Annotated in this window: 111 protein-coding genes, 1 tRNA gene and 1 pseudogene (2 of these 113 only partly in view); 49 read left to right on the forward strand and 64 right to left on the reverse strand. The window is 67.5% G+C overall.

Going from position 1 to position 114,131, the window contains the following annotated elements:
* Positions 1-272, reverse strand: partial view of a helix-turn-helix transcriptional regulator gene (locus AC0B44_RS01735; protein ID WP_471901194.1) — the 5' end (the start) only. 448 nt of this gene lie to the left of the window's left edge; 272 of the gene's 720 nt are visible here — the first part of the coding sequence; it begins with the start codon at positions 270-272; its stop codon lies beyond the left edge, outside the window.
* A 100-nt stretch (positions 273-372) separates the two neighbouring features.
* Here AC0B44_RS01735 and AC0B44_RS01740 point away from each other — a divergent pair, with 100 nt between their 5' ends.
* Both AC0B44_RS01740 and AC0B44_RS01745 read left to right on the forward strand, forming a co-directional pair.
* Complete coding sequence (locus AC0B44_RS01740) at positions 373-1,269, forward strand: NAD(P)H-binding protein (RefSeq protein WP_471901195.1); 897 nt, start codon at positions 373-375, stop codon at positions 1,267-1,269.
* 28 nt (positions 1,270-1,297) lie between these two features.
* Entirely contained in the window at positions 1,298-2,833 is a 1,536-nt protein-coding gene (locus AC0B44_RS01745) for a carboxylesterase/lipase family protein (protein ID WP_471901196.1), read from the forward strand.
* Here AC0B44_RS01745 and AC0B44_RS01750 read toward each other — a convergent pair.
* Genes AC0B44_RS01750 through AC0B44_RS01760 form a run of 3 tightly spaced genes read right to left on the reverse strand, consistent with a single transcriptional unit; the run spans position 2,817 to position 4,466 of the window.
* Positions 2,817-3,143 carry a cupin domain-containing protein gene (locus tag AC0B44_RS01750; RefSeq protein ID WP_471901197.1) on the reverse strand — a complete coding sequence of 109 codons (327 nt, stop codon included), beginning with the start codon at positions 3,141-3,143 and terminating at the stop codon, positions 2,817-2,819. The two genes, AC0B44_RS01745 and AC0B44_RS01750, sit on opposite strands and share 17 nt — an antisense overlap.
* A gap of 34 nt (positions 3,144-3,177) precedes the next feature.
* A complete protein-coding gene (locus AC0B44_RS01755; RefSeq protein WP_471901198.1) occupies positions 3,178-3,666 on the reverse strand; it encodes a dihydrofolate reductase in 489 nt (162 codons plus the stop codon).
* Complete coding sequence (locus tag AC0B44_RS01760) at positions 3,666-4,466, reverse strand: thymidylate synthase (protein ID WP_471901199.1); 801 nt, start codon at positions 4,464-4,466, stop codon at positions 3,666-3,668. The genes AC0B44_RS01755 and AC0B44_RS01760 overlap by 1 nt, the downstream gene beginning before the upstream one ends.
* 82 nt (positions 4,467-4,548) lie before the next feature.
* Between AC0B44_RS01760 and AC0B44_RS01765 the strand changes: the two genes are divergently transcribed.
* The gene (locus AC0B44_RS01765) at positions 4,549-5,415 is read left to right on the forward strand and encodes an Fpg/Nei family DNA glycosylase (protein WP_471901200.1); all 867 of its coding nucleotides are present in this window, start codon (positions 4,549-4,551) and stop codon (positions 5,413-5,415) included.
* Here the strand turns inward: AC0B44_RS01765 and AC0B44_RS01770 are convergent.
* Positions 5,408-6,046, reverse strand: coding sequence for a TetR/AcrR family transcriptional regulator (locus AC0B44_RS01770; RefSeq protein WP_471901201.1), 639 nt, complete (start codon positions 6,044-6,046; stop codon positions 5,408-5,410). The genes AC0B44_RS01765 and AC0B44_RS01770 overlap by 8 nt on opposite strands.
* Before the next feature lie 83 nt (positions 6,047-6,129).
* Between AC0B44_RS01770 and AC0B44_RS01775 the strand changes: the two genes are divergently transcribed.
* Genes AC0B44_RS01775 through AC0B44_RS01785 form a run of 3 tightly spaced genes read left to right on the forward strand, consistent with a single transcriptional unit; the run spans position 6,130 to position 8,929 of the window.
* Complete coding sequence (locus tag AC0B44_RS01775) at positions 6,130-6,540, forward strand: RidA family protein (RefSeq protein ID WP_471901202.1); 411 nt, start codon at positions 6,130-6,132, stop codon at positions 6,538-6,540.
* 53 nt (positions 6,541-6,593) lie between these two features.
* Positions 6,594-7,271, forward strand: a complete 678-nt coding sequence (locus AC0B44_RS01780) for an alpha/beta hydrolase family protein (protein WP_471901203.1) — start codon at positions 6,594-6,596, stop codon at positions 7,269-7,271.
* The gene (locus AC0B44_RS01785) at positions 7,268-8,929 is read left to right on the forward strand and encodes a sensor histidine kinase (RefSeq protein WP_471901204.1); all 1,662 of its coding nucleotides are present in this window, start codon (positions 7,268-7,270) and stop codon (positions 8,927-8,929) included. The genes AC0B44_RS01780 and AC0B44_RS01785 overlap by 4 nt, the downstream gene beginning before the upstream one ends.
* Positions 8,930-8,944: 15 nt before the next feature.
* On the opposite strand, the gene AC0B44_RS01790 is transcribed toward AC0B44_RS01785, so the two are convergent.
* The gene (locus tag AC0B44_RS01790) at positions 8,945-9,592 is read right to left on the reverse strand and encodes a response regulator transcription factor (protein WP_471901205.1); all 648 of its coding nucleotides are present in this window, start codon (positions 9,590-9,592) and stop codon (positions 8,945-8,947) included.
* Positions 9,593-9,786: 194 nt separating this feature from the next.
* Here AC0B44_RS01790 and AC0B44_RS01795 point away from each other — a divergent pair, with 194 nt between their 5' ends.
* Both AC0B44_RS01795 and AC0B44_RS01800 read left to right on the forward strand, forming a co-directional pair.
* Positions 9,787-10,710 carry a nitroreductase family protein gene (locus AC0B44_RS01795; protein ID WP_471901206.1) on the forward strand — a complete coding sequence of 308 codons (924 nt, stop codon included), beginning with the start codon at positions 9,787-9,789 and terminating at the stop codon, positions 10,708-10,710.
* Positions 10,711-10,788: 78 nt separating this feature from the next.
* A complete protein-coding gene (locus AC0B44_RS01800; protein ID WP_471901207.1) occupies positions 10,789-11,052 on the forward strand; it encodes a hypothetical protein in 264 nt (87 codons plus the stop codon).
* 39 nt (positions 11,053-11,091) lie between these two features.
* On the opposite strand, the gene AC0B44_RS01805 is transcribed toward AC0B44_RS01800, so the two are convergent.
* The 3 genes from AC0B44_RS01805 to AC0B44_RS01815 all read right to left on the reverse strand — a co-directional run bounded on the left by AC0B44_RS01805 (position 11,092) and on the right by AC0B44_RS01815 (position 14,060).
* Positions 11,092-11,994 carry a universal stress protein gene (locus AC0B44_RS01805; protein WP_471901208.1) on the reverse strand — a complete coding sequence of 301 codons (903 nt, stop codon included), beginning with the start codon at positions 11,992-11,994 and terminating at the stop codon, positions 11,092-11,094.
* A gap of 28 nt (positions 11,995-12,022) precedes the next feature.
* Positions 12,023-13,063, reverse strand: coding sequence for an LLM class F420-dependent oxidoreductase (locus AC0B44_RS01810; protein WP_471901209.1), 1,041 nt, complete (start codon positions 13,061-13,063; stop codon positions 12,023-12,025).
* A 70-nt stretch (positions 13,064-13,133) separates the two neighbouring features.
* Positions 13,134-14,060: a universal stress protein gene (locus AC0B44_RS01815; protein ID WP_471901210.1), complete on the reverse strand. Its 927-nt coding sequence runs from the start codon at positions 14,058-14,060 to the stop codon at positions 13,134-13,136.
* 144 nt (positions 14,061-14,204) lie between these two features.
* Here AC0B44_RS01815 and AC0B44_RS01820 point away from each other — a divergent pair, with 144 nt between their 5' ends.
* Both AC0B44_RS01820 and AC0B44_RS01825 read left to right on the forward strand, forming a co-directional pair.
* Positions 14,205-14,702 carry an RrF2 family transcriptional regulator gene (locus tag AC0B44_RS01820; RefSeq protein ID WP_471901211.1) on the forward strand — a complete coding sequence of 166 codons (498 nt, stop codon included), beginning with the start codon at positions 14,205-14,207 and terminating at the stop codon, positions 14,700-14,702.
* On the forward strand, positions 14,672-15,895 hold the full coding sequence (locus tag AC0B44_RS01825) for a globin domain-containing protein (RefSeq protein ID WP_471901212.1): 1,224 nt from the start codon (positions 14,672-14,674) through the stop codon (positions 15,893-15,895). The genes AC0B44_RS01820 and AC0B44_RS01825 overlap by 31 nt, the downstream gene beginning before the upstream one ends.
* 19 nt (positions 15,896-15,914) lie before the next feature.
* On the opposite strand, the gene mgtA is transcribed toward AC0B44_RS01825, so the two are convergent.
* Positions 15,915-18,623: a magnesium-translocating P-type ATPase gene (gene mgtA, locus AC0B44_RS01830; RefSeq protein ID WP_471901213.1), complete on the reverse strand. Its 2,709-nt coding sequence runs from the start codon at positions 18,621-18,623 to the stop codon at positions 15,915-15,917.
* A gap of 275 nt (positions 18,624-18,898) precedes the next feature.
* Here mgtA and AC0B44_RS01835 point away from each other — a divergent pair, with 275 nt between their 5' ends.
* The 4 genes from AC0B44_RS01835 to AC0B44_RS01850 all read left to right on the forward strand — a co-directional run bounded on the left by AC0B44_RS01835 (position 18,899) and on the right by AC0B44_RS01850 (position 26,503).
* Positions 18,899-20,137 carry an SLC13 family permease gene (locus AC0B44_RS01835; RefSeq protein ID WP_471901214.1) on the forward strand — a complete coding sequence of 413 codons (1,239 nt, stop codon included), beginning with the start codon at positions 18,899-18,901 and terminating at the stop codon, positions 20,135-20,137.
* An 81-nt stretch (positions 20,138-20,218) separates the two neighbouring features.
* On the forward strand, positions 20,219-21,553 hold the full coding sequence (locus tag AC0B44_RS01840; RefSeq protein ID WP_471901215.1) for an alpha/beta hydrolase: 1,335 nt from the start codon (positions 20,219-20,221) through the stop codon (positions 21,551-21,553).
* Positions 21,550-24,060, forward strand: coding sequence for a bifunctional lysylphosphatidylglycerol flippase/synthetase MprF (locus AC0B44_RS01845; protein ID WP_471901367.1), 2,511 nt, complete (start codon positions 21,550-21,552; stop codon positions 24,058-24,060). Before AC0B44_RS01840 ends, AC0B44_RS01845 begins: the two co-directional genes overlap by 4 nt.
* A gap of 139 nt (positions 24,061-24,199) precedes the next feature.
* Positions 24,200-26,503, forward strand: a complete 2,304-nt coding sequence (locus AC0B44_RS01850; protein WP_471901216.1) for a M28 family peptidase — start codon at positions 24,200-24,202, stop codon at positions 26,501-26,503.
* 24 nt (positions 26,504-26,527) lie between these two features.
* Here the strand turns inward: AC0B44_RS01850 and AC0B44_RS01855 are convergent, their stop codons facing one another.
* A complete protein-coding gene (locus tag AC0B44_RS01855) occupies positions 26,528-28,036 on the reverse strand; it encodes a glutamate-cysteine ligase family protein (RefSeq protein ID WP_471901217.1) in 1,509 nt (502 codons plus the stop codon).
* 76 nt (positions 28,037-28,112) lie between these two features.
* The gene (locus AC0B44_RS01860; protein ID WP_471901368.1) at positions 28,113-28,946 is read right to left on the reverse strand and encodes a M23 family metallopeptidase; all 834 of its coding nucleotides are present in this window, start codon (positions 28,944-28,946) and stop codon (positions 28,113-28,115) included.
* A gap of 244 nt (positions 28,947-29,190) precedes the next feature.
* Between AC0B44_RS01860 and AC0B44_RS01865 the strand changes: the two genes are divergently transcribed.
* A tRNA-Arg gene (locus AC0B44_RS01865) sits at positions 29,191-29,263 on the forward strand.
* A gap of 72 nt (positions 29,264-29,335) precedes the next feature.
* On the forward strand, positions 29,336-29,569 hold the full coding sequence (locus AC0B44_RS01870) for a hypothetical protein (protein WP_471901218.1): 234 nt from the start codon (positions 29,336-29,338) through the stop codon (positions 29,567-29,569).
* A gap of 171 nt (positions 29,570-29,740) precedes the next feature.
* On the opposite strand, the gene AC0B44_RS01875 is transcribed toward AC0B44_RS01870, so the two are convergent.
* From AC0B44_RS01875 to AC0B44_RS01885, 3 genes are all read right to left on the reverse strand, one after another.
* Positions 29,741-30,580 carry a mycofactocin-coupled SDR family oxidoreductase gene (locus AC0B44_RS01875; RefSeq protein WP_471901219.1) on the reverse strand — a complete coding sequence of 280 codons (840 nt, stop codon included), beginning with the start codon at positions 30,578-30,580 and terminating at the stop codon, positions 29,741-29,743.
* 78 nt (positions 30,581-30,658) lie between these two features.
* Complete coding sequence (locus tag AC0B44_RS01880; protein WP_471901220.1) at positions 30,659-31,942, reverse strand: cytochrome P450; 1,284 nt, start codon at positions 31,940-31,942, stop codon at positions 30,659-30,661.
* 3 nt (positions 31,943-31,945) lie between these two features.
* The gene (locus tag AC0B44_RS01885; RefSeq protein WP_471901221.1) at positions 31,946-32,188 is read right to left on the reverse strand and encodes a ferredoxin; all 243 of its coding nucleotides are present in this window, start codon (positions 32,186-32,188) and stop codon (positions 31,946-31,948) included.
* Positions 32,189-32,327: 139 nt separating this feature from the next.
* On the opposite strand from AC0B44_RS01885, the gene AC0B44_RS01890 reads away from it, so the two are divergent.
* Positions 32,328-32,936: a TetR/AcrR family transcriptional regulator gene (locus AC0B44_RS01890; RefSeq protein ID WP_471901222.1), complete on the forward strand. Its 609-nt coding sequence runs from the start codon at positions 32,328-32,330 to the stop codon at positions 32,934-32,936.
* A 48-nt stretch (positions 32,937-32,984) separates the two neighbouring features.
* Here the strand turns inward: AC0B44_RS01890 and AC0B44_RS01895 are convergent, their stop codons facing one another.
* The 9 genes from AC0B44_RS01895 to AC0B44_RS01935 all read right to left on the reverse strand — a co-directional run bounded on the left by AC0B44_RS01895 (position 32,985) and on the right by AC0B44_RS01935 (position 43,134).
* Positions 32,985-33,728: an MBL fold metallo-hydrolase gene (locus AC0B44_RS01895; RefSeq protein ID WP_471901223.1), complete on the reverse strand. Its 744-nt coding sequence runs from the start codon at positions 33,726-33,728 to the stop codon at positions 32,985-32,987.
* Between the two features lie 41 nt (positions 33,729-33,769).
* Entirely contained in the window at positions 33,770-35,539 is a 1,770-nt protein-coding gene (locus tag AC0B44_RS01900; protein WP_471901224.1) for a thiamine pyrophosphate-requiring protein, read from the reverse strand.
* Positions 35,540-35,668: 129 nt separating this feature from the next.
* Positions 35,669-35,998 (reverse strand): YnfA family protein, encoded by a 330-nt coding sequence (locus AC0B44_RS01905; RefSeq protein ID WP_471901225.1) that lies wholly within the window; start codon positions 35,996-35,998, stop codon positions 35,669-35,671.
* A gap of 68 nt (positions 35,999-36,066) precedes the next feature.
* Positions 36,067-36,327: a LuxR C-terminal-related transcriptional regulator gene (locus AC0B44_RS01910; RefSeq protein ID WP_407442948.1), complete on the reverse strand. Its 261-nt coding sequence runs from the start codon at positions 36,325-36,327 to the stop codon at positions 36,067-36,069.
* Positions 36,328-36,470: 143 nt separating this feature from the next.
* Positions 36,471-37,526, reverse strand: coding sequence for a hypothetical protein (locus tag AC0B44_RS01915; protein WP_471901226.1), 1,056 nt, complete (start codon positions 37,524-37,526; stop codon positions 36,471-36,473).
* Positions 37,523-38,728 carry an ATP-binding protein gene (locus AC0B44_RS01920; protein WP_471901227.1) on the reverse strand — a complete coding sequence of 402 codons (1,206 nt, stop codon included), beginning with the start codon at positions 38,726-38,728 and terminating at the stop codon, positions 37,523-37,525. The genes AC0B44_RS01915 and AC0B44_RS01920 overlap by 4 nt, the downstream gene beginning before the upstream one ends.
* Positions 38,709-39,386 (reverse strand): response regulator transcription factor, encoded by a 678-nt coding sequence (locus tag AC0B44_RS01925; protein WP_471901228.1) that lies wholly within the window; start codon positions 39,384-39,386, stop codon positions 38,709-38,711. The genes AC0B44_RS01920 and AC0B44_RS01925 overlap by 20 nt, the downstream gene beginning before the upstream one ends.
* A gap of 54 nt (positions 39,387-39,440) precedes the next feature.
* Entirely contained in the window at positions 39,441-41,729 is a 2,289-nt protein-coding gene (locus AC0B44_RS01930) for an ATP-dependent DNA ligase (RefSeq protein ID WP_471901229.1), read from the reverse strand.
* A gap of 49 nt (positions 41,730-41,778) precedes the next feature.
* Positions 41,779-43,134, reverse strand: coding sequence for a cytochrome P450 (locus tag AC0B44_RS01935; RefSeq protein ID WP_471901230.1), 1,356 nt, complete (start codon positions 43,132-43,134; stop codon positions 41,779-41,781).
* A gap of 93 nt (positions 43,135-43,227) precedes the next feature.
* On the opposite strand from AC0B44_RS01935, the gene AC0B44_RS01940 reads away from it, so the two are divergent.
* Together AC0B44_RS01940 and AC0B44_RS01945 are read left to right on the forward strand one after the other, a co-directional pair.
* The gene (locus AC0B44_RS01940; protein WP_407441404.1) at positions 43,228-43,848 is read left to right on the forward strand and encodes a TetR/AcrR family transcriptional regulator; all 621 of its coding nucleotides are present in this window, start codon (positions 43,228-43,230) and stop codon (positions 43,846-43,848) included.
* Between the two features lie 120 nt (positions 43,849-43,968).
* Positions 43,969-46,155 carry a molybdopterin-dependent oxidoreductase gene (locus AC0B44_RS01945; RefSeq protein WP_471901231.1) on the forward strand — a complete coding sequence of 729 codons (2,187 nt, stop codon included), beginning with the start codon at positions 43,969-43,971 and terminating at the stop codon, positions 46,153-46,155.
* Between the two features lie 21 nt (positions 46,156-46,176).
* Here AC0B44_RS01945 and AC0B44_RS01950 read toward each other — a convergent pair whose 3' ends face one another.
* The 16 genes from AC0B44_RS01950 to AC0B44_RS02025 all read right to left on the reverse strand — a co-directional run bounded on the left by AC0B44_RS01950 (position 46,177) and on the right by AC0B44_RS02025 (position 62,098).
* Positions 46,177-47,034, reverse strand: a complete 858-nt coding sequence (locus AC0B44_RS01950) for an aldo/keto reductase (protein WP_471901232.1) — start codon at positions 47,032-47,034, stop codon at positions 46,177-46,179.
* Positions 47,035-47,200: 166 nt separating this feature from the next.
* The gene (locus AC0B44_RS01955) at positions 47,201-47,632 is read right to left on the reverse strand and encodes a type II toxin-antitoxin system Rv0910 family toxin (RefSeq protein ID WP_471901233.1); all 432 of its coding nucleotides are present in this window, start codon (positions 47,630-47,632) and stop codon (positions 47,201-47,203) included.
* A 101-nt stretch (positions 47,633-47,733) separates the two neighbouring features.
* On the reverse strand, positions 47,734-49,368 hold the full coding sequence (locus tag AC0B44_RS01960; RefSeq protein WP_471901234.1) for a solute symporter family protein: 1,635 nt from the start codon (positions 49,366-49,368) through the stop codon (positions 47,734-47,736).
* Positions 49,365-49,727, reverse strand: coding sequence for a DUF485 domain-containing protein (locus tag AC0B44_RS01965; protein WP_471901235.1), 363 nt, complete (start codon positions 49,725-49,727; stop codon positions 49,365-49,367). The genes AC0B44_RS01960 and AC0B44_RS01965 overlap by 4 nt, the downstream gene beginning before the upstream one ends.
* 126 nt (positions 49,728-49,853) lie before the next feature.
* Positions 49,854-51,626 carry a sodium/solute symporter gene (locus tag AC0B44_RS01970; RefSeq protein WP_471901236.1) on the reverse strand — a complete coding sequence of 591 codons (1,773 nt, stop codon included), beginning with the start codon at positions 51,624-51,626 and terminating at the stop codon, positions 49,854-49,856.
* Positions 51,627-51,650: 24 nt separating this feature from the next.
* Complete coding sequence (locus AC0B44_RS01975) at positions 51,651-52,040, reverse strand: hypothetical protein (protein WP_471901369.1); 390 nt, start codon at positions 52,038-52,040, stop codon at positions 51,651-51,653.
* Positions 52,025-52,807, reverse strand: coding sequence for a LytR/AlgR family response regulator transcription factor (locus AC0B44_RS01980; RefSeq protein WP_471901237.1), 783 nt, complete (start codon positions 52,805-52,807; stop codon positions 52,025-52,027). The genes AC0B44_RS01975 and AC0B44_RS01980 overlap by 16 nt, the downstream gene beginning before the upstream one ends.
* 31 nt (positions 52,808-52,838) lie before the next feature.
* A complete protein-coding gene (locus AC0B44_RS01985; protein ID WP_471901370.1) occupies positions 52,839-54,029 on the reverse strand; it encodes a sensor histidine kinase in 1,191 nt (396 codons plus the stop codon).
* 150 nt (positions 54,030-54,179) lie between these two features.
* Complete coding sequence (locus AC0B44_RS01990; RefSeq protein WP_471901238.1) at positions 54,180-55,814, reverse strand: Na+/H+ antiporter; 1,635 nt, start codon at positions 55,812-55,814, stop codon at positions 54,180-54,182.
* A 53-nt stretch (positions 55,815-55,867) separates the two neighbouring features.
* A complete protein-coding gene (locus tag AC0B44_RS01995; protein WP_471901371.1) occupies positions 55,868-56,047 on the reverse strand; it encodes an antitoxin in 180 nt (59 codons plus the stop codon).
* 99 nt (positions 56,048-56,146) lie between these two features.
* Positions 56,147-56,506 (reverse strand): antitoxin, encoded by a 360-nt coding sequence (locus tag AC0B44_RS02000; RefSeq protein ID WP_471901239.1) that lies wholly within the window; start codon positions 56,504-56,506, stop codon positions 56,147-56,149.
* A 40-nt stretch (positions 56,507-56,546) separates the two neighbouring features.
* Entirely contained in the window at positions 56,547-59,039 is a 2,493-nt protein-coding gene (locus tag AC0B44_RS02005) for an HAD-IC family P-type ATPase (protein WP_471901240.1), read from the reverse strand.
* Between the two features lie 52 nt (positions 59,040-59,091).
* Complete coding sequence (locus AC0B44_RS02010) at positions 59,092-60,210, reverse strand: MBL fold metallo-hydrolase (RefSeq protein ID WP_471901241.1); 1,119 nt, start codon at positions 60,208-60,210, stop codon at positions 59,092-59,094.
* Entirely contained in the window at positions 60,207-60,935 is a 729-nt protein-coding gene (locus tag AC0B44_RS02015; RefSeq protein ID WP_471901242.1) for an enoyl-CoA hydratase, read from the reverse strand. The genes AC0B44_RS02010 and AC0B44_RS02015 overlap by 4 nt, the downstream gene beginning before the upstream one ends.
* A gap of 31 nt (positions 60,936-60,966) precedes the next feature.
* On the reverse strand, positions 60,967-61,191 hold the full coding sequence (locus AC0B44_RS02020) for a type II toxin-antitoxin system antitoxin (protein WP_471901243.1): 225 nt from the start codon (positions 61,189-61,191) through the stop codon (positions 60,967-60,969).
* Positions 61,192-61,201: 10 nt separating this feature from the next.
* Positions 61,202-62,098: an SPFH domain-containing protein gene (locus AC0B44_RS02025; RefSeq protein WP_471901372.1), complete on the reverse strand. Its 897-nt coding sequence runs from the start codon at positions 62,096-62,098 to the stop codon at positions 61,202-61,204.
* A gap of 137 nt (positions 62,099-62,235) precedes the next feature.
* Between AC0B44_RS02025 and AC0B44_RS02030 the strand changes: the two genes are divergently transcribed.
* The 3 genes from AC0B44_RS02030 to AC0B44_RS02040 are packed head-to-tail and all read left to right on the forward strand — an operon-like array spanning position 62,236 to position 65,124.
* On the forward strand, positions 62,236-63,345 hold the full coding sequence (locus AC0B44_RS02030) for an NAD(P)-binding domain-containing protein (protein ID WP_471901244.1): 1,110 nt from the start codon (positions 62,236-62,238) through the stop codon (positions 63,343-63,345).
* Positions 63,342-64,427 carry a S1C family serine protease gene (locus tag AC0B44_RS02035; RefSeq protein ID WP_471901245.1) on the forward strand — a complete coding sequence of 362 codons (1,086 nt, stop codon included), beginning with the start codon at positions 63,342-63,344 and terminating at the stop codon, positions 64,425-64,427. Before AC0B44_RS02030 ends, AC0B44_RS02035 begins: the two co-directional genes overlap by 4 nt.
* Positions 64,428-64,479: 52 nt before the next feature.
* Positions 64,480-65,124, forward strand: coding sequence for an FMN-dependent NADH-azoreductase (locus AC0B44_RS02040; protein WP_471901246.1), 645 nt, complete (start codon positions 64,480-64,482; stop codon positions 65,122-65,124).
* 26 nt (positions 65,125-65,150) lie between these two features.
* Here the strand turns inward: AC0B44_RS02040 and AC0B44_RS02045 are convergent, their stop codons facing one another.
* Positions 65,151-65,657 carry a pyridoxamine 5'-phosphate oxidase family protein gene (locus tag AC0B44_RS02045; RefSeq protein ID WP_471901247.1) on the reverse strand — a complete coding sequence of 169 codons (507 nt, stop codon included), beginning with the start codon at positions 65,655-65,657 and terminating at the stop codon, positions 65,151-65,153.
* A gap of 66 nt (positions 65,658-65,723) precedes the next feature.
* On the opposite strand from AC0B44_RS02045, the gene AC0B44_RS02050 reads away from it, so the two are divergent.
* The 8 genes from AC0B44_RS02050 (at position 65,724) to AC0B44_RS02085 (ending at position 72,861) form a co-directional block, all read left to right on the forward strand.
* Entirely contained in the window at positions 65,724-67,361 is a 1,638-nt protein-coding gene (locus AC0B44_RS02050; RefSeq protein ID WP_471901248.1) for an ABC-F family ATP-binding cassette domain-containing protein, read from the forward strand.
* The gene (locus AC0B44_RS02055; protein WP_471901249.1) at positions 67,362-67,736 is read left to right on the forward strand and encodes an RNA-binding S4 domain-containing protein; all 375 of its coding nucleotides are present in this window, start codon (positions 67,362-67,364) and stop codon (positions 67,734-67,736) included. It begins immediately after the preceding gene.
* A gap of 182 nt (positions 67,737-67,918) precedes the next feature.
* The gene (locus tag AC0B44_RS02060; RefSeq protein WP_471901250.1) at positions 67,919-68,299 is read left to right on the forward strand and encodes a VOC family protein; all 381 of its coding nucleotides are present in this window, start codon (positions 67,919-67,921) and stop codon (positions 68,297-68,299) included.
* 80 nt (positions 68,300-68,379) lie between these two features.
* Positions 68,380-68,655: a helix-turn-helix transcriptional regulator gene (locus tag AC0B44_RS02065; protein ID WP_471901251.1), complete on the forward strand. Its 276-nt coding sequence runs from the start codon at positions 68,380-68,382 to the stop codon at positions 68,653-68,655.
* 1 nt (position 68,656) lies between these two features.
* Entirely contained in the window at positions 68,657-69,193 is a 537-nt protein-coding gene (locus tag AC0B44_RS02070) for a hypothetical protein (protein ID WP_471901252.1), read from the forward strand.
* Positions 69,190-70,080 (forward strand): ABC transporter ATP-binding protein, encoded by an 891-nt coding sequence (locus AC0B44_RS02075; RefSeq protein ID WP_471901253.1) that lies wholly within the window; start codon positions 69,190-69,192, stop codon positions 70,078-70,080. Before AC0B44_RS02070 ends, AC0B44_RS02075 begins: the two co-directional genes overlap by 4 nt.
* Positions 70,077-71,270 carry an ABC transporter permease gene (locus AC0B44_RS02080; RefSeq protein ID WP_471901254.1) on the forward strand — a complete coding sequence of 398 codons (1,194 nt, stop codon included), beginning with the start codon at positions 70,077-70,079 and terminating at the stop codon, positions 71,268-71,270. The genes AC0B44_RS02075 and AC0B44_RS02080 overlap by 4 nt, the downstream gene beginning before the upstream one ends.
* Positions 71,271-71,352: 82 nt before the next feature.
* Complete coding sequence (locus AC0B44_RS02085) at positions 71,353-72,861, forward strand: carboxyl transferase domain-containing protein (protein ID WP_471901255.1); 1,509 nt, start codon at positions 71,353-71,355, stop codon at positions 72,859-72,861.
* 409 nt (positions 72,862-73,270) lie between these two features.
* Here AC0B44_RS02085 and AC0B44_RS02090 read toward each other — a convergent pair whose 3' ends face one another.
* Positions 73,271-73,429 carry a hypothetical protein gene (locus AC0B44_RS02090; RefSeq protein WP_471901256.1) on the reverse strand — a complete coding sequence of 53 codons (159 nt, stop codon included), beginning with the start codon at positions 73,427-73,429 and terminating at the stop codon, positions 73,271-73,273.
* Between the two features lie 192 nt (positions 73,430-73,621).
* Here AC0B44_RS02090 and AC0B44_RS02095 point away from each other — a divergent pair, with 192 nt between their 5' ends.
* Positions 73,622-74,179, forward strand: a complete 558-nt coding sequence (locus AC0B44_RS02095; protein ID WP_471901257.1) for a DUF2231 domain-containing protein — start codon at positions 73,622-73,624, stop codon at positions 74,177-74,179.
* Entirely contained in the window at positions 74,176-75,336 is a 1,161-nt protein-coding gene (locus tag AC0B44_RS02100) for an AI-2E family transporter (protein ID WP_471901258.1), read from the forward strand. The genes AC0B44_RS02095 and AC0B44_RS02100 overlap by 4 nt, the downstream gene beginning before the upstream one ends.
* A gap of 28 nt (positions 75,337-75,364) precedes the next feature.
* Here AC0B44_RS02100 and AC0B44_RS02105 read toward each other — a convergent pair whose 3' ends face one another.
* The gene (locus AC0B44_RS02105) at positions 75,365-75,619 is read right to left on the reverse strand and encodes an SHOCT domain-containing protein (RefSeq protein ID WP_471901259.1); all 255 of its coding nucleotides are present in this window, start codon (positions 75,617-75,619) and stop codon (positions 75,365-75,367) included.
* A gap of 336 nt (positions 75,620-75,955) precedes the next feature.
* Here AC0B44_RS02105 and AC0B44_RS02110 point away from each other — a divergent pair, with 336 nt between their 5' ends.
* Together AC0B44_RS02110 and AC0B44_RS02115 are read left to right on the forward strand one after the other, a co-directional pair.
* Positions 75,956-78,307 carry a heavy metal translocating P-type ATPase gene (locus AC0B44_RS02110; protein ID WP_471901260.1) on the forward strand — a complete coding sequence of 784 codons (2,352 nt, stop codon included), beginning with the start codon at positions 75,956-75,958 and terminating at the stop codon, positions 78,305-78,307.
* A 247-nt stretch (positions 78,308-78,554) separates the two neighbouring features.
* The gene (locus AC0B44_RS02115; protein WP_471901261.1) at positions 78,555-80,447 is read left to right on the forward strand and encodes a propionyl-CoA synthetase; all 1,893 of its coding nucleotides are present in this window, start codon (positions 78,555-78,557) and stop codon (positions 80,445-80,447) included.
* Positions 80,448-80,459: 12 nt separating this feature from the next.
* Here AC0B44_RS02115 and AC0B44_RS02120 read toward each other — a convergent pair whose 3' ends face one another.
* Genes AC0B44_RS02120 through AC0B44_RS02130 form a run of 3 tightly spaced genes read right to left on the reverse strand, consistent with a single transcriptional unit; the run spans position 80,460 to position 82,224 of the window.
* Positions 80,460-80,729: a DUF3618 domain-containing protein gene (locus tag AC0B44_RS02120; protein WP_471901262.1), complete on the reverse strand. Its 270-nt coding sequence runs from the start codon at positions 80,727-80,729 to the stop codon at positions 80,460-80,462.
* Complete coding sequence (locus AC0B44_RS02125) at positions 80,726-81,154, reverse strand: phage holin family protein (RefSeq protein WP_471901263.1); 429 nt, start codon at positions 81,152-81,154, stop codon at positions 80,726-80,728. Before AC0B44_RS02125 ends, AC0B44_RS02120 begins: the two co-directional genes overlap by 4 nt.
* Positions 81,151-82,224 carry a YihY/virulence factor BrkB family protein gene (locus tag AC0B44_RS02130; protein WP_471901264.1) on the reverse strand — a complete coding sequence of 358 codons (1,074 nt, stop codon included), beginning with the start codon at positions 82,222-82,224 and terminating at the stop codon, positions 81,151-81,153. Before AC0B44_RS02130 ends, AC0B44_RS02125 begins: the two co-directional genes overlap by 4 nt.
* 70 nt (positions 82,225-82,294) lie before the next feature.
* On the opposite strand from AC0B44_RS02130, the gene AC0B44_RS02135 reads away from it, so the two are divergent.
* From AC0B44_RS02135 to AC0B44_RS02150, 4 genes are read left to right on the forward strand one after another with little or no spacing between them, the layout of a single operon-like run.
* Complete coding sequence (locus AC0B44_RS02135; protein ID WP_471901265.1) at positions 82,295-82,807, forward strand: flavin reductase family protein; 513 nt, start codon at positions 82,295-82,297, stop codon at positions 82,805-82,807.
* A gap of 38 nt (positions 82,808-82,845) precedes the next feature.
* Positions 82,846-83,616, forward strand: coding sequence for a pyrimidine reductase family protein (locus AC0B44_RS02140; protein ID WP_471901373.1), 771 nt, complete (start codon positions 82,846-82,848; stop codon positions 83,614-83,616).
* Positions 83,609-84,100 (forward strand): CinA family protein, encoded by a 492-nt coding sequence (locus tag AC0B44_RS02145; RefSeq protein ID WP_471901266.1) that lies wholly within the window; start codon positions 83,609-83,611, stop codon positions 84,098-84,100. The genes AC0B44_RS02140 and AC0B44_RS02145 overlap by 8 nt, the downstream gene beginning before the upstream one ends.
* A gap of 20 nt (positions 84,101-84,120) precedes the next feature.
* Positions 84,121-84,693, forward strand: coding sequence for a dihydrofolate reductase family protein (locus tag AC0B44_RS02150; RefSeq protein ID WP_378528849.1), 573 nt, complete (start codon positions 84,121-84,123; stop codon positions 84,691-84,693).
* Between the two features lie 41 nt (positions 84,694-84,734).
* Here AC0B44_RS02150 and AC0B44_RS02155 read toward each other — a convergent pair whose 3' ends face one another.
* Positions 84,735-86,534: an acyl-CoA dehydrogenase gene (locus AC0B44_RS02155; RefSeq protein WP_471901267.1), complete on the reverse strand. Its 1,800-nt coding sequence runs from the start codon at positions 86,532-86,534 to the stop codon at positions 84,735-84,737.
* Between the two features lie 149 nt (positions 86,535-86,683).
* Here AC0B44_RS02155 and AC0B44_RS02160 point away from each other — a divergent pair, with 149 nt between their 5' ends.
* Together AC0B44_RS02160 and AC0B44_RS02165 are read left to right on the forward strand one after the other, a co-directional pair.
* Positions 86,684-87,367, forward strand: a complete 684-nt coding sequence (locus AC0B44_RS02160; RefSeq protein WP_378528847.1) for a response regulator transcription factor — start codon at positions 86,684-86,686, stop codon at positions 87,365-87,367.
* A 1-nt stretch (position 87,368) separates the two neighbouring features.
* Complete coding sequence (locus AC0B44_RS02165) at positions 87,369-88,694, forward strand: sensor histidine kinase (RefSeq protein ID WP_471901268.1); 1,326 nt, start codon at positions 87,369-87,371, stop codon at positions 88,692-88,694.
* A 52-nt stretch (positions 88,695-88,746) separates the two neighbouring features.
* Here AC0B44_RS02165 and AC0B44_RS02170 read toward each other — a convergent pair whose 3' ends face one another.
* From AC0B44_RS02170 to bla, 7 genes and pseudogenes are all read right to left on the reverse strand, one after another.
* Entirely contained in the window at positions 88,747-89,178 is a 432-nt protein-coding gene (locus tag AC0B44_RS02170; protein ID WP_471901269.1) for a VOC family protein, read from the reverse strand.
* A gap of 54 nt (positions 89,179-89,232) precedes the next feature.
* Positions 89,233-89,646: a helix-turn-helix transcriptional regulator gene (locus AC0B44_RS02175; protein ID WP_471901270.1), complete on the reverse strand. Its 414-nt coding sequence runs from the start codon at positions 89,644-89,646 to the stop codon at positions 89,233-89,235.
* 133 nt (positions 89,647-89,779) lie between these two features.
* Positions 89,780-90,151 carry an FKBP-type peptidyl-prolyl cis-trans isomerase gene (locus AC0B44_RS02180; protein ID WP_471901374.1) on the reverse strand — a complete coding sequence of 124 codons (372 nt, stop codon included), beginning with the start codon at positions 90,149-90,151 and terminating at the stop codon, positions 89,780-89,782.
* 3 nt (positions 90,152-90,154) lie between these two features.
* Positions 90,155-90,502, reverse strand: a pseudogene (locus AC0B44_RS02185) (FKBP-type peptidyl-prolyl cis-trans isomerase); the annotation flags it as partial.
* A gap of 54 nt (positions 90,503-90,556) precedes the next feature.
* On the reverse strand, positions 90,557-91,855 hold the full coding sequence (locus AC0B44_RS02190; RefSeq protein ID WP_471901271.1) for a citrate synthase: 1,299 nt from the start codon (positions 91,853-91,855) through the stop codon (positions 90,557-90,559).
* A gap of 264 nt (positions 91,856-92,119) precedes the next feature.
* On the reverse strand, positions 92,120-93,106 hold the full coding sequence (locus tag AC0B44_RS02195; RefSeq protein WP_471901272.1) for an aldose epimerase family protein: 987 nt from the start codon (positions 93,104-93,106) through the stop codon (positions 92,120-92,122).
* A 79-nt stretch (positions 93,107-93,185) separates the two neighbouring features.
* Complete coding sequence (gene bla, locus AC0B44_RS02200; protein WP_471901273.1) at positions 93,186-94,163, reverse strand: class A beta-lactamase; 978 nt, start codon at positions 94,161-94,163, stop codon at positions 93,186-93,188.
* A 157-nt stretch (positions 94,164-94,320) separates the two neighbouring features.
* Here bla and AC0B44_RS02205 point away from each other — a divergent pair, with 157 nt between their 5' ends.
* On the forward strand, positions 94,321-95,196 hold the full coding sequence (locus AC0B44_RS02205; RefSeq protein WP_471901274.1) for a LysR family transcriptional regulator: 876 nt from the start codon (positions 94,321-94,323) through the stop codon (positions 95,194-95,196).
* A gap of 28 nt (positions 95,197-95,224) precedes the next feature.
* Here AC0B44_RS02205 and AC0B44_RS02210 read toward each other — a convergent pair whose 3' ends face one another.
* The 3 genes from AC0B44_RS02210 to pdxH form a co-directional block, all read right to left on the reverse strand.
* On the reverse strand, positions 95,225-96,469 hold the full coding sequence (locus AC0B44_RS02210) for an MFS transporter (protein WP_471901275.1): 1,245 nt from the start codon (positions 96,467-96,469) through the stop codon (positions 95,225-95,227).
* Positions 96,470-96,602: 133 nt separating this feature from the next.
* Positions 96,603-97,871 carry an MFS transporter gene (locus tag AC0B44_RS02215; protein WP_471901276.1) on the reverse strand — a complete coding sequence of 423 codons (1,269 nt, stop codon included), beginning with the start codon at positions 97,869-97,871 and terminating at the stop codon, positions 96,603-96,605.
* A complete protein-coding gene (pdxH, locus tag AC0B44_RS02220; protein ID WP_471901375.1) occupies positions 97,868-98,518 on the reverse strand; it encodes a pyridoxamine 5'-phosphate oxidase in 651 nt (216 codons plus the stop codon). The genes AC0B44_RS02215 and pdxH overlap by 4 nt, the downstream gene beginning before the upstream one ends.
* A gap of 218 nt (positions 98,519-98,736) precedes the next feature.
* Here pdxH and AC0B44_RS02225 point away from each other — a divergent pair, with 218 nt between their 5' ends.
* The 4 genes from AC0B44_RS02225 to AC0B44_RS02240 all read left to right on the forward strand — a co-directional run bounded on the left by AC0B44_RS02225 (position 98,737) and on the right by AC0B44_RS02240 (position 102,916).
* A complete protein-coding gene (locus tag AC0B44_RS02225) occupies positions 98,737-99,864 on the forward strand; it encodes a citrate synthase 2 (RefSeq protein ID WP_471901277.1) in 1,128 nt (375 codons plus the stop codon).
* Positions 99,865-99,943: 79 nt separating this feature from the next.
* Positions 99,944-101,065, forward strand: coding sequence for a phosphoserine transaminase (serC, locus tag AC0B44_RS02230; RefSeq protein ID WP_471901278.1), 1,122 nt, complete (start codon positions 99,944-99,946; stop codon positions 101,063-101,065).
* A 238-nt stretch (positions 101,066-101,303) separates the two neighbouring features.
* Entirely contained in the window at positions 101,304-102,203 is a 900-nt protein-coding gene (gene sepH / locus AC0B44_RS02235; protein WP_471901279.1) for a septation protein SepH, read from the forward strand.
* A gap of 11 nt (positions 102,204-102,214) precedes the next feature.
* Positions 102,215-102,916: a DUF6928 family protein gene (locus tag AC0B44_RS02240; protein WP_471901280.1), complete on the forward strand. Its 702-nt coding sequence runs from the start codon at positions 102,215-102,217 to the stop codon at positions 102,914-102,916.
* Between the two features lie 57 nt (positions 102,917-102,973).
* Here AC0B44_RS02240 and AC0B44_RS02245 read toward each other — a convergent pair whose 3' ends face one another.
* The 4 genes from AC0B44_RS02245 to AC0B44_RS02260 form a co-directional block, all read right to left on the reverse strand.
* Positions 102,974-103,780: a TrmH family RNA methyltransferase gene (locus tag AC0B44_RS02245; protein WP_471901281.1), complete on the reverse strand. Its 807-nt coding sequence runs from the start codon at positions 103,778-103,780 to the stop codon at positions 102,974-102,976.
* A gap of 330 nt (positions 103,781-104,110) precedes the next feature.
* Positions 104,111-104,578, reverse strand: coding sequence for a MarR family winged helix-turn-helix transcriptional regulator (locus AC0B44_RS02250; protein WP_471901282.1), 468 nt, complete (start codon positions 104,576-104,578; stop codon positions 104,111-104,113).
* A 22-nt stretch (positions 104,579-104,600) separates the two neighbouring features.
* On the reverse strand, positions 104,601-105,032 hold the full coding sequence (locus AC0B44_RS02255) for an Rv0880 family HTH-type transcriptional regulator (RefSeq protein ID WP_471901283.1): 432 nt from the start codon (positions 105,030-105,032) through the stop codon (positions 104,601-104,603).
* Positions 105,033-105,077: 45 nt separating this feature from the next.
* On the reverse strand, positions 105,078-106,547 hold the full coding sequence (locus AC0B44_RS02260) for an NCS2 family permease (protein ID WP_471901284.1): 1,470 nt from the start codon (positions 106,545-106,547) through the stop codon (positions 105,078-105,080).
* An 80-nt stretch (positions 106,548-106,627) separates the two neighbouring features.
* Between AC0B44_RS02260 and AC0B44_RS02265 the strand changes: the two genes are divergently transcribed.
* Positions 106,628-106,876 carry a DUF2530 domain-containing protein gene (locus tag AC0B44_RS02265; protein WP_471901285.1) on the forward strand — a complete coding sequence of 83 codons (249 nt, stop codon included), beginning with the start codon at positions 106,628-106,630 and terminating at the stop codon, positions 106,874-106,876.
* A gap of 44 nt (positions 106,877-106,920) precedes the next feature.
* Here the strand turns inward: AC0B44_RS02265 and AC0B44_RS02270 are convergent, their stop codons facing one another.
* Genes AC0B44_RS02270 through AC0B44_RS02280 form a run of 3 tightly spaced genes read right to left on the reverse strand, consistent with a single transcriptional unit; the run spans position 106,921 to position 111,321 of the window.
* Positions 106,921-107,460, reverse strand: a complete 540-nt coding sequence (locus AC0B44_RS02270) for a phosphatase PAP2 family protein (protein WP_471901286.1) — start codon at positions 107,458-107,460, stop codon at positions 106,921-106,923.
* A complete protein-coding gene (locus tag AC0B44_RS02275) occupies positions 107,457-110,342 on the reverse strand; it encodes a sacsin N-terminal ATP-binding-like domain-containing protein (RefSeq protein WP_471901287.1) in 2,886 nt (961 codons plus the stop codon). The genes AC0B44_RS02270 and AC0B44_RS02275 overlap by 4 nt, the downstream gene beginning before the upstream one ends.
* Before the next feature lies 1 nt (position 110,343).
* Entirely contained in the window at positions 110,344-111,321 is a 978-nt protein-coding gene (locus AC0B44_RS02280; RefSeq protein ID WP_471901288.1) for a DUF3027 domain-containing protein, read from the reverse strand.
* Between the two features lie 62 nt (positions 111,322-111,383).
* Here AC0B44_RS02280 and AC0B44_RS02285 point away from each other — a divergent pair, with 62 nt between their 5' ends.
* The 3 genes from AC0B44_RS02285 to AC0B44_RS02295 all read left to right on the forward strand — a co-directional run.
* Positions 111,384-112,205 (forward strand): glutaminyl-peptide cyclotransferase, encoded by an 822-nt coding sequence (locus AC0B44_RS02285; protein ID WP_471901289.1) that lies wholly within the window; start codon positions 111,384-111,386, stop codon positions 112,203-112,205.
* A 73-nt stretch (positions 112,206-112,278) separates the two neighbouring features.
* The gene (locus AC0B44_RS02290) at positions 112,279-113,961 is read left to right on the forward strand and encodes an MFS transporter (RefSeq protein WP_471901290.1); all 1,683 of its coding nucleotides are present in this window, start codon (positions 112,279-112,281) and stop codon (positions 113,959-113,961) included.
* Positions 113,958-114,131 carry the beginning of a DUF2771 domain-containing protein gene (locus tag AC0B44_RS02295; protein WP_471901291.1) on the forward strand. Its footprint extends 321 nt past the window's final position, so only the first 174 of its 495 coding nucleotides appear in the window; the start codon lies at positions 113,958-113,960; its stop codon lies beyond the right edge, outside the window. Before AC0B44_RS02290 ends, AC0B44_RS02295 begins: the two co-directional genes overlap by 4 nt.

Consider the following 114,131-nt stretch of genomic DNA (forward strand, 5'->3'; position numbering starts at 1 on the left):
GCGATCAGCCGCACCCCCGCGACCAGGAGCGCAACCTCGTCGGCTGTGAACAGCAACGGCGGGACGGACCGCCCCGGCCTCAGCCGATACGCGCTCGCGGGACCGGGCCGGCTGTCCACCCGGTATCCCAGGCGACGAAGCCGGTCGATGTCGCGGCGCACCGTGCGTGGGCTCACCCCGAGGCGGGCCGCGAGGACGGCCGCCTGCCACTCCCCTCCTCGCTGGAGCAATGCCAGCAACTCGAGGGCGCGCGTCGTCGGGTCGTCCGCCATGGATACATCGTCGCCGAAATGGCGGACAGGATCGGGCCGTATCTCTCGTTACGGTGAGTTCGGAACGCCTCGAGAGGAGACACGACGAGAGGAGAAGGACATGCGTATCGCCGTCACGACCCCCACCGGAAACGTCGGGCGCCATCTCGTTCCGATGCTCGTTCGCGCGGGTGTGCGTCCCCTGGTGACGACCCGCGATCCCGATCGGCTGCCCGCCCGGCTGCGCGCAGAAGTCGACACCGTCGTCGTCGACCAGTTCGATGCGGACGCGGTGGTCGCCGCGACCGCGGGCGTCGACGCGGTGTACTGGGTGGACCCGCCGCCCGCGGGCGCCGATCCGCTCGCCGACTACCGTCGCGCCGCCGCGAGCATCGCGCGAGCGGTCGCGGAGAACGGCATCCGGCGTGTCGTGTTCCAGAGCAGCGTGGGCGCCGAGAAGCGCCACGGTGTCGGCGAGATCGACGGACTGGCCGCAACGGAGGTCGCGCTGGACGGCACCGGCACCGATGTCACGCACCTGCGGTGCGGGTACTTCTTCAGCAATCTCGAGTACCAACTCGACATGATCCAGGCGGGCACCCTCGGGGTGATCGTGCCCGTCGACCATCCGATGCCGTGGGTCGCACCGCGCGACATCGCCGAGGTCGCGGTGACGCGACTGCTCTCGCCCGACTGGAGCGGACGTCACGTCCAGGGTGTCCACGGGCCCGCCGACCTGACGTGGACTGAGGTCGCGGAGATCGTCTCCGAAGCGACCGGGTTTCCGCTGCGGGTCGAGCAGATCCCCGACGACGAGATGCGCAGCGGACTGCGCGCAGCCGGCTTGTCCGACCTGCAGGTCGAGGCGATCACCGGCATGTCCACCGGTCTTCGCGACGGATTCGTCCCCGAGCAACCACGGACCGCGCGGACCACGACGCCGACGACGCTGGCGGCGTGGGCGTATGACGTTCTGCGACCACAACTCCGAACCCCGGTGCGAGCAGCCCAACGCTGACGACGAGTCGTCCCGTACAGTGCGAGGAATGACGTCCGAGACCCTGGTCACATACGCGGACGGCACTGTTCGCGGCATCCGAACCGGCGACCTCCTGGCGTGGCGCGGCATTCCGTATGCGGCACCGCCGGTCGGTCCCCTGCGCCTGCGCGCCCCTCAGCCCGTCGAACCGTGGACGGGCGAACGCGACGCCGGCCGATTCGGTAACGCGGCGCCCCAGAACCCGCGCGGTGTCGTCACCGGGCGTCGCGGCATCCGGGTGCGACCCGACGAGGACTGCCTCACCCTCAACGTTCTTGCGCCGGCAGGCCGGGTCCACAAGCCACGTCCGGTGATGGTGTTCATCCACGGTGGTGCCTTCACGCTCGGTACCACTGCCCTCTCGCTGTACGGCGGGGAGTCGCTCGTGCGGCGCGGCGACGTGGTCTACGTGTCGCTCAACTACCGCCTCGGCGCGCTCGGGTTCCTCGACTTCAGCGGATTCTCGGACGGCACTACGCGATTCGACTCGAACCTCGGCCTGCGCGACCAGGTCGCCGCGCTCGAATGGGTGCAGCGCAATATCGCGGCGTTCGGCGGCGACCCGGACAACGTGACGATCTTCGGCGAATCTGCCGGCGGTACCTCGGTGACGACCCTGCTCGCGACACCGGCAGCGCGCGGACTGTTCTCCGCGGCGATCGCCCAGAGTCCCGCGCCGAACCTGGTGAACACCGCGGACAACTCCGCGCAGTGGAGCCGTGTGTTCGTCGAACTGCTCGGTGCCGACGCCGATTCCGCGGTCGAGGCACTCACGGGCGGGTCTCCCGCGGACCTTGGGCGCGCGGGTGCGCGACTCGGCGCGCACACCCTGCGTGAGACTCCGGGTCTCCACCCGTTCGGTCCGGTGGTCGACGGCGATTTCGTGCCGTTGCCCCCATTGGAAGCCTTCGAGACCGGCGTGGCACATCCGGTGCCGCTCGTCATCGGCACCAACGATCGGGAAGGCGCGTTGTTCCCGAAGTTCCTCGACGGCCTGCCCACCAGTCCCGACCGCATCGATCGCCTGTTCGCCGCGACCGATCCGGACGCGAAGGACCGCGTCACCGCGGCGTACGCGGGTTATCCGGACGAGAAGGCCGCGATCGATCTCGGGGGCGACTTCACGTTCTGGTATCCGGCGATCCAGATCGTCCAGGCGCACGCCCGTTTCGCACCGACGTACATGTACCGGTTCGACTACGCGCCGCGTCTGCTGCGCTGGACGGGCTTCGACGCGACTCACGCGGTGGAACTGCTCGCGGTGTTCGATCAGGCCGACGAACCACTCGGCCGGATGCTCACCACGACCGGCGGACGGCGCGGGCTGCGCACCGTCGCAGCGTCCATGCAGCGGCAGTGGACCCACTTCGCGCGGCACGGCGAAACGCTCCCGTCATGGCCCGCCTACGACGAGAACACCCGTTCCACAATGATTTTCGACGTTCCGCAGCGAGTGGAAAACGATCCGCGACGGGACCGTCGGATCGCGTGGGAAGGCTACCGCGGGTACACGTCGGGCCCGCTCGCTACTTCACGACCGTGAGCAGGAAGGCGACATCCTCGATCGCTCGGACACTGTGCCGAGTCGGCGGAATCACGAGGAGATCACCCGCCGAGCCCTTCCAGTGGTCATCACCGGCGATCAGTTGCAGCTGACCCTGAAGGATCTGCAACGTTGCCTCGCCGGGGCTGTCGTGTTCGGCGAGTTCGTGCCCGGCGAGCAGTGCCACCATCGTCTGCCGGAGGTGCTTGGTGTGCCCGCCGAGAACCGTTTGCGAGCTACGGCCGCTGCTCGACGTCGCCGCCAGTTTCAGCTGCTGCCGGGCCAGCGCGGTCAGGGAGAGCTTGTCCATGTAGCGCAGTATGGCGTACTCACCGACGCGAGACTCAGCTTCGCGAATACCGGATCCAGCGGAACCTGATTCCCTTCGCCGACGACTGCCAGTCGCCGGTCTCGGTCGCAGTCCACTCGGGTCCGATCTCGGGTGCGACCGCGTCTCCGTCGACGTCGAGGTCCACCTCGGTGACGAGCAGCCGGGTTGCGCGGGGCAGCGCCTGCGCGTAGATCTTGCCGCCTCCGATGACCACGACGTCGTCGTCTCCCGCGAGCCGGAACGCCTCGTCGAGACCGGATGCCGCCTGGGCACCTTCGGCCGACCACTGCGGATCACGCGTGACGACGACGTTGCGCCGGCCCGGCAGCGGCCGGAACTTCTTCGGCAGCGAATCCCAGGTGAGCCGGCCCATGACCACCGGCTTGCCCATCGTCGCGTCCTTGAAGAACGTCAGGTCTTCGGGGATGTGCCAGGGGATCGTGTTGTCCCGTCCGATGACTCCGTTGCGTGCTTGTGCCCAGATCAGGCTGATCTCACCCATCAGACGGCCACGGGCGCCTTGATCGCGGGATGATGCCGGTAGCCGACGATCTTCACGTCGTCGAAGGTGTAGTCGAAGATCGAGTCCCGCTTGTTCAGTTGCAGCGTGGGGTACGGGTAGGGCTCGCGGGTGAGCTGCTCGGTGACCTGCTCGAGGTGGTTGGAGTAGATGTGGCAGTCTCCGCCGGTCCAGATGAACTCGCCGGGCTCGAGCCCGGTCTGCTGCGCCACCATGTGGGTCAAGAGGGCGTAGCTGGCGATGTTGAACGGCACTCCGAGGAACAGGTCGGCGCTGCGCTGGTAGAGCTGACAGCTGAGCTTGCCGTCGGCGACGTAGAACTGGAAGAACGCGTGGCAGGGCATCAGCGCCATCTTGTCCAGGTCGGCGACGTTCCACGCGGACACGATCATCCGGCGCGAGTCGGGGTTGCTGCGCAGCGTCTCGAGCACCTGCGAGATCTGGTCGATGTGCTGTCCGTCGGGGGTGGGCCACGAGCGCCACTGCACCCCGTAGACAGGTCCGAGATCGCCGTCCGGCTGGGCCCACTCGTCCCAGATCGTCACGCCGTGGTCGCGGAGCCACTGAACGTTGGAGTCGCCGCGCAGGAACCACAGCAACTCGTAGACGATCGACTTGAGATGCACCTTCTTGGTGGTGATCAGCGGGAAGCCTTCGGAGAGGTCGAAGCGCATCTGGTGACCGAACAGGCTCCGCGTGCCCGTCCCGGTACGGTCGTCCTTCTCGGCACCGGTCTCGAGGACGAGTCGCAAAAGATCTTCGTAGGGGGTCGGCACAGTCACGAGGGCAGTCTACGGCGTCGCCGGTCGGCAGTTTCGCTCGCCGGAGCCTCGGGGAGCCCGCTCGAGCCGTAACCTGAGAGCCATGCCGGAGCTGCCCGAAGTGGAAGCACTTGCCGTGTTCCTGCGTGAGCACGCCGTCGGATCCGTGGTGGGCAGGATCGATGTGGCCGCCCTGAGTGTGTTGCAGACGGCCGATCCGCCGATCACCTCGTTGCAGGGCCGCGATATCACCGGCGCCGCGCGGTACGGCAAGTTCCTCTCGATCGAGTGTTCGGACCTGCAGATGGTCACTCATCTCTCCCGGGCCGGATGGCTGCGGTGGCTGGACGAACCGTCGCAGTCGCCGCCGAAACTGGGAAAGGGCCCGCTGGCCCTGCGGATTCACCTGTTCGCGCCCGATGCGACCACCCCGGCCTTCGATCTCACGGAGGCCGGCACCAAGAAGAGGCTCGCCGTCTGGGTGGTCGACGACCTCCGAAGGATTCCCGGTCTCGCCCGCCTCGGCCCGGACGCGCTCGCACTCACCGCGGACGAGTTCGCCGCGCTGGTCGCCGGAAGCACGGCCCGCCTCAAGACGTTCCTCACCGACCAGTCGGTGCTCGCGGGCATCGGTAATGCGTACTCCGACGAAATCCTCCACGTCGCCAGGTTGTCACCGTTCGCGACGGCGGGCCGTCTCGACGAGACAGCGGTCGCGAGGCTGTACGACGCGATGAGGTCGGTACTCGAGGACGCCGTCGCACGCTCCGTCGGACAGGACGCGGCACGGCTCAAGAGCGAGAAGCGCTCGGGTATGCGGGTGCACGGCCGCACCGGTCAGCCGTGTCCGGTGTGCGGAGACACCGTCCGGGAGGTCTCGTACGCGGAGCGTTCGTTCCAGTACTGCCCGACCTGCCAGACCGGAGGCAAGATCCTGGCCGACCGCCGATTGTCGCGACTGCTCAAGTAATCGGGGTTGCTCGCAAAGCCACCGTGGGTCGAGTCCAGCCGCGTGCGACCGACGCGCGGCACCGGTCGGGCTCGTCACCCGCTCCGACGAACAGCGCCGTGAGCATCGGGACACAGTGTTCGAGGGTGTCCTCGGGCAACGGCCCGTTCGCGACGAGCGAGACCAGCCCGTGGGCGATCGCCCAACTCTGGATCGCAAGATCCAGCGGGACGGTGCCGGCGGTGAACCGGCCGTCGTCCTCGCCCCGGCGGACCGCCTCCACCAGGTATTCGAGCGTGGCGTCGGCAGCCGGAAGGTCCTCGAGGTCGACGCTCGCGTCGAACATCACCCGGTACAGGTCCGGTTGGTCGAGGGCGTTGCGCAGGTACGCGACCACGAGGGCGGTCAGGTCCCGCACCGGATCGTCTGTGATCTCCACGGTCGAAAAGCTGGTCTCCAGGCGGGTGAAGCCCTCCTGCCGCAGGGCCCTCCATAAACCGTCCATGCTGCCGAAATAGGTGTACACGGCCATCGTCGAGACCCCGGTACCCGCCACGAGTGCACGCAGGGTGATCGGTTGCCGAGTGCGGAGCATGTGCGCTGCCCGCTCGAGAAGCAGCGCGCGCACCGCGGGATCTCTGGGCCTGACCATGCCCGAAACGATACATAACATTGCACTGCTATATTAAGTCTCTCGGCGGCCGCAGACCCGGACGCCCCGGAGAGAGGAGCACCATGCCCGTCACCCTGCTTAACCCCCAAGGCTTGCCCGAGGTCGATCTCTACCGGCAGGTATCGGTCGCAACCGGCTCGAGACTCGTCTTCACGGCGGGCCAGGTGTCTGTGGACGCGCACGGCACTCTCGTGGGTGCCGGCGACCTCGCCGCCCAGGCCGAACAGTGCTACCTCAACGTCGCCACCGCTCTGGCCGGGGCCGGCGCTACGTTCGACGACGTCGCGAAGCTGACGGTCTACGTCGTCGATTGGGCACCCGAGAAAATGGGACCTTTCCTGGAAGGCGTGGCGCGGGCAGCCGCGCACCTCGGAATCGACACCCCGCTTCCGCCCTTCACCGGTATCGGCGTGGCCGCCCTCGCGGGCGAGGGACTGCTATTGGAAGTCGAAGCCACCGCGGTCGTCGGCTGACAGCCCTGGCCGCTCCGGGGGGCGGACTCGCAGCATGCGGTTACCGTATCCGTGTGACGCCCGCACCCGAAGACGCCGAACACGCGGAGACCGAGCACGTGGACACCGAGCACGTGTTCGGTCATCTGCACTCCCCCGCGGGGTCCCCACGCGGCCTCGTCGCCCTGACCCACGGCGCCGGAGGTAACTGCGACACCAGGATCCTCCGGCTCATGTGCAGCCGTTTCGCTGCGGCCGGTTTCCTCGCGTTGCGGTACGACCTGCCGTTCCGGCGACGTCGCCCGAAGGGCCCGCCACAGCCGTCACGCGCCGAGGAAGACCGCGCAGGCATCGCCGCCGCAGCGGCTGCGCTGCGGAAACGCGGCGACGGGCCACTCGTTCTCGGTGGGGTGTCGTACGGGGGACGCCAGGTGACGATGCTCGCGGCGGCGCAACCCGAGGTCGCGGACGGACTGCTGCTGATGTCCTATCCGCTGCACCCGCCGGGCAAGCCCGACAAGCCGCGGACCGAGCATCTCCCCTCGCTGACCGTGCCGTCGGTGTTCGTACACGGAGAGCGAGATCCGTTCGGCACGCTCGACGAACTGCGAGACGCCCTCACGCTCGTCCCGGCGCCGACACGCCTCCTTCCCGTCGAGGGTGCCGGGCACGACCTGAGCCGCGCGAAAACGGATCCGTCCGACGAGGCCGTCCGCGCGGTCGTAGCCCTTGCGGGCGGCGAAGCCCGATGAGCGAACTCACCGACGCCGACGCCGTGATCGACACCCTGCTGTCCGAGATGCGTGAGCGGCTCGATGAGACGGTCACTCCTGAGACACTGCGGGGCCTGCTCGAGGCCGTGCTCGTCGTGGGGTCCGGCCTCGAGCTGGATTCGATGCTCCAGCGAATCGTGTCGGCTGCGACCTCGTTGCTCGGTGCGCGGTACGGCGCTCTCGGTGTGCGCGCCGCGGACGGCGGACTCTCGGAATTCGTCTACGTCGGCATCGATCCCGCCCAGCGCGAGGTCATGGGCCATCTGCCCGAGGGGCGCGGCCTCCTCGGCCTGCTCATCAACGACCCCCGGCCGGTCCGCCTCGCAGACCTGTCCACGCACCCCGGGTCGATCGGCTTCCCTCCCAACCATCCCCCGATGGGGAGCTTCCTCGGAACTCCGATCATGGTGCGTGGCAAGGTGTTCGGAAGCATCTATCTCACCGAGAAGATCGGCGCACCCGAGTTCACCGAGGAGGACGAGATCCTTCTGAAAGTCCTCGCGACCTCTGCCGGCATGGCCGTCGAGAACGCGTGGCTGTTCGAGGGATCCCTCACCCGTGAGCGGTGGCTCACCGCAATGGCGTCGATCAACGCCCGGTTGCTCGTCGGCGGCTCGGTGGACGACACCCTGTCGTTGCTCGTCGGCCAGGTTCGGGAACTCGCCGTGTGTTCCGAGGTCTACGTCGTCCTGGCCGACGGAGTACAGGGTTCCGTTCGGGCGGCCACCCCGGCCGAACCCCACGTGAGGTCGATGCGCGTCGACCTCACGGGGTCACCGATCATGCGGGCCCTCAGAACCCGCAAGCCTGTGCACACGCGTACGACCTGGCTTCTCCCGTCGGCAGAGTCGAGCGGACCCGGACACGCGGTCGTGCTCCCGCTCTCCGCCACCTCCGCGATCACCGGCGCCCTCGTCGCGACGCGGGAAGCGGGGAGCGAACCGTGGGGAGACGAAGACGTCCTCCGTCTCGAATCGATGGCCAACCTCGCGGCCGTCGCCCTCGAGTTCGCGGAGCAGCAACGCAAGCAGCGACTGCTCGATGTGCTCGCCGATCGCGACCGCATCGCACAGGACTTGCACGACAACGTCATTCAGCGGTTGTTCGCCACCGGTATGAGCTTGCAGAGCACGATGGCCTCGGGTGTCGGCAACGAGCGGATGGCGGAGGTGGTGCAGCACGCGGTCGAACAACTCGACCGGACGGTCCGCGAGATCCGCACGACCATCTTCGATCTCCACACCACCGGCGCCGCAGCGTCGACGAGTCTGCGGCGGCGACTGCTCGACGTGGTCGGAGATCTGAGCGTGCACTCCCCGGTGTCGCCGAACATCCAGTTCCGCGGTCCGATCGACACGCTGGTGCCCGCACGCATCCATCCCCAGGCCGAAGCGGTGTTGCGCGAAGGGTTGAGCAATGCGCTGCGGCACTCTCAGTCCGAGAACATCTCCGTGTCGGTATCGGCACTCGAGGACTTCCGGATCGAGATCGTCGACGACGGAACCGGGCTGCCGGCGGTCGTGCGACGCAGCGGACTGACCAACCTGGAGCGCCGCGCCGAGCAGTGCGGGGGTTCGTTCAGCATCGAGTCGAACGAGAGCAGAGGCACCAGGCTCGTGTGGCGCGCCCCGCTCTGAACCCTCGCGTCGGGGTCAGGTGTTGTCGTGCCCGCGTTCCTTGCGGAGTTCGGTGGCGAGCACCGCCGCCTGCGTGCGCCGCTGCATTCCCAGCTTCGACAGCAGGCGTGAGACGTAGTTCTTGACGGTCTTCTCGGCGAGGAACAGGCGCTCGGCGATTTCGCGGTTCGTCATCCCCTCCCCGATCAGCTCGAACACCGCGCGCTCCTGCTCAGACAGTTCCGAAAGCGGGTCGGCGTTGCGCGATGCCCGGATCCGCTCCATGAGCGCTGTGGTCGCGCGACTGTCGAGCAACGAGCCGCCCTCTCCGACGGTGCGGATCGCGGAGACGAGGTCGGTGCCGAGGATCTGCTTGAGCACGAAGCCGGACGCACCCGCCATGATCGCGTCGAACAGCGCTTCGTCGTCCGCGTAGGAGGTGAGCATCAGCGCGCGAAGGCCGGGCATCCGGTTGCGCAGTTCGCGGCACAACTCCACGCCGTTGCCGTCGGGCAGTCGCACGTCGAGCACCACGACGTCGGCGCCGCTGCCGGGCACTCGGGCCAGGGCTTCTCCGACGGATGCCGCCTCGCCGACGACCGTGAAGTCGTCGACGCTGCTCAGCAGATCGACCAGACCGCGCCTGACGATCTCGTGGTCGTCGACGAGAAATACGCGGGGCATGTCACGCACCTTTCCTTGGCATTCGCCCCATTCTCCCAGGTGTGGCGTCCCCAACCGGTCTCCGGGCCGTTCGACGAGCAAGTCCGGGACCTTCGCCCCACGCGCGACAGGTGTCTCGTGAGCGACGCTACGTATGCAGACATAGGTGTCGGCACCGCGTCCGGAGCGGGTGACCGTGAAACGAGGAGGCGACGGTGTCAGTCGATTTCGAAACCTGGACCGCCGGCGGCACGGACATCATCGCACGCGCGGTCGTCGCTGCCCCCAGCGTGCACGACACGCAACCGTGGAATCTGTACCTTCCCGGGCAGTCCGCCGAACTGGAAGAACGCAGCGAGTTCGCCGAGTCCGGCGCCGATCCCCTCCGGCCCGACCGGACGATTTCGTGCGGCACCGCGGTCGCGAATCTCGAACTTGCCGTACGCGTACTCGGATACCGCACCCGCACGGTCCTGTTTCCCGATGCCGACCGCCCCTCGCTCGTCGCGAGGGTCGATGCGATCGACGCGGCCACACCGTCGAACTGGGATCTTCGGCTCTACGCCGCGATCTCGCATCGGCGCAGCCACCGCGAGTCGTTCGCCGACATCCCGGTACCGTCCGAGACCATCGCCGACGTGATCGCCGCGGCTGCCGAAGTGCCCGGAATCCACGTCCAGTTGCTCGCGTCGGACGAAGCGAGCGCCCTCGCGGACACCCTCACCTACGCGGCCGAAGCCAAGCGGCGTCATCAGCACTACCAGCGCGAAATGTTCTCGTGGACCTCACACTGGCAGCCCGACGGAAACGCCGAAGTGGTCGCGACGTGGAACAGCGGTCTCGACGAGCGAGGCGCTGCGGGTACGGCACTGATCACCTCGGGTGTACCCGATCCGTCCGCTCTCTCGGAGTGCATCGCCCGGGAGACCGTGCTGCTGTTCACGCCCGCCTCGTCCGAACCCGCCGACCTGGTGCGCGTCGGAATCGCGGCCCAGCGCGCGTGGCTCGCCGCCGTCGACGCGCGACTGTCCGCCTCGGTGTTGACGCATCCGTTGCGCATCGAGGATTCGGCGTCCCGGCTCGCCGACCTGCTCGAACTCCCCGCCCCACCCCAGCTGATCATGCGGGTCGGCTTTTGACATGCGCGCCAAGCGATTACAGTCCGATCCATCGGAAACCGATCCGGCACCACAACTCGACACAGACAGGAGGAAGCGGTGAGCGCACCCACGGGCGACGCCGTTGCGGCCCCCACAACGGAGCTTTTCCACGCGGCACTGGACATGGCGCAGGCAGCGAAGGCCGGTAACGTCTCCGGCTGGCTCGCCTCGCGCTACAGCTGCGGCAGGTTCGACGACGTCGCGTTCCTCATGTCCCAGATGCTCGGGGTCCTCATCGAGAACGGCGCCATCGCCCGCGGCGTCCATCCCGCCGATGCCTGGAACGAACTACGCGAGCAGGGTGTCGACGAATTCGGCTGACACCCTGCTCGCGTAGTCGCTGTACTACTTCCGGACCGGTCAGTCCTCCACTGCGGACCGAACGACCATGACCGGGCAGTCCGCGGTCTGGATCAGCGCGTTGCTCGTGGAACCGAGCAGCAGCCCCTTGAAGCCACCCCGGCCGCGGGTTCCGACGACGAGCAACTGGGCACGTTCGGCGTACTCGCTGAGAACCCGCACCGGCCGGTCGCGGGCGACCACCCGCTCGACCACCACGTCCGGGTAACGCTCCCGGTATCCCGCGAGTCGTTCGGCGAGGACGATTTCCTCACCGGTCTGGATTCGGCTCCAGTGCGGGTCTTCCGGAACCGCGCCGAGCGACGGCTGCACGCTCACGTCGCTCCACACGTTGACAGCCACGAGGGTCGCGCCACGGGACGACGCTTCGGCGAATGCGGCTTCCACGGCTGCCTTGCACGACTCGGAGCCGTCGATGCCGACCACCACCGGCCCCTCGGCCGGCGGCGCCCCGTCGAGGGTGCGTCCGCGCACCACGACCACCGGGGACACCGCGTGCGACGCCACGGCCGTGGACACCGACCCCGCGAGCAGGCCCTTGACCTCGCCGAGCCCGCGCGACCCGACAACGAGACGATCGGCCTTCGCCGAGACCGCGACCAGGGTCGATGCGACCTTGCCCTCGAGCTGTTCGGTGGTGACCTCGACGCGGCCCGATTCGTCGACGATCTGCCGGGCCATCATGGCGGCGCTCTCGAGCCGATCGTGTGCCGTCGCCTTCATCTCCTCGTGGAAGCTCTGCGCGAGATACGGCTCCGAGTAATAGAACGCGGGGATGTGGACGACGGTGACGATGCGCAGCGGCAGCGCACGGGCCGCTGCGGAACGTGCCGCCCAGATCACCGCGGCGGTGGACGCCTCGGATCCGTCGACGGCGACGACGATCGGGTTGGGTTCGCTCATCTGTGGCGGGGACCTTTCTCGGGTTGGTTCAGCCGCAGATCTGCCGCAGCTGTTCGATCAGTCGCACGCGCCCGGCGGTGTCGGGTGCGAGCGGGGTGACGTTGAGAGTCGTGACGCCCGATTCGGCGAATGCCGCCACCCGCTCACGCACGAAGCCCTCCGAACCGATCAGCGACACCGCGCGGATCAGTTCGACGGGCACCGCAGCCGCGGCTTCTTCCTTCTTGCCGTCCAGGTACAGATCCTGGATGAGCGCGGCTTCCTTCTCGTACCCGTAGCGGATCGCGAGGTCGTTGTAAAAGTTCTTGCCCTTGGCGCCCATGCCACCGACGTAGAGGGCGACCATCGGCCGGACCCAGTCGAGCATGTACTCCACGTCGTCACCGATGGCGAGCGGAGCCTGCGCGTAGATCTGCAGCTCTCCGAGGGCGGGATCGCGCTTGGCCTTGCCCTTGGCGATGGAGTCCCCCCATACGCCCGCGGCCTTCTCGGGGAAGTAGAAGATCGGCTGCCAGCCCTCCGCGATCTCCGCGGTCATCTCGACATTCTTCGGCCCGAGCGATGCGATGACGACCGGGATCCGTTCGCGCACAGGCTCGTTGATGAGCTTCAGCGGCTTACCGAGCCCGGTGCCCTTCTCCGCGGGGAGCGGGATCTGGTAGTACTTGCCCTGGTGTTCGACCTTCTCGCGACGCCACACCTGACGGCAGATGTCGACGATCTCACGGGTGCGGCCGAGGGGCGCGTTGTAGGGGACACCGTGGAACCCCTCCATCACCTGCGGCCCGGACGCACCGATGCCGAGGACGAACCGGCCACCGGAGACGTAGTCGAGGCCCGCCGCCGTCATCGCCGTGAGCGTAGGGGTACGGGTGAACAGCTGCAGGATGCCGGAGGCGAGTTCCACGCGGGTGGTCTTCGCGGCCAGATAACCGAGCTGGCTCACCGCGTCGAACGAATAGGCCTCGGGGACGAATACGATGTCGAGTCCGGCCCGTTCGAGGTCCGCGACCTCGGCTGCGGTCTCAGCGAATCCGCCGCTGTAGTTCAGTCCCATTCCGATGCGCATGCGCCACCCTCACTCCTGCCGCGCGGCCGCGCGGACGTGCTCGTCGATAGTGCACCGCACACTACCGCCGTCACGATGCCCCGGGTCGCACGACCATCACGGGGCAGGCCGACTCCCGCAGGAGGGTATTGCTCGTCGAACCCATGAGGAGCCCGGCGAAACCGCCGCGGCCACGGCTGCCGACGACCACGAGCTGCGCCTTCTCGCTCCATGCCGTCAGGTGGACCCGCGGACCGTCGGCGTAGATCTTGCGGTGCACCGTGACGTCCGGGAACCGGTCACCGAAGCCGGCGAGACATTCGGACACGAGGGCGTGCTCGCTCTCCTCGAACGCCACCGGATCGAAGAAGTGCGGCGATGCCGCGAGATCGCCCGGCCGCATGTCGGTCCACACGTGCACCGCGACCAGATCGACGCCGCGCCACGACGCCTCCTGAAACGCCGCTTCCACGGCCACTTCGCTCAGCGCACTGCCGTCCAGCCCCACCACGACGGGCCGGTCGTCCGGGACCGGAGGCTCCGCGCCACGCACGACGACGACGGGACATGCCGCATGGCCGACCACCGCAACGGGCGTCGATCCGAGCAGCAGTTCGCCGAGCCGGGTGCTGCCGGTCGAACCGAGCACCACCATCGCCGACCGATGCGACAGCTCTACCAGCCATTTCGCGCTCCCGGTCAGCGCCATGTCGGTGGTGACCTGCACGTGGGGAGACGTCGCATGCGCGATCTCCGTCGCGGCGGTCAGCAGCGCGGTGGCGTCGTCCTCGGCCCATTCGAATGCCTCCGAGGGCCGGAAGAAGGGCAATTCGGACGACGGCGTCGGCGTGAGCAGCGACGCAGGGGCGAAATCGACGGCGTGAACGAGGTGGAGGGTGAGGCCCCGCCCGGCAGCGGTCGCCGCTGCCCACCGCACAGCAAGTTCGGACGGCGGGGAACCGTCGACCCCCACCGTCACCTGGCGGCGATCGTGGGCTGCTGCGCTCGGAGTCGTCACAGTTCGAGCGTAGCCGCATTCCCCTGCACCCGGCGGGGACTTTGGTCCCACCGGTTCGAGAAATTGGTCAGCACAACGGATTCCACCGGTTACCCGCATCACATTTTAATTGTCATTTAGGATACCGATTTATATCGTCCGAGCATGCAACTCACCCGGTTCACCGATCTCGGACTACGAGTTGTCACCTTCCTGGCAGCGGCCCCGCCGACAGACCTCCCGAACACCGCACTCGTCGCAGAACAACTCGAGTTGTCGTACGCCCACACAACCAAGGTCGTCGCCCGACTCGGGGAACTCGGTGTCGTCAGCGCCCGGCGCGGACGTGGCGGCGGCCTCGCCATCACCGAACTCGGCCGGACGGCGACGATCGGCTGGCTCACGCGTCAACTCGAGGGTGAGGACGAGGTCGTGAACTGCGAGGGGCCCAAGCCGTGCCCGCTTCGAGGTAACTGCGCGCTCCGTGTCGCACTTCGCGCAGCGCAGGACGCGCTCTACTCTGCGCTCGACACGCTCACCGTCGCCGATCTGACGACCCGCGGAAACACCGCCGAACTGCCTTTTCCCGTGCCACCGCAAATTTCGCCGACCACCCACAATCAGGAGAATCCATGCCGCTCTCGTCCGAGTCCAAAGAAGTGATCGCCGCGACGTTGCCGGCAGTCGGTGCGGCCATCGGCGACATCACGCCGTTGTTCTACCGGAAGATGTTCGACGCTCACCCCGAACTCGAACGGGACCTGTTCAACCGCGGCAACCAGAAGCAGGGCGAGCAGCAGAAGGCGCTCGCCGGATCCATCGCCGCGTTCGCCACCCTGCAACTCGATCCGGACCCGGCGCGCGTCGAGTCGATTCTCTCGCGCGTCGCACACAAGCACGCATCGCTCGGAATCAAGCCCGACGAGTACTGGATCGTCCACAAGCACCTGTTCGAAGCCATCGTCGAAGTTCTCGGCGAGGCCGTCACACCCGAGGTCGCATCGGCGTGGGACGAGGTGTACTGGCTGATGGCGAACACCCTCATCGCTCTCGAAGCCGACCTCTATGCCGCCGCCGGCGTCGAAACAGGTGACGTGTGGCGGACCGTGCAGGTGATCGGCAGAAACCATCAGTCCGCCGACACCGTTTCCTTCACGCTCGCATCGAAGGACGACTCTCCCCTGCCGACTTTCCGCCCCGGGCAATACCTTTCGGTAGGGGTTCAGCTTCCCGACGGAGCCCGTCAGATCCGTCAGTACAGCCTGTCCAACGCGCCCTCACGAGACCACTGGCGCATCACCGTCAAGCGCGTCGTTGCGACCACGGACACCGACGGAGCAGCACTCCCAGCCGGCGAGGTCTCGAACTTCCTGTTCGACAACGTCTTCGAGGGTGATGCCCTCGACGTGACCACACCGTTCGGCGATCTGGTGCTTCCGGAGGACGACAACCCGATCTTCCTCGCGTCCGCGGGAATCGGATGCACGCCCATGATCGGAATGCTCGACCACCTCGCCGAATCGGGTGACGCACGACGGATTTCGGTGCTGCACGCGGACCGTTCTCCCGCCAGTCACGCGCACCGCCGGGAACTGGAAACGCTCGTCGAACGGATCCCGTCGGCCACGGTGTTCCGCTGGTACGAGGACCTCGGCGCGCGACAGCCGCTGGAGACGATCAGGATCGGGCGGGCCGACATCTCCGATCTCCCGCTCGATCCGACCACGCAGGCATACCTGTGCGGTCCGTTGCCGTTCATGCTCTCGCTGCGTGAGGCGCTCATCGCCCGGAACGTGCCGGCCGAGAACATCCGTTACGAGGTGTTCGGTCCGGACAGCTGGAGCCCCGCGTCCTGACGACAGGAGTCGTCGTCGCTCATCCTCCACCCTTGCTCGCCGCATGGCCCGACGCGGAATTCGCCACGCGCGCAACGACCGCCGGAAGCCTCGCGCCGGTGCCGAAGTGTGCTGCGCGCCGATGCAGTCGACGCCGTCGTCCGCGTCGCGGTGAGGGTGGAGGATGGTGCAGCGGCTCGGCGTAGAACAACCGTTTGGCGAACTCGATCAGAACCAGATAGCCGACGATCAGCACGACGAGCATGGCGAAGAACCCGAGCGGCAGGCTCGTGAACCCGAGGTCGTCGGCGAACGGGGAGTAGGTCACGCCGATACCCACGGCGAGGACCACCGCGACCGTCACGATGAGGGTGCGGCTCGGCCGGCTGCGGATGAAGGGCGTACGGCGCGTGCGGATCGCGAAGACGATCAGAATCTGGGTGGCCAGCGACTCGACGAACCATCCCGTACGGAACAGTTCCGGTCCGGCATGGAACACCCCGAGCATGAGCCCGAACGTCACGAAGTCGAACAACGAACTCAGCGGACCGAAGAACAGCATGAACCGGCGGATGAACCCGATGTCCCAATGTGACGGCGCACGCAGTTCCTCCGGGTCGACCCGGTCGCCGGGGAGCGCCAGCTGACTCGAGTCGTAGAGCAGGTTGTTGAGCAGGATCTGGCTGGGCAACATCGGCAGGAAGGTGAGCACAGCCGATGCGGCAGCGGCACTGAACATGTTGCCGAAATTGCTCGACGTGCTCATCAAGACGTATTTGATGGTGTTGGCGAAGGTCCGACGGCCCTCGGTGACGCCGTCGGCGAGCACACCGAGATCCTTTTCCAGAAGAACCACGTCCGCGGCGTCTTTCGCCACATCCGTGCCCGAATCGACGGAGATTCCGACGTCGGCGGCATGGAGCGCGAGCGCGTCGTTGACACCGTCCCCGAGAAACCCGACCGCGCGCCCGTGCCCGCGTAGCGCCCGCACCAACCGCGCCTTCTGTTCCGGGGACACCCGTGCGAACACCGTTGCACGCTGGGCGATTTCGGCGAACTGATCGTCGTCGAGACGTCCGAGTTCGGCGCCTGTCACGCTGCCACCCGAGCCGAGACCCAACTCGGCGCAGACCCGCTCCGCCACCTGGGCGTTGTCGCCGGTCGCGACCTTGACGGTGATGCCCAGTCGAGCAAGCCGCTCCAGCGAGTGTCGTGCCGACTCCTTCGGCTCGTCCGAGAACACGAGGAATCCCGTCAAGTGGAGGTCGTGCTCGTCGTCGGCTCCGACCCGGGTCCGCGACCCGTCGAGATTCTTCGTCGCCACCGCGACGACGCGGCGTCCCTCGTCGAACAGCTGTGCCAGCCGCTCGCGCGCGTCGGCACTCGCCTCCACACAACGCGCCAGCACCGATTCGGGTGCGCCCTTGACCACCAGAAATGTCGCGTCACCGTCCGGATCAGCGGTCAGCGCCGAGGCCATGCGACGACTGTGGTCGAACGGTACGCCGTCGATACGCCGGTACCGGTCGGCCTGCCCGCCGATCTCCCCCGCCGACTCCCACAGTGCCGTGTCCATCGCGTTGGCCGCGATCCGTTGCCCGGAACCGGCGGTTTCCGTCTCGGTCGCGAGCAATCCGTGCAGCACGGTGTGTTCGGCGCTGTTGCCGTCGAGAGGTACGGCTTCGACGAATGCGATCCGCCCGGTGGTGAGGGTGCCGGTCTTGTCCGTGATCAGGAAGTCCACATCGCCGAGGTCTTCGATGCACACGAGTCGCTTGACCAGCACCTTCTGCGCTGCCAAACGGCGGGATCCGGACGCCAGAGCGGTGCTGACCACTGCGGGAAGCAACTGGGGCGTGATACCCACCGCGATCGCGAGCGCGAACAGCAGCGACTCGATGAGCGGGCGGTCGAGCAGCAGATTGATCAGGACGATCAGCGATGTCAGAACCAGTGCGACCTGCAGCAGCAGCACCGAAAAGCTTCGCAGTCCGCGCTGGAAGTCCGTTTCCGGTTCCCTGTCACCGAGTCCGCGAGCGATGCGCCCGAATTCCGCGTTCACTCCTGTCGAGACCACCACGCCCGTGCCGGTCCCCCCGTGGACGATCGTGCCCATGAAAGCGCAATCCGTCAGGTCCGCCGTCGCCGCACCCTCCGGGACGGCATCGGTGGTCTTGACAGCGGGTTCGGATTCTCCGGTGAGCACGCTCTCGTCGCATTCGAGATCGACGACGTCCAGCAGTCGGATGTCGGCCGGCACGACGTCCCCGAGCACCAGGCGCACCACGTCGCCGGGTACGAGTTCGGTGACATCGACCCGCGCGGCCGCGCCGTCCCGCAGAACGACGGTCGTGTGCCGCACGTTCGAGTGCAGCGCAGCGGTCGCACGTTCGGCCCGGTACTCGTTGACGAATCCGAGGCCGACACTGGCGACGAGAATGATCCCGATGACGACGGCGTCGCTCCGATTCCCGAGAAAGAACGACGCGATTGCGGTGACGGCCAGCAGGAGCAGCAGTGCGCTCCGCAACTGTCGCGCGAGGACTGCCCACACCCGCACCCCGTAACTCCGGACGGCGTTCGGTCCGACACTCTCGAGTCGCTCCGCGGCCTCCGTGGCGCTCAGCCCGGACGACGAGGATCCGAGGCGTGACAGCACCTCGGCGACCGGGCTCGCGGCGGCGTCGCCGATCGCCAGGCCGGGAGAACCCGCCTTGTGCTGTGTCCGCTGCGCACCTCCGGCGATCATGTCGCCGGACGGATCGTCCCGGCGTCTGCCACCGTCTCGCCCTCGCAGGCGCATTCGGCCGCAATCGCTGTCGTCTTGTTCGGTGAGGTCGGCATGATCTCGCTCGTCTCGAAGCCGTGACGTCAAGCGGGGTTCTTCCGCGTCGAGCGGGGTATTTCCGCGTCAACCGTGTGGTTTCGGCGGACAGGCGCACCCGTAATCATCGCAGCGTCCGCGCGGGAATGCTGTCGAATGTTCGTTCTCCGGTCCCCGCCGTCAGGAGAGATGATGGCGCGGTGATCGTCGTCGTGGTTGCGCTGATCGTGCTGGTGCTCGTCGCCGCCGTCGTGCGACCGCACGGATTGCCCGAGGTGGCGGTGGCCGGACCCGCTGCGATTCTGTTGACCGTGATCGGGGCGTTGACGCCCGAACAGGCGCTCGATCAGGTGCGGGCACTCCTTCCGACGGTCGGTTTCCTCGCCGCGATCCTGGTTCTGGCGCACGCGACGGACGCTCACGGAGTGTTCCGGTGGATGGCCTCGATGCTGCGGCACAGCGCACGGGGAAGTCCCGTCCGGTTGCTCGTGTGGGTCTTCGCCGCATGTGCCACCACGACCGCGGTACTGAGCCTCGATGCGACGGTAGTTCTGCTCACTCCCGCTGTGCTCGCCGCTGCCTCGGCCATGGGCATTTCACGTCGTCCGGCGAGTTATGCGTCTGCGCATCTGGCCAACTCCGCCTCGACCCTCATGCCCGTCTCCAACCTCACCAACCTGCTCGTCTTCTCCGCCACCGGCCTCGGGTTCGCACACTTCACCGTCTTGATGGCGTTGCCGTGGATCGCCGCGATCGGAGTCGAATTCGCGATCGCACGGGTGTTCTTCGCCCGCGACCTCCGGCCAACCGCACCACCTGTTGCCGGTCCGGTGACGGTGCGACCGGTGCCGGTGCCCCGCGCCGCGCTGGCAGTCCTCGCCTTCACGCTGGCCGGATTCGTCCTGTCCGAGTTCGTCGGTGTCGGCCCGGTCTGGGTGGCCGTGGCCGGCGCGGTGGCACTGGCGGTGCCCGCACTCCGCGCCGGACGCACGAGCCCCCGCTCCCTGCTCGCCGCCGCGGACCCCTTCTTCCTGCTGTTCGTACTCGCCCTCGGGGTCGTCGTGGCACCGCTCGCGGGGAGCACCGTCGGCGTCCGGTTGGCCGACCTCCTGCCGACCGGCGAATCCCTGCCTGCCCTGCTGGCAATGGCCGCGATCGCGGCGGTCGCGGCGAACCTCGTGAACAATCTGCCCGCGACCCTGCTGCTGGTTGCCGCGCTCGGTCCGTCTCCCTCCACCGGGCTGCTCCTGGCGATGCTGCTCGGGGTGAATCTCGGGCCGAACCTCACCTACACCGGCTCGCTGGCGACGATGCTGTGGCGGCGGGTCGTCACCCGGGTCGGCGAGCCCCCGAACCTGGGCACCTTCACCGTGCTGGGTCTCATGACGGTGCCGACGACGCTTGCCTGCGCGGTTGTCGCCCTGTGGCTGGTGTTGTGACCGCCCTACGTGGACCTGCGCCCCACAAGAGTTGCCCGGCGATCGCCGCGCCCCCGCCCGGCGTATTCCATACTGGGCCTCATGCCGTGGAGCGGGCTCGCCGGGAGAGTGCTCGACCTGCAGATCACGACGACGGGAGCAATCGCGTTCTTCGCCGTTGCCGCGGTCGCGGGCCTGTTCGTTCTCGCCGCACGCCGCAATCGCCGTTGGCTCCTTACCGGCCCGGCTGCGGCGGCCGTGGTCACCCTCGCGGTGGTAGGACTCGCAGCGGTCGTGGTGGAACTGGTGTGGCGGCCGTTCCCGGACCCCCTGCCCAAGATCGTCTACGTCTGGTCGGGTGCGGCCGTCCTGGCACTCGCGATGCTGATCGGTCGCTACTTCGTCCGGCGCCGGGACCGGCGGCGTCCGCTGGTCGTCACCGGTCTCGTTCTGACTGCCGTCGTGGTGTGCATCTGTGCGGCGGGCGGAATCAACGCACAGTTCGATGCCTATCCGACGGTGCGCGCCGCGCTCGGTATCAGCAACTATCGAACCGTCCCGTTCGAGGCGTCGCTGGCCCCGCAACCGGAGTCCGACGGGGGTGCGCCGAACCTCGAGAACTGGACTCCGCCTCCCGATCTGCCGGCCACCGGTGCCGTCACCGCGGCGACTGTTCCCGGTGCCGTCTCCGGATTCTCCGCCCGGGAAGCGCGGATCTACCTTCCGCCCGCGTATTTCGCCACGCCGCGGCCCGACCTGCCGGTACTCGTCCTCCTCGCCGGCCAACCGGGCAGCACCGAGGACTGGCTGGTCGGCGGCAAGCTGACCCGGACAATGGACGCCTATGCAGCAGGACACCGCGGCTTGGCGCCGGTCGTCGTGCTCGCCGACGGCACCGGTGGTCAATTCGCCAACCCGCTCTGCGTCGACTCCCACCTGGGTAACGCCGCAACGTATCTCGCCGTCGACGTTCCGGCTTGGGTTCGCTCCAACCTGCAGGTGAACCAGGACCCGCGAGCATGGGCCGTGGGCGGCCTGTCCTACGGGGGCACGTGCGCACTCCAACTCGCCGTCACCCGGCCCGACGTGTACCCGACCTTCCTCGACATCTCGGGACAGGCCGAGCCGACTCTCGGCGACAGGGACACCACCATCCGCGACGTGTTCGGCGGTGACGCCGATGCGTTCGCGCGCAACAATCCCGCAGACCTGCTCGCGAAGAATCGGTATCCCGACTCAGCGGGTGCATTCGTGGTGGGTAGCTCCGACAACGACTTCCGCGGTGGTATCGAACAGTTGGCCGCGGCCGCGAAAGCAGCCGGAATGGATGTCCATCTCACCGAAGTGCCGGGTGCCCACGACTTCTCGGTGTGGTCCGCCGGACTCGAGAAGGAGGTGCCGTGGCTGTGCGAGCGACTCGGTCTCGGCCCCGCATGAAGAGCGTCGTCTCGGTTCCGAGACGGGCGCCGGTGTCCCTTGCGCTGCTGGCGGTGATCTGGTTTCTCGCGGTGGTCACCGGCTCGTTGACGAAGGGCCCCTCACCCGAACTGGCTCTCCGGATCTCCGCCGGTGTCCCGAGCCTCGACGACGGTCACGTGTGGGCACTGTGGACCTCCGGGCTGTTCGCCTCGGGGCTCAGCGAATACCTGGTGACCGGCCTCGCCGTTCTGCTGATCGCAGCCCCGGCCGAATACCGGATCGGCAGTCGACGTTTCGCGATCGCGGTGTTCGTCTCCCAGGGGGTGGGCACCGCGCTGGCCGTTGCCGTGGCGCTGCTGGTGTCGAAGGTATCCGGTGCGTGGGGTTCGGAACTGCACACCCATCTCACCCAGGATCCGCTTCCGTGGATCCTCGGCGCCCTGCTCGCCGCGACCGCAGCCATGAACACCCTGTGGCGGCGGCGGATCCGCACCCTGGTGCTGGTGATCCTGCTGACGACCGTGCTGTTCGCCGGGCATCTTCAGGACCTCACACGATTGTGCGTCGCGGTGACCGGACTGCTGGTCGGCCCGCTTCTGTTCGGGCGCGCCGCACGCAGCCCGGTACTGGGCGGCACCATCCGCGAACGCCGCACGCTCGTCGCTCTCGTCGTCGCTGCCGGAGTTCTCGGGCCGATCCTCGCCGCGTTCTCACCACATGCCATCGGTCCGCTGTCCGCACTACGGGAACTGTTCGACCAAGTCCCCTACAGCCCTCGGGAACTTCTCGACGTGTGCGGCGACCCCGCGCTGCACGACGAGTGCAGGAAGGGTCAGCAAGCTCTGCGCCTGTCCGGGATCGGCCCGGTGGTGATGAACCTGATGCCCTCTTTGCTGCTGCTCGTCGCGGCCGAGGGGCTACGACGCGGCCGACGGGCCGCGTGGCTCTTGTCGGTCTACGGACACCTCACGCTCGTGGCAGTGACGGCAGCGAGCGTGCTCGTACGGATCACCGAGCAGGACGAGGCACGATCGATCCTGTACGGCGTCCATCGACACGATTCGATCTACGGCGAGTGGATCCCGCTGCTTCCGCTGCTCGCGGTGCTCGCACTGCTCTTGGCCACCCGGCGATTGTTCGACGTGCGTGCCCGACCCGGGACGTATCGACGGGTATGGGAGGGGACGCTCGCGGCAGCGGCTGCGGCGCTGGTGATCTACCTGGTTGTGGGGACGGCACTCTCGGACGGGTTCGACCGGGACCCCGGGGTCTGGACGCTCTTGCGCGACGCTCCGAGGCGGTTGTTGCCCCCGGTTTACCTCCAGCTCTTCGAACCACCCGTGATGCCGCTGACATCCGGTGCCACACTGCTGTTCGAGTGGATCGGCGTGCTCGTCTGGGTAACGTTCTGCCTGCTCGTACTTCGCAGTTTTCTCGGGCCCTCGGCCGGGCACGACCTCGGCGGAGAGCACAGGGTCCGCGAGTTGTTGCACTTCCCCGGCGGGGACTCGATGTCGTGGATGGGCACGTGGCCGGGAAACAGCTACTGGTTCACCGGCGGCGGGCGAAACGCCGTGGCGTACCGCGTGTATTCCGGTGTCGCCCTGACGACGGGATGCCCGATCGGTGACCGCGACTCCCTCGACACGGCGGTCGACCAGTTCGCAGCCTTTTGCCTGGGAAACGGGTGGACTCCGTGTTTCTATTCGGTCGGCAAGGACATCGCTTCGATCGCGCGCGAGCACGGCTGGAGCTGTCTGCAGGTAGCGGAGGAAACCGTCGTCGACCTGCCCGACCTCGCGTTCAAGGGGAAGAAGTTCCAGGATGTGCGCACCGCGCTCAACCGTGCGCAGAAACAGGGGATCGAGGCGACCTGGACCACGTTCGCCGATGCGCCGCTATCGGTGAAAGAACAGATCGTCGACATCTCCGAGGACTGGGTTGCCGACAAGGGACTGCCCGAAATGGGTTTCACGCTGGGCGGACTCGACGAGCTTTCCGATCCGGAGGTCCGTCTGCTGCCGGCGGTGGGGCCGGACGGACACGTCCACGCGGTGACCTCCTGGATGCCGGTCTATCGCGACGGCGCACTCGTCGGCCTGACGCTGGACTTCATGCGTCGCCGCTCCGACGGGTTTCCGGTGGCGATCGAATTCCTCATCGCCTCGGCGGCGCTGCTCGCCCAGCAGGAAGGTCTCGGTTTTCTCAGCTTGTCGGGTGCGCCGCTGGCAAATGCCGACGACGGTGAATCCGACGTCGACCGAGGCGCTCTCGACCCTCTGCTCGATCTGCTGGGGCGCACACTCGAGCCCGTGTACGGCTTCCGGTCGCTGCTCGTCTTCAAGGCCAAGTTCCAGCCTCGATACCGCCCCCTGTACATGGTGTTTCCCGACGCCACCGCACTGCCGACCATCGGAATCGCCGTCGGCCATGCATATCTGCCGGATCTGTCGTTCGAGCAGAGCGGGCGTTTGCTGTCCCGGTTGCTGCGCCGCCGACGCAGCACGGCCGGTAGCCGCCCCTGAATCCTTTGCGCCACACAGCAGCAACCCTCCAGTCAGGAGACGTGAGATCGGTCGTGTGGTCGGGAGTGTCCGGCGGCCGCACGGACCAAAGACCGCTATCCGGCGCACAATGCGCCGTTTGCCCGGCTACGCTCGCGCCATGGATACGGGCGTCGACCGAGCACCGAGCCTGCCCCGAAGCAGGACTCTGCCCCGAGGCGGGAGCCTGCTCGCACTGCTGAGCATCCTGCTCATCGGCTTCGCCGTAGCAGTGTTCCCGTCTTTTCCCGAACCGCTCGATGCCGGTGCTCCGCCCGAGGTCTTCAGCGCCGGACGCGCCGCCACCCATATCGACGCGATCGCCACGACGCCCCGTGTTCCGGGCACGCCCGAGCACACCGCAGCGCGCGACTACCTCGTCGCCACCCTCCAGGAACTCGGATGGCGCACCACGGTTCAGTCCGGCGTCGGATGGACGACGAACGACGATCCACCCGAACAACGCGGCGCCCGGGTCGGGAACATCATCGCGATGGTCCCCGGTTCCGATCCCACCGGAACCGTAATGCTCGCCGCTCATTACGACACGGTGGTCGGATCACCCGGCGCGGGCGACGACGGGATCGGGGTGAGCACCGCACTGGAAACGGCACGGGCCCTCGGTGTCGGTCCCGCGCCGCGCAACGACATCATGGTGCTGCTCACCGACGGTGAGGAGAACGGACTGCTCGGCTCCCAGGTGTTCATCCGGTCGCGTTCACCCGCACTCGGCCCGATGGTCGTCCTCAACCACGAGGCCCGCGGCAATGCGGGAATCCCGATGACTTTCCGGATGACCTTCCCCAACGGCGCTCTGCTCGACGCACTCACCCGATCGCCGTGGGCGGAGGCGGACTCCCTCACCCAGTTGGCATTCGAGGCGCTCCCCAACGACACCGATTTCAGCAACTTCGCCGACACCGGTTTCTCCGGATTCGACACGGCGATCGCGTCGGGTTCCGCGTACTACCACAGCCCGCTCGACACGACGGACCGACTGAGCCAGGAGTCGCTTCAGCAGATGGGCGAGACCTCCCTGGCCACGGCCCGGGCCCTCGCGGACACGGACCTGCTGACGCTCGACGACGCGGGACAGGAAGTCGTCTCGCTCGTGCCCTGGGGGCTGATCCACTATCCCCGGTGGGTGGAAATTGCCGGCGCGGTGCTCCTCGCCGTCGGGGCCGCCGTTCTGGTGGTCGTACGGATCCGCCGCCGCGAAGCGACGATTCGTCAGATCCTCGCCACCGGCGCTGCCGCGCTCGTCGCAGGGATCGCGGCGGCGGGGATCGCCTGGCTCCCGTGGTGGCTCGCTCAGCAGGTGGCGCCCGGCATGGCATCACCGGTTACCGAGGAACCGTACCGTCCCGGACCGTTCCAGCTCGCGGCTGTCGTTGCCGCACTGTGTGTTCTCGTCCTCGTCGTTGCTGCGCTCCGGCGACGGGTGCCCGGTCCCGCCGTCACCTGCGGGATCTTCGTTGCCGTCGCTGTCCTAGCCTTGGCGGGCACGCCCTTTCCCGGGGTCGCATCGGCGCTGGTGCTGCCCGTCCTGCCCACAGTGATCGCCGTGCTCGTCACACTGGCTCTGCCCGCCGAGGCGCTCTGGTGGCGTCTTGCCGTGCTCACGGTCGGCGCGCTCCCCGGAGCGGTGCTGGGCGTCGGTGCGGTTCTCGTGTCGTTCGACGCGGGGTTGGTTGCCGGTGCCTCCGCTGCCGGCGCGTTCGTTCTCATCACGTTCGCGGCGACCGCACCGCTCTGGGAACCGGTCCTGCGGCCGACGAAGGTCTGGTTGTCCGCGGTCACCGCGGTGGTCCTCGTCCTGGTGTGCACCGCGACAGCCGGCTTCGTCAACCGGGACGGGGCGACGGATCAGCGTCAGGAATTCCTCTGGTACGCCCTCGACACCGACAACGGCACAGCGACCTGGGCATCCCCGGACGCACCTCGCTCCGAGTGGAGCGAGGGCCTGCTCTCCGCGTCCGCTTCGCCGCTCCCGGACCTGTTCCCGTGGCGTGGCGACCAATCGCTGTCGCAGGGTCCGGCGCCGGTGTCCGATCTGGCACCGCCCGACGTCGAAGTTCTCGAGGACACGAGCGCGCGTGGGGCGCGAGAACTCCGTCTGCGCCTGTCGTCGCCCAGAGGGGCTCACGCCGTGGGTCTGTGGGTCGACAGCACGACGGCAACGGTGCACGGTGCGACCGTCGACGGTCAGCGAGCCGAGCCGTCCTCCGACTTCGGATTCATGTTCTGGGCGCCTGGTCCGGAAGGCATCGAGGTCACGCTCACCCTGGGTGTCCTCACCGACCGACTCGGTCTCCGAGTCAGCGATCTCTCCGGTGACCTGTCGGTGGTCCCCGGATACGAACCGCCGACGGATCGGGTGGTGACGCAACCCGATGTCGTGGTCACCCGCACGCTCGAGATCTGAGCGCCGGACGTTCTGCGGCCCGCGTCAATCCCACTGATGAACGGGATTGCCCTGCAGCATGTTCGCTACGTAGTCGCTCATCATTCCCCGCAGTGCGGCACGACGGTCTTCTCCTGCGGCTTCGCGCCTGGCCACCTGCTCGCGCTGCCACGCTGCACCGGTACGCCGATTGCTGCAGCGCCCCTCGATGATGCCGAGGTACCGATCGCGGGCTTTCGCCGAGAGGCCGAACGCCTCGAGTCCCTTGTCGGCCAGGGGCAGCAGACACCGGAGGACGAGTTCGTCGGCACCGACCCAGCCGATCTTCGGCCAGTACAGTCTGGCGTCGAGACCGAACTTCGCGCCCAGGACCAGATTCTTCTCTGCCGCGTCGAAACTCATCTGACGCCACAGCGGTTCTTCGGCGTCGACGAGCGCACGAAGGGCGCCGTAGTAGAACGCTGCGTTCGCCATCGTGTCGAGCACCGTCGGCCCGGCGGGCAGCACACGGTTTTCGACGCGCAGGTGCGCTTGCCCGTCGCTGATGTCGTACACCGGGCGGTTCCAGCGGTAGATGGTGCCGTTGTGCATCTGCAGTTCCCGCAGTTCGGGGATCCGCCCCGCATCGAGTTCGGCCATCGGATCCGAATCGCTCACTTCGGGCAGCAGCGCCGTGAAGTAGCGGGAGTTCTCTTCGAAGAGGTCGAGAGGAGAGTCGATCCAGCGCTCACCGAACCACACCCGGGGTCGCACGCCCTGGTTCTTCAGTTCGAACGGACGGGTGTCGGTGGCCTGCGCGAACAACGGGATCCGGCTCTCGTGCCACAACGCCTTACCCGCGAAGAAGGGAGAGTTGGCTCCGAGCGCAACCTGGACGCCGGCGAGGCACTGGGCCGCATTCCAGTGCGGCGCGAAGTCCTCGGGCGCCACCCGCAGATGCAACTGCAACGACGTACACGCGGCCTCCGGGACGACCGAATTCATGTCTTCCCGAAGAGATTCCGACTCGTCCGTCCCCGGAAGCGGCACCCCGTCCAGGTCGAGTTCGAGATCTTCTCCACGGGCCGAGAAGATCTGCTCGTTGAGGGCCTCGTAGCGCGGATTGGCGGTGATGCGGTCTCGCCCGAGGTGATCGAGTTCGAGAGTGGGGAGCATCCCGATCATCACGAGTTGCGCGTTGTGCCGGTGCATCCGGTCGGCGGCGCGCTGCAGGGAAGACCGGAGGGATTCTTCGAGTTCGAGGGTGGCATCGCCGCTCAGAGGGCCGGGCTCGACGTTCATCTCGACGTTGAACTGTCCGAGTTCGGTCTGGAAGACGGCGTGATCGTCGATCGCCTGCAGCACCTCGAGATTCGACATCGCAGGAGCCATGTCGTCCTGGACGAGGTTGAACTCGATCTCCATGCCGAGCTGCGGCTCCGGCGACGAGTGCACGTCCACGAACATGTCCTCGCGCAGCATCCGCTCGAGCGCGCCGATGCTGTCGCGTACCTTGCGCCGAAACGCTCGCCGGTCTGCGCCGGTGAACGAACGTGCCGAAATCTCGGTGCCCATGGAACCCCCGGTCGCGCCGACGTTTGTCTCGGAACAAGCCTAACGCTCGGACGGCAGCCCGCCGGAAAGCGGGCGATCAGACCGCGCGGATGTTGTCCCAGTCGGCGACGACACCGCGGGTGTTGAGCCACGCGTTGGGGTCGATCTTCGTGCCGTTCTGATCCCAGACCTCGAAGTGGAGGTGCGGGCCGGTGGACCAGCCCAGGTTGCCGACGGTGGCGATCTGCTGACCTGCCGAGACCCGCTCACCGGCGGAAACCTGGTAGGTGTCGACGTGGCCGTAGACGGCGGTGGTGCCGTCGTCGTTGAGCACACGGACCCACTGTCCGTAGCCGGAGGCTGCGCCCGCGTCGAGCACGGTGCCGTCGGATGCGGAGGAGATCGGCGTGCCGATCGGGGCGGCGATGTCGATGCCGCCGTGGTGCGCGCCCCAGCGAGCACCGAAGTCGGAGGTGAGCGTGCCGGAGACGGGCTGCACCGTGCTCGGCTTGATGGGGTTCAGACTGTCCAGCCAATTGTTGCCGCCGGCGAACTGATCGACGAGCTGGGTGATCTCGGCCGGAAGCTGCGGTGCGTCCTGCGCGGCCTGCGTGGTGACACCGGGGATCGCCGGGATCTCGACACCGGCGGGCAGCAGACCTTCGGGCAGCTCGAACGGGAGGGTGCCGGTGGTCGGAGCCTCGGTGTGGGCCGGAGCCTCGTGACCGGGATGCGCGGCGGCGGTACCGGCGGTGAACTGGGCGCCGACTGCGAAGAAGGCACCGGTAGCTGCGGCCACGGTCGCGGCCTTCACCGGAGCGGACGTACCGGTGGGCTCGACGCGGTGACGGCCTTTACCGGACCCGGACGGGGTGAAGGAGAAGTCCATATCGAAAGCAGATTCTTCGCGCGCGAGCTGATGCCGTCCCACAGTCATTTTCCCGTTCGTCGTCCCGATTTCGAGCTGGACCAAAGTGGTCCGGCCGCTCTTGGCGACCTAAGGTAACAAAACGGTATAGGGATGCGCCAGCGTGACCTTCGCTTCATCTCACCGTGCGGGACAACCACTCGATTCGGCCGGGTAGACACGGCTCCGAACCCGTTCGCTTCGCCCCCGGTACCAGCAGCCCGCTACACTCACAGCGCGCGATAATTCGGTCCGCCGCATCGCGTGCGCCTTCGTAGCTCAGGGGATAGAGCAACCCTCTCCTAAAGGGTAGGTCGCAGGTTCGAATCCTGCCGAGGGCACAGATTCATTGCGCGGTCCATGGCCGCACAGGACAACTCGGCTGCAAGCACACCGAGTAGTACCGTCTGCCCATGGAGTCCCTCACGATCACATTCACGACCGAGGAGCGGGCAGTCGTCCGAGAGGTGGCTGCTCGCCGCGGCATCGGACCGGAACGGTTTGTTCACGATGCCGTCGTCGACATCGCGACACGAATCGAATCAAGCCCCGAGCGACGGCGACGCGTCAAAGAGCAGTCACTCGAGTCCCTGAACAATCCTCATGAGCAGGCCGAGGTGCGGCGCGTCTTCGATCAATTCAGCTAGCGACCCCCGGAGATTCCGGATCGAGCCGTAGCCGAGCGCCAGACCGACCGGGCAGCGAGACCGGCAGGTCCGAGGCCTGCCGGTGGCACAGACAACGATCCGTCGCGGCCCGACCCCCCTTTCGCGAGAGGGTCCGGACCGGCGACGGATCGCTTCGTACTACGGCTCCGCCTACTTGAGCGTGCTACCGGCGTCGACGGTCAACGTCAGTCCGGTGACGTACCGGGACTCGTCCGACGCGAGGAACAACACCGCATTGCTGATGTCCTCGGGCTCAACCCAGCCGATCGGCAACACGTGCATGAACTGCGCGGCCGCCTTCAGGTCGTCCGGCCCCGGATTCTCCAGATCCGGGCGGAACATCTTCATCGCCCCCTCGTTCATGAACATCGGAGTGTTCACATTCGTCGGGTGGACCGTGTTGACCCGGATGAAGTGCTCACCCAGTTCCACGGCGAACGACCGCATCAGTCCGACGACGCCGTGCTTGGCTGCGATGTACGGGCCGGTGTTCGGATAGGCCTTCAGGCCGCCCACCGAACTCGTCAGGATGATCGAACCGCCGTTCCCGCCCTCGATCAGGTGGGGCACGGCTGCCTTCACCGTCTTCCACACCCCCGAGAGGTTGATGTCCTGCATTTCCTGCCAGTCGAACTCGTCGGTCTGGTGCAGCGGGGTGCCGCCCGTTCCGATGCCGGCATTGGCGACGACTATGTCGAGCCGTCCCAATTGCGCGACGCCCTCGTCCACGGCCGATTTGACGGCGTCGAAGTCACGGACGTCGGCCTGCACCGTGACGATGCGGCGGTTCAGGCCCTTGACCGCTTCGACGGTCTCGGCCATATCTTCGGGAGTAGCTGGTTCGATCAGTGCGTTGTCCCTGATCGGGCCGCAGATGTCCAGGGCGATGATGTCCGCGCCCTCTTGCGCCAGTCGCACCGCGTGACTACGCCCCTGACCGCGCGCGGCACCGGTGACGAACGCGACCTTGCCTTCAACTCTTCCCGCCATGAACTACCTCTCTCATTGCGCCCCGGGCAGTAGCCCGGCGCGGTAACCATGGGACTGCTTATTTCGGATTGTTTTCGGCTATCGGGGATTTCTCGTGTACTCGATGTTCAGCTCGGTAAGCCCGCGAAGCAGGAAGGTAGGCTCGTAGACGAAAGTGCGGTCGTTCTCCGGACCGTGTGCGCTGTCGCTGATCCGGATGTCGCTCATTCGGTCGAGCAACTTGTTGAGCGTGACGTGACCTTCGATCCGCGCAAGTGGTGCACCCGCGCACGTGTGCAGACCCCGGCCGAACGCGATGTGATCGTGCGCGTTCTTGCGGTCGAGCCGAAATTCGTTGGGTTCTTCGAATTTCCGTGGGTCGCGGTTGGCGGCTGCAAGACTCAGCATGACGACTGTCCCTGCGGTGACCTCGACGTCACCGATGGTGGTGTTCTTCTTCACGAGCCGGAAGTCGACCTTGGTAGGACTGTCGTAGCGCAGTGACTCTTCCATGAAAGGCTTTATGAGGCTGCGATCTTCGCGCAACATCTTCTGGTACCCCGGTCGTTCACAGAGCACCCGCAGTGCCGAACTGAGAAGCTTCGTCACCGTCTCCTGACCGGCAGCGAACAGGAAGGCCGCGGGCCGAACGACTTCGAGCAGTTCCGGCGTGGTTCCGTCCGGGTACGTGGCCGCAGCGAGACCGCTGAGAATGTCGCCCCGAGGTTCACGTCGCCGCTCGGCCAGGTAATCGGCGAACCGGTCGTCCAGGTATTCGAGAGGGTTGACCGCGACCGTCCTGTGGTCGAGCGCCCCCACCGGGATGCCGGATCGTTCCGCGGCGCCCAGCGCGAACCGGAACTCGTCGCGATCCTCCTCCGGAACGCCCAGAAGGTCGGTGATCGCCAGCGTCGCAAAGGGTTTTGCGTACTGTCCGAGGAACTCGCAGTGCTCGTCGTCGAAGAATTCGTCGAGCACCTGGTCCGAGAGCGACCACAGATACTCCTCGTTCTCCTTCAGTCGCTTGGGCGTGAGGAGACGGCCGAGCAGCGAACGCGCCCGCGTGTGGTCGGGGGGATCCATCACGACCATGTGTTCGGAGATCGGGAACAGGTGCCGGTGCGCGGCGATCTGGTCCGTGATGTCGTCGCCCTCCGGCACGAACGGTAGCGGCGGGAACGGGCCTCCGATGGCGTTGACCGCCGAGAGGGCTTCCGAGTTCTTGAAAGCCTCCACGACCTCGGCGTAACCGGTGACCATCAGCACTCCGTAATTCGGTTCCCGGAAGACCGGGTTCCGACTTCGGAGATGGCCGAAATAGTCGAAGGGACTCTGCGCCAGAGCGCCGTCGGAGAAGTAGTCGGCTGAGGCGAGATCGGTCATCGGTCACGGACCTTTCGGTGATCCGGCGGGGGAAGTGGAAGAGCCGTCGTCGACGACGACGGCGGCGCGCGGGCACGCACTCGCGGCCGCTAGCGCTTTGGGCCACAACGCTTCCGGAGGGGTTTCGTCGCACGTCGCGATGTCGTCGTCGGCGAGGTCGAATATTTCGGGCGCGATCTCGATACACAATGCGTGGGCCTCGCACATGTCGCGATCGATGCGCAGGCGCTTCGATGATCCCGTCATCGGGCACTCCAAAGGGAGAAGGGGGACCCGGACGGCAAGGTCACCTGCTCGGCAGCGATGCCGTCCGCTATACGGTAGTAACGGTGTTACCGGCGTCACGGTAACCCTGTTATCCGACTACGGCAAGGGAATTCGCAAAATGGAGAACACCGTATCGGTCGCCGGGGAGGACCGGCTTCTCGACACCGTCGTGGAGTTGCTCGACGAACCCGGAATCGACGCGGTCCAACTGCGCGAGGTCGCAAGACGCGCACGCGTATCGCTGTCCACCGTCTACAAGCGCTACGCCACGCGGGACGAGCTGATCCTTGCCGCGATCGAACGCTGGATGGAGGGCAACCACTCCACACTCGTGCCGCAGCAACGGAACGCGGATGAGCCCCTGCATCCGGCGATGATGCAGGTGATGCGCGCGATCTTCGAACCGTGGGAGAAACATCCGCACATGCTGCTCGCCTACTTCCGGGTGAGGACTGCACCCGGCGGCGAGGGACTGCACAAGCGCGGCTTCGATCCTGTCGTGCCCGTCGGAATGGCCGTTCTCTCCGGCGTCGACCCCGGCTTCGTCGGAGAACTGAAATCGATCCTGTCGAGCGTGGTCTACGGCCTCGTCGGCCGGTGCCGCGACGGCGACATCGCAATCGACGAGATCATGCCCACGCTCGATCGCACGATCTACTGGCTGACCACGGGGTACGAGGCGACCCTCGAAAACCGCGACTCCGACGCTCGTCGCGGCCGGCCGTAACCGGAACGCCGGCGCGACCCGGCGGGCTCCGATGCGCCGCAGAACGACTCAGGACGGTCCGGCCTCCAGTGCCAGTTCCACCGCGGCGGCCGCGCCTTCGTACCAGGGTTCGCCGTGACCCGGCAGCACGGTGGCAGCGTCGGTGTCCGCGAGTGCGGACAGCGACGCCAACGCCTGCGCACTGTCGGTCGTCGCTGCTGCCGCCACCACGTGCGGTCCGGTCTTGCAGGTATAGGGATCGAGGGTGACAAGCGCGTCACCCGAGATCACCGCGTGGCGGTCCGGCAGATGCAGCGCGCAGTGCCCGAACGTGTGACCGGGAGTGAACACCACTCGTGGCCTCCCCGGGACCTTCAACTGGGCGCCGGTCTCGAACGGCGTCGTCTCCGCGACACCACGGACTCCCAACGCCCCCGCTGCGGTCATACGCCCGAGGATCAGAAGGGATTTCGGATATTTGAACGGATACAGCAGCCGCGCACGTTCCGGCTTGTACCGGTAGGGATGTGCCGCGAGGTACTGCTCGCGCCGATGGCTCCACACCGGGACCTGCCACGCGCGGTGGATACGACGTGCCGACCCGACGTGGTCGAAATGAGCGTGGGTGAGCACGATCGCCCGCACGTCCCCCGGGGTACGGCCGATCTCTCGCAGGCCCGATTCGATGTGCCGGAACGTCGAGGGAAAGCCGGTGTCGACCAGGGTCACTCCGTCCTCGTCCTCGACGAGATACAGATTGACGTCGGCGTGCTCGATGCGGTGCACACCTTCGGCCACATTACGTTCGAACATCGGTCCTCCTCGGTCGGACGGGAGTCGTGCGCGTGCGGACGTCAGCCCTCGGGATTCTCCTGTTCCCGCTGTCCACGCAGTTGCTGCGCGGCACGGTCGGCGCCCTCCTGGTCGAGCGCACCGAACATCTTGTCCACCTTCGACCCCGGGGCTCGCGGTGGCAGCAACGGCGTGGACGGATCGGTCACCGCCTGGATCACCACGGGACGGTCGGCGGCCAGCGCGGTACGCCAGGCGTCGTCGATATCTTCGGGCCGCTCGATGCGGATGCCTTCGAGCCCGAGCAAACGCGCGTAGTCGGCATAGGGAAAAACCGGGACGTCCTGCGAAGCCGGAATCCGGGCATCGCCTTCCATTTCCCTTTGTTCCCAGGACACTTCGGAAAGGTCGTCGTTGTCGAGTACCAGCACGACGAACCTCGGGTCGTCCCAGTTGCGCCAGTGGTGAGCTACCGTCACGAGTTCGGAGTTACCGCTCATCTGCATCGCACCGTCGCCGGCGAGCGCGATCACCGGCCGGTCCGGGTGGGCCAGTTTGGCCGCGAGCCCGTAGGGAAGTGCCGACCCCATCGACGCGAGCGTGCTGGACAGGTGTGCCGGGACACCGCGGGGCAGGCGGAGCATCCGTGCGTACCAGTACACGACCGACCCGACATCGACGGCCACCTGCGCGTCCGGGGGCAGATGCTCGGACAGCGCGGACACCACCGTCTGTGGGTTGAGCCGGTCCGACCGTTCGGCGCAGCGCTCCGCCGCGATCCGGTGCCACTCTCGCGCCATGCTCGCGACCTCGTCGCGCCACGGCCGCTCCGTCTGCTGTAGCCGCGGAAGCAACGCCCGCAACGTCTCCGACGCGTCTCCCGGAAGCGCCACCTCCACAGGGTATTTCGCGCCGAGGTTGCGGGACTCGATATCGATCTGCACGGCTCGCGCCTGGCCGGGCGCGGGGTAGAACTCGGTCCACGGGTCGTTGCTGCCGACGATGAGCAAGGTGTCGCACCCGGCCATCAGGTCGGCGGATGCGGTGGTACCGAGGTGACCCATCACCCCGCATGCCCACGGCTGCGTTTCGTCCACCACGGGCTTGCCGAGCAGCGACGTCGTGACGCCCGCACCGAGGCGCTCGGCGATCTCGGCGATTTCCGCCGCGGCACCGTAAGCCCCCTGACCGACGAGCAGGGCCACCTTCTCCCCCGCGTTGAGCACTTCCGCAGCCTTGTCGAGGTCCGTCTCGGCGGGGATCACCCGCGGCACGGCGTATGTGGCGGTGCTGGGAGCGAACCCGTGCTCGTGCTCGCGCTCGGGGGCGTCCGCCTGCTGGATGTCGTGCGGCACGATCACGCAGGTGGGGCTCGAGGTGGCTCGCGCGGTGCGGAAGGCATTGTCGAGCGCAGGGCCGAGTTGCTCGGGGCTGTCGATGCTCTGCACATACTGCGCGCAGACGTCCTTGAACAGCGTCGCGAGTTCCACTTCCTGCTGGTAGCCGCTCCCCTGCGCGGAGGTGACGACCTGGCCGACGATGGCGACCACCGGTTTGCTGTCGAGTTTCGCGTCGTAGAGGCCGGTGAGGAGGTGAATCGCCCCCGGTCCTTGCGTAGCGAGACAGACGCCCACCTCGCCGGTGTACTTGGCGTGGCCGGTGGCCATGAATGCGGCCATCTCCTCGTGGCGTGCCGTCACCAGTTCGATGTGCTCCGATGCCCGATCCAGCGCAGCTAGTACAGGGTCGATCCCGTCGCCTGCGTAGCCGAACACCCGGCGCACTCCCCAGTCCCTGAGCCGGTCCACGATTCCGTCGGCGACATTGGGCATACAAGTCTCCTGTCCTGCAGTCGAGCGAGCGGATTGCAGTCCGGGTTCCCGATGGGGCGGGACCGAAACCTCACCGTCCGGAGGAGGAGATGTGCGGGCGCGAGACGCCTCAGTCCTATCGCCACAGTCCTATCGAGGGCTGTACATGATCATCGCGACGCCGACCAGACACACGAGCGCACCGGATACGTCCCACCGGTCGGGACGGAAGCCGTCGACCGCCATGCCCCACACGAGGGACCCTGCGACGAACACACCACCGTAGGCCGCGAGGATGCGTCCGAAGTTCGCGTCCGGTTGCAGGGTTGCCACGAAACCGTATGCGCCGAGAGCGATCACACCCGCGCCGACCCAGATCCAGCCTCTGTGTTCACGCACGCCCTGCCACACGAGCCAGGCGCCACCGATTTCGAACAGCGCGGCAACGGCGAACAGCACCAGAGACTTCAGAATCGTCACGGCCGGACTCTAACGCTCGCCCCGCCCCATGGAGGGGCCAGGCGTGCCGGCTCACCCGCGGAGGTCTATCACAGTTCGTCGATGGACACCACGCCGTCCTGCAGGGCACGGGCCAGCAGGGACGTCTTCGTGGGCGCGGCGCGGCCCACGCGTGCGTACTTCTCGCGAATACGCACGATGTGAGTGCTCACGGTCGCGGCCGTGACGTACAGCCGCGCGGCCGCCTCGGACTTGGATTCACACACCAGCCATTCACGAAGAATCTCGATCTCACGGGCCGTGAGGGCAGGCTTCCGGTAGGTCGGGGTCTTGTCGAGCATGCTGGTCATGGCGAATCCCTCTGTAGGCAACGATCGCCCGAGCGTGATCCCCCGACCAACGCGTCCCGGTCGGGACGACGCTACCGCCGCGCGCCCCCTTCCCCCAGCCCCACATTCTCCTGCCCATGAAACCAGGGTCATCGTTAGCACTGCTAAGCAGATGCTGTGACGGCGGTGGGCACAGGTCTGTCGAGAACCGATCCGTCGCGGTCGAGTTCGATGCGGCGCACCTCGTCCTGGTCGTGCAACAACATGGTCACCAGCGCATGACGGCCCGGCGGGAGAACACGAACGGTCACCGAACCGCTCCACACCGCATCGAGACAGTCCACAACCGCCCGGTGGACGCGACGGCGCACGTCCGTCGACACGTCGTCCAGGCCCTTGTCGTCGAGCATGACCACTTCGACGCCTCGAAGTCGCGCCGCCTGTGCTGCTTCCACCACCGCGACATCCTGTAGTGCGGGCGCCCGCAGCATGTCGCGAAGACGTGCCTCGAGCAGCGCACACTTGGTGCGATCCTCGTCCGCCAGCGGCTTTCCCGAGGCGATGAGCGAAAGCATCGGCCGTGCCAGAGCGTCGAGCCGGGCGAGCTGGGCATCGCGTTCCTCGAGAAGGGCGGCGGTCGCGGATTCCCGGGCGATCCGCTGGGTCGTGCGCGCCCGTAACCGGTAGATGGAGCCGGCCAACGGGCGGATCGTGTACGCGAACACCGTGCCCATGAGGACCGGGCCGGCATTGACCAGCGATACGCCGAGGCCGGTCCCGACTCCGGCTCCGGTGGCCTGCGCCCACACCGCCGAAGTGCCGAACATGAGTATCAGGCCGATCCACGCCAGCAGAGTCCGGCCGCGCACGCACATGAAGACGAGGACGGTGGCGGACATCCCGAAAGTCCACAGCTGGACCGGCCGGTCGGTGGGTTCGGTCGGAACCACGGTGAACAGGGCGCCGCACGACACGGCCCCCGTGAACATCAGCGCCAGAGCCGGACCGAGCGGCAGCGGATCGCCTTCGACCGCGACGAGCACGAAGGCTGCCGCCACACAGACCACGACGGAACCGAGCATCGGCCAGACGCTTTCGGCGCGGTCGACGTTGTACGCGGCGAGCAGCACGCACGTCACCGCATACAGACCCGCCAAGGCGCGCGCGGGTTTGCTGTGCATCCGCAGCAGGTCGGAGATCGTCGCATTCGCAGAATTCACGACCGTTGCTCCTTCCACGAGAGGAACACGGCAGTTCCGGCACCGGGCACCGAGCGCACTTCCGCTGCTCCGCCCGGTAACTGGTTCATCCGCGCGCAGATACTGACGCTGACACCCAACCGGTCCTCACCCACGTCGTCCGGATCGAAGCCGCACCCGTCGTCGACGACGCGGACATCCAGCCTGCCGCGCCGCACCTCGGCCCTCACCGACCTCATCGCGTCGGGTCCGGCGTGCTTCACGCTGTTGCGGACCGCCTCCGCGAGAGCGGCAGCGACGACGCGAACAGGTTCCGCCGGAAAAGCCTCCGCCTCCGCCTCGCGCGAGATGCTCGGGCAGAAGGTGACCTCCTCGTCGGCTTCGGTGGCGGCGGAGCGCAATCGGGATACCACCGTGTCGGCGTCCATCGGACCGGCCTCGTCGTCACGCCGTCGGAGGTTGTCGAGTTCGGCCAGCGCGCGTGCCGCCTGAGGAACGACGGAGTCGTCGGGAGCACGGCGTGCGACGGCAAGAAACGTCGACATCACCCGGTCGTGCACGAGCGCATCGAAGCGTTCACGCTCGACATTGCGGGCTTCCAGAGCAGCGGACGCCGCCGCCGCCTCGTGGGTCGCGGCGACGGTCTCGTCGAGCATGCGGCCGGTGCCCATGCCCACCACGGCCGCGGCGAGGAAGAGTGTGCAGAAGACGAGCCCGAACGCGACGTCCGGAACCAGACTCTGGGTGAAGGGTGCATCCCTGACCATGTGGTCGGCGGCCTGTGCCAGCAGCACCGCGCACACCATGTGAAGGAATGCCCACGGCGGACGCCACGCCACCGCCGCGGCGAACGAGGCCACCCCGGGAAACGAACTGAACCACAGTGTCTCGTCCTGCGGCACGACCGACCCGTTCCATGCCGGAAACCACAGGGCAACGGCTGCGAGATACAGGAGCGCGTTCGCGGCAGCGATCTGTTTCATCCGCCGCTTGTCGCAGAACGAGGCCGACAGACCGAGGACCACGCACGATCCGAAAATCATGGCCGCGGCTGTCGGCGTCCACCACGAAGCGGTCAGGCCGGCCTGTCCGACAATCGCCGGAGCCACAAGCAGCAGGTAGCACACGTATCCGATTGCGATGAACCACGCGAACATTCGCAGAAGGCGGTCTGCCGCCGCGCTCGCACCGGCGCTCGCGCCCTCAGCCACGCCGACGGGCATCGTCGCGCTCCGGAATCGGCAACCACCCGTCCTCGATCGCACGTTTGTACAGGTCGGTCTTGGTGGGGGCCGGCCGGCCCGCTTCCGCGTACTTGGCCCGGATCCGCTGCAGGTAGTCGTTGACGGTCTGCGGAGCGAGTCCGGTCAATCGTGCGACGCGGTCGAGCTTCTCGCCCGAGGCATACAGTTCGAGCACCTCGAGCTGCCGCGGGCTCAGACCGACATCCCCGAGTTCGGGATCTCCGTCGATCGCCGCAGCCCACTCGGTGCTCGCGACCTGCCCGCCCGACGCGGCAATCCGGATCGCCTCGACCACCACCGCAGCGGGTTCCGACTTGCGGACCACGCCCAGGACCCCGGCGCGGGCGGCGGAGCGCACCAGAAACGCGTTCTCAGCGCCGGTGAACACGAGCGTTTCGAGTCCTGCGGCCCGCAGTTGCTCGACGTTGCTTTTCGGCGCAGACCCGTCGGAGAGTCGCAGGTCCAGCACCGCGAGGTGGAGATCGTCGTGCTGCGCGAGCAGCGCGTCCACCGTCGGAACAGCGCAGACGAGTTCGAGATCCGGTTGGTCGGCGAGCATTGCCGCCAGTCCCAGAGCCACCGATTCGTGGTCTTCGACGAGCCCGATCCGGCGGACGGGAGCAAAATTCTCGGCCATGACAGCCCTCCCGATTGCCTGATGTCGTATGCAGAACGACGGTATCAGCCCGCGTCAGTGCAAGCCTTCTCTGCGGACCGATGCCGGATCGATATCGTCGCGCAGGCCCTGCCAACTGGTATGCCTCAGCCGCCCACCGTCGGTCCACCCCCCGAACCGCACTTCGCCCACCAGGTCCGGGTCCAGCCACACCGCATCTCGTCTCTCCGTCCGGGGTACCTCGTCGGAGAACGGGATCGTCGATCGCTCGAGGCCCTCCATTGCGCGCACCAGTTCGGTGAGGGTGCGCTCGTCGAATCCCGTGCCGACCTTTCCGACGTACAGCAGACCACCCTCGTCGTCGTGCACCCCGAGCAGCAGAGACCCGAAAGTCGCGGAGCGGCTTCCCCGTCCCTTCCGGTAGCCGCCGATGAGGACCGACTGCGTGAGCCAGTTCTTCTCCTTGATCCAGGCACTCCCCCGTTTACCCGGCAGGTAGACCGAGTCGCGCCGCTTGGCGATCACGCCTTCCCAGCGCGCGTCCCTGCTGCGGCGCAGCGCTTCTGCCCCGTCGCCGTGCAGTTGCTCCGGAACGAGCAACCCTCCGGTCGCGGCAGCGAGAGCGTCGAGCACCCGGCGTCGGTCGTCATACGTCTTGCGCAGCAACGACACCCCGTCCAGATAAAGAATGTCGAATACCCGGTACTCGGCCTTCACTCCTTGCTGCAGACGCGAGAAACTGGTCACTCCTTCTGGATCGACCGCGACGATCTCTCCGTCGAGCACCACGTCGTGCCCTTCGAGGATGCCGGCGAGGTCGGCGAGCGGGGGGTATTCCCGCGTGATGTCGCGTCCCGACCTGCTGTGCAGACGCAACTCGCCCTCGCACACCTCGGCGATCGCACGATATCCGTCCCACTTCCCTTCGAAGGCCCAGTGTTCGGCGTCCAGCCCCGACACTTCTCCCGGGGTCGCGAGCATCGGTGCGATGTCGCGTGGAAAATCGGATGCGCGGGCGTTGGCGTCGACGTCGGGCGACTGTTCCTTCATCCGGTGCGCCAGCCACTGGTCCTTCTCGGTCCGAATCAGCGCGTACCGTCCGTCGATTCGCTTTCCGTGCAGGCGCACGATGACCTCGTCGTCCCGCCATTTCTCGGTCTCGTACGTGCCCGTGTCCCAGATGGTCATCGTCCCGCCGCCGTATTCACCCTTCGGGATGGTGCCGTGGAAGGTGAGGTATTCGATCGGGTGGTCCTCGGTGTGGACGGCGAGGTGGTTGCGGCCGGGACTGTCGGGCAGATTCTTCGGGACCGCCCACGACGCAAGCACTCCGTCGCGCTCGAGCCGGAGGTCGAAGTGCAGTCGGCGGGCATGGTGTTCCTGGATGACGAACCGGTCGCCGGAACCGTCGCGCGGGACACCGCGCGGCACCGGTTCCGGAGTGCGCGACGCGACGCGTTTGCTTCGATACGTCTCGAGGGCGTCGGAGGCGGGACGGATGTCGAGTGGCGGATCGAGGCCTTCGAGCAGGTCGCCGTATTCGCCGAGGCGGTCGAGGACTTCCTCGAATCGCAGGTGCCGCAGGTCCGGATCGTCCAACTCGTCCCATGCGCGGGGCGCCGCGACCCACGGCTCCTCGCGTCCGCGCAGCGAATACGGCGCGACCGTGGTCTTCGCCCCGTTGTTCTGGCTCCAGTCGACGAAAACCTTTCCGGGCCGCACCGACTTCGACATCGTCGCGGTGACGAGATCGGGGTACGCGGTTGCCAGGTTGGTCGCGACCTGCTTGGCCACCGTCGACGCCCCAGAGGTACTCAGGATCCGGTCGAGCGGCACATACAGGTGGATCCCTTTGCTCCCACTGGTGACCGGATAAGCCGTCCAGCCCAATTCGGCGACGGTGTCGCGGACGTACCGGGCCACAACCGTGCATTCGGCAAGTCCCGCACCGGGCCCCGGGTCGAGATCGAACACGATCCGGGTGGCGGGCCCGGCATGGTCGTCGTCGAAACGCCACTGCGGCACATGCAGTTCGAGAGCGGCCTGTTGCCCGAGCCAGACGAGGCTCGCAGCCGAATCGAACAGTGGATAGGTGACGCTGCGCTGCTTGTGGTGCAGCGTGCGCCGGTCCAGCCACGACGGGGCATGCTCGGCGAGGTTCTTCTCGAAGAACGCGGGTTCCTCGACGCCGTTGGGCCAGCGTTTCCGCGTACCTGCCCGGCCCGCGACATGCGGGAGCATCGCGTGGGCGACCGCCTCGTAATAGGCGATGACGTCACCCTTCGTCGTGCCGGTCTTCGGATACAGCACCTTGTCGGTATTGGTGAGGGTGATCCGATGGCCGTCGACCGTGCGTGTCGGCATACCTCATAATGCCGTGCCCGGCCGCCGAACGGCCGGATTGCGAACGAGTTCAGTCCCGCGAACGCAGATCGACGGGCTGTCCGTCGGAGGGGAACGGAAGGGACGTGAAGTTCAGCGGGGCGACGTAGCCGGGGTCGACGTGCCAGTCGAAGCGCAGCAGAAGGTGATGCATGATCGCCTTGATCTCGGCGCCGGCGAAGTGCATCCCGAGACACTTGTGCACACCGCCGCCGAACGGCTCCCACGCATAACGATGCACCTTGTCTTCCCGGCGATGTTCCGCGAAGCGCTCGGGATCGAAACGCTCGGGTTCGGGCCAGTACTGCGGCATGTGGTGGGTGAAGTGGGGTGCCACCGCAGCGTAGGTTCCTGCGGGGATGAAGTGCCCCTGTACCTCGGTGTCGCGGATGGCCCGGCGCGCCATCATCGGAACGGGCGCGACGATGCGCAGGCATTCCCTCATGACCAGATCGAGGCTCACCAACCCGTCGAGTTCGGCGTAACCGGGTGACGACGTGCCCAGCGCGAGCGACTCCGCCCGGCACCTCTCCCGCCACTCCGGGTGCTGCCCCAGGTACTGCATCATCGTGGACAGGCTGATCGTCGAGGTGTCGTGCGCGGCCATCAGCAGGAAGATCATGTGATCGACGACCTCGTCGTCACTGAAACGTTGTCCTGTGTCGGATTCGATGTGGCACAGCACGGAGAACAGGTCGTCGGTCTCGTGTGTTCGACGTGCCGGAAGATACCGGCGGAAGAACTCCTCGAGCAGGCGCCGGCCGTCGAGTCCGCGCTTCCATCGGGTTCCGGGAACCGGATACCGGATCACGGAGGTCGCCGCCTGGACGCAGTCGACGAAAGCCGTTTTCACAGCTTCGATCTCGCGGTCGGTGCTGTCTTCCGCACCGCCCATGAAGATGTCCGTGGCGAGGTCGAGGGTGAGGGTTTTCAGCTCGGTGTACGCCCGGAATCCGTCGGTGGGCGTCCACGTGTCGAGTGCAGCCTCGATGGCCGGATGGAGCGCGTCGACAGTCTTCTCCAGGCGGGAGCGGGTGAACGCCTGCTGCATGATCCGCCGATGCCGCAGGTGTTCGTCCGAGTCGAGGAGCATGAGACCACCGTGGAAGAAGGGCCCGATCAGCGCCGACCAGCCGTCGCTGTTCACGAATGCCCGGTCCTTGTTCTGCAGCACTTCCTGGCATGCATCGGGCCCGAGGACGGCAACCCAGCGCCAGCCGATCATCGTGAACCACGAGAGCTCACCGAATCGGTCCCAGCGTTTCTGCATCATCGCCAGCGGATCGCGGATGTATTCGAGGGCGCTGCCCACGAGAGGCGGCCCCGAGCGGCCCGGGATCGGGCGCAACTGCGAATCGGCAGGTGGAGCGGCCAGGATTTTCGGCACGGTGAGCCCTCATTTCCGGTTTTGATCTGACAGGACCCTCTGTCAGATGCCTGTAGTGTGAGTCACACCTTCCCCGTCTGTCAATATCGCCGTATGACTTCTCCGACGCCGCGTCGATATGCGGGCATGACCGGCGACCAGCGAGCAGCACTACGACGCGAGACCTTGCTCGAGGCGGCACTGGACGTATTCGCGGCCGAGGGCCACGGCGGCGCGACCATGACCGCCATTTGCGCGAAGGCCAAGTTGACCGAGCGATACTTCTACGAAAGCTTCACCAGCAGAGACGAATTGCTACAGCACGTGTTCGACCGCATAGCCGACGAGATCCGTGATGCCGGACTGGACGCGCTGCGGACGAGCACCGGGCCGCTGGACGAACGGGTACGCAACGCCATCACGGCATTCGTCACCATCCTCACCGACGATCCGCGCAAGGGACGGGTCGCGATGATCCAGTCGGCCGCCTTCGAGCCTCTGCGCTCGCACCGCCGCGCGGCACTGCGGGGGTTCGCCCAGATGGTCGCGAACGAAGCGACGGTCATGTACGGGGATCGCGCGTGGCCACCACATCAGGGCGAAATCAACGGATTGCTGTTCGTCGGCGGCCTCGCCGAACTGGTCACCGCGTGGCTGAACGACGAAATCGCGATCACCCCCGAGGAGATCGTCGACGCGGCGACCCACCAGTTCACTTCCACCGCACACCGCTGAGACCCCCGGTTCCGCGCCGACCCTCCGTGATGGGTGCCGGGTGATTGTGGTCGGCCGCGATCGTTCACAAGCCGGTCACGACGGTGCTACGTTGCGCACATGACCGCGGAAGGAACCGCCGTGTCCACACGTACCGTCGCTCGCCAATGCACCCTGTGTGAGGCGCACTGCGGAATCCTCGTCACCGTCGACCACGACAGGGTCACCCGCATCCAGGGGGATCCCGACGACGTGCTCTCGCACGGTTACATCTGTCCGAAAGCGACCGCGCTCGCGGATCTGCACCACGACCCGGACCGGCTACGACGCCCGATGCGGCGTGTCGGCGACAGCTTCGAGGAGATCGGCTGGGACGAAGCGTTCACCCTCGCCGGCAATCGGCTGCGTGCCGTCCAGCGGCGACACGGCCGCGACGCGATCGCGATGTACCTGGGCAACCCGGCCGCACACAGTTCGTCGGTCCTCTACGGGATCGCACTGCGTCTCGCGCTCCTCACCCGCAAGTTCTACTCGGCGTCCTCGATCGATCAGTTCCCGCAGGAGTTCGCAGCGTGGAAGATGTTCGGCTCGAACGTGCTGATGCCGATCGCCGACGTCGATCACACCGACCGCCTGCTGATTCTCGGGGCCAATCCCGCGGTGTCGAACGGCTCTGTCACCACCATGCCCGACGCCCGCGGACGCATCGCCGCGATCCGTCGCCGCGGCGGCTCGGTGGTCGTGGTCGATCCGCGGCGCACCGAGACCGCGCGATTGGCGGACGAACACGTCGCGGTCGCTCCGGGCGGCGATCCGTACCTGCTGCTCGGCATGCTGCACACGATTCTCGCCGACGGTATCCGCCAGACGCCCGGCACCGTGCCGCTGGCCGGCATGGAGGAACTTGCCGAGTTGGTGGCGGTCTGCGCACCGGAGCAGATGGCGGCGCGCGCCGGGGTGGACGCGGACACGATCCGGCGCCTGGCCCGCGACCACGCCGCGGCACGGTCCGCCGTCGCGTACGCCCGAATCGGTGTCTGCCATCAGGTCACCGGCACCCTCACGCACTGGCTGGTCAATACCCTCAACGCCGTGACCGGGAATCTCGACCGGCCCGGCGGCCAGATGTTCGCGTCACCCCCGATCGATGCGACCCGTCTGCTGCGACGACTCGGTTCCGGCTACGGCATGTGGAGCAGCCGCACCGGCGAGCACAAGTCCTTCCGCACGGAACTGCCGGTGGTGGGCATGGCAGACGAAATGCTCGGTGACGCAAACAGTTCCGCCGGACCCGTCCGTGCGCTGATCACCTACGCCGGGAACCCGGTGCTGTCCACCCCGCAGGGTGGCCGTCTCGACGAGGCCCTCGACAGCCTCGACTTCTTCGTCGCGGTCGACATGTACCTCACCGAAACGACCCGGCACGCCGACTTGATTCTTCCCCCGGTCTCCCACCTCGAACGGGAGGAGTTCGACTTCCTGTTCCCGGTCTTCTCCGTCCGGAACAACGCACGGTTCAGCGCCCGCGTATTCGAGCCTGCGGCCGACGCGCTCGAGGACTGGCAGATCATGTCGCGCCTGACCCTCGAGGTGCTTCCCCTTCCCTTCCGGAAGCACTCGGCCCGTCCGTTCCGCGCCCTGCTCGATCGGCTCAGCCCGCTACGACTGGGCGCCCTCGGTGTCCTGACCGGACCGCACGGCATCCTGCGCCGCGGACGTCGAGGATTGACACTCGGACGGATCAGGCGCACCCCCGGCGGAATCGACCTCGGGCCGCTGCAACCACGGCTCCGCTCCCTCGTGGCAACGCGGGATCGCCGCGTGCACGTGGCGCCACCGGAGTTCGTCGACGAGACACGCCGGTTGCTCTCCGAGACCGAGAACAACTCTCGGGAACAGGAATTCGATCTCCGGTTGATCGGACGCCGCCATCTGCGATCGAACAACTCGTGGCTGCACAACATCGAGACCATGGTCAAGGGCCGGGATCGGTGCACAGTCCTGATGCATCCAGACGACGCGGCGTCCCGGTCGCTCGTCCACGGTCAGCCGGTGACCGTGCGCTCCCGGATGGGGCGCATCGCGGTGCCCGTCGAGGTCAGCGACGAGATCCGGGTCGGGACCGTCGCCATCCCGCACGGCTGGGGTCACGACGAGAAAGGTGTCGGCTGGTTCACCGCAGCCGCGCATCCCGGCGCCAACGTCAACCTGTTGCACGATCCGGCGGTCACCGACACCTTCACGGGCAATGCCGCGGTCAACGCGACGATGGTGAATGTCGCCGCGACGAGTCGGCTGCCTTCGGATCAGGACACGGTCGCCCGGTAGTGCACGCTGTGACAGTGACCCCTATTTGCCGCCGTACACCGGGAAGACGCTCGAAGCGCCGTAGTCGAGTCCACGCAGTTCGCGTAGCGCAGTCATGTCCGCCTCCGCGATGACGAAGTCGACGTCGGCATTGGAGCGCATGTGAGCGGGGTTTTCGGTCTTCGGCAACGACACGGTGCCCAACTGCAGGGTGTACCGGATGCACAGCTGCGGCACGGACACGCTGTACCTGTCGGCCATCGCCTGCACCTCCGGGTTGCGCAGGATCTCGCCGTGCGCGATCGGTGAATACGCCTCGACGAGGATGTTCCTGTTCTCGCAGTAGGCGATCAGTTCGCTGGGCGTGCTGCCGGCGTGCACCAGCACCTGGTTCGCATGCGGGACGAGCGTGCTGTCCGCCAGTAGGTTTTCCAGGTCTTCCTGCAGGAAGTTGGACACCCCGATCGCCCGGAGCTTGCCTGCCCGATGAGCCTCCTCGAGCGCGCGCCAGGCCTGGCGATTGCCCTCGGTGTAGTCGCCGCCGCGGAAGTCGTTCCAAGGTTGCGGGCTGTGGATCAGCATCAGGTCGATGTATTCGAGGCCGAGCGTGTCCAGTGAGCCGTCGATGGCGGCCACCGCTGCGTCGTAATCCTTGGTCTCGGCCCGCAGTTTGGTCGACACGAACAGGTCGTCGCGGGCGATCCCCGAGGCGCGGACGCCCTCGCCTACGCCGCGTTCGTTCTCGTAGGCCTGCGCGGTGTCGATGTTGCGATAACCGATCTCGATCGCGGCTCGCACCGCGTCGGCGGCCTTGTCGTTGTCGATGAACCAGGTGCCCAGCCCCAGCTTGGGGATGGTTACGTCGTTGGACAACGTGTAGGTCTCGTTCAGGATGCTCATGTGTTCGTTCCGTTCCTCGGCAGTTCGCCGTACACCTCGTCGCTGACGGGGACGTGATGAAAAGCGATGGTTCAAGCTTCCCTGCATCGGGGCAGCGGTGTGCAGGGTTGAGGAAGAAACCGGCGGCGACACACATGCATCGCAGAAAGGAACGGGACCAGCCCGGTCAGCCGTAGAGCCGAGCGAACCTGTCGAGAGAGGTCTGCAGGTCACCCTGAAGCGCTCGTGCCACCCCGGCGCCGATCGGCCCGAACAGCGGCGCTCCCCCGAGGTCGATCTTCATCGTCAAGCGCGATCGGTCACCGGTGGCCGTGACGGCGAGACGCATCGAGAACTTCGTCCCCGCCTTCCCCGTTCCACGGAGCACCACGTGATGTGGTGCGTCGAGTTCCACGACGGTCCAGCTCACGCGATTGCGCATGCCCTTGACCGACACCACCGACTGAAGGGTCGTGCCCGCGGTGAGGGTGTCCGGCAGTTCGCTGCGCCAGCCGTCGTGGATGGTCAGCCACTCGTCGAAGGTCTGCAGCCGGGATGCCTTCTCCCACGCGCGGTGCGGATCCATGGGGAGTTCCGTCGAGACCTCGAGTTTCGCCATGAGCGGCAGCCTAGACGACAGATGTCGTCGCGCCACCCCACGGCGAAGGCCCACCCCGTTCGGGATGGGCCTTCGGTTCCGGCCGGGCGGGTAACGCAGAGTCAGTGGGAGACAACCTTCTCCACGCCGACACCGGTGAGCGAACGAACTTCCATCTCGGCCTGCTTGTACGGATCCTCCGGCTTTCCGCGGCCCACGTAGGTGCCGACGATGCCGAGCAGGAAGGCCAGCGGGATGGACACGATGCCGGGGTTCGACAGCGGGAACCAGGAGAAGTCCGCATTCGGGAACATCGCGGACGGGCTTCCCGAGACTGCCGGCGAGAAGACGATCAGCACCAAGCAGCTGATCAGGCCACCGTAGATGCTGAACAACGCGCCCGTGGTGTTGAACTTCTTCCAGAACAGCGAGTACAGCAACGTGGGAAGGTTCGCCGAGGCGGCAACCGCGAAGGCGAGGGCCACCAGGAAGGCGATGTTCTGTCCCATCGCGAGAATGCCGAGGACGATGGACACCAGGCCGATCACCACGACGGTGATCCGCGAAACGCGCACCTGCTCGTCCTCGGTGGCGTTGCCACGCTTGATGACGCTCGCATAGATGTCGTGGGCGAACGATGCCGACGCGGTGATCGCCAGTCCGGCGACCACGGCAAGAATCGTGGCGAACGCGACCGCCGAGATCACGGCCAGGAATACGGTGCCGCCGAGTTCGAACGCGAGCAGCGGCGCAGCGGCGTTCTCCTTGCCCGGAGCGGCGAGGATGACGTCGGGACCGACGAGGCTGGCGGCGCCGTAGCCGAGAACCAGCGTGAACAGGTAGAAACCGCCGATGAGCGCAATCGCCCACGTCACGGAGCGACGGGCTTCCTTCGCGGTGGGCACCGTGTAGAAGCGCATCAGCACGTGTGGCAGGCCGGCGGTGCCGAGAACCAGGGCGAGGCCGAGGGAGATGAAGTCGATTCGCGACATGTCACTGATGCCGTACTTCGCACCCGGTGCGAGCACGTCGCGCTGGGCGACCGCCTCGTTCGCCGAGCCCGACACCATTGCCTGGGCGTCGGCCAGGAGCTGAGAGAAGTTGCCGCCCACCGAGACCAGGACGAGCACGAACATCACGCCGGCACCCGCGATGAGGAGCACCGCCTTGACCATCTGCACGTAGGTCGTGCCCTTCATGCCGCCGATCAGCACGTACGTGATCATGAGAACGCCGACGACCGCGACGACGACTGCCTGACCGGTCTTGCCCTCGATGTCGAGCAGAAGTGCGACGAGACCACCGGCACCGGCCATCTGGGCGAGCAGGTAGAACAGCGAGACCGCGAGGGTGGACAGCGCGGCGGCCATGCGCACGGGCCGCTCCTTGAGCCGGAAGCTCAGCACGTCCGCCATCGTGAATCGTCCCGTGTTGCGCAGGAGTTCGGCGACGAGCAGCAGTGCGACGAGCCACGCGACCAGGAAGCCGATCGAGTAGAGGAAGCCGTCGTAGCCGTAGACCGCGATGGCGCCTGCGATACCCAGGAACGACGCCGCCGACAGGTAGTCGCCGGCGATGGCGAAACCGTTCTGCGGACCGGAGAACTGTCCGCCGCCGGTGTAGAAGTCGGATGCCTTCTTCGTGGTCCGGCTGGCGCGGATGACCAGACCCATCGTGACGACGACGAACGCGAGGAAGATCGCGATGTTGAGGAGCGGGTTACCGATGTCGGTGGTGCCCTGCGCGAGAAGGCTCACTGCTGCGGTCCTTCCAGTTCGGTGCGGATCGCGGCGGACCGGTCGTCGAGTTCACGACCGGCGAACTTCACGTACACCCCGGTGATGACGAACGTGGTCAGGAACTGCGCCAGGCCCAGCAGGAGTCCGATGTTGATGTTGCCGAAGACTTTGGTGGCCATGAAGTCCGTCGCGTAGGTGGCGAGCAGAACGTACAAGCCGTACCAGGCCAGGAAGAACGCCGTCACGGGAAACACGAACCGCCGCAACCGGCTGCGCAGTTCCTGGAACTCGGGGCTTTCCTGCATGTCGACGAACTCCTGCGGCGTCGGAACACGCCGCTGGGGTACGTCACTCTCGCTGGGAGGTGCTGAGGTCACTGCCGACTCCTTGGTCGTACGTGTGATGTGTGGTGGTTGCACACGTTAATGAGACGACGGTCACACAGAAAAGGGGCACGCGGCGACGGCACGCTCAACTGTCGTGCGATGCGCCGAACGGTCGGCTCACTGCGACGAGCGGCGGTCGCCGAATGCGCCGAGCTCGCGATCGCGGCCCATGCCCAGCCGCTCGGGGGCGTGCATCCGCGAGAACGAGCGGCCCACGTCGTCCGGGATCCGCGCTCGCGTAGCGAGACTCACGGCGATCATCGTCACGAACGCGAGCGGCACACTCGCCGCGGCCGGATATTCCGAGAGCACCGCCGGCCAGCCGTGCAAGGTCTCCGGATCGAACCGCACCAGGATGGACATCAGGGCGGCACCACCCGCGACAGCACCACCGACCACCATGCCCGCGGCGGCACCCACCGCAGTCAGTCCGCGCCACCAGATCCCGAGAACGAGCAGCGGACACAGCGTGGAGGCCGCGATCGCGAACACCTGCCCCACCGACCGCGACAGGTCCAGCGAGGTCACCGACAGCGCCAGCACCAACGGCACGACCCCCGCGAGCACCGCCGCGATCCGGAAGTCACGAACCCGTCCTCGCAGCACGTCGGTGGAGAGCACCCCCGCGACACTCACCAGCAGACCCGACGACGTCGACAGGAACGCCGCGATCGCCCCCGAGGCGACGAGCGCGGCGATCAGTTGACCTCCCCAGCCGGAGAGCACCGAACCGGGCAGCAACAGCACCGCGGCGTCGGACCTGCCCGTGATGAGCAGTTGCGGAACGTACAGCCGGGCGAAAACGCCGAGGACGGTCGGGAACAGGTAGAACACGCCGAGCAGCCCGATCACGGCAAGCGAGGTCAGGCGCGCCGCACGACCATCGGGGTTCGTGTAGAAGCGGACGAGTACGTGCGGCAAGCCCATGGTGCCCAGAAACGTCGCGAGCATCAGCGAGTACACCTGGAACAGCGGGTGTGCACCGCCCGCACCGATTCCCGCGCCGGGTGCCGCCCAGGTGTCGTTGTCCGACGGCGCGCCGGCCACCACGGGGACCGGAGACCCCGCCTCGAGCACCAGTTCGGTGTCGGCACCGAATTCGTGCTCCCCCGGCAACAACTCGACGACACCGGAGACGGGGTTGCCGTCCACCTCGCCCCGCACCGTGACGGTGAGGGGATCGGCGACCTGCACGACGACGTCGACGGTGATGTCCACTGTGGTGGTGTCGGTGACGGTCGGCGGAACCGGAGCGTCCACCGCACGGTGATTGCCGACGAAATGCAGCGTCAGCACCAGAGCGGGGAGCGCGACCGCGGTGAGTTTGAGCCAGTACTGGAATGCCTGCACGAACGTGATCGACCGCATGCCGCCACCGACCACGTTGGCGACGACGATGATGCCGACGACCGCGACCCCCACCCAGTCCGGCACCCCGAGAAGGATGTTCAGCGTCAGCCCCGCGCCCTGGAACTGCGGGACGAGGTAGAGCACGCAGATGATCGCGACCACCATCATCGACAGGGTGCGCAGCCACCGTTCACCGAGCCGGAACTCCGCGAAATCCGGCACCGTGTACGCGCCGGAGCGTCTCAGCGGGGCCGCGACGAACAGCAGCAACCCGAGATACCCGGCGGTGAATCCCACCGGGTACCAGAGCGCGTCGACGCCGAACTTGGCGACCAGTCCGGCAACACCCAGAAACGATGCCGCGGACAGGTACTCCCCCGAGATGGCGGCGGCGTTCCACCGCGGGCCCACGCTGCGGGACGCGACGAGGAAGTCGGAGGTCGTGCGCGCCATCCGGACGCCGTAGATTCCGATCGCGACAGTCGCAACGGCCGCGGCGACGAGGCCCACGAGGGTGGCCACGGGAATCGGCTCGGTCATGCGGCGCCCGTTTCCCTCACGGCGTCAGTCGTCGGTCAGGTCGGTGAAGTCCTGCTCGTTGCGTTCGGCGAGCCGTACGTAGACCCACGCGATACCGAGCAGGACGGGATAGCCGACGACGCCGAGCAGAATCCACGGCAGCCGGACCCCCAGCAACGTCACGTCCGACAGTTGCGGCAGAAGATGGAGCAGCACGGGGATCGCGCCGAGCAGGCACACGGTGGCGAGGGCGACGCGGATCGCGAGGCCGAGTTGGGCCCGGACGAGACCGCGCACCATGGCGTCGCCGACCTCGGTCTGCTGCTGTACCTCGGTGCGGGTCCGGACGATGCGCGCGCCGCGCCGTTGCGCGAGCACCACGCGCTCCCGCGGGGGCGGTGGCCCGCCCGCTGCGGTGCTCACCGCGACGTCCAGGACTGCATCGGGCCGCGGATGAGCCGATCCTTCAGTTCGCGGGTGTGACGACGGCTGACCGGCAATTCCACGGGCGGCGCATCGCCGTTGCCCTTCAGGCAGACCACCAGCCCGGAACCGACGCTGCGAATCCCGGTGACCAGCGGCAATGCGACGAGGAACGACCGGTGCACCCGCAGGAACCCGGCGTCGGCCCATCGGTTCTCGAGTGTCGAGATGGGAATGCGGACGAGATGCGAACCCGTCGCGGTGTGCAGCCGCGCGTAGTCGCCGTCGGCCTCCACCCACTGCACCGACGACCTCGGCACCAGGGTGGTGACCCCACCGAGTTCGACGGGAATCACCTCGTCCCCCGGCGACGTCTCCGGCGTGCGGGCCGCACCGGATCTGCGACGTTCGACGATGCGCTGCACAGCCTGGGCGAGTCGCTCCTCCCGCAGCGGTTTGAGCACGTAGTCCACGGCGCCGAGATCGAACGCCGACACGGCCCGGTCGTCGTGCGCGGTCACGAACACCACTGCCGGTGGGGTCGCGAAGTTGCGGAGGATGCCGGCGATCTCCAGACCGTCCAGGCCGGGCATGTTGATGTCGAGGAACACCGCGTCGACCCCGCCGTCGCGCAACAACCGCAGCGCGGTCGTCGCGTCGCTTGCAGTGTGGACGCGAGCGATGTCGTCCTGCGCACGCAGGAGGTATGCCAGCTCGTCGAGAGCGGGTGGTTCGTCGTCGACGGCCAGTACGGTGAGTGTCTCTGCATTGTCGTTCACGGCGGACCTATCGTGCCACGTCGGGAGGCCGTCACGGCCGGATACCCGCACGGAACTTCGGCACCCGCATACTCACCTTCGTGCCCGCGCCCGGCGCGGTCTCCACCACCAGACCGTAGTCGTTGCCGAACGCGGCCCGCAGCCTGTCGTCGACGTTGGCGAGCCCGACGTGCGCGGATTCCTTCACGCCGCTGCCGTGCTCGCTCTCGGCGATCGAGTCGAGGGTGCCCGAGCGCAGCAACTCCGGGTCCATGCCCACACCGTCGTCCTCGACACTGATGACACAGTCGGTGCCCTCGTCGGCTGCGGTGATGGTGATGGTGCCGGCCCGGGTGGCGGTCCCGGCGATCCCGTGCCGCACCGCGTTCTCGACGAGGGGTTGCAACGCGAGGAACGGCAGCGTCACGTTGAGCACCTCGGGCGCGACCTGAAGGCGCACCTCGAGCGCGTTGCCGAATCGCGCGAGTTCCAGCGTGAGGTAGCGGTCGATGTTCCGCAGTTCGTCGGCGAGCAGCGTGTACTCCCCGGTGGCGCGGAACGAGTACCGGGTGAAGTCGGCGAAGTCGAGCAGCAGTTCGCGCGCCCGGTCCGGATCCGTGCGCACGAACGAGGCGACCGTGTTGAGGGCGTTGTAGATGAAGTGCGGACTGATCTGCGCACGCAACGCCCGTAGTTCGGCCCGATCGAGCCGGGCCCGGGACGCGTCGAGTTCGGCCAGTTCGAGTTGGCTGCACGCGTACCGCGCCACTTCGGTGATCGCACCGAGCAACGCGGGACCGGGGGTCGTCGTCGTCACGACCCCGAGCACCCCGGCGACACCCACGTCCTCGATCACGAGGGGCTGGGCGATCAGTGCCCGCGCTGCAAGGTCCACGGAGCCGAGCGCGAGATCGCGCTGCCCGACCAGGACGCGCCGTTCCTCCGCGACGGCGCGGGCCGCGGCGTCCTGCATCCGGTCCGCGAGTGCATCGAAGGGTCCGTCCCACGCGAGGAGGGTGCCGTCCGGGTCGACGAGCGCGACGGCCTGCGCCTCGGCCAGCAACTTGCGCAGGTGCGGGGCCGCTTCCGTCGCCGACGAGGCGTCGAGGCCGCGTCGCAGCGGCCGCGCGGCGAGCGATGCCGTGTGCAAGGTGGCGTGCACCGCGCGCTCGGCAGGGGTGGTGACCACACGACGGGTACGCGCCCATACGGCAACGAGTGCGGCGGCCGCCAGCGTGGCCACGACCGCGAACGCGAGGAGGACGGCCCCGTTCACGTCTCGTCCGTGCGCTCTGCGGTCACGGAGTCCGGCGATTCGATCATGGGCCTACGCTACGGCGAGCACCGCCGGCGGGCGGGACGATCCACCGGCGCGCACGGGCGGGCGGTCCGGTCAGTCTCTGCCACGACGCTCGACGCGCTCTTCGGCGGCGGCTTCCTCGATGTCCAGGCTCTCGAGTTCGGCGCGCAGGCTCTCGTCGTCGAGTGTGCCGTCGTCGCGCGCCGCGATCAGGGCGGTGCGCTGAGCGCGCAGCACGGCGCGCCGGAACTCGTCGAACATGGCACCGGCGTCGACACTTTTGTCGGTGTCGTCCTCGGACTCGACCTGTCTTGCGTCGATGCGCGCCTGGACGGATCGCCGGACGCGTTCGAGGATGTGGCGCACGGCGTCCGGATCGAACCCGCTGGGCGGATCCTTCTCCAGACGGCCGATTTCTTCTTTCGCGGCACCGGCCGTGATGGTCCGGGCGAGTTGACGTTGTTCCTCTGCGCGGAGTCGTTCGTACGGGTCGACGACGTCGAGCCGCCGGATCAGCATCGGCATGGTGGCGCCCTGAATGAGCAGCGTGCCCACCGCCACGACCAGCGCGGCCAGGTGGATGAGCTCCCGTCCCGGGAACGGCTCCCCAGACCCGAGGACCGCCGGCACACCGCCGGCTGCGGCAAGGGTGACGACGCCGCGCATCCCCGCCCACGACACCACGATGTGCTCGCGGTACGTCAGCGGGTCGCGGCCGAGGCGGGTGAACCCGGCCGTGCGCACCGCCCGGCGGCGACCCCAGTTCAGAAAGCCCCAGATCGGGCGGACGAGTATGACCACCGCCAGCACCGCAACGGAATAGAGCAACACCGGCACCACGTCGAGGCCGGTGTCGGCCACTTCGTCCAGGACGAATTTCAGTTGCAGGCCCATGTAAGCGAAGACGAACATTTCGAGCAGGATGTCGACGCTCTCCCACACGAAGCGTTCCTGTAACCGCGTGGTGACCGCGGTGTCGGTGGCCCGGTGCCCGATGTACAGGCCCGCCGCGACCACTGCGAGTACCCCGGACGCGTGGATCTCCTCGGCGACGAGATAAGCCGCGAACGGAAGGACCAGCCCGAGAGCAGTTTCCAGCGGCGAATCGAACATGCGGCCGCGGACCCAGTGCACCACTGCCGCGAGGACCAGACCCACCGCGACGCCGCCGACGACTCCGTATGCGAAGAACAGCACCGGTGAATCGGCGAACACCGGGGTCCCCGCAACCATGGCGATCGCCACCGCGAACAGCGTCAGTGCGGTCGCATCGTTGACGAGTCCTTCACCGGTGAGGATGGAGATGACGCGTTTGGGCAGTCCGAGTTTCTGCCCCACCGCGACCGCGCTGACCGCGTCGGTGGGCGCAACCACCGCCCCCAGGACCAGCGCGGCACCGAACGTGAGGTCCGGAACCAGCCAGTTCGCGAAGAATGCCACCGCGAACGCCGTCGCCAGCACCGTGACGATCCCGAGTCTGAGGATCGGTGCGAGATAACGCCGGAACGTGGGAACGGAGAACTTCAGAGCCGCCGAATACAGCAACGGGGGCAGGACGACACCGAGAAGCACGTCCGGTGCCAGTTCGAGACGCGGCAGGCCGGGAAGGAACGACGCGATCGCACCGATGGTGACGAGAACCAGTGGGCCCTGGAGGTTTCCCCGGTTCGCCAGTCCGGTCACGGCGATGGCTGCAATGACGACGAGGAGGATCATGGTCCCGTTCACGGGACCGATTCTCCCCCTAGTTCGCCCGTGACGAGCACGCGCCGGTCACATCGTCAGTCGGTGCCGAGTGCCTTCTTCACCGCACCCTGCGCGGAATCGACCTGTCCGGCGAACTTGCCGCCGGTCTTGTTGTCGGCGACGTCACCGATCTTGTCGACGACCTGATTGACCTTGTCCCGGTTCTCGGCCGCGAACTGCCTGCCCTTGTCGACGATGCCCTTGACGTTGTCCATGAATCCCACGCGCAAACCCCTGTTGTCCGATGATCGAGTGTTCCCGATCGAGCGAACAAAAGGGTGTCACAGCGCCGCTCGGTGGAGAGCGGGCGGTCCTTATTGTGTGGGCCCCGACGGCGTGGCCGGCCCGGGACCACCCTCTGGGCGGGGACCGGGGTCGTGGCCGGGACCGGGACCGGGACCGGGACCGGGACCGGGACCGGGACCGGACTCGGGGTCGGGCCGGACGACAGGGTCGGGGTTCGGCGGAGGTGTGCCGGGCGGCGCTTCGCCGGTACCGAGACGCTTCCGTGCCGCGTCCTGCGCCTTGTCGATGTGCTGGGAGTACTTCCCGCCGGTCTTGGAGTCGGCGACATCGCCGGCTTTCCGGATGTACCCGTCGATCTTGTCGGAGTTTTCCGCGGCGTATCCCTTGCCTTTGCCGAGGAGTCCCTTCACGGTGTCCATGAATCCCATGGCCTGTCCTTCCGTTGGACTACGACCAGCGTGCCACAGGTCACGGCGCCCCGTGGAGGTCCTCTCGGGATGCGAACAGGCGCCGCCGCTCGCCGTGGATCCTGCCGGTGACCCACCAGCTGACCTCGACGAGAACCATGCCGATCAGACCGCACGTGAACGCGATGGTGGTGTCGGCGAGGTTCGACGGGTCGAGCGCGAAGAACTCGCGGAGGAACGGCACGCTGAACAGCACCACGTACCCGAGTGCCGCCGCGACGATCAGTGCGACCTTCCACCACTGGTACGGCCGCGCCACCACCGCGAGCACCCACAGCGCGATCATGATCAGCGTGATGAGCGCCGATGTTCCGCCCTGCACCTTCTGCACTTCGGTCTGGTCCGGCCCGGCATAGACGAGCAGGTAGCAGACGAAGGTCGCAACGCCGACGATCACACCCGACGGGATGGCCAGGCGCATCACGCGGGGCACGAATCCCGGGCGGGCACGCTCGTTGTTGGGGGCGAGCGAGAGCAGGAACGCCGGGATGCCGATGGTGAACCACGCGGCGATCGTGACGTGCCTGGGCAGGAACGGGTACGGGAGCGGATCGAAGTCGAACACCGTCGCCAGCACGCCCGAGATGCCGATGAAGAACGCGAGCAGCACCGAGTACACGGTTTTGGTGAGGAACAGATTCGAGACGCGCTCGATGTTGCCGATCACCCGGCGGCCTTCACCCACCACGTAGGGCAGCGTCGCGAACTTGTTGTCGAGCAACACGATCTGCGCCACCGACCGGGCCGCGGGGCTGCCCGAGCCCATCGCGACTCCGATGTCGGCATCCTTGAGCGCAAGGACGTCGTTGACGCCGTCACCGGTCATCGCGACGGTGTGGCCACGCGACTGCAGCGCACCGACCATCGCCCGTTTCTGGTCGGGCCGCACGCGCCCGAAGGTCGTCGACGCTTCGGCGATGTCGGCGAGTTGCTCGCGATCGTCGGGCAGGGTGCGGGCGTCGACCGGGCTGTCGCCGTGCGGCAGGCCGAGCGACGACGCGACCGCGCCGACGGAAACCGCGTTGTCGCCGGAGATGACCTTGACGTCGACGTGCTGGTCCGCGAAGTACTCGAGGGTGGCCTTCGCGTCGGTGCGCACCCGCTGTTCGAGGACGACGAGAGCAACCGGTTCGACGGTGCCCGGTGCGAGTGCGTCGTCCACGGGACGGTCGCTGCGGGCGAGCAGCAGCACGCGCAGGCCCTGGGCTCCGAGTTCTTCGGCGCGCCGCGCGGCCGGTGTTCCGGAGTCGAGGAGCACGTCGCTCGCGCCGAGCAGCCAGTTGCCGTGTGCGCCGTACGACTGGCCGCTCCACTTCTTCGCCGAGGAGAACGGTGCGATCGCCGTGGGCTTGCCCCAGTCCGGACCGTCGGGAAACGCCTCGGCGATCGCGAGCACGCTCGCGTTCGGGCGGGGGTCGTCACAGGCGAGGGCGGCCAACGCGGTCCGGGCGGCGTCGAGATCTGTCCCGTCGGAACCGTCGTGGCCCTCGACGAGTTCGACATCGGCGAGCCGCATCCCGTTCTCGGTGAGGGTTCCGGTCTTGTCGGCGCAGACGATGTCGACGCGCGCGAGTCCCTCGATTGCGGGGAGTTCCTGCACGAGGCACTGGCGGCGTCCCAGTCGCACCACACCCACCGCGAACGCGATGGACGTCATGAGCACCAGACCCTCGGGGACCATCGGCACCAGCGCGGCCACCATGCCGCTGAGCGACGGGCCGAGAGCCTCGCCGCTGGAGAACAACTGGTTGTAGATGATGAGCAGACCCGCCGGGATCATCAGGTAGGTGATGAGCTTGAGGATCTTGTTGATGCCGGCGTTCAGCTCGGAGTGGACGAGGGTGAACTTGCTGGCTTCCTCCGCCAGCCGCGCCGCATACGCGTCGCGCCCGACCTTCGTCGCCCGGTAGGCACCGGTCCCCGACGACACGAAGCTGCCCGACATCACCGATGTCCCCGGGTCCTTGTGCACGGCGTCGGATTCACCGGTGAGCAAGGACTCGTCGAGTTCGAGCCCGGCCGACTCCACGACGGTGCCGTCGACGACGAGCTGATCGCCGGGACCGAGTTCGATGATGTCGTCGAGCACGACCTCGCGCGGGGGCAGCTCGCCGCTGCTGCCGTTGCGGCGCACGACCGGCCTGGTCTGGCTGACGATCGCGAGTTTGTCCAGGGTCCGCTTGGCGCGGACTTCCTGGATGATGCCGATGGAACTGTTCGCCACGATGAGCAGGCCGAACATGCCGTCGACGATCGAGCCGGTCGCGAGCACGATCAGCAGCAGGACGCCCAGAATCGCGTTGATCCGGGTGAAGACGTTGGCACGGACGATGTCCTTGACCGAACGGGACGCGCGGTCGGGGACGTCATTGGTCTGCCCGCGGGCGACTCGTTCGGCGACCTGTTCGGTGGCCAGCCCGTGCTCGAGATATGCGGGGTCGTCGGTGAGCGTGTCACTCGTCTCGACTACCGCGGTGGGCTCTTCTCCTGCCATAACCAATGAGCGTATTCCACCGGGCGGCGCCCCTGTTCCCCCGGAGGCTGCGTCAGCCGAGTGGGATCCACCACGGGTCGCGCGCGACGGGGCGGAGAGCGTCGATCCGCTGGCCGGGCATCGGCACGGCAGTCGCGACGCCCACCTCCTGCGCAGCCGGGAGCAGGCGCGCGATCGGCTCGGACCACGAGTGCAGGGCGAGGTTGAACGTCCCCCAGTGCACGGGGACGAGCAGGCTGTCGCGACGCTCGGTGCCGCCGAGGTCGAGGTGCGTGCGCACGGCTTCTTCGGGGTCCATGTGGACGTCGGGCCAGCGCCGGTCGTACGCGCCGACGGGCAGCAATGTCAGGTCGAACGGCCCGTACTTGTCGCCGAGGTCCGCGAAGCGCCGCGTGTAACCGGTGTCGCCGCCGAAGAACGCGCGGCGGGTCGGACCGGCGATCACCCAGGACGACCACAGAGTGATGTCGCGCTGCAGACCGCGGCCGGAGAAGTGCCGGGCCTCGGTGCACGTGATGCGCAGACCGTCGATCTCGACGTGCTGATCCCAGTCGAGTTCGACGATCCGGTTCTCGGCGACCTTCCACCGTCGCAGGTGGGCACCGATCCCCAGGGGCACGACGAACCGGGCCTCGGGCTGCAGGGCGGCGAGGGCTTCGACCGTGACCCGATCGAGGTGGTCGTAGTGGTCGTGCGAGATGACGATCGCATCGGCGGCGGGCAGCGCCTGCAGTTCGACGGGCACGGGATGCATCCGCTTCGGGCCGACGGTCGGCGACGGGGAGACCCGGTCGCTCCACACCGGATCGCAGAGCACCCGGTAGCCGTCGATCTCGAGGAGGGCACTGGAATGCCCGAACCAGGTGACGGCGAGTTCTGCGGCGTCGACCGGCGCGAGCGACGGTGCGAGGGGCACGTCGCTGCGCGGGGTTCCACGGGAGCCACGGGTCAGCATGTCCTTCAGCAGACCGCCGCTGTCCTCGGGCCCGAGGACGGACGCGGGATCGGTGTTGTGGAACCGCCCGTCCCGATAGTGGGGCGACCCCGCGGCATAGGGACGGATATCGGCGACCGACGCACCGATGGAACTCGGCATACCCCGTGCGGCCCGTGCGAACCAGAGCACGCCCGCGCCGGCCAGCGCGGACGAGGCGGCCTGCCGGGCCCTCATCGGCCGCGGAAGATCGGATCGCGGCCGCCCGCGCGGGCAAGCCTGGCTTCCTGGGCGTCCTCGCTGAGCCACGCGGCGGCCAGGGCTGCCGTCTGCTCGGGTGTGCTGTCGTCGCGAGTGCCGTCGTCGTTGAGGAACAACTTCTGCGCCCGAAGCGACAGGGGTGCGAGTTTCGCGATCTCCTGCGCCCACTGCTGCGCCGCCGCGAGGTCGCCGATCTTGTTGGCGAGGCCCCGGGCCAGCGCTTCCTCTGCTCCGATGGGCTCGGCAGCGAGGAGCACCGTCCGGGCCGGTCCTCCGCCGACGAGCGAGGCGAGTCGTCGCACCGTCCACCGGTCCACCGAAATCCCGAGGCGTGCCGCGGGCACCGCGAACCTGGCGCCCGGGGCGACCACCCGCAGATCGGAGGCCAGCGCGAGTTGGGTGCCGGCACCGATGGCGGGCCCGTTGATCGCGGCGATCACGGGAATCGGCGCGTTCTCGATCGTCTGCAGCATCTCGCCGAGGTTGTCGAGGAATCCGGCGGCGTACACGTCGCCCGAGAGGTCGGCGCCGGCGCAGAAACTGGTTCCGCGGCCGGTGATCACGATGACACGGGCGTCGTCTACAGCCTGCTCGACCGCGTCGCGGATCTCGATGCACAGCTGCGAGTTGAGCGCGTTGCGACGCTCTTCGCGCTGCAACTCCAGGGTGACGACCTCACCGCGGCGGTTGATCCCGATCATGTATGTGGCACCTTTCGTCACTGCACAGCGATCATTCCATTGTCTCGTCCGCGCCGCGCGACTCCTGCGCGCGGGGTCGTCCCGGACCGCGGATCCGGCCGACGCCGCGCGGAGTCCGTCCGGCGTCGGCCAAGGCCCGGCGCAGGAGGAATTCGATCTGTGCGTTGGTACTGCGCAGCTCGTCGGCGGCCCAGCGCGCGAGCGCGTCGTGGACCGCCGGGTCGAGCCGCAACAAGATCTTCTTGCGTTCGGGCATGCCGAATTCCCTACTGGTACAACGATCCCGTGTTGAGGACGGGCTGGGCGCTCTGGTCGCCACAGAGGACGACGAGCAGGTTGGAGACCATCACCGCTTTGCGATCTTCGTCCAGCGTGACGGTGTGCTCCGCTTCGAGGCGCTCGAGCGCGGTGCCGACCATGGACACGGCGCCCTGCACGATCTGTTCGCGGGCGGCGATCACGGCGCCGGCCTGCTGACGGCGCAGCATCGCCTGGGCGATCTCGGGTGCGTAGGCCAGTTGGTTGATGCGGGTCTCGATCACCCGGACGCCCGCCGACTGCACGCGGGCATGCACCTCGGACGACAGCTTGGTGGTGATCTCATCGGCATTCTGTCGCAGCGACATCTCTTCGGGCGCACCGCCGTACGGGTAACTGCCCGCGATGTGGCGCACTGCCGCCTCGGTCTGGACGGCCACGAACTCCTCGAAGTCGTCCACGTCGAAGACCGCGCGTGCGGTGTCCTCGACCTGCCACACGATGACCGCAGAGATCTCGATCGGGTTGCCGTCGGCATCGTTGACCTTGGCCTTGGCCGTCTCGTGGTTGCGGATGCGTGTGGTGATCTTGCGGCGCGAGTTGAGGGGGTTCATCCAGCGCAATCCCGGCTCGCGCAGCGTGCCGGCATACGACCCGCCGAGCAACTGGAGGACGCGGGCCTCGTTGGGCTCGACGAGAACCAGACCCGCGAGAAGTGCGGCTGCGACGACTGCGACGACCGATCCCACGACGAGCAGCGGAACGTTCTCCTCGACTGCTGCCCAGATGATCAGCGCGGTGGCCGCCGCCAGGACGACGAGTCCGACACCGAGCACCGGCCAACCGTTGGCCGAACGTCCCGGGCGTTCCGACGACGTGGTGGACTCTGCTGTTTCCGTGGCTATCCCTTTCGGCACGAACGCACTCGCGAACGTGATGACAAAGTGATATCACATTTTTGATCATGGTCCACTCCTGTTCACGGCGCGCGGCCGAGCCACGCACGGCATGATGGAGGGCAGCATCTGCGGGGAGGCGAGTGATGACGTCCGACGACACGGCGGAGATTGCGACGCACGTGGACGTCGTCGTGATCGGTGCGGGGCAGGCCGGACTTTCGGCCGCGTACTACCTCCGCAGATTCGGACTCGAACCGGAAACCGGGTTCGTGGTGCTGGACCGTTCGTTCGGCCCCGGCGGCGCGTGGCAGCACCGGTGGCCTTCCCTCACGTTGAACACCGTCAACGGCCTGCACGACCTGCCCGGGTCCGCGTTCTCCGACGCGGTCGACACCGGCTCCGGTGAAGTGCCCGCGTCGTCGGCGGTGCCCGCGTACTACGGCGCCTACGAGAAGGAGTTCGACCTTCCCGTACACCGCCCCGTTCAGGTGACCGTGGTGTGCGACCGGGGCGAGCGACTGCGCGTCGAAACCGACGAGGGAATCTACTTCGCACGGGGAATCATCAACGCGACGGGAACCTGGGAACATCCGTTCGTCCCGTGGTACCCCGGTGCCGCACGCTTCCGCGGGCAGCAACTCCACACCAGGGACTACCGCGATGCCGAGCAGTTCCGCGGAAAGCACGTCCTCGTCGTCGGCGGCGGAATCTCCGCGGTCCAGTTGCTCGACGAGATCTCGCGCGTCACCACCACCACCTGGGTGACGCGGCGCGAACCTGTCTGGCGCGACGAAGAATTCACGCCCGAGTTCGGCCGCGCGGTAATTGCCGCAGTGGAAGACCGCGTGCGCCAGGGACTACCGCCGGGCTCGGTCGTCTCGGTCACGGGCATTCCCGGCACCCCGACGATCCGCGCGGCACGGGAGCGCGGTGTACTCGACCGGACGCCGATGTTCGCCGAGATCACCGAGACCGGAGTCCACTGGCAGGACGGCAGCAGCCTCGATGTCGATGTGATCCTGTGGTGCACGGGTTTTCGGAGCTCGCTCGATCACCTTGCCCCACTGGGGCTCCGCAACCCCGGTGGAGGAATCACCATGACGGGCCGCCTCGCGACGCAGGTCGCGGCCGACCCGCGGATCCATTTCGTCGGTTACGGCCCTTCCGCATCCACGATCGGCGCCAATCGGGCGGGACGAGCTGCGGCACGTGAACTCGTCGACCATCTGACCACCGGAGCTGCGGCGCCGTGACGCGGCGCGGGGGGTCTGTTCTGCTGGTCGCCGTCGCCGCGGCCACCAGCCTCCTCGCCTCCGCACCGGAAGTCACCGACATTGCACTGCCTCCCCCTCCCTCTCCCCCGCCGGCAGCACCGCCGGCAGCACCGCCGGCACCACTGACCGCCGACGAACTCGCCGCCCGCACCGCCCCCATCGTCGTGACGATCGAAGCGAGCCGGGGCTGGACGGGGATGTCCGGGAGCGGGATCGTCCTCACCCCCGACGGCACCGTGCTGACGAACCACCACGTGGTCAGTGGCGCCACCGACATCACGGCGGTGAGCGCCGCGACGGGACTGATCTACGACGTGGAAGTCGCCGGTTACGACAGTGCGCGCGACATCGCCGTGCTCCAACTCGGTTCCGCGAGCGGTCTTCCCGTAGCTCCGGTCGCGAACGGTCTCCCCTCGGCCGGTACACCCGTTACCGCGTTCGGCAACGCGGACGGTGGCGGTGTCGTCGTCGCATCGCCGGGTGCGATCGTCGCCGTCGACCGCAGCGTGATGGTTCGCGATTCCACCGAAGGCTCCCGCAAGCGGCTCACCGGGATGCTCCAGACCGACACCCCGATCCGACCGGGCGATTCGGGCGGTCCCCTCGTCGACCATTACGGCGCCGTCGTGGGTGTCAACACCGCCGGAGCGATCGAAGACGGACCACAGGAAGCGACGGACACGCCACCGGAAGCGTATGCCGTGCCGATCGCCGAGGCCCTCGCCGTCGTCGAGCAGGTGCGGACCGGCGGCGGCAGCGACACCGTCCATGTGGGTCCCACACCGCGCCTGGGTGTCGGCGTCACCACCGCTCGCGCCGACGGCACCGACGGCGGCGCCGAGGTGTTGTGGGTGTCGTTCGGCACGCCCGCATACGACGCCGGAATCGAAATCGGAGACGTGGTGGTGTCCTTCGGCGGTGAACGGGTGTCGTCGACGACGGAACTCGAGGCACAACTCCGGCTGCGACGGCCCGGGGAGTCGGTGCAGATCGAATGGCAGGACGCGGACGGGCGCTCGCGGAACGCCGAAGTCGTCCTCGAGGAAGGACCCGCGCGCTGATCGGCGGAAAACCGTACGTTGGGACGAGATCATCACCGAACCGGGAGAGCACATGCCTCGACTACTGCACCTCGATTCGTCCGCCGACGTCGAGACCTCGGTCTCGCGCGAGCTGACGCGGTTGTTCGTCGACACCTGGCGCGAACTCGGTCCCGGCCACACGGTCGTGGAGAGGGACCTGCACCGGTCGCCGTTGCCACACCTCTCCGACGCCGGCTTGCACTACGCGCCGCAGTTGCGCACCGACACGGAGCGGCCCGATCCGGCGGCCGAGGGTCTGCAAGCCGAATTGATCGGTGAGCTGACGGCGGCGGACGCGGTGGTGATCGGTGCGCCGATGTACAACTGGTCGATGCCCTCCACGCTCAAGGCCTGGATCGATTACATCCACGTGGTCGGGACCACCGTGCCGATCGACTCGAGCGACAGGCCTCTCGCCGGCAAGCCCGTGGTGATCGTGTCGACCAGAGGCAACAACTACGCGCCCGGAACACCCGGGGAACACGCAGATTTCGTCGTTCCGCCGCTACGGCAGGTGCTGGGCGATTCACTCGGAATGTCGGTGTCGGTGGTGAACGTGGATCTGACGCTGGCGAACCGTCTGCCGCCGCTGGCACCCTTCGCCGCACAGGCGGCGGAGAGCCTCGCCGCTGCCCGGGTGGCCGTTCGGGATCTCGCGACGACGCTGGGCTCCTGAGGTACGAGCGTCGTGTGGCGCGGCCGCTACCGGAATCGGTGTGTGGTCTGAGCGTGCGGATCCTTGGCGAAGACGATCACCTTGCGCGGCGCCACCCGCACGAGCCACGCGAAGTCGTCCCCCGCACCGAATCCGCCGTCGCCGGGCTCGTACCGCCACGCCTCGCCGTACTTGGAATAGAACGCGTCCGCCACCTCGCGCACCGCCGCCGGTTCCACGACGCGGGTGGCCTCGCCTTCCACGACCACGTCGGTGCCGGCATTCCACCGGCCGCTACCCGTGGATACCGCGACGCGCGGGTCGCGGTCGATGTTGCGCGCTTTCTGCTCGGCCGGGCCGACCGCGAAGTGGAACGCATCGTCGTGCCAGATCCCCACGACGGGCGTCACATGCGGGTGTCCCGACGTGTGCACGGTGCTCACTTGGTAGACGTCGGCGCCGGTGAGCAGGGCTTCGACGTCCGGCCACGGCATGGCTGCCGCATCGGCTTCGCCGAAGCGCTGATCGACGGTGGTACGTGTGGGTTCGGTCATGGCTCCTCCTGCCCGGTACCGACCCGGGCCGAAGGGGGAACTCATCGGGGCGGGGATACTCGACACGTGAGCGCAACACTACGTATCAGCGGCCTGTCCACCTCGAGGGGCGAACGCACCCTGTTCGAAGGCCTCGACCTCACCGTCGCACCGGGCGACGTGATCGGGCTGGTGGGTGCCAACGGTGCCGGCAAGTCGACGCTGCTCACGACCCTCGCCGGTATCGGGAACGCGGACGTCACCGGATCCATCGTGCTCAGCCCGCCCGACGCGACGGTCGGCTACCTCGCGCAGGAACCCGAGCGCATCCCTGGCGAGACCGTCCTCGGCTTCCTCGGTCGCCGCACCGGGGTCACCGCGGCGGAAGAGACGATGAACGCGGCCGCAGAGGCACTTGGCGACTCGGCGGTCGACGACTACACCCCGGCCCTCGAGCGGTGGCTCGCACTCGGCGGCGCCGATCTCGCCGAGCGCGCCGAGAAGGTGGTGGCGGACCTCGGTCTCGGAGTCGGTCTCGACGCGCCGATGACTGGACTGTCCGGCGGGCAGGCGGCACGCGTCGGGCTCGCCGCGCTGCTGTTGTCGCGCTACGACGTGCTTCTGCTCGACGAGCCCACCAACGACCTCGATCTCGCCGGCCTCGAACAACTCGAACGGTTCGTCGCGGAGACCCGCACCGCACTGGTGGTGGTCAGCCACGACCGTGAGTTCCTCGCGCGCACCGTCACCGGCATCGTCGAACTCGATCCCGTCCAGCAGCAGATCTCGGTGTACGACGGCGGGTACGACGCGTACCTCGTCGAGCGGGAGGTCGCGCGCCGGCACGCCCGCGAGCAGTACGAGGAGTTCGCCGACACGAAGTCGCAGCTCGAAGACCGCGCGCAGATGCAGCGCAACTGGCTCGAGCACGGCACCCGCAATGCCCGTCGCAAGTCGAAGGACAACGACAAGCTCGGCAAGAAGTTCCGCGCGGAGGCCACCGAGAAGCAGGCCGCGAAAGCGCGTCAGACCCAGCGGCGCATCGAGCGTCTCGACGTGGTCGAGGAACCCCGCAAGGAGTGGGAACTGCGCATGGAGATCGCGGCGGCGCCCCGCAGCGGCACGGTCGTAGCCACGCTCGACGACGCGATGGTGCACCGCGGCGATTTCACCTTCGGCCCCGTGACCACGCAGGTGCAATGGGGCGACCGGATCATCGTGACCGGCCCGAACGGCGCCGGAAAGACCACCCTGCTGCGGTTGCTCCTCGGCACCCTCACCCCGGATTCGGGACGGGCGACGCTCGGCTCGGGAGTGCAGGTCGGGGAGATCGATCAGGCTCGCGGCCTGTTCGAGGGCGATGAGCCCTTGGTCGAAGCCTTCGGCCGGCAGGTTCCGGAGTGGCCGGATGCGGAGGTCCGCACATTGCTGGCCAAGTTCGCGCTCAAGGGTCATCACGTTCTGCGGCCCGCGGCGTCGTTGTCGCCGGGCGAGCGGACTCGCGCCGGCTTGGCACTGTTGCAGGCCCGCGGTGTCAACCTGCTCGTGCTCGACGAGCCCACCAACCACCTCGATCTCCCGGCGATCGAACAACTCGAGCAGGCAGTGGAAAGCTTCGAGGGCACCCTGCTGCTCGTGACGCACGACCGCCGAATGCTGGAGACGACGCGAAGCACCCGGCGGTGGCGGCTCGAGGACGGACGGCTGAGCGAGGAGTTGCTGTAGATGAGCGGAAGCGTTCGGGTGGACAGCTGGACGTGGTCGGTGCGGCTGTTCAAGACGCGTTCGGCGGCCGCCTCGGCGTGCCGCGCCGGACACGTGAAGGTGGACGGGGTCACGGCCAAGCCGTCGACCCCGGTGACCATCGGCACCGAGGTGCGCGTCCGGGCGCACGGGGTCGAAAAGATCGTCGAGGTAACACAACTGGTCAACAAGCGGGTCGGTGCGCCCGTCGCCGCGACCGCCTACATCGATCACAGCCCACCGCCGCCACCCAAGGAAATTCTCGCGGCAATCCCGATCCGCGATCGCGGCGCGGGCAGGCCGACGAAGAAGGATCGCCGCGAACTCGACCGGATCCGGGGTTTCCTGGACGACTGACGAGTCCTCTGCGCATGCGGCGGCCGTGGGCCTCGCGCCGGTCGGGTGCAGGTAGTCGGGCCCCGGAAAAACCTGGCCTCGTCATGCCCCGCCTCGCTAAGATCACGGTCAATTCGGCTGCCGGGAGCCGGCGGACATCGGGTGGCCTCCCCGACAGTCCCCGACGGGAGGCGGGTTCATCCATGGCATGTCGTATCAGCGAGCTGGTGCTCGGCTGCAGAGAACCCGAGGCGTTGGCCCAGTTCTGGTGTGAGGTACTGGATTTCGTCGTGCTCGATCGTGAAGACGACGGATCGCTGGAGATCGGCCCACGCGAAGGATTCGGCGGCGCACAGCCCACCATCATTCTGAGTCGCAGAGATGAGCCCGAGCCGGGGAAATCGCGCTTGCACATCGATGTCAACGCGACCGATCGTGACCAGGACGCGGAACTCGAACGTCTGTTGAGCATCGGTGCACGCCCGGCCGACATCGGACAGACGGGCGACGAGCAGTGGCACGTGCTGGCAGATCCCGAGGGCAACGAGTTCTGCCTGCTCAAGGCTCGACTCGACCCGATCTGAGGACACCGTCCCGGTTTGTTCGGAGACACGGACAGCGAGAACGGTTGACAAAACGTTGTGTTTTTACAACACTTCGTTCCATGAGTCCGGTACGCCGTGGGGAAACACTCCCCATCTTCAATCGCATTCGCGTTCTTCGGGCGGAGCGTGGGATGAGCCGCGCGCAACTAGCCGAGCTCATCGACGTGAACCCACAAACAGTGGGTGCGCTCGAGCGTGGAGACCATTACCCGAGCCTGGATCTGGCCTTCCGCATCTGCGACGTCTTCGGCCTCCCCGTCGAGGCCGTCTTCTCGCGCAGCGAGTTCACCCCACTCTCGACCGAGCTCTACCGACGCCACTCCAAGGAGGCCTGACATGCCCGCCGCCTCGCTCATCGACCGGTACGAGGACTACCGCACGCGCCGGTTCCTGACACACGAAGCCACATTCGCACGATGGCTACCGGGATGGCGCACACAACACCGTCGCCGCGTTCTCGCCGCAACAGTCGTCGCACTGATCTCGGCGATGTTCGTCATTTCCGTTGCCACCTACTTCTTCCCGGTGGTGGCGGTCGCGTGGCTCGCGGTCGTGCTGGTATTCCTCCCGGCATGGACCTGCCTGCAGATCGTGTCGGGTCGGCAGTCCGACGCGCCTCGGCATGCGCTCGACGAACGAGAGATCGCCGAACGCAACAGCGCTCGCTCGATCGGACTCTCGGTGGCTCAAAGCCTGCTCCTGATCCCGATCTTTGCACTACTGTGGAGCCCGCCGTTCGACTTCATCGACCACCGCGCTCTCTGCTATTCAGCGGGTGGATTCGCGCTCGCTGCAATTCTTTTCAGCGGATGTCTGCCGGCAGTGCTGCTGGCGTGGACCCGGCCCGACGACGACCCGGAGGACCAGCTGTGACTCTCACGATCGACAACCTTTCCAAACGTTACGGCAGCACCGTCGCACTCGACGGCGTGAGCTTCGAGGTGCAGCCGGGCGAACTGTTCGGGTTCGTCGGCAGCAACGGCGCCGGCAAGACCACGACCATGCGTATCGCTCTGGGCGTGCTCGCCGCCGACAGCGGCGAGGTCCGGCTCGACGGCAGACCAGTCGATCTCGACGTCCGCCGCACCATCGGGTACATGCCCGAGGAGCGGGGACTGTACCCGAAGATGAAAGTCGGCAAGCAGTTGACGTATCTCGCACAGCTGCATGGTCTTTCGGCTTCCGACGCAACGGTGGCGATGCATCACTGGACCGAACGGCTGGGTATCGCCGAGCGGATCGGCGACACGGTCGATTCACTGTCTCTCGGAAACCAACAGCGCGTTCAGCTCGCCGCGGCACTCATCCACGATCCCGCGGTCCTCGTTCTCGACGAACCCTTCTCGGGGCTCGATCCGGTTGCCGTCGACGTGATGAGCGACGTGCTCGTCGAGAAAGCGAACACCGGTGTCCCGGTGATCTTCTCGAGTCACCAGCTCGACCTCGTCCAGCGGCTGTGCAAGCGAGTAGGCATCATCTCCCGGGGACGCATGCGGGTCGTCGGTGCGGTCGACGACTTGCGTGCCGGCGGCGCGTCCCGTCTGGTCGTGGACGCTCCCGACGCCCCCACCGGCTGGGCCGACGGCCTGCCGGGCGTGTCCGGGTCGGAATACCGCGACGGGCGCACCGTCCTCACCATCGAGCCGGGTGCCGACGACCAGCAGATCCTCAAGACCGCGTTGTCCACCGGTCCGGTCCACGAGTTCTCATTGAGCCGGCCGTCCCTGACCGACCTGTTCCGAGAGGTGGTAGCCGCGTGAGCGTCCCACTGAGCAACGCGCGCGCGATCGGCCTCGTGGCCCGCCGCGAATTCGTTACACAAGTACAGAAGAAGAGCTTCGTCATCAGCAACGCGATCGTGCTCGCCGCGATCGTCATCGGCATCGTCGCGATGTCGATTTTCTCGGGGGACGAGGACGAGCGCCCCACCGTGGGAGTCGTCGCCGGCTCCGCCCTCGGCACCACGATCGGTTCCATCGGCGACGCTGCGGGAATGCCGGTCGAAGTCTCCACCGTGCCCGATGCCGACGCAGGTCGCGAGCAGGTCGGCGCGGGCAGCCTCGACGTCGCCCTCGTTCCGGGCGGTGACGGTACCGTCACCGCGATCACCGAGTCGGAGATCGACGCCGATCTCAAAGCACTCATCGATACCGCCGTCGTGCAGGACGCCCAGTCCACCGCGTTGTCCACACGCGGCGTCGACCCCGCGGAGATCGCGGCGGACACGGCGCGCGCGACAGTTGTCGTCGAAGCAATCGAGCCTCCCGACCCCGAACAAGGCCAGCGGATCATCCTCGCGACCGTCTCTGTGCTCCTGCTCTACTTGCAGATCCTGCTGTTCGGTACGTATGTCGCGATGGGCGTGGTCGAGGAGAAGTCCTCGCGTGTCGTCGAACTTCTGCTCTCCACCCTGCGGCCGCTCCAGCTGCTGTGGGGCAAGATCCTCGGCATCGGCGCCGTCGGCCTGCTCCAGCTCACCGCGTACGGAGTGGTGGGTGTCGGCGCGTCGCTCGCCACGGGAGCGCTCACCATCACGGGGACCGCGATCGGCGTGCTGGCCGGCACCCTCGGCTGGTTCATCCTCGGCTTCGCGTTCTTCGCCGTGCTCTATGCCGCGGCAGGGTCGATGGTGTCGCGGCAGGAAGACGTGAACTCCACGTCCGGGCCGTTGATGATCCTGATCATCGCGATGTTCTTCGCCGCGTTCTCGTCGATCGACGATCCGGAAGCGTCGTGGAGCACGACCCTCAGCTGGATCCCGCCGTTCTCGGCGATCCTCATGCCGTTGCGCATCGCCGCCGGTGTCGCGACACCGGTGCAGATCGTCGGCACCGTGCTGCTGATGCTCGCCGCGACAGGGTTGCTCAGTCTCGTGGCCGCGAAGATCTATCAGCGTTCGATCCTGCGTATCGGCCGCACGGTGACGTGGAAGGAAGCTCTCGGCCGGTAACCGCACGGCAGCACAGCTGAGTTGGACCACCGCTCACCTCGTATAAGTTTGTTCCACAGCGTGATCGACAGGTGGAGGCGACGTGGCGGGCGACAAGATCTCGGCTCAGCAGTTCATCGACAACGTGGTCGACCCCGGCAGTTTCACCTCGTGGGACACCACCCCGGTGAAGGTCCACGCCGACGAGAAATATCAGGCGGACCTCCGGCGAGCCGCCGAGAAGTCCGGCACCGACGAATCGGTTCTCACCGGAACAGGCACCGTGCACGGTCGCCGTGTCGCTCTGATCGCCTGCGAGTTCTCCTTTCTCGCAGGATCGATCGGCGTCGCGGCGGCCGAACGGATCGTGACCGCTATCGAACGCGCCACCGCCGAGCGTCTACCCCTGCTCGCCTCCCCGACCTCCGGTGGCACCCGCATGCAGGAAGGCACGCTCGCGTTCGTGCAGATGGTGAAGATCGCCGCCGCCGTCGCCGAGCATAAGGCTGCACATCTGGGTTACCTTGTGTACCTGCGTAATCCGACCACGGGCGGGGTGTTCGCGTCGTGGGGATCGCTCGGGCACGTCACCGCCGCGGAACCGGGTGCACTCGTCGGATTTCTCGGACCCCGCGTCTACCAAGCGCTCTACAACGAACCGTTCCCGGAAGGCGTACAGACCGCGGAAAACCTCTACCGCAAGGGCGTAATCGACGGAGTCGTTCCGCTCGAGGGCGTCCGGCGACTCGTCCACCGGCTCCTGCGTGTGCTCGTGGAACCGGATCGGCCCGACATCAACACCTCTCGCGCCGTCACCACCGTCGACGACGTGCCCGATATTCCGGCCTGGCAGTCGGTGATGCTCAGCCGCAGGCCCGAACGGCCCGGGATCCGTGAACTGCTCCGGCACGCCGCGTCGGCTCAGGTGAGGCTGTCCGGCACCGGCGAAGGCGAGTCCGACAAGACGGTGTTGTTGTCGCTGGCGCGTTTTCGCGGGGTGTCGTGCGTGATGTTCGGGCAGGACCGCACCGGGCAGTCCGCGGCCAGCACGATGGGACCAGGCGCGCTACGGGAAGCGCGACGCGCGATGCGGCTCGCCGAAGAGCTTCGACTTCCGCTGGTTCTCGTCATCGACACCCTCGGCGCCTCGTTGTCGAAGGAAGCCGAGGAGCGCGGACTCGCACCGGAAATCGCCCGGTGCATATCCGATCTCGTGACCCTGTCGACGCCGACGGTGTCGGTGCTGCTGGGACAGGGCACCGGCGGCGGCGCGTTGGCACTGTTGCCCGCCGACCGTGTGCTGTGCGCGCAGCACGGCTGGCTCGCCCCACTACCTCCGGAGGGGGCGAGTGCCATCGTGCACCGCGACACCACCCACGCCCCGCGGATGGCGGAAGCGCAAGGAATCAGAGCGCGAGACCTGCTGCGGGACGGAATCGTGGACGGGGTGATTCCCGAGCGACCCGACGCCACCGAGGAACCCAAGGAGTTCGTGAAGCGAGTCGGGGCGGCCGTCGCGCGCGAACTCGCAGAACTCGCCGACCAACCCGCGGGTGAGAGGTACAGCCGGCGAATCGACCGGTATCGCCGATTGGGCGTCCCGACAGTCTGAGTAGTGCGTCGGCGCCGCGCAGCGTCGCGACCAGGTCGTCCTCTGCCACGTCGACCGCCGCGAACTGCCCCATCGGAACATCCCACTCGGTCGGGCGACGAGCCACACCCAGAACCGTGGCCACGGAGGCCTCTGCCCCGAAGGCTCGAACCACAGCGGTGCCGACGTTGCCCGTCGCGCCGGTGACGAGCACCTATATGCCGGAAGCTCCGGCTTTCGAGGCGGGCATGAAACGTGTCCTTCGCCTGGTTGGTATGTCGACCAGGTCGGGACAGGAGCGCAAGGAACAGTTCCGTCGACGGATGGTGCGCTGAATCTGCAGATCGAGCACACCCACACCATCGATGGGCGGGGGCGTGTGCCGACCCGACAGCTCACGGCCGTCATGGGCCGGAACGAAGGTCTCGTATTACATGGGCATGTGCATCATGGGCATCCCGCCCATCTGGTGCAGCCACATCATCAAGTGGTGTAGCAACATGTGCGCCTGGTCCATCATCATCATCATGTTCACCGCCGTGACCTGCCCTTCTGGAGTCGCGGACCGGGGGATTCGTCCCGAGGCCACTTCCCATCGTCCTCCTCGGGCGCAGCCGTTCACACCCCGGTTGTGCCGTGATCCGGTGCTCACCTGCGCGGCGTCATAGATGCCTGCCGAACCGGCTGAGAATGCCAGCGGTCGAGAGGTGAGGAGGTGCCATTTTCGTGGATACGTCCGAACTCGTCTCCACATCGGCGTAGGTGCTCGAATACTGAGTTCATGTCGACTATCAACGGTCTTCCTGCACATGCACTGCTCGTCCACTTCATGGTGGTTCTTGCGCCTGTGACCGCGATCCTGGTCGCAGTGTGCGGAGTGTGGCCGGCAGCCCGGCGTCGGCTCGTCTGGCCGACCATCGTTCTCGCGACCGTCGTACTGGCTCTGACTCCGGTGACGATCGAGGCCGGTGAGTGGCTCGAAGAGCATGTCGATCGGTCTGCGGCAGTGGAGGTCCACACCGAACTGGGCGACACGATGGTGTACTTCGCCGCGGTCCTGTTCATCGCCGCCCTGGCTCTCACCGCGCTCCATCTCAGAGAGCGAACGGCACGACCGTCTCGGGTGCTCAGGGTGGTCGCGGCTGCTCTGGCACTGGTCGCCGCCGGCGCCGTGGTCGTGCAGATCTACCGTGTCGGTGAATCGGGTTCACGGGCGGTGTGGGGTGATGTCGCGGCATACTCGGACGCGACCGTTCAGACGCGGGAACCCCACGTCGACAACAATTATCGGCCTATCGCCGGCGGATACGACCTGGCGATCCGCTGGGTCCGGTCATGACCGGTTCAGACGGTGATCCACCGACCGACTCCGATCCCGAGCGAGCTCCGGATACCGACCCGATCGCCGCAGCCGAACGGACTGCGGCCGCGCTGAGCCGCGACGGTTCTCCTCGCGGCACGCTCGGTCCCCGATTCGATCGCCACTCCCCCTTCTTCACCGGGATGACCGCCGCGGCCGGCGCACTCACCACCGTCGCGGTCGTGCTTGCGGCACGGGCGGTGGAGTCGATCCTGATCCTGATCGGTGTTGCGTTCTTCCTCGCTCTCGGAATCGATCCGCTCGTGCGGTGGGTGACTGCCCGCCGGGTCCCGCGATGGGCGGCGGTCACCGGCGTGTTCGTTCTCGGGGGCGCCGCGATCACAGCACTCGTTGCTGCGGCGGTTCCGCCGCTGACCGAGCAGGCGTCGGCGTTGATCGCTGCCGCCCCGCACTACTTCGAACAACTCACCGAGCCGTCGTCGTGGGTCGGGCGCCTGAATGCCCGCTTCGACTTGCAGCACCGGTTGACGCAGTTCTCGGGCGGCGCGGGCACCTCGGTGCTGGGAGAAATCGTCACGGCAGGAGAGGCCGTGTTCACCGCATTGACCGACACCCTCATCGTCACAGTGCTGACCATTTATTTCCTTGTCGATCTGCCCCGCTTACGTGCCACCTTGTATCGGTTCGTCCCGCACTCCCGGCGCCCCCGGGCGATCCTGCTGGGCGACGAGATCTTCGCGAAGGTCGGCTCGTACGTGCTCGGCAACGTCATCATCTCGGTGATCGCAGGCGTAGCCACCTTCGTGTGGCTCGTCGCATTCTCCGTGCCCTACGCGCTTCTGCTGGGAGTTTTCGTCGCCGTCCTCGACCTGGTACCGCTGATCGGCTCTACGATCGCCGGCATCGCGGTGGCGGCCGTAGCGTTGACGGTTTCGGTGCCGGTCTGCGTGGCCACGATCGTGTTCTTTGTCGCCTTCCGGCTCGGTGAGGACTATCTGCTCGTTCCCAAGATCATCGGACGGTCGGTCGAGGTACCGGCTCTGAGCACCTTGATCGCCGTCCTGATCGGCGGGTCGCTGCTGGGTCTGGTGGGAGCACTGGTGGCGATTCCGTTCGCCGCAGCAGTGCACCTGCTCGCACAGGAAGTGTTCTTCCCGCGTCTCGACCGCAGCTGACCGGTGTCACCGAACCCGCGGAGGATCGTCAGCTACGCCGCAGTGCCGCCCGCCGGGCAAGGAACTCGTCCTCGTCGATCTCACCGCGCGCGAACCGTTCGGCGAGGATCCCTTCGGCGTCGTGATGATCCGGACGGTCCCGTTCGGGACGGCCTGTAGTGGAAACTCTGCGGGCCAGATAGACGCCGTAGACGCCGAGGAGGACTATTGCCGACCAGAACAGGACCATCATCACCGCCATCAGCAGCACACCGCCCCCTCCGGCGCCATACCAACCGTGCATGGCTCTCACCTCTCGTTTCGTGGCGGTCGCAGATGTCATTCGCAGGTTTACGGACCGCCCGCTGTCGACATATGCGCACACAGCGACAATCGGCCGAGACGACACCACGAAAGCGGTGACCGACGACTTCATGTCGATGCTTCGCCATGTTTCACAGTATTCGCGGTTTCTGATGAATCGAGCAGAAGGTCCTGAGAATCCGGAGAGACGCCGAGACGTTCTTACCGATGCCGATCGGGTTCATCACGACCGCCGGATACCCGTCGAGGCGCCGCGTATTTCGCTAGCGTCGGTGATATCCGGAGTTCGAAGCCCCAGACAAGCAGGATCGGCGCAATGACTGAAGCGTCACCGACACCTTCGTGGACAGCGCGGTTGCGTGCACGGGCGGAGTTCATATTTCTCGTCGTGACCGTTGCCGCCCTGGTTGCAGGTGGCCTGGCATGGATACTCGGCAGTAGTACGGCTGCCGACGTCTGCTGGATCGTCGGCACCGTCATCGCGATTGTGCCCGCGACCTGGTGGGTGATCGGCGCACTGCGACGGGGCCGGGTAGGGGTGGATCTGATCGCGGTGTTGTCGCTGGTCGGCACGATGGCGATCGGTGAGTACGTGGCCGGGGCGCTGATCGCGGTGATGCTCGCATCGGGGCAGGCACTCGATGCTGCTGCCGAACGCCGTGCCACCACCGATCTCAGGGCGTTGCTCGAGCATGCTCCTCGCACCGCCCGTCGTCGGGTGGGCGATGACCTCGAGGTGGTACCTCTCGAGGCGATCGTTCCCGGAAACAGGGTTGTCGTGGGGCCGGGTGAGGTGGTGCCCATCGATGGGTGGGTGGCTTCCGACCTCGCGGTGCTCGACGAGTCGGTGCTCACCGGCGAGCCGATGCACGTGCAGCGCCGGGCCGGCGAGTCGGTACGCAGCGGAGTCGTCAATGCGGGCGGGGTGTTCGAGATGACCGCCCGCTCCACCGCCGAGGACAGCACCTATGCCGGCATCGTGCGACTCGCTCGTGACGCTGCCGCCGAGAGTGCCCCGGTGGTGCGCATCGCGGACCGGGTCGCCGCCTGGTTCCTGCCGTTGACGTTGATCGTCGCAGCGTTCGCCTGCCTCGCAGGCGGCTCGGCGACGCGGGCCGTCGCGGTGCTGGTGGTGGCGACCCCATGTCCTCTGCTGCTCGCAGCACCGGTCGCGATCGTCTCCGGACTGTCCCGTGCGTCCCGGTTGGGTGTGGTCATCCGAAGCGGCGGTGCGCTCGAGAATCTCGGACAGGCCGAAACCCTGGTGATGGACAAGACCGGCACACTCACCAGCGGTCGCCCCACCGGAACCGATATCGTCACCGCCCCCGGAAACGACGCGGTGGAACTGCTGCGCCTGGCCGCCTCCGCCGATCAACTGTCCCCGCATGTCCTTGCGGAGGCGATCGTGCAGGAGGCGAAAAAACGCAGGCTGACGTTGTCGATGCCCACCGACGTCATCGAGCAGGCCGGCACCGGGGTGACCGCTACCGTGGACGGTCACCGGGTGAGCGTCGGTGCCCTGCCACTGCCCGCCGACGCCCCGGGCTGGGCGCGGACGGTGGCGAACCGGGCCGCGCTCGACGGCGCCGTGATCGCCTGGGTCATGGTCGACGGGGATCTCGCGGGCGCGCTGCTGCTCGTGGATCCGCTGCGGCGCGACGCTGCCCGCACACTGCGGCGGCTGCGCGGCGCCGGGTTGAACCGGCTCGTGATGCTCACCGGAGACCGGCGTGAACCTGCCGAAGCTGTCGGGGCGGTGCTCGGACTGGACGCAGTATGTGCCGAGCAGACTCCGGCCGACAAGGTCGCCGGCGTCCGCGCTGAACGCCGGTCAGCCGTGACTGTCATGGTCGGTGACGGCGTCAACGACGCGCCGGCCCTCGCCGCGGCGACCGTCGGAGTCGCGATGGGCGCACGCGGTTCGACGGCCAGTTCCGAGGCCGCGGACATCGTGCTCACCGCCGACCGCCTCGACCGGCTCGCCGACGCCATGGTCATCGCCCGACGCTCGCGGCGCATCGCCGTGCAGAGCGCCGTCATCGGGATGAGCCTGTCGCTGATCGCGATGGGTTTCGCCGCGTTCGGCTATCTTCCCCCGGCGGTGGGGGCACTGTTGCAGGAATGCATCGACGTCGCGGTGATCCTCAATGCCCTGCGGGCACTGCGCAGCGATCACGCCCGTGCCCCGGGGCTGCGAGAGGACACCGAGGCGATGCTGCACCGATTCTCGGCCGAACACGAGGTACTGCGCGACCGCCTGTCGGTGTTGCGCGACACCGCCCAGTTGCTCGCCGAAGGCGATCTCGACGCCGCGCACGCGGCGTTACGGCGGGTGGAGACCTTCTTGTTCGGCACCCTGTTGCCGCACGAGCGCGCCGAGGACTCCGAGCTGTATCCCGCGCTCGCGGAACCGTTGGGCAGCGGGGAAGCGACCGCGACGATGAGCAGGATGCACGCCGAGATCGATCGGCTCAGCCATCGATTGCGGGCGCAACTCACCCAGGCCGATGCGGCCGGGGGTCTACACCCCGACCAGTGCGAGGAACTCCTCGCCGACCTCTACGGTTTATCGGCGCTACTACGTCTGCACTTCGTGCAGGAGGAGGAGAACTATTTCACCCTCGCCCCCGAGACGGACTCGGCAACCGACCTGGATCGCAGATAGCAGCGGGCACAACGGCGAAGGGCCAACCGCCGGAGCAACCTCCGAGATCGAGGGGTGGCTGAGGCTGCGGCCGGCGACGGCACCGGCCGACGTGTGCTGAATCGTGCGGCGCGACGGTGGATGCGGTGTTCGTGTCCCCGCTCGTCGCCCAACCACTGCCGCCCGCCGCACATCGCCCTCCGCACAGATGACCGTCGCATAGGGTTACCCGATCACCATTGTCAGTGCGAGGGAAGGACATGAAGCGATGAGCTCGTACGAGGACGCGTTCCGCCGGAGCGTCGAGGATCCGGAGTCGTTCTGGCTCGAGGCCGCGCGCGGCGTCGATTGGGATGTTGCCCCGACCCGCGCACTCGACGACACCCAGGCGCCCTCGTACCGCTGGTTCCCCGACGGCTCGCTCAACACGAGCGTCAACGCGCTCGACCGGCATGTCGCCGCGGGCGCGGGTGACCGGACCGCGCTGATCTGGGATTCGGCGATGGTGCCGGCGAAGAAGACCTACACGTACGCCGAACTGCTCGACGAGGTCGCCACGTTCGCCGGAGTGCTGCGCGATCAGGGCGTCGTGGCCGGGGACCGGGTCATCATCTACATGCCGATGATCCCGGAGGCCGCGATCGCGATGCTCGCGTGCGCCCGCATCGGTGCCGTGCACTCGGTGGTGTTCGGCGGCTTCGCGGCGAAGGAACTCGCGACCCGCATCGACGACGCCCGTCCCGTCGTGCTCGTCACTGCGTCGGGTGGGCTCGAGCCCGGCCGCACCGTCGAGTACCTGCCGATGGTCGAGGCGGCCCTCGGTTTGACGAAGACTCCGCCGCACACCGTGATCGTGAAGGATCGGGAGCAGATCCCCGGCTCCGCAGCCGACTACAAGGCTTCGTCCGCCGCGTGGTTCGACTGGGACGAAATGGTCGCCGACTCGTCGCCGGCAGAACCGGTCTCGGTCGCCGCGACCGATCCGCTCTACATCCTCTACACGTCCGGCACCACCGGTAAGCCGAAGGGTGTCGTCCGCGACAACGGCGGCCACGCGGTCGCGCTGACGTGGTCCATGCGCAACATCTACGACATCGACGCGGGCGACGTGTGGTGGACCGCGTCGGACGTCGGCTGGGTCGTCGGCCACTCGTACATCGTCTACGGGCCGTTGATGGCGGGCGCCACCACCGTTCTCTACGAGGGCAAGCCGGTGGGCACGCCCGACGCCGGGGCGTTCTGGCGCATCATTTCGGAGAACGATGTCAAAGCGCTGTTCACGGCGCCGACCGCGATCCGTGCGATCCGCAAGGCCGACCCCGACGCCGAAGAACTCACGAAGTATTCGATCGACACGTTGGAGACGTTGTTCGCCGCCGGCGAGCGTCTCGACCCCGACACCTACGAATGGGCGAGCCGGGTTCTCGAGCGCCCGGTCGTCGACCACTGGTGGCAGACCGAGACGGGCTGGGCGATCGCCGCGAACCTGCGAGGCCTGGATCCGATGCCACTCAAGGCCGGTTCTCCCACGGTTCCCGTTCCGGGTTACCGCGTCGAAATCGTCGACGCGCACGGCGATCTCGTGAAGGCGAACACCGAAGGCAACATCGTCGTCCGGGTGCCGCTTCCGCCGGGTACCTTGACCGGTCTGTGGCAGGACGAGGACCGCTTCCGCAGGTCGTATCTCGACACGTTCCCCGGCTACTACCTCACCGGTGATTCCGGTTACGTGGACGAAGACGGCTACGTGTTCGTGCTCGGACGCTCCGATGACGTGATCAACGTTGCCGGACACCGGCTTTCGACGGGAACGATGGAAGCGGTCGTGGCATCGCACCCGGCTGTGGCCGAATGCGCGGTGGTGGGGATCCGCGACGAGATCAAGGGGCAGCGCCCGTCGGGATACGTGGTCCTCAAGGCCGGTGCGGAGATCGACCCTGAGACCTTGCGTCAGGAACTCGTAGCGATGGTGCGCGACCAGATCGGTGCGGTGGCCACCTTCCGCGACGTCACGGTCGTGCAGGCGCTCCCGAAGACGCGCTCCGGCAAGATCCTTCGCAAGACGATGCGTCAGATCGCCGACAACGAGCAGTACTCCGTGCCGTCGACCATCGAGGATCCGGCTGTCCTCGAGGCGCTTCGGGCACAACTGGGCGGCTGACCCCGCGAGGGGCTAGCGGCGGCGACGCCAGACGACCACCACCACGACAGCGACGAGAACTGCCCCGGCCACGGCGACGAGGTCGGGGCGGTTCTTCACTGCCTCGACCCGCTCGCCGGCTGCGTGCTTGACACGGGTCGGGACATCGAGACGGTCGGTCAATTCACCGACAGTGGCGGCGAGTTCCGCGCGCTGCTGCGCGATATCGGCTTCGGTGCCTCTGCCCGACCCGTTCGGGCTCGACGCGGTGGACGAAGGCTCGTGGGAATCCGGTCGGCTCATCGCAGTGCTCCCTTCGCGGCGGCCACGTCGGCCCGAACGCTCTCGACCGTGTGTGCCGGCATCGGCGGCGCGGCGTTCTTGGCCTTGGAGGCACCCACGGCCGCAAGGATGCCGCCGATCACGAGCACCACGACGGCGACGATCAGCGCTGCAAGCCATGGATCCAGGGCCGTGGCGAGCCCGAGCACGCCGGCCGCGATCAGGGTGGCGAGCCCGAGGTAGAGCAACAGTGCACCGGCTCCCGAGATCCCGGCACCGATCCCGATCCGCGTTCCCTTGGACTTCACTTCGTGGAGGGCGCTCGTGACTTCGGTCCGCACAAGTGTCGAGACCTGTGCGGCAAGCCGTTCGGTGAGTTCGACGGTGGACAGTGATGAGGGCTGGGCCGCCACGTGACGGGCATCGCCTCCGGTCGGTTCCGTCATGTTCGTTTCCCTTCCTCTTCGCCGCCGGGCGCTCGGCGCAGGCGACGCCCGCGTTCGATGAGTTCTCGGCGCTTGGCCTCGTTCTTCTCACTCGCCCGGGTGTCACGCGGGGGCAGTTGGAGGGTCTTCTCAGCCTCTATCCCACCCTGCAGCTCACGGCCACGTTCGAGTTCCGCATCGAATTCGGCCCCGAACAGCAGTGCCAGGTTGGTGATCCACAGCCACAGCAGGAAGATGATCGCGCCCGCGAGCGAGCCGTAAGTCTTGTTGTAGCTACCGAAGTTGCTGACGTACACGGCGAACAGCACCGAGGCGAGGATCCAGACCACTATTGCGATCACCGAACCGACACTGACCCACCGGAATCTGGGCTGCTTGACGTTGGGCGTGGCGTAGTACAGAACAGCGACGATCACAATGACCAGCACCAGCATCACGGGCCACTTCGCGATGTTCCAGACAGTCACCGCGGTCTCTCCCAAGCCCACCACGTCACCGATGGTGCGGGCGATCGGGCCGCTCACCACGAGCATCAGGCCGGTCGCTCCCGCGAAGACGAGCACGAGGGCCGTGACCAGCAGCATCTGCGGGCGCAACTTCCAGATCGGGCGTCCCTCTTCGACTTCGTAGATACGGTTCATGGCCCGCCCGAATGCGCCCACGTAACCGGACGCCGACCACAGGGCACCCAGAACACCGACGACCAGCGCGAGGCCGGCGGTGGGTGCGTCGACGAGTTGCTCGATCGGCCCGCGCAGGGTGTCGACGGCGGACGCCGGACCCAGGTCCTCGACCATCTGCAGCACCGCATCGACGGTGGCCTGCCCCTGCCCGAAAACACCGAGCAACGACACCACGACCAGCAGCGCGGGAAACAGCGACAGGATCGCGTAATAGGTGAGCGACGCGGCCAGATCGGTGCACTGGTCGCGGCTGAACTCCCCCACCGTCCTCTTGACCACGTATTTCCACGACGGCTTCTCGATGTCCGTCGGAGAGTCCGGCTTGCGCGAATCGTCCGGTGCCACGGTCGCGCCCGCAGCACCGTCCCCGCCCTCTTGGTCTGTCATGGCATCCGAGTACCGCGCCTCCGCCCAAACCAAACCCGGAACCGCGTGAGGTAATCCGTACGATCGGAGCATGTCCGACACCGATGCAGTCCGCGGCTCCTCCGAGGGGTTCGCCGACATCATGTCCCAGCTCGACTACCCGATGTACATCGTCACGACGCGCGCCGGAGAAGAACGCAGCGGATGCCTCGTCGGGTTCACCACTCAGACCGGCATCGATCCGGCACGCTTCCTCGTCGCCATCTCGAACAAGAACCACACCTTTCGTGTCGCCCAGGACGCCGAGTACCTCGCCGTGCACGTTCTCTCGCCGGAGAACCGCCCGATCTCGGAGCTTTTCGGAGAGCAAACCGGAGACGAGATCGACAAGTTCGCCCAGTGCGCGTGGAGCGAGGGTCCGCACGGCCTGCCGATCCTCGACGACGCGGCGGGCTGGTTCACGGGCCGGATTCTGAACAGATTCGATCTCGGTGACCACATGGGATTCCTGCTCGCTCCCGACGAGGGGGAACTCCGCTACAAGCTCGACAAGCTCCTGACCTTCCGCGATGTGAGCGACATGGAGGCCGGCCACGGCGCGTGACGTGGCGGGGAACGAACCGCCGTGATCTGATCGGGTGCATGCACCAACTCGACGACCCCGCTTCCCCCACCGAAGTCGACGACGCCCGGCTCCGGCAGTTGTATGCGTATCCGGAAGGGCTCGAACGCCCGTGGATGCGCGTCAACTTCGTCTCCTCGCTCGACGGGGCGGTCGCAGTGGAAGGCAGGTCGGGAGCGCTCGGCACCCCGTCGGACAAGAAGGTCTTCGGGCTGCTGCGGGAACTCGCGGACGTCATCCTCGTCGGCGCGGGCACCGCTCGCACCGAGAACTACGGGGGCGCACGCACCAGCGAGACGCTTCGTGCCCGTCGTGAGGCAGACGGCCTCGAAGCGGTACCTCCGATCGCGGTCGTGACGACGTCCTGCTATTTCCCCTCCGATCTGCGGCTGTTCACCGACACCACGGTGCCGCCGGTCGTGCTCACCAGTGAGAGTGCGCCGGCCGCCAATCGCCGCGCGGCGGAGGACGCGGGCGCCGATGTCCGGGTGATCGCGGATGACACCATCGACGGTGCGGCCCTGCTCGCCGCCGTCACCAAGGCCGGGTGGACGCGCGTACTGTGCGAAGGTGGTCCGCAATTGTTCGGAAGCATGATCGAAGCCGACATCGTCGACGACCTGTGCTTGACCTGGGCCCCGGTCCTGGCAGCCGGTGCCGCGGGGCGCATCGCCTCGACGCCTGCCCCCGCGCTCACGCCAATGCGACGGACCCACCTGCTCTGCGACGACGACGGAACCCTGCTCACCCGCTGGATTCGCGACAACACAGAAGGAGCAACACGTGGCTGATGACGACATCGTCGAGGGAACGGATCGTTCCGACGACCTGATCGAACGGCTTGCCGAACTCGCGTCCGAGCGCGGCCTGACCGTGGGATGCGCGGAGTCGCTCACCGCGGGCACTCTGGCCGCCAGGCTCGGTGCGGCGCAAGGTAGTTCGGAGTGGTTTCGCGGCGGCATCGTCGCGTACTCACGCGAGGTGAAGCACGGACTTCTCCGCGTTCCCGAAGGACCGGTGGTCAGCGAGGCAGCGGTCCGGGCCATGGCCGAGTCCACCTCCCGACTCCTCGAAGCGGAGATCGTGGTCGCCGTGAGCGGGGCGGGCGGACCCGATCCGCAGGACGGGCGCCCACCGGGCACGGTCTGGTTCGCCACGACCGGGCCGGAGGGAACCCGCTGCGAGGAAAAGCAATTCGAGGGTGATCCGCAAAAAGTGCTCGCTCGGACGGTGCGTCATGCACTAACGTTGCTCGTCGATCGGGCACAGGCCTGACTGCCGAGACGGGAGCATTCTTGCGCACACTGACCTACTACGTGGCCACCACGCTCGACGGGTTCATCGCCGATCCGTCGGGCGGGTTCGATTTCTTTCCGGTACCCGACGAACTGGTGGTGTCGGTACTCGTCGAGGAGTTCCCGGAAACCATCCCCACCCAGGCGCGTGCGCATCTCGGGATCGACCCGCCGAACAAGAACTTCGACGCGGTGGTCATGGGCAGAAGAACTTGGGAGCCGTCCCTCGCCGACGGAGTCACGAGTTCGTATCAGCACCTGAAGCAGTACGTCTTCTCCACCACGATGAGCGCAGCGCCGGACGAGACCGTCACGCTCGTCGACAGTGATCCGCTCGCGTACGTGCGGGATCTCAAGCAGCAGGACGGCGCGGGAATCTGGTTGTGCGGCGGCGGATCTCTCGCAGGTGCGCTGTTGCCCGAGATCGACGAACTCGTTCTGAAGGTCAATCCGATAGTCGCGGGCGACGGAGTGCCGTTGTTCCGCACGGGTTTCGAACCGTACTACTTCGAACCAGCCGAGAGCCGGACTGTCTGCGGAGTCACCATCAACCGCCTGACCGCGCGTCGCTGACGAGCGCCGCCGCGACCCGATCAAGGTCGCGGCGGCAGAGGTCAGAACACCGACGGATCGACATCCAAGGTGGTGCGATCGAGGCTTGCGAGCAGGTCGAACTGCGGCCCCGTCTTCGGAAGTTCGAACCGGAAGAAGTACCGGGCCGCGGCGCGCTTGCCGTCGTAGAAGGCGCCGTCGCGCTCGCCTGCGGCGAGGAGTTGTTCGAGCCAGATCCACGCGACCACCACATGCCCGACGGCTTCGAGGTACACGGTCGAATTCGCCAGCGCGACAGCCGGATCGCCGGTCGACCACAGGGTGGTCGTCGTCTCCCCCACCCGTACGACGGCGCGCTGCAACTGCTGTGCGTACTCCGCGGCGTCGCCACCGGCGTCCAGTGCCTTCGTCACGGTTTCGCCGATGGTCTCCCCCAGTACCGCGAGCGCGGCACCACCCTGCATGATCACCTTGCGGCCGAGGAGATCCATGCCTTGGATGCCATGGGTGCCTTCGTGGATGGGGTTGAGCCGGTTGTCCCGGTAGTACTGTTCGACGTCGAATTCCCGGGTGTATCCGTATCCGCCGAGGACCTGGATCGCAAGACTGTTGGCTTCGAGGCACCACTGCGACGGCCACGACTTGGCGATGGGGGTGAGCAGGTCCAGCAGCAGACCCGCACGGGTGCGGGCGTGGTCGTCGGGCGCGGTTCGCTGTTCGTCGACCAGCTTGGAACAGTAGAGGCCCAGGGCGAGTGCACCTTCCACGTACGACTTCTGCGCCAGCAACATCCGGCGCACGTCCGGGTGTTCGACGAGCGGCACCTGCGGGGAGGCGGGGTCCTTCGTTCCCAGGGGGCGTCCCTGCGTCCGGGTGCGGGCGTACTCGAGCGACTGGAGGTATCCGGCGTAGCCGAGGGAGGTGGCGAGGAAGCCGACTCCGATACGAGCCTCGTTCATCATGTGGAACATGTAGGAGAGGCCCTTGTGCGGTTCGCCGAGCAGATAGCCGACGGCTCCCGCCTCGCCGCCGGGAGTGTGGACACCTTCACCGAAGTTCAGCAGCGTGTTCGTGGTTCCGCGATTGCCCATCTTGTGGTTGAGGCCCACGAGCGCGATGTCGTTGCGCTCACCGAGCGTGCCGTCGGGCCGGACGAGGAACTTGGGGACGATGAACAGGGAGATGCCCTTGACGCCCGCCGGTCCGCCCGCGATCTTCGCGAGCACCAGATGGACGATGTTCTCGGTCAGTTCGTGGTCACCACCGGAGATCCACATCTTCGTGCCGGTCAGCCGGAAGGTGCCGTCGTCCGCGGGGACCGCCTTGGTGGTGATGTCGGCGAGCGACGAACCCGCCTGGGGCTCGGAGAGGCACATGGTGCCGAAGAATCGTCCCTCCAGCATGGGAGGCACGAACGTTGCGATCTGCTCGTCGTCGCCGTGGGCGACGAGCAGGCTCGCGTTGGCCGCGGTGAGGAACGGGTACGCGGAGGTACCCGCATTCGCCGCCTGGAACCAGGCCATCGACCCCCGCAACACGGCCATAGGCAACTGCATGCCGCCCTGCGCTTCGTCGAACCCGCCGGCGATCAAGCCCGCCTTGGAGAACAGGTCGAGTGCGGCCTTGACCTCGGGGATGATCTCGACGCGGCCGTCCTCGTCCATACGAGGTTCCTGCGCGTCGGCCTTCTTGTTGTGCGTCGCGAAATGCTTCGTAGCGATGTCCGCACTCAGATCCAGCACCGCGTCGAACGTCTCACGGGAATGCTCCGCGAACCGCGAACGCGTCGTCAGGGACTCGATGTCGAGCCAGTCGTACAGCAAGAAGTCCAGGTCGCGGCGGGACAGCACGGGAGCAGGCATGGAGAGGTCCTTTCGGCGGCGTACCGATCGAGCGCGCACCCAGTAGAGCAATCCGGGCGCGGCGGTCGGCCGGCGGGGTGGCACCCGTGGGTGCACGGTACCGCGCGATGCTTGGCGCCGACGCCCCGAATGCGGGAATACTGCCCTTCATGAACGGGTCCCCTTCCGTACTGGTCGTCGACGACGACGCGGACGTCCTCGCTTCCCTGCACCGCGGCCTCCGCCTGTCCGGGTTCTCGGTGCTGACCGCAGCCGGGGGTGCCGAAGCCCTCGAGGTCGTGGAGGCTGCGCGACCCGACGTGATGGTGCTCGACATGAACATGCCGGGACTCGACGGGACCGACGTCATCACCACTCTGCGGGGAGCGGGCGACGACATCCCCATCTGCGTGCTCAGTGCCCGCGACACCGTCGACGACCGCATCGCAGGGCTCGAATCCGGCGCCGACGACTACCTGACCAAACCGTTCGTTCTGGCCGAACTCGTCGCGCGGATCAAAGCAATGCTGCGCCGTCGCGCGCCCGTCGACGATCAGGTGGTGCGGGTCGGCGCTCTGCGCATCGAACCGGCGGGCCGGCGGGTCTTCGTCGACGGTGATCCGGTGGACATGACCAAACGCGAATTCGAACTGCTCGAAGTGCTCGCGCGCAACGCGGGCATCGTCCTGTCCCGCGACCGGTTGCTGTCGCTCGTGTGGGGCTACGACTTCACGTCGGACACCAACGTCGTGGATGTGTTCGTCGGTTACCTGCGCCGCAAACTCGAATCGGGTGGACGCGCCAGGCTCGTCCACACGGTGCGCGGGGTCGGCTTCGTCCTGCGGGAGCCGTGAGATGTCCCGCTCGTTCTCGTTGCGCGCCCGAGTGGCCACCGCGACCGCGCTCGGCACGACGATCGTCGTAGGGATCCTCGGCGTCATTGTGGCACTCGCGATTTCGCGCAACAACCTTGCACAACTCGACCGCCGGCTCGACCTCGCCGCCGATGTACTGGCAGCCAACGCCGCGGCTGCCGAACTGTTCCTCCCGGTATTCGGCGACGGCGGCGCGTTCGCCATGACGATCCGCGCGGAACCCGACGGTGATCTGCGTGCGAGCACGCCTACGGAACTTCCAGTCCTCGAACCCGGCGCGCACACCGTCACCGTCGACGGTATCGACTACCGGGCGTACACCACCCCCATCGAATCGAATCGGGGTCTGATGTCGGTGGCCGTGCTCTTGGCCGAAGCGCAGGATGTCACCACCGATCAGCACCGGCAGGTCATGATCGCCGGCGCCGTCGCGGTGGCCGCCGCGACCGCTCTCGGCTGGCTGCTCGGCGGCGGCGCGGTGCGGCCCCTCGTCGACCTCACCCGCCGGATCGTCGCTCGCGACCGGGATCTCTCCCCGCGCCCGTCCGGAGTCACGGAAGCCGACGAACTCGCGTCGGCGGTGGGCGCGATGCTCGACGACGTGGCCCGCGCGCGCGCCGACACCGATGCCGCCCTGGCGACGGCGCGCGATTTCGCAGCGGCGGCGGCACACGAGATGCGCACCCCCCTGACGGCGATGCGCACCGATGTCGAGGTGCTCAGCACCCACGAACTCGGTGCCGACGACCGTTCCGAGATACTCGCCGACCTGGCGCGCACCCAAGCCCGACTCGAGGCGACCCTCAACGACCTGGAACGCCTTGCCAGAGGCGATCTCTCCACCGACCGGGACTTCGCGGAGGTCGATCTCGTCGAGATCTGCGATACCGCCGCTGCGGATGCGATGCGCCGATATCCCGGTCTCGCGGTCGAAGTCCGCGGAGACGCACCGCAGATTCTGCGCGGGCTTCCCGTGGGTTTGCGCCTCGTGGTGGACAACGCGATCACGAATGCGGTGCGGCACGGTGGCGCATCGCACGTACGGATCACCGTTGCCACCGGCGACGAGTCCACCAGCCTGATCGTCGACGACGACGGCGCGGGCATACCAGCCACCGAACGCTCGGCGGTGTTCGAACGGTTCCGGCGCGGATCCAATGCCCGTCAGACGGGGTCCGGGCTCGGGCTCACACTCGTCGCGCAGCAGGCAGCCCTGCACGGCGGCGACGCGTACCTGGACGAGAGTCCACTCGGGGGTGCGCGTCTCGTCATCCGTCTGCCACGCACGCGGCGACGCGAGCTGTAGACGACCACGCCCGTCGTCTCTGCTGCACGGGAGACCGACGGTATCCGAAGGCTCAGTGCGGGAACGATTCTCCCGAATACTCTCGTCTCTCCACCAGCACCAGCCAGTTGCCCGAGTTGTCTCGCATCACGGCTTCGATGCCGTACGGCCGATCGGACGGTGGCTGGACGAACTCCACTCCCTTGGCCGTCAGATCGCGATACGTCGCATGGCAGTCGGAGGTGGCCAAACCGAATCCGCCCATCGTCCCGGCGGCCAACGACCGCCGGATCGCCTCTGCCGTGTCATCGGCGAGAGGCGGCCCGGGCTCGGAGAGCGTGACCTCCAATTCGGGATGGTCGGGGTGCAGGACCGTGACCCAGCGGAACCCGTCGCCCATCGTGATGTCGGTGCCTTCGACGAACCCCATCGTGTCGGTGTAGAACTTCTTGGCGGCGTCCTGGTCGGTGACCCAGAGGGTGACCAGCGAGATATTGGTAATCATGCAACTCAACCTAGGGTCGGCGCCCGTGCCAGCGCTTCTCCGAAATTGCGGCGTTCAGGAACGGTCGCTCAGGCCGCGCATGAACACGTGGCAACCGGGGATTCGCGGCGCGTCGCTTTCGGCGAACTTCGCCTGATACACCGACGGTGACGTACCGACCAGTTGCCGGAATTTGGCGCTGAACGACCCGAGACTGGTGTACCCCACGATGTGACATATCTCGGTGACGGTGAGGTTCGTCGCCCGCAGCAGATCCTGGGCACGTTCGATGCGCCGCTCGGCGAGGTAGACCCCGGGAGTCCTGCCGTACACGGCAGCGAAACAGCGTAGGAAGTGGAACTTGGATACTCCGGCATTGGAGGCGAGTGCCCCGAGATCGAGCGGCTCGGCATAGTCGCGGTCGGCGACGTCACGAGCACGGCGCAGGTGCGGAAGGAGTTCCGCCGGCACCTGCACTCCTGCTGCCATTGCCCCAGTCTGACAGCGACGGACGACCCGTGCTCACGGATACGCCCAGATGGCACGAGGGCCCGAGCCCGGCATCACCGGTCTCGGGCCCTCGCGAGTCGAGAGGATCGCAGTCCTCACAAAAGAATCCCTGTTACGGCAGTCCCACCAGGTCGATCACGAAGACCAACGTCTTGCCGCCGAGCGGATGGCCAGAACCTGCCGGCCCGTATGCGAGTTCGGGCGGAACGGTCAGTTTCCGACGGCCACCGACACGCATGCCCGGGATGCCCTGCTGCCAGCCGGGGATCAGCCGACCGAGCGGGAATGCGACGGACTGGCCGCGGCTCCACGACGAATCGAACTCTTCGTTGGTCTCGTACTCGACACCCTTGTAGTGCACATCGACGGTCGCGTCGGGCTGCGCCTCGGGGCCGTCACCGATGGTGATGTCCTCGATGACCAGTTCGGTGGGCGCGGGGCCTTCCGACTTCTCGATCACCGGCGGTTCGGGCTGGACCTGCACGTCGAGCAGATCGATGACGAACACGAGCGTCTTACCCGAGAGCTGGTGGCCTGACCCGGCCGGGCCGTACGCGAGTTCCGGGGGGATCGTCAGCTGACGACGCCCACCGACACGCATGCCGGGAATGCCTTCCTGCCAGCCGGCGATGAGACCGGCGAGCGGGAAACGGATGGATTCGCCGCGGCTCCACGACGAATCGAACTCCTCGCCCGTGTCGAACTCCACACCGACGTAGTGCACATCGACGACTGCACCGGGTGTGGCCTCGGGACCGTCACCGATCGTGATGTCCTTGATGACCAGTTCGGTGGGCGCCGGGCCCTCCTGGAACTCGATCTCCGGTTTACTCACAGGTTTCTCCCTTGTCGAGATGGCAGTCGTCGCGGCACGCCGCGGGAAGGACGATCAGCGAAGACCGATCCCCTTGTAGTCGCGTTCGGTGTGACCGACGTAGATCTGGCGCGGGCGCCCGATCTTGAGGGTCGGGTCGGAGTGCATCTCGCGCCAGTGCGCGATCCAGCCCGGCAGGCGGCCCAGCGCGAACAGCACGGTGAACATGCGGTCCGGGAAGCCCATGGCGCGGTAGATCAAACCGGTGTAGAAATCGACGTTCGGGTACAGCTTGCGCTCGATGAAGTAATCGTCGGTGAGCGCGGCCTCTTCGAGCTTCATGGCGATCTCGAGCAGTTCGTCGCCTGCACCGAGCTTCTGAAGGATCGAATCGGCGGTCTTCTTGACGATCGCGGCGCGCGGATCGTAGTTGCGGTAGACGCGGTGCCCGAAGCCCATGAGCTTCACGCCGTCTTCCTTGTTCTTGACCTTGCGCACGAATTCGTTGACGTCGCCGCCCGACTTCTGGATCTGCTCGAGCATCTCCAGCACAGCCTGGTTCGCGCCGCCGTGCAGCGGGCCCCACAGTGCGTTGATGCCGCCGGAGATGGACGTGAAGAGGTTGGCGTCCGACGAGCCGACCAGACGCACCGTCGACGTCGAGCAGTTCTGCTCGTGGTCGGCGTGCAGGATCAGCAGCATGTCGAGAGCCTGAGCAATCTCGGGGTCGATCTCGTAGGGCTCGGCCGGGAACCCGAACGTCATCCGCAGGAAGTTCTCGACCAGCGACAGCGAGTTGTCGGGGTAGAGGAACGGCTGGCCCACGGACTTCTTGTAGGCGTAGGCGGCGATCGTCGGAAGCTTCGCGAGCAAACGGATGGTCGACAGCTCGACCTGCTCCGAGTCGTCGGGGTCGAGCGAATCCGGGTAGTACGCAGACAGCGCGTTCACGGCGCTGGAGACGACGGGCATCGGATGCGCGTTGCGCGGGAATCCGTCGAAGAAGCGCTTGAGGTCTTCGTGCAGCAGCGTGTGCCGGCGGATCTTGTCGGTGAAGGTCTCGAGCTGCTCGGAAGTGGGCAGTTCGCCGTAGATCAGCAGGTAGCTGACCTCGATGAAGGTGGCCTTTTCGGCCAGCTGCTCGATGGGGTATCCGCGGTAACGCAGGATGCCCTTCTCACCGTCGATGTAGGTGATCGCCGACTTGGTGGAGGCGGTGTTGACGAAACCGGGGTCGAGCGTGGTGTACCCGGTCGACGCAAGGAGCTTGCCCAGCTCGATACCGTCATTGCCTTCCGTTGCTTTGGCGATCGACATCGCGTGCTCGCCACCGGGGTAGCTGAGGGCGGTTGTGGGTTCATTCTCAGCGGGCACGAAGGATCCCTCTCAAGCTCAGACCTACGAGAAACTTCCGAACATTTCAGGTAGAACCTAGCTGTAACGCAGCGTGTACGCCCAGCCAGGGTCGGTCGAAAGTCCCCGCACAGTGTTTCGTTGATATAGACGTCGGACGTCGGCCCGCACCCTCGGAAGTTCCGCCGCAAGGTCGGCGCACGCCGCTTACCTGGGGTAATCGTACGCGATCCGTGCGCTGCCACCATCGCCGCCCCGTGACCTGCACTCGGTCACCGCAGCGGCTCACGCGGTGAAACCGACGACACCGAGGCCCCAGCTCGCGCCCCAGACCTCCCCGGGCTGCAGGACCAGTACGTCGATACCCAGATTGAACGCGTCGGGCGGGCACGTTGCGGGAATCAGCGCGAGCGAACGCTCCGGGTCGCCGTCCGCGCGGCCCGTCTCCGTGCTCGCATACAGCCATCCGAACTCCGGAACGGTCCGTAGTTCGACGCCGCGCCCGTCCGGGCCGCACAGACTGTGCCGGATCACCCCGTCGGCGTCCTCGTCGAGCGCACTGAAGGGCACCGCGAGTCGCACGCCGTCCATCGAACGCGGTTCGGTGAAGTCGAAGTCCGTCCCGGCGACGGGTTGCGAATACGCGGTGGGAAGCCCGCGCTGCCGATCGATCGGGACCCGGGTACCCGCAGCCAGACGCAAGGTGCAGTCGTCGAGCGGTGTGTATCCGGCGCACACATACGGGTGCACCCCGAGGCCGAACGGGGCGTGATAGTCGCCGATGTTGGTCGCCGTGTAACTCGCTACGAGACCGTACTCACCGAGCTCGTGGGTCGCCGTGAGCAGCAGCCGATACGGCCACCCCTTCTGCAGTCCGATCTCGGTCACTTGCTCCACGCGGGCGGCCGTGTGCGACACCAGGTCCCATTTCCGGTTCCACGCGAAGCCGTGCACGGCGGCCCCCCGGTCCGGGTCGGTGACCGTCAGCTGGTGTTCGATCCCGTCGAAGAAGAAGTGGCCGTCGCGCACGCCCCCCGGCCACGGCGCCAGCACCGCACCGGCGTACCGCAACGCGTGCTCCGGGTCCGGACCGCTCCCCGCGAGTGGGTAGGGGCCGGACGGATCGTCGTACACGAGCGCGCGCACCGCCGCACCCACCTCGGACACTTCGGCCCGGTAGCCGAAGCCGCGGATCACGTAATGCGTGGGACCGTCGCCCGGCCGAGGGTCGATCGGCTGATCGCCTCGCTGGAGGTGGCTCGAATCGGACATGCCTCCAGTCTTACGGCCCGGGGACGATCCCACTAGTGATTCGGGTGCCTCACTCTCCGCGCGGACTCCGGTGTCCTTGTCAGAGATGGGCCGCCATGGCCTCGATCACCGCGGCGGAGGCTGCCACCGTCGGGACGTCGTCGATCGGAGTGTCGGGATTCCCGGTGGTGGAATCCGAGAGCACCACCAGCACGAGGGGGGTCCCGTTCGGCGACCACACGACCCCGGCGTCGTTGACTGTCCCGTGGAAACCGCCGCCCGTCTTGTCCGCGGCGGTCCAGCCCGGCGGCAGTGCGGCGCGGATTCGCTTGTCCGACGTGAGGCTCGCCCGCATCCATCCCGTGAGCGTGCGCTGTTGGGGCGGGGGTAGGCCCGCACCGACGAGCAACTCCCGGCATCCGGCCCCGAGCCCGACGGCGGTCGTGGTGTCGCGCTCGTCCCCTCGCCCTGCTTCGTTCAACTCGGGTTCCCAGCGGTCGAGGCGGGTCGCCCCGTCACCGACGGAGCGGGCGAGCGCCGTCACCGCGTCCGGTCCGCCGAGGCGCCTCAGCAGGAGGTTGGCAGCGGTGTTGTCGCTGCGGGTCAGCGCGGCCTCGCACAACGCGCCGACGGTCGTGACCCGGCCCTGATGCTCCGACGCCACCGGCGAGTTCGCGACGATGTCCGCGGGTTCGATCGGGACGGTCTCGTCGAGCGACAACTGCCCGAGCGATTCGAGACGCAGGATCCCCGCCGCGGCATACATCTTGAACGTCGAGCACATCGCGAACCGCTCGTCGCCGCGGTGGGAGTACATCCTCCCGGTGGTCGGCGCGTGCCCCAGCACTCCGAGCCGAACCTTGTGCCGGGTTTCGATCTGCGCCAGACGCGAGTCGAGCGCGGGCACCGACAACCGGGCCTCGGGTGCATTTCGGGCGGCGTGGGCCGCATCCGGCGTCGCGTTGCTGCTCGGCGCATCGCATGCAGCCAGGAACGGAACAGCCGAGAAGGCAACTGCGCCGGAGAGAAAACCTCTGCGGGACAGTGCTGTTCGACGGAAGGCGGATGGTGTGGCCATGCAGCTACCCCACCACCGACAGCCTTTCCGGACCAATTGTTTAAAGGCGTCCGTGCGAGTCGAAACGTATATCGATGCTGTTGAAAGTAAAGAAATACTTCCCACATTCCGTCGCGCTTCCGAAAAGAGAAGCGCGGACGCTGGTTCAATACCGGGCATGGATCTGATCCGCCATCTCCGGTTCTTCGTCATGGTCGCCGACAAAGGACACTTCGGACGCGCCGCAGCCGCACTGGGGATGACGCAACCCCCTCTGTCGCAAGGGCTCCGGCGACTCGAGGAGTACATCGGCACTCCGCTCGTCCACCGCACGCGGCAGGGTGCCGTACTGACCTCCGCGGGCGACCGGTTGCTTCCCCACGCAAGGCAACTCGTCGACGAAGCGGATCGCTTTCTCACGGAGGCGGTGTGCGTCGCCGACACTCGTGGTCTCGTCCGCTGGGGCGCCGGCGTCGCACTCCCCGACCGGTTGCTCACTGCCTGCGTTGCGGCCCTGTGCGCGGAGACCGAGGCAGCGGTCGCGACCGAGTCGGGCACCACCGTCGAACTCGTCGACGCGGTGCGCTCGGGCAGGTGCGATTTCGCAGTCGTCGAACATCCCGCGCACGTGGACGGCGTGAAGGCCGGGCCCGTAATCAGGATCCCGCGGTGGGTGGTCGTGCCGTCACGGCATCGCAGCGCGCAGGCTGAACGACCGCGCTTCCCGATGCTTGCCGACCTGACGTTCGCGGCACCGCCGCGAGCGGGAAACCCGGTGGCCTTCGACGCAGTGCGTGGCCTCCTGCGCGACCGAGGTCTCGACGTCGACTCCGTGAGCGCGCCGGACGACCGGGCCGTGCTCGCCGCGGTGGCGGCAGGAACTCATTTCGGGTTGTCCACCGCGGCGCCCGGTTCGGCACCGGGGGTCGCGTGGCTGCAACTGGCCCCGGCCGCGACCGCCGTACGCATGGGAGTGGTGTGGCGACCGGGCGCCGACACCGACCGTTTCGTCGCGGCACTCGACCGGGTGCTGGTGCGGGAGCGGGTGCGGTGAGCCGAAAGGGCATCCGGCCCGACCGCGGTTACCGCTCGCCCGTGACGACTGCCCTGCCGGGCACCGCGACGGTCTCGTCCGGCATCCGCACGGCTATCGCGAAGACGAGCACACCTGCCGCGGCGAGCAGCACTCCGGCAGCCGCTGGGGCTGTGTAGCCGAGACCGGCGGCGATCACCGCACCACCGATCGCCGCACCGATCGCATTGGCGAGATTGAACGCCGCGTGGTGAAGGGACGCAGCGAGTGTCTGCGCATCCGCCGCCACGTCCATCAGACGGACCTGCAGTCCCGGACCCACCGCAGCGCACCCGGCGCCGAGCAGGAACACCATCACCAGGGCTGTGTACGGATTGTGGACGGCGACGACGAATACGGCGAGCAACACACCCAGCGCGCCCATGGTGGTGAAGATGCCCGGCACCAGCGCGCGGTCGGCGAGGCGCCCGCCGACCGCGTTGCCCAGGACCATCCCGAGCCCGAAGAGCATCAGTGCGACCGGCACAAGCGATTTCGGCAGTCCGGCGACGTCGGTGAGAGTGGTGCTGATGTACGTGTAGACCGCGAACACACCACCGAAGCCGATCATCGCGACCGCCAGCGTCATCCACACCTGCTTGCGGCGCAAGGCACCCAGTTCGGTGCGCGCACTGGTGGTGGGGATCGACAGCGCCGGAACCCACGCGGCGACCGCGGCGACTGTGACCACGCCGATGACCGCGACCAGCCCGAAGGCGGTTCGCCAGCCGAGCGCGATACCCAACCACGAAGCGGCGGGCACCCCGACCACATTCGCGACCGACAGGCCCATCATCACCAGGGCCACCGCCCGGGCCCGCTGCCCCCGCCCGGCGAGATGTGCGGCGACGATCGCGGCGACACCGAAGTACGCGCCGTGGGGCAGACCGGCGACGAACCGGGAGACGACGAGTGCGCCGTAACCCGGCGCCAGGACGGTGGCGGCATTTCCGATCGTGAACGCGACCATCAAGGCGATCAGCAGCGTCTTGCGCGGTACCCGGGCGGTCAGAGTCGCGATGAGAGGCGCACCGACCACCACGCCCGCGGCGTACGCGGACACGATATGCCCGGCCGACGGCTCGGAGACCCCGAGACCGGTCGCGATTTCCGGGAGCAGGCCCATCGCCATGAACTCGGTGGTGCCGATCCCGAACCCGCCGAGCGCCAGTGCCCACATCGCGCGAGTACGACCGGCCTGTGGACCGTCATCGGTCCGGGCATCGTCGGGTGGGCAGGCGGGAGCCGTGGTCATGAAAAAACCTTCGAAGAGTGCGGGGGTAGGAGGAATGCCGGAAGCTGCGTCCGGCCCGTTCCATCTTTCGCCTCACCCCGGGGCTACTTCGAATTCGTCGGGGGTGAGCTCGGCTACCCACCGGGCCGAGCAGCTACGACAGCGTCTTGCCGACCCGGTACCGCACGAAGGCCGGGAACGCGACGACACACACCGCCACACCGACGATGACCAGGACACCGCCGCCCGCCGCCGCAACAGCAGTCCCGGCTGCAGCGGCGGCGGCACCGTGCAGGACGTCGCCGATGCGAGGTCCGCCCGCGACGACGACGATGAACACCCCTTGCAGTCGGCCCCGCATCTCGTCGGTCGCGACCGTCTGCAGCATCGTCGACCGGAATGCCGCCGACACCATGTCCACCGCACCGCCGAAGGCGAGGAAGACGACCGCGAGCCACACCAGCAGCGCACTTCCCCCGGAATCGACGCGCCACACCACGATTCCGAATCCGACCATCGAGACTCCCCACAGCGCGATACACACGATCACCGCGAGGCCTTGCCGGCGAACTCTCGGCAGCCATCCCGAAAACACCCCGCCGAGAACGGCTCCCACCGACATCGCCGCGAACAGCACGCCCAGTACGAAGCCGCCCGCGGCGGGGTCACCGAAGGTTTCGTGGGCGATCTGGGGGAACAACGCGCGCGGCATGCCGAAGACCATCGCCACGATGTCGACCACGAACGAGGCCAGCAGGATCTTCTGCCCCGACAGGTAGCGGAACCCGTCGAGCACCGCACGGACCCCGGCCCGCGTCACCTCTCCGAGCGGCGGGATGGGCGGCAGCGAGACCACCGCCCACAACGTCGCGAGGAGGAAGACGGCGTCGAGCAGGTACAGGGTCGACAAGCCGACCATCGGGATCAGCGCCCCGGCGAGGAGTGGCCCCGCGATTGCACCGAACTGCACCACAGTCATGTTGAGCGACGTCGCCGCCGCGATCCGGCCGACGGGCAGCAACCGCGGAATGACGGCGGCGCGGGTGGGCTGGTTGACCGCGAAGAACGCTTGCTGCACCGAGAACAGACAGAGGAGCACCCACACGTTGTTCAGCCCGGCGGCCGCCTGCGCCCACAACAGCACCGAGGTGCCCCCGAGCCCGATCGACGTGATGACCAGCAGTTTGCGTCGGTCCATCGCGTCGGCGAGGGCACCACCCCACAAGCCGAACACCACCAGCGGCACGAGACCGAACACACCGGTCAACCCGACGTACGCGGAGTTACGGGTGATCTCGTAGATCTGCTGCGGCACCGCCACCACGGCCATCTGCGCGCCGATCACGGTCACGACCCCGGCCCACCACAACCGCGCGAAGTCCTTGTTCTGCAGCGGTGTGGTGTCGGCGAGAAGCCGCCTCACGGCTGGAGACGCCGAGCGGACCACGTTCCGTCGACCAACCGCAGACGGATCCGGTCGTGCAGGCGGTCGGGACGGCCCTGCCAGAATTCGACCACGTCCGGGTGGATCCGGAATCCGCCCCAGAACGGCGGTACGGGAATGTCGTCGGAGCCGATTTCGTATTCCCTGCTCACCTCGACGAGTGCGCGTTCCAGGTCGGTGCGACTCGCGATCTGCCGCGACTGCCGCGACGCCCACGCGCCGAGCCTCGACCCGCGGGGCCGGGTTTGCCAGTATTCGGCGGTCTCCTCGTCCGTGACCCGTCGCACCGGCCCACGGACCGTGATCTGCCGGTGCAACGGCAGCCACAGGAACGTCGCGGACGCATACGGGTGCGCGGCCAGGTGACGGCCCTTGTCCGAGTCGTAGTTCGTGAAGAACGTGATGCCGTCCGGCGCGACGCCCTTGCACAACACCGTCCGTGTCGCGGGATGTCCGGCCTCGTCCACGGTCGCGAGCACCATTGCGTTGGGTTCGGGGACAGCGGCTTCGACAGCGGCAGCGAGCCAGCGCCCGAACAACGGAAACCAGCCGTCGGACACGAGGGCCGGGTCGAGTTCGTCGGACAAGGCTTCCTCCGCGCCCGCGATGTCGTAGTCGGCACGCATCGACGCCAGGTCGTCGGCCGGCACGTGTCCACGGGGTGATTCGGGCTGCACGGACGAAGACGGTACTCCGGGGCAGCCCACGCCCGGAGACGAGCGGCCGAGGACTACAGTTCAACCGACGACTCGAGTGGGGTGCCGATCACAGTCACCGGTGTCCTCATTCCCACCGCCAGTGCGGCTCGGACCGGGCGGCACACGACAGAGGAGAGCCCATCCGCATGGCATCGCGCGCGTCTGTACCCGAGGATTTCGTCGCAGGTCTCGAAGGCGTCGTCGCCTTCACCAGTGATATCGCCGAGCCGGACAAAGACGGTGGCGCCCTGCGTTACCGCGGTGTCGACATCGAGGATCTCGTCGAACGCGGCGTGACCTTCGGTGATGTGTGGGCACTGCTCGTCGACGGCGAATTCGGCCGCGGTCTTCATCCCGCCGAGCCCTTCCCCCTGCCGATCCACACCGGCAACGTCCGGGTGGACGTGCAGGCCGGTCTCGCGATGCTCGCACCCATCTGGGGCTTCCAGCCGTTGCTCGACATCGACGACGAGACCGCCCGCGACAACCTCGCACGTTCCGCGGTGATGGCGCTGTCGTACGTCGCGCAGTCCGCACGCGGCATCTATCAGCCGGCCGTGCCCCAGGAACAGGTCGACAAGGCGAAGACCGTCACCGAGCGCTTCATGGTGCGCTGGAAGGGCGATCCCGACCCCAAGCACGTCGAAGCCATCGACGCCTACTGGGTGTCGGCCGCCGAGCACGGCATGAACGCTTCGACCTTCACTGCCCGGGTGATCGCCTCGACCGGTGCCGACGCTCCGGCAGCGTTGTCCGGCGCCGTGGGAGCGATGTCGGGCCCGCTGCACGGTGGTGCCCCGGCACGCGTGCTGCCGATGATCGAGGAGACCGAGCGCAGCGGTGACCCGCGCGCACTGGTCAAGGGCATCCTCGATCGCAAGGAGAAGCTCATGGGCTTCGGGCACCGCGTGTACCGCGCGGAGGATCCCCGCGCCCGCGTGCTGCGCAACACCGCGAAGCGCCTGAACGCGCCCCGCTTCGAGGCCGCTGCGGCACTCGAGCAGGCAGCGCTGACCGAACTGCGTGAGCGTCGGCCCGACCGCGCGATCGAGACCAACGTCGAGTTCTGGGCCGCCGTGATCCTCGACTTCGCGGAGGTTCCGGCCGCGATGATGCCGGCGATGTTCACGTGCGGACGCACCGCGGGCTGGTGCGCACACATCCTCGAGCAGAAGCGGCTCGGCCGGCTCGTGCGTCCCGCCGCGATCTACACCGGCCCGGATCCTCGTTCGGTCGAGGCCGTCACCGGCTGGGAGTCGATCTCCCATCGCTGATGCACCCGGTAGGACGTCCGCGCAAGCGGTCTAGACTACATCTGCAACATGTCACTCGACGCTTAGGACACGCATTCCGATGGCAGACGCTTCACCGATCATTCCCGCCGACCTCAAGCCCGCAGACGGTCGCTTCGGCTGCGGCCCGTCGAAGGTTCGCCCCGAGCAGCTCCAGTCGCTCGTCGACGTCGGCGCTTCGGTCTTCGGCACCAGCCACCGGCAGAAGCCGGTCAAGGACGTCGTGGCCCGCGTGCGTTCCGGTCTGCGCGATCTGTTCGCGCTGCCCGACGGATACGAGGTCGTGCTCGGCAACGGTGGCACCACCGCGTTCTGGGATGCGGCTGCCTTCGGTCTGATCCGCGAACGGTCGCAGCACTTCACCTACGGCGAGTTCTCGTCGAAGTTCGCGTCCGTCGCGAAGAAGAACCCGTTCATCGGCGACCCGATCGTCATCGGGTCCGAGCCCGGTTCGGCTCCCGAGATCGTCGCCGACCCGTCGGCCGACCTGATCGGCTGGGCTCACAACGAGACGTCGACCGGTGTGGCCGTGCCCGTGCAGCGTCCGGCCGGATCGTCGAACGCGCTCGTCGCGATCGACGCCACCTCGGGCGCCGGCGGACTGCCGGTGAACATCGCCGACACCGACGTGTACTACTTCGCGCCGCAGAAGTGCTTCGCCGCCGACGGTGGTCTGTGGATCGCGCTGATGAGCCCGGCTGCGCTCGAGCGGGTCGAGGAGATCAAGGCCTCGGGCCGGTTCACCCCGGACTTCCTGTCGCTGCCGATCGCGGTCGACAACAGCAGCAAGGACCAGACGTACAACACCCCGGCGCTGGCCACACTGCTGCTGTTCGCGAACCAGATCGAGTGGCTCAACGACAACGGTGGCCTCGACTGGGCCGTGTCCCGGACGAAGGACTCGTCGTCGCGCCTGTACGACTGGGCCGAGGCGTCCGAGTACGCAACTCCGTTCGTCGCCGATCCGGCGCTCCGTTCGCAGGTCGTCGGCACGATCGACTTCGCCGAGTCGGTCGACGCGGCGAAGGTCGCCAAGATCCTGCGTGCCAACGGCATCGTCGACACCGAGCCGTACCGGAAGCTGGGCCGCAACCAGTTGCGCATCGGCATGTTCCCGGCGATCGATCCCGAGGACGTCACGCAATTGACGAAATGCGTGGATTGGGTGGTTTCGCAGCTCTGACCTACGGGTAGTCAGCGACGGTCGCGAGGGGCCGGGTCCTCAGCGGGGCTCGGCCCCTCTCCCGTACCCAACTCTCAACCTGACATCGAGACATTTCGGTGAACCTAGGACCATAACGCGTCCCGGGGGAATCCGTGTGACATCGCCCGGCGTGGCGCGGCGTGTCCGCGACCGGAAAATGTGACGACTCGATTACAGTCGGGCCAGTCAATCGCGATCGGCGCGCGAGGAGGTCAAGGTGCGAGAGCTTCGAGTGGTCGGTCTCGAGCCCGACGCAAAACATGTCGTGCTCGCCGATCCCAACACGGGTGACAAGTTCCGTGTCCCGGTGGACGACACACTGCGTGCAGCATCACGCGGAGATCTCGCCCGCCTCGGGCAGATCCAGATCGAGACCACCAGCCAGCTCCGGCCGCGCGAGATCCAGGCCCGGATCCGTGGCGGCGCGTCGGTCGAACAGGTCTCCCAGGAGGCCGGAATCCCGATCGCCAAGGTCGAGCGATTCGCCTACCCCGTCCTGCTCGAACGGTCCCGCGCGGCCGACATGGCGAAGAAGGGGCATCCCGTCCGCCCCGACGGCCCCACCGTCGAAACCCTCCTCGAAATCGTGACCCAGGCATTCCGCGCCCGCGGCCACAATCTCGACGAAGCCACGTGGGACGCGTGGCGCGACGACGACGGGCACTGGGTCGCCGAATTGCAGTGGCAGGCGGGCCGGTCCACCAATACCGCGCACTGGCGCTACCAGCCGGACGCACACGGTGGCACGATCACCGCGCTGGACGACATCGCCGCCGATCTGGTCGATCCGGACTGCGGCCGTCCGCTGCGGTACCTGACGCCCGTCTACTCCGCCCGCGACGTCGACGATTCGACCGAGTCGGAGATCGCCGAGCGTCGGGCAGCCGTCGCGACCCCGATCACCCTCGATCAGCCTGCCGCGTCCGAAACCGCTTCGGAGCACAAGGTTCTCGAAGCTCATGCTGCCGACGCCGTCGCGATCACCGCATCGGACGAGCACGAGGAGACGGCCGCGTCGGCTGCCCCCCACTCGCCCTCCCGCGACAAGCGCGGCAAGCCCGCACTCCCCTCGTGGGACGACGTACTGCTCGGCGTGCGCAGCAACGGACGCATCTGAGGGATTCGCCCATGGCGTCGACCGTTTCGGCGCTGTGGCACGTCGACGCTCCGGATCCGGTCGCCGTCCTGCAGGATGCACGACCGGATCCCGAAGCGTCCCGTGTGCTGCTGGGGCGCCTGTTTCCCGGTCGGCGGCCCGTCGACCTCGGCCGGGTACCCCTCACCCAGGCCGCGCAGGGCGGTGATCCCGGGAAACAGCAGGTGTTCGTCGGAAGCTACCCGGGCGTCACCGTCGTGTGCAGCAGCGAACTACACCTCCGCACGCCCTCGGCGCTGCCTTTGCGGTGGCGGCAGACACTTGCGGCCGAGCACACCTTCCTGACGGTCTCCGACCCTCCGGGGGCGTGGGGCGCATTCGCGGCGTGGGAGCGAGGCACCCTGCGACGTGCATTCGGGGCGAGCACCGTGGAGTTCTTCGAGGACGAGGGCGTCCCGTTCCCGTGGGAGCATCCGTTCTGGGCCGGTCGGCATCCGATCCGCTGGCCGGCCGACATCACTCCCCCGGCGCAGTCTCTTCCGTTCCATCCGCGTCGACTCGTCGAGCAAGCCAACGCCGCGTGGCTGGGCTTCAGATATGTGGGACGGCCCGCCACCGAACCCGACCCTGCCGGTATCGAGGTGTGGGCGTTCGAGTTGCTCGACAAGGACGAACCGGTGATTGCGCCCCGGCGCACCCGTCCGTCGTGGTGGCGACGCGCCGCCCGCCTGTAGTCGCGGTCAGCCTTGCAGTTGCGGTCGACCGGCAGTCGGGTCAGCCCGCAGTTGCGGTCAACGCGGAATCCGGACCCGTTCGTAGAACGCCATCGCCGCGGCCGTGGCGACATTGAGCGAGTCGGTGCCCGGGGCCATCGGGATCCGGGCACGCACGTCCGTCGCGCGCATCGCATGTTCGGTCAGGCCCGGACCTTCGGCACCGAGGAGCAGTGCCACCTTGTCGCCGGTCATCGCCTCGGCGAGCGGGACGGCCTGTGGGTCGGGCGTGAGAGAGATGAGCTGGAACCCCTTGCTCCGCAACAGATCCAGGTCGTGCGGCCACCTGTCGACAGAGGCGAACGGCACCCGCAGGACGTGACCCATCGACACCCGCACGGCACGCCGGTACAGCGGGTCGGCGCAGCCCTTCGCGAAGAGCACCCCGTCGACCCCGAGTCCGGCCGCGTTGCGGAACATCGACCCGATGTTCTCGTGATCGTTGACGCCCTCGAGCACCGCGACGGTCGAGGCCTTCTCGAGCACCTCTCCGAGTTCGAGCGGTTCGGGACGGTTCGCGACCGCGAGGACACCTCGATTGAGGTGGAATCCGACGACCTCTGCCATGACGTCGGCGTCGGTCCGGTAGAACGGGATGTCCACGTCGCGCAGGTCGTCGGCCAGTTCATCGAGGCGCCGATCGACGCCGAGCAGGCTCGTCGGCGCGAACCGTGAATCGAGCATCCGCTGCACGACCAGGACGCCCTCGGCGATCACCAGTCCTTTGCCGCCGGGAAGGTCGGGCCGGCGATCCGACGAGTTGAGGTCGCGGAAGTCGTCCAGCCTCGGGTCGGCCGGGTCGTCGATGTCGATAACGTGAACCACACGCCCATTCTCCCAGCACGCCGAGTCGCGGACTCGCCGGGTCCGGGCCGCGGCGGGCAGAACGCCACCGGCCGGACGCTTACCGCGAGAATGGCCCGGCCGCCCTGTTGTGGGCGCGGGCCGCGACGGCACGTGGTGTCAGCCGTGATCGGAATCGTCGGTGACCAGGCGGTACAGCACGTAGAGGGAGAACCAAACGATCGCCACGGCCGCCAGCACGAGCAAAATCTCGTAGAAGAGAACCACACCCCGATGCTACGGCCGGGACCGTGGCCACCACCTGCACTCGGGGATTTCTTTGCCGGTGACGCGGGGGCCGTAGCCGCCCGGTCAGTCGCTCGCGAGTCGCTCCCAGTGGTCGGCCAACCGCTGAAGGGTCCGGATGAAGGCGACCTGCTCGTCCTCCGGCAGCGGCGACAACAACGATCCGTTCAACGCGGCGACCCGCGTCGTCGCCGCATCGAGCACGGCTTCGCCCTCGGGCGAGAGGTACAGGAGTTTTCGACGGCCGTCGGAAGCATCCGGGATCCGGGACAGGAAACCACGTGATTCGAGGCGCCTCGCGAGGTCGGCCATCGTCGAGTTGTCGAGCGCGACCGCGACCGCCATGCTGCCCTGATCGGAGCCGGGAAACATGCGCACGACCGTCAGGACGGAGAACTGCGGCCCGGTCAGCACCGGGTCCACGTGCTTACCCCAGTACGCCACGTACGCCTGGTAGAGCCGACGTGCCAGGTACCCCGGCATGTCGAGCAGGTCCGGCGGGGTCGATGGAGAATCGTCGATCTCGCGCGTCACGTCATCCCCCCCGAAGTCGCGGTCAGTTCTCGTCGCTCACCAGCGACGAAAGGATGTCGACGGCGCTGCGGAGCGTGACGAGGCTGTCGGGATCGAGCTTCTCGAGACGTTCGGTCAGCCACGCTTCGCGTGCCTGCGCCTCGTCGGCGAGCATCTCTTTCCCGGAGTCGGACAGCGTCACGATGATCTGGCGCCCGTCGGTCGGGTGTGGTGTCCGGCCGACGAAGCCCAGTTCGTGCAGTGACGCGATGACCCGTGTCATCGACGGCGGCTGAACGCGTTCACGGGCCGCCAGCGCCCCCGGTGTCATTGCCCCCTCCGAGCCCAGCGTCGCCAATGCCGACAACTGAGTCAAGGTGACCCGGGAATCTGTGCGTCTCCCCCGCAAATGACGCGTCAGACGCACAACGGCGATTGCGAGGTCGCCTGCTAGTGCGCGTGTATCCGAGATCATGGCGTGCACAATACGTCACCTTCGCCCGGACACGGCGCTACGTGACTAGGTGAGAATTTCGGTGATCGGATCGATTGCGAAGTACACGGCGAACAGGGCCGCGACGATCCAGAGGATCGGGTGGATGGTGCGGATCCTGCCACCGGCCGCGTGCAGCACGACCCAGGTGATGAATCCGACGCCGATGCCGTTGGCGATGGAGTAGGTGAAGGGCATCACCATGATCGTCAGGAAGGCGGGAAGTGCCACCGCGAAATCGGAGAACTCGATGTCGCGGACCTGGCCGATCATGAGCGCGCCGACGACGACCAGGGCGGGTGCGGCCGCCTCGATCGGCACGACCTCGTAGAGCGGGGTCAGGAACATGGCCACCAGGAACAGCACGCCGGTGACGACGTTGGCCAGGCCCGTCCGAGCACCTTCGGCGATGCCCGAGGCGGACTCCACGAACACGGTGTTCGACGACGCCGACGCGCCGCCACCGACGATGGCGCCGGCACCTTCCACGACCAGGGCCTTTCCGACACCGGGCAGGTTGCCGTCCTTGTCGGTGAGTTCGGCCTCCTTGCCGAGGCCGGTCATCGTGCCCATGGCGTCGAAGAAGTTGGCCAGGACGAGGGTGAACACCAGCAGCGTCGCGGCGATCACGCCGATACGTGTGAAGGCTCCGAAGAGATCGAACTGGCCGACGAGGCTCAGATCGGGAATGCCCAGGAACGATCCGGGAGTTTCCGGCGTGCTCAGGTTCCAGCCCTTCGGGTTGGTCCCCAGCGACGGGCCGACGTCGGCAACTGCTTCGACGATCATCGCGATGATCGTCGTGACGACGATGCCGATCAGCAGACCGCCGCGCACCTTCCGCGCGACCAGCACGCCCATGATCAGCACACCGATGACGAACACGAAGGTGGGCCAGGAGGCGATCGAACCGTCGATACCGAGTCCGACCGGGACGGTCGTGCCGGCAGCGTCGGGAATGCGGCGGACGAAGCCCGCGTCGACGAGGCCGATCATCGCGATGAACGCACCGATACCGGCGGCGATGGCAGCCTTGAGCGACGACGGGATGGCGTTGAACACGGCGGTCCGGAAGCCGGTGAGGGCCAGGACCACGATGATGATGCCGTCGATGACGACCAGGCCCATCGCTTCCGGCCACGTGACCTGCGGCGCGATGCTCACGGCGAGCAGGCTGTTGATACCCAGACCCGCTGCGATGGCGAACGGATAGTTCGCGACGACACCGAACACGATGCTCATCAGACCCGCGACCAGCGCGGTGACTGCCGCCACCTGGTTGATCGGGAGGATGTTGCCCATCACGTCGATCTTGGCGGTCGCGTCGTCGGCGGAGAAGCTACCGAGGATCAGCGGGTTGAGCACCACGATGTACGACATCGCGAAGAAGGTGACGATGCCACCACGCACCTCGCGGGACAGCGTCGAGCCCCGTTCGGAGATCTTGAAATACGTGTCCAGGAAGGAAGATCGCTTGGGTTCTGTGCCCACTGACATGTCTCTGAATCCGCTCGTCGAGTACGGTGCGTCGCAACGGGAGAAGATTATTGCAGCCGAAACGAACTAATCTGCAAATCGTGGACCCAGCCCAAACCGTCGTAGCGAGAACCCGTCGTCTCGCCGACCCGCGCCCAGTACTCGCCATCGGAACCGCATCGTGGGTGGTTGCGACAGTTGTCGTGCTGCTCGGCGGCGACCGCTGGAACGACGCGTTGCCGGTGTGCATCGCCGGAATCCTGGTGGGACTGTTGGGTTCTGCGTTGTTCCTTGCGCAGCGTCGTTCGGCGCGCCGAGGCGATCGCGGTGCACAGGTGGGTCTGGACTGACGCTCACGGCGTGCCCGCCGCCACTCCGGAACACCTCCGGGAGGTCACCGGGTGAGACGGACCCGAGTGAGAAACCACACCCACAGCAATGCCCAGAAGAGGCCGAATATCCAGCCTGCGATCACATCGGTCGTCCAGTGGGCGCCGAGGTAGATGCGGGTCAGACCCACGACCAGCGTGTAGGTGACGAGCACGACGAGAGCGGCGACCCGGCGGCGATCCCTCCGCGGCCAGGTCCGCACCACGACGACGGCCAGCGTGGTCGCGAGGATGGCGCTCATCATCGCGTGACCCGACGGGAACGATTGGGTCTGGATCACGATCAGCCGTTCCGGTTCGGGTGGACGGCTCCGCCCGAACAGGTACTTCGACAGGGACATCACCGGCCACCCGGTCAGCACGGCGGCGCCGACCAGGGTTGCGTCGTTCGTCCGGCCCGCCCGCACGAGCAGGACCGAGGCGATCAGGGCGAGCAGGATGGTGGCGGCGACACCGCCGGTGTACGTGATTCCGGTCATCAGGGATGTCAGCCACGGCTCGCGGACGGTGACCACCCAGTCGAGCACCTCGTCGTCGAGGGTCACGATCGTGTGCGGCCCGGCACCGCGTCGGCGTGCGCAGAACCGACTGCCGCGTCAGCGTGCCCAGAACCCACTGCCGCGTCAGCGTGCCCAGAACCCACTGCCGCGTCAGCGTGCCCAGAACCCACTGCCGCGACAGCGGACGCGAGGCCCTCGACGGTGCTGTGGGTCGTGCCGGACGCGTCGACCCACCAGGCGACGTCGTAGTCGCCGGTCAGGGCGCCCGAGCAGCGGACGGTGAGCCGGTCGTGCAGCACGAGCGCACCCTTCGGCAGCGGCGCACCCGTGACGACTGTGGCCGCGACCGCGGCGGGTTCACGATCCCAGGCCGTCGCCGTGCCCGGCCCGGTCGGCTCCGCGGTGACGGCGGCGGAGGCGACGGCGAGGTCGAGAAGATCGGCGAGAGCCGACGCTGTCCCCGCCGCGCCGGTGACGAGCCGGTCCGGTGGAATCGCGCCCACCCACCAGGGCCGGTCGGGGATCAGCGCATCGGCGGCGTCGATCACCGCGCCGGACAGGCTGCGGACACCGTCGGGCAGAGTCACGGCGTCCGCCTCGACCGTGCCGGCATCGAATGCCCGGGCGAGGGTCGTGTGCGCCGCGACGATCACCGCCGGTGTGGGGCGTCGTTTCGGATCGGCGAGCCTGTCGAGGAGTATCTGGGCGAGGTCGACGTCGAGCCCGTCACCGGCGAGGCAACTGCGGAACGCGCCCGCGTCGGGATGGGTACACGGATCGAGCAGCCCTTCGTAGGTGGTGTCGTCGGCCCACCTGTAGTGACCCAGTCGCTGCCCGTCGAGCGTCGCCTCGTTGCGCAGCCACCACGCGGTGTAGCCGGCACGGTCGGCGAGCGCCTCGGCGGTCGCGGGGTCCGAGGCGAGCAGAGCAAGGGCTTGCGGCCACCGGTCTTCGTCGACGAGATCGAGGTCGCGGACCGCCACGAGCGTGTCGGGATCGGTGTCGACGGTCTCCCACCACAGGTCTTCGTCGGGCAGGTTGTGGTCCGGTCCGGTCGGCAGATCGGCACGCAGGACGGTGAATCCCCAGCCCACCCCGAGTGCCCGGAGCGCGTCGGCGCCGTATTCGTCCACGAGAGCCTGCTCGACGATGCCGAACGGCGCGTCCTCGACGAGGACGGACGCGAGCGGTGCGTCGGGTAGCAGTAGTTCGTCCGCCGGCGTGAGTTCGCCGTGCGTGTCGGGTAGCGGCAACGCCCCCAGTTCGCGGGGAACGGCGCCCATCGGCACATGCGTGACGAGCCGCAGGACGACATCGGCGAGCCCCGCAGCGGTGTCGTCGGTGGGATCGTCGAGGTCGATGTCCTCGACCGCCGCGACGAGCGACGGATCCGACAGCAGGTCGGCGGCGCTCACGGTCCCCGCACCCAGTCGGACGAGCAGCGGATGCGCCGCCTCGGGATGCACCAGGCGCACCCACGGTAACGCGAGGTCGCGGATCTCGGGCAGGTCGGACGCCAGCACGGTGGTGCGCGGACCGGTCACCGTGCGCCCGTCCGAGAGCGGGACCGGGAGGGAGGCAAGTTCTTCCGCAATCACCCCGTCGACGACGAGCGGCATCAGCGCCTCGTACAGCGTGTTCCACCAGCGCGGCTCGCGGTCGTGCCCGGACAGGAGCTCGGCAAGTCGGGCGGGACCGATGCGATGCACGTCCACCGCGGCCAGGGCGGGAGCGTAACGGGGTGTGCAGAGTGCGGGCGAGATCAACCCGGGGACGATGTCGGCGAGCACCTCCGCCAACTCGTCGGTGAGACCCGGCAATGCGACCGCCCGCGAAGGCAGCACGTCTGCGCTCCCGTCGGCAGCCGGCAACCACGGCTCGCTCCGGAGTTCGTCGACAATCGCCTCGCGGAGCCGGTTGTCGGCGTCGCTGCGCGCGAACCCTGGCGTGGGCACGAGGTCGAGTCGCTGGTCGGCGGGCAGCGCCGCAACGAACGACGCATACCCCTCGGCCACCGCGTCGAGGTGTGCTCCCGGCAGCATCCGGCGGCGGTCCGGCTGCATCGCCACGTCGGCGATTACGAGCGCGGGCAGCGACAGTTCCTCGTCGGACCGCGTGGGCGCTCGCAGGACGTCCTGCGAGACGGGCCGCACCCTGTCGCGCACGACGGGCACCAGCCATCGGGCCGACGTGCCGCGGTATTCCCACCAGCGGAGCTCACCTATCCGCACGTCGTAGAGGCCGGACGGGAGGTGCGTCTCCGAGCGGGTCGACTCGTGTCCGTCGACGGTCACGGTGCGCAGCGCCGGAAGTTCGAGCAGGATGTCGACCGCCTCGTCGCGGAAGCGGTCGAGCAGCACCTGGGCGTCGATGCCCGCTCTGAGGTGCAGCACGATTTCTGTGTCGGTACCCGCGGAAGGTGCGGTGGCGATCGGCCACGCCAGTCGCAGCGCCGGGATTCCGGACGTGGGCACCGGGAGATCGTGTTCGGCGAGGACGCTGCGGGTGCGGGATTCGGAGAAGCGAACGGACCCGGTGCGGGAGCGCACCTCGATCTCGTCCGCGACCGAGAGAACTGCGGTGAAGCCCACCCCGAACTGCCCGACTCCCTGCTTCTTGCTGGACGCGCGGAGCGCCGTCAGAGCCTGCAATCCGGGTTCGTCGAGGGGTTCTCCCACGTTGGCGACGTGGAGCGTGTCGCCGTCGCGCCAGACCCGCATCTCACCGTCGATGCCGGCGCGAGTGGCGGCGTCGGCTGCGTTCTGGGCGAGTTCGGTGAGAACCCGGTCGCGATAACCCGCGCGGACGTAGTCGGCTTCGGTGGCGGCGTCTTCACGCAGCCGGGTGGGCGACGACCGCCACGCCGCGACTATGCCGTCGCGGAGCGCCGCGGTGCCGAACGGGTCCGCGGAGTCGGGGCGCGCCACGTCAGTCGGTCCGACCGGTCGCGCCGTTCTTCTCGGCGGTGTCGTCGTGCACCGCAGTGTGGTCGTGCGCAGTGTCGCTCGTCGCCGCAGTGTCGCTCGTGTCCGCAGTGTCGCTCGTGGCCGCGGCATCGCTTGCGGCCGAAGTTTCGTTCGTGGCCGCAGTGTCGTCGCTCGCCGCGTTCTCGGCGCGGTCACGCGGAATCTCGACGACCTCGACGGCCGCATCGTCGTACGCGGCGTACTGCGGGGACCCTGCGCCGGTGGGCAGGGTCGTATCCGAGTGCGCACCACAGCCGTACTCGGCGTGCACGACGTGCCCGTCGGCGGCGAATTCGTTTCCGCACACTCCGAACGCCGCACGCAGCGATCCGCCGAGCGGGAGGTAGAAGCCGCACAGGCCGCAGGTGGAGGGAGCCGCCTTGGCCATTTCCGAGTTCGGTCCGTAATCGCCCTCGTACCACCGCTGCGCAGCGTCGAGGCGACCTTCGAGGCTCATCACCTGCTTGCGGCCCAGCCCGATCTCGAGGGCTGTCTCGTCGACCTCCGGATCGCCGGACAGCACATAGCCGGGCACGAGCCTGGGATCGTCCTGAAGCGGCGCGAGCAGATCGCCCGGTCCGAGGTCGCCGGGCCGGATCCGCTCGTTCCACGGAATCCACTCGGGCGCGACCAGCGAATCGGGACCGGGAAGAAGGACGAGTTCGCTGAGCGTCACGTGGTCCGCTCCCGGGACCGCAGCGACCACGACGGCCCACTGCCATCCGCGGTAGCCGGGGAGTTCGGCCGTGAAGCGGTGCGTGGCTGCGTTCTCGTTCTCGAAGGTCACACCGAGATACGCACCGATTCCGCCTTCCCCGAGTTCGACGAGTGCGGCTCGGGCGACGTCGACGGCACCGGCGAGCAGAGATCGCACCGCAGGGTCGACCGCAGGGTCCGTACCGGGGGCAGTGGCAGAAGGCACAACACTCACGAGGCCCATTCTGCCGTACCAGGGCGGCGGCGTGACCCCGGGTGGCGAGAACCTGATGCCATGATGAGCGCGTGCGCCGTCTTTTCCTCTCCGCCACGCTCGCCCTGACGGTCTGCGCGGCAACCGCGGGGTGTGCGGACCGGCAGATCGAGGAACCGGGAGCACCCCTGGAACAGCTCCGCGCCGAGATCGTCGCGACCCACCCGCACGACCCCGGCGCGTTCACCCAGGGACTCGAAGTCGACGGGACAGAACTCCTCGAGGGAACCGGTCTCGAAGGGCGGTCGTGGCTCTCTGCTCGCGCGCTCGACACGTCGGACGTTCCGGCGGTGATCACACAGTCCGACCGTATGCGCGTCGATCTCGACGACGATCTGTTCGGTGAGGGAATCACAGTCTCCGGCGATACCGTCTGGCAACTGACCTGGAAGGACGGGGTGGCGATCGCGCGCGACCGGGACACGCTCAGCGAACGGCGGCGGGTCGATATCGACGGGGAGGGCTGGGGGTTGTGTGCACGCGCGGACGATCTGGTGATGAGCGACGGCTCGGCCGAGCTGACCTTCCGCGATCCGGTCACCTTCGACGAGCGGGACCGCGTCACCGTGCGCCGCGACGGGCGCCCGGTCACGCAACTCAACGAACTCGAGTGCGCCGACGACGGAACGGTCTACGCGAACGTGTGGAAGACGGACGACATCGTCCGCATCGACCCGGCGACCGGGCAGGTGGAGGCACAGATCGATGCGTCTGCGCTGCGCGACGCCCTGCCGGACGGAGCCGCCGACGACATCGACGTGCTGAACGGGGTCGCACAGATTCCCGGCACCGACCGTTTTCTGGTGACGGGCAAGTACTGGCCCGCGCTGTTCGAAGTACGGTTCGTGCCGTGATCGCGTCCGCAGCAGCCGACCACACGGCATGCCCGTCTGCACGCGAGGCGCGTCGTGGGGAAGAATCGGTGACGTGACCGAGCCGGACGAGCAAGCTACCCCCGACAGGGCGGGCAGCCGTGCCCCGGGCTCCCGGCATCCGGGGTACAGCAACTATCCGCCGCCTCGGCGTGTCGCGGGGCGACGCACTCCGCTGCCTCCGCTTCATCCCGTCGACGACGCTGCCCGGCCACCTGGCGGAACGAGGGCTGCGGACTCCCGGAACACCGATGCGTCGTCGTCCGAGGCGCCGCCGAGAGCTCCGCGGATTCCGCGCAAGCTCACCGTCACCCGGGTTGCCGCCCTCCGCAGTCGCGAACTGACCCACAAGGGCATCGCGACCTTCCGGCGGGCAGCGACCGCGGACGGAGCCGACAAGTCGGGTCTGACCGCACTGACCTACGCCACGATGGCGAATTTCGCCTCCGATGCCGCCATTGCGGTTGCGCTGGCGAACACCCTCTTCTTCTCGGCCGCGACCGGCGAGGACAAGACGAAGGTCGCGCTGTATCTCCTCATCACGATCGCGCCGTTCGCGGTCATCGCCCCGCTGATCGGGCCGTTGCTCGACAGGTTGCAGCACGGCCGCCGGCTGGCGCTGGCGACGTCGTTCGCACTGCGGGCGGTGCTGGCGGTGGTGCTCGTGTTCAACTTCGACAGTTGGGCGCTCTACCCCGCGGCCCTGGCGATGATGGTGCTGAGCAAATCGTTCGCCGTGCTCAAATCCGCCGTGACACCGCGCGTGCTGCCACCGGAGATAGACCTCGTGCGGGTCAACTCGCGGCTGACGGTGTTCGGCCTCGTGGGCGGCACCATCGGCGCGGGTGCCGTTGCAGCCGCCGCCGCGTGGGCGTTCGGCTCGTCCGGGGCACTGTGGTTGTGCGCCGCGATCGCCGCTTTCGGCGCCTACCTGAGCATGCGGATCCCCGCGTGGGTCGAGGTCACCGAAGGTGAAGTCCCCGCGACGCTGTCGTACCGCGGGTCCGACGCCCCCACCGAGGTGCTCGACACGAAAACCGAGGTCATCCACACCGGCAACGGCAAACGCAAGCAACCTCTGGGCAGAACCGTGGTCACCGGTCTCTGGGGCAACGGCACGATCCGGGTGCTCACCGGCTTCCTCACGCTGTTCATGGCATTCGTCGCGAAGGCCACCACCGATCACGATCCGATCATGCAGGCCGCGACCCTCGGTCTCGTCGGTGCCGCCGCCGCGGTCGGCAACTTCGCCGGCAACGCGACCGGCGCGCGACTGACGCTGGGGCGTCCCGCGCTCATCGTCGTGCGTTGCGCCGCGGCGGTCGTGGTCGTCGCCGCAATCGTCGCCGCAACCGATCACGTGCTCGCCGCAGCGCTCGCGGCGTTGATCGCGGCGTGCGCGAGCGCTCTGGCGAAGGTGTCGCTGGATGCGTCTCTGCAGCAGGACCTGCCGGAAGAGTCGATCGCCTCCGGCTTCGGCCGCTCGGAAACCGTGCTCCAGCTCAGCTGGGTCTTCGGCGGTGCGCTCGGAGTACTGCTCCCCACCGAGCTGTGGCTGGGCTTCTCCGTGGTCACGATCATCCTCATCGTGGGATTCGTGCAGACACTGCTCACATACCGTGGGGGAACGCTGCTGCCGGGACTCGGCGGTCGCAGGCCAGAACACGTCTCCACGGAGACAGGCACCGGGCGGACCGTTCGTCCCGGTGGACACGCAACCGGAAATGGGAATCGATGAACCTGCAAGCTCGGACGAAGAAGACGATCGCACTGATTGTGGGGGCCCTCGTGGTCGTCGCAGCGGTTTTCACCGCGGTGGTGTGGAAGCTCGTCGACTCCGCCGAGCCCACCCCGCCCCAGGTCACCGCGTACGCCCACGGGACTTCGGTGACGGCGAACCCCACCCAG

The organism is Rhodococcus sp. NPDC019050, from assembly GCF_055664235.1.

Bases quoted from the DNA above. Each gene is read 5' to 3' on its own strand.
- AC0B44_RS01740 (WP_471901195.1), top strand. From the start codon at position 373: ATGCGTATCGCCGTCACGACCCCCACCGGAAACGTCGGGCGCCATCTC.
- AC0B44_RS01745 (WP_471901196.1), top strand. From the start codon at position 1,298: ATGACGTCCGAGACCCTGGTCACATACGCGGACGGCACTGTTCGCGGC.
- AC0B44_RS01750 (WP_471901197.1), bottom strand. From the start codon at position 3,143: ATGGACAAGCTCTCCCTGACCGCGCTGGCCCGGCAGCAGCTGAAACTG.
- AC0B44_RS01755 (WP_471901198.1), bottom strand. From the start codon at position 3,666: ATGGGTGAGATCAGCCTGATCTGGGCACAAGCACGCAACGGAGTCATC.
- AC0B44_RS01765 (WP_471901200.1), top strand. From the start codon at position 4,549: ATGCCGGAGCTGCCCGAAGTGGAAGCACTTGCCGTGTTCCTGCGTGAG.
- AC0B44_RS01770 (WP_471901201.1), bottom strand. From the start codon at position 6,046: ATGGTCAGGCCCAGAGATCCCGCGGTGCGCGCGCTGCTTCTCGAGCGG.
- AC0B44_RS01775 (WP_471901202.1), top strand. From the start codon at position 6,130: ATGCCCGTCACCCTGCTTAACCCCCAAGGCTTGCCCGAGGTCGATCTC.
- AC0B44_RS01785 (WP_471901204.1), top strand. From the start codon at position 7,268: ATGAGCGAACTCACCGACGCCGACGCCGTGATCGACACCCTGCTGTCC.
- AC0B44_RS01790 (WP_471901205.1), bottom strand. From the start codon at position 9,592: ATGCCCCGCGTATTTCTCGTCGACGACCACGAGATCGTCAGGCGCGGT.
- AC0B44_RS01805 (WP_471901208.1), bottom strand. From the start codon at position 11,994: ATGAGCGAACCCAACCCGATCGTCGTCGCCGTCGACGGATCCGAGGCG.
- AC0B44_RS01810 (WP_471901209.1), bottom strand. From the start codon at position 13,063: ATGCGCATCGGAATGGGACTGAACTACAGCGGCGGATTCGCTGAGACC.
- AC0B44_RS01820 (WP_471901211.1), top strand. From the start codon at position 14,205: ATGCAACTCACCCGGTTCACCGATCTCGGACTACGAGTTGTCACCTTC.
- AC0B44_RS01825 (WP_471901212.1), top strand. From the start codon at position 14,672: ATGCCGCTCTCGTCCGAGTCCAAAGAAGTGATCGCCGCGACGTTGCCG.
- mgtA (WP_471901213.1), bottom strand. From the start codon at position 18,623: ATGATCGCCGGAGGTGCGCAGCGGACACAGCACAAGGCGGGTTCTCCC.
- AC0B44_RS01840 (WP_471901215.1), top strand. From the start codon at position 20,219: ATGCCGTGGAGCGGGCTCGCCGGGAGAGTGCTCGACCTGCAGATCACG.
- AC0B44_RS01845 (WP_471901367.1), top strand. From the start codon at position 21,550: ATGAAGAGCGTCGTCTCGGTTCCGAGACGGGCGCCGGTGTCCCTTGCG.
- AC0B44_RS01850 (WP_471901216.1), top strand. From the start codon at position 24,200: ATGGATACGGGCGTCGACCGAGCACCGAGCCTGCCCCGAAGCAGGACT.
- AC0B44_RS01855 (WP_471901217.1), bottom strand. From the start codon at position 28,036: ATGGGCACCGAGATTTCGGCACGTTCGTTCACCGGCGCAGACCGGCGA.
- AC0B44_RS01870 (WP_471901218.1), top strand. From the start codon at position 29,336: ATGGAGTCCCTCACGATCACATTCACGACCGAGGAGCGGGCAGTCGTC.
- AC0B44_RS01875 (WP_471901219.1), bottom strand. From the start codon at position 30,580: ATGGCGGGAAGAGTTGAAGGCAAGGTCGCGTTCGTCACCGGTGCCGCG.
- AC0B44_RS01880 (WP_471901220.1), bottom strand. From the start codon at position 31,942: ATGACCGATCTCGCCTCAGCCGACTACTTCTCCGACGGCGCTCTGGCG.
- AC0B44_RS01885 (WP_471901221.1), bottom strand. From the start codon at position 32,188: ATGACGGGATCATCGAAGCGCCTGCGCATCGATCGCGACATGTGCGAG.
- AC0B44_RS01890 (WP_471901222.1), top strand. From the start codon at position 32,328: ATGGAGAACACCGTATCGGTCGCCGGGGAGGACCGGCTTCTCGACACC.
- AC0B44_RS01895 (WP_471901223.1), bottom strand. From the start codon at position 33,728: ATGTTCGAACGTAATGTGGCCGAAGGTGTGCACCGCATCGAGCACGCC.
- AC0B44_RS01900 (WP_471901224.1), bottom strand. From the start codon at position 35,539: ATGCCCAATGTCGCCGACGGAATCGTGGACCGGCTCAGGGACTGGGGA.
- AC0B44_RS01910 (WP_407442948.1), bottom strand. From the start codon at position 36,327: ATGACCAGCATGCTCGACAAGACCCCGACCTACCGGAAGCCTGCCCTC.
- AC0B44_RS01920 (WP_471901227.1), bottom strand. From the start codon at position 38,728: ATGCCCGTCGGCGTGGCTGAGGGCGCGAGCGCCGGTGCGAGCGCGGCG.
- AC0B44_RS01925 (WP_471901228.1), bottom strand. From the start codon at position 39,386: ATGGCCGAGAATTTTGCTCCCGTCCGCCGGATCGGGCTCGTCGAAGAC.
- AC0B44_RS01930 (WP_471901229.1), bottom strand. From the start codon at position 41,729: ATGCCGACACGCACGGTCGACGGCCATCGGATCACCCTCACCAATACC.
- AC0B44_RS01940 (WP_407441404.1), top strand. From the start codon at position 43,228: ATGACTTCTCCGACGCCGCGTCGATATGCGGGCATGACCGGCGACCAG.
- AC0B44_RS01950 (WP_471901232.1), bottom strand. From the start codon at position 47,034: ATGAGCATCCTGAACGAGACCTACACGTTGTCCAACGACGTAACCATC.
- AC0B44_RS01955 (WP_471901233.1), bottom strand. From the start codon at position 47,632: ATGGCGAAACTCGAGGTCTCGACGGAACTCCCCATGGATCCGCACCGC.
- AC0B44_RS01970 (WP_471901236.1), bottom strand. From the start codon at position 51,626: ATGACCGAGCCGATTCCCGTGGCCACCCTCGTGGGCCTCGTCGCCGCG.
- AC0B44_RS01995 (WP_471901371.1), bottom strand. From the start codon at position 56,047: ATGGACAACGTCAAGGGCATCGTCGACAAGGGCAGGCAGTTCGCGGCC.
- AC0B44_RS02000 (WP_471901239.1), bottom strand. From the start codon at position 56,506: ATGGGATTCATGGACACCGTGAAGGGACTCCTCGGCAAAGGCAAGGGA.
- AC0B44_RS02005 (WP_471901240.1), bottom strand. From the start codon at position 59,039: ATGGCAGGAGAAGAGCCCACCGCGGTAGTCGAGACGAGTGACACGCTC.
- AC0B44_RS02010 (WP_471901241.1), bottom strand. From the start codon at position 60,210: ATGAGGGCCCGGCAGGCCGCCTCGTCCGCGCTGGCCGGCGCGGGCGTG.
- AC0B44_RS02015 (WP_471901242.1), bottom strand. From the start codon at position 60,935: ATGATCGGGATCAACCGCCGCGGTGAGGTCGTCACCCTGGAGTTGCAG.
- AC0B44_RS02020 (WP_471901243.1), bottom strand. From the start codon at position 61,191: ATGCCCGAACGCAAGAAGATCTTGTTGCGGCTCGACCCGGCGGTCCAC.
- AC0B44_RS02030 (WP_471901244.1), top strand. From the start codon at position 62,236: ATGACGTCCGACGACACGGCGGAGATTGCGACGCACGTGGACGTCGTC.
- AC0B44_RS02040 (WP_471901246.1), top strand. From the start codon at position 64,480: ATGCCTCGACTACTGCACCTCGATTCGTCCGCCGACGTCGAGACCTCG.
- AC0B44_RS02045 (WP_471901247.1), bottom strand. From the start codon at position 65,657: ATGACCGAACCCACACGTACCACCGTCGATCAGCGCTTCGGCGAAGCC.
- AC0B44_RS02055 (WP_471901249.1), top strand. From the start codon at position 67,362: ATGAGCGGAAGCGTTCGGGTGGACAGCTGGACGTGGTCGGTGCGGCTG.
- AC0B44_RS02060 (WP_471901250.1), top strand. From the start codon at position 67,919: ATGGCATGTCGTATCAGCGAGCTGGTGCTCGGCTGCAGAGAACCCGAG.
- AC0B44_RS02065 (WP_471901251.1), top strand. From the start codon at position 68,380: ATGAGTCCGGTACGCCGTGGGGAAACACTCCCCATCTTCAATCGCATT.
- AC0B44_RS02070 (WP_471901252.1), top strand. From the start codon at position 68,657: ATGCCCGCCGCCTCGCTCATCGACCGGTACGAGGACTACCGCACGCGC.
- AC0B44_RS02095 (WP_471901257.1), top strand. From the start codon at position 73,622: ATGTCGACTATCAACGGTCTTCCTGCACATGCACTGCTCGTCCACTTC.
- AC0B44_RS02100 (WP_471901258.1), top strand. From the start codon at position 74,176: ATGACCGGTTCAGACGGTGATCCACCGACCGACTCCGATCCCGAGCGA.
- AC0B44_RS02105 (WP_471901259.1), bottom strand. From the start codon at position 75,619: ATGCACGGTTGGTATGGCGCCGGAGGGGGCGGTGTGCTGCTGATGGCG.
- AC0B44_RS02110 (WP_471901260.1), top strand. From the start codon at position 75,956: ATGACTGAAGCGTCACCGACACCTTCGTGGACAGCGCGGTTGCGTGCA.
- AC0B44_RS02115 (WP_471901261.1), top strand. From the start codon at position 78,555: ATGAGCTCGTACGAGGACGCGTTCCGCCGGAGCGTCGAGGATCCGGAG.
- AC0B44_RS02120 (WP_471901262.1), bottom strand. From the start codon at position 80,729: ATGAGCCGACCGGATTCCCACGAGCCTTCGTCCACCGCGTCGAGCCCG.
- AC0B44_RS02125 (WP_471901263.1), bottom strand. From the start codon at position 81,154: ATGACGGAACCGACCGGAGGCGATGCCCGTCACGTGGCGGCCCAGCCC.
- AC0B44_RS02130 (WP_471901264.1), bottom strand. From the start codon at position 82,224: ATGACAGACCAAGAGGGCGGGGACGGTGCTGCGGGCGCGACCGTGGCA.
- AC0B44_RS02135 (WP_471901265.1), top strand. From the start codon at position 82,295: ATGTCCGACACCGATGCAGTCCGCGGCTCCTCCGAGGGGTTCGCCGAC.
- AC0B44_RS02140 (WP_471901373.1), top strand. From the start codon at position 82,846: ATGCACCAACTCGACGACCCCGCTTCCCCCACCGAAGTCGACGACGCC.
- AC0B44_RS02155 (WP_471901267.1), bottom strand. From the start codon at position 86,534: ATGCCTGCTCCCGTGCTGTCCCGCCGCGACCTGGACTTCTTGCTGTAC.
- AC0B44_RS02160 (WP_378528847.1), top strand. From the start codon at position 86,684: ATGAACGGGTCCCCTTCCGTACTGGTCGTCGACGACGACGCGGACGTC.
- AC0B44_RS02165 (WP_471901268.1), top strand. From the start codon at position 87,369: ATGTCCCGCTCGTTCTCGTTGCGCGCCCGAGTGGCCACCGCGACCGCG.
- AC0B44_RS02170 (WP_471901269.1), bottom strand. From the start codon at position 89,178: ATGATTACCAATATCTCGCTGGTCACCCTCTGGGTCACCGACCAGGAC.
- AC0B44_RS02175 (WP_471901270.1), bottom strand. From the start codon at position 89,646: ATGGCAGCAGGAGTGCAGGTGCCGGCGGAACTCCTTCCGCACCTGCGC.
- AC0B44_RS02195 (WP_471901272.1), bottom strand. From the start codon at position 93,106: ATGTCCGATTCGAGCCACCTCCAGCGAGGCGATCAGCCGATCGACCCT.
- bla (WP_471901273.1), bottom strand. From the start codon at position 94,163: ATGGCCACACCATCCGCCTTCCGTCGAACAGCACTGTCCCGCAGAGGT.
- AC0B44_RS02205 (WP_471901274.1), top strand. From the start codon at position 94,321: ATGGATCTGATCCGCCATCTCCGGTTCTTCGTCATGGTCGCCGACAAA.
- AC0B44_RS02210 (WP_471901275.1), bottom strand. From the start codon at position 96,469: ATGACCACGGCTCCCGCCTGCCCACCCGACGATGCCCGGACCGATGAC.
- pdxH (WP_471901375.1), bottom strand. From the start codon at position 98,518: ATGCGTGCCGACTACGACATCGCGGGCGCGGAGGAAGCCTTGTCCGAC.
- AC0B44_RS02225 (WP_471901277.1), top strand. From the start codon at position 98,737: ATGGCATCGCGCGCGTCTGTACCCGAGGATTTCGTCGCAGGTCTCGAA.
- serC (WP_471901278.1), top strand. From the start codon at position 99,944: ATGGCAGACGCTTCACCGATCATTCCCGCCGACCTCAAGCCCGCAGAC.
- AC0B44_RS02240 (WP_471901280.1), top strand. From the start codon at position 102,215: ATGGCGTCGACCGTTTCGGCGCTGTGGCACGTCGACGCTCCGGATCCG.
- AC0B44_RS02255 (WP_471901283.1), bottom strand. From the start codon at position 105,032: ATGATCTCGGATACACGCGCACTAGCAGGCGACCTCGCAATCGCCGTT.
- AC0B44_RS02260 (WP_471901284.1), bottom strand. From the start codon at position 106,547: ATGTCAGTGGGCACAGAACCCAAGCGATCTTCCTTCCTGGACACGTAT.
- AC0B44_RS02280 (WP_471901288.1), bottom strand. From the start codon at position 111,321: ATGGGCCTCGTGAGTGTTGTGCCTTCTGCCACTGCCCCCGGTACGGAC.